Raw genomic sequence first — 113658 nt, 5'->3', positions numbered from 1 at the left:
GTGCCGAGGATCATCGCGCCCGTCGCGCCGAGCGGATGGCCCAGCGCGATGGCGCCGCCGTTCACGTTCACCGCGTTGGGGTCGAGGTCGAACGCTTGGCAGAAGCGCAGCACCACGGCGGCGAAGGCCTCGTTCACCTCGATCAGGTCGATGTCGTCCAGCGTCATGCCGGCGCGGTCGAGCACCTTGCGGGTGACGTCGACCGGGCCGGTGAGCATGAGCGCGGGATCGGAGCCAATATTGGCGAAGGCGCGGATCCGCGCGCGCGGCTTGAGGCCCGCCGCCTCGCCGGCCTCCTGCGAGCCGATCAGCACGGCCGCCGCCCCGTCGACGATGCCCGACGAGTTGCCGGCGTGGTGGACGTGGTTCACGAACTCGACATCGGGGTGGGCGTCGGTGGCCACCGCGTCGAAGCCGCCCATCTGCCCCATCTGGACGAAGGACGGCTTGAGCGCCCCGAGCGACTGCATGTCGGTGCCGGGCCGCATGTGCTCGTCCCGGTCGAGGAGGGTGATGCCGTTCACGTCGCGCACCGGCACGACGGAGTGGTCGAACAGGCCGTGTTCCCAGGATTGCGCAGCCAGCGCCTGCGAACGCACGGCGTAGGCATCGCACTCCTCGCGGCTGAAGCCGTACTTGGTGGCGATGAGATCGGCCGAGATGCCCTGCGGCATGAAGTAGGATTTCAAGGCGATGGCGGGGTCCACCGGCCAGGCCCCGCCCGAGGCGCCGATGCCGATGCGGCTCATGGACTCGACGCCGCCGCCGACCGTCATGACGTGCTGCCCCGACATGACCTGCGCGGCGGCGAAGTTCACCGCGTCGAGGCCGGAGGCGCAGAAGCGGTTGATCTGCACGCCGGGGACATGGATCCCGTAATCGGCCACTAGGGCGGCGGCGCGGGCGATGTCGCCCCCCGCCTCGCCGACCGGATCGACGCAGCCGAGGATCACGTCGTCCACCAGCCGCGTGTCGAGCCCGTTGCGGTCCTTGAGGGCGCGCAAAGCCGTCTCCGCCAGGCGCAGGGCCGTCACCTCGTGGAGCGCGCCATCCGCCTTGCCGCGTCCACGGGGCGTGCGGACGTGATCGTAGATGAAAGCTGTCGGCATCGGCGTACCCTCGCGCTCTCTCCGCCTCTCGGCGATGCGGACTTACAGGTCCGTTCTCGTTTGTTCCAGCCCGGCCGCCAATGCGGTCACTCTCGCGAGGACGGTGGGATGTGGGCTTCGTCAGCCGCGCGCCTCGGCGATCGCCTTCGTGAAGGCCTCCGCCACGAGGAGGCCGTCATAGCCGATGGAGGCCAGCTTGAAGCCCATCGCCAGCATCTCGCCGGCACGGGCCGGGCCTGCTGCGAAGGCGCAGGGAATCTTGCCCGCCGCGAGGGTGACGCGGACGATCTGGTGCAGGGCCTCCGTCACTGCGGTGCCGTTGGGGTCGAAGGCGGCGCCGTTCGACAGGGCGATGGACAGGTCGCCGGGGCCGACGAGAATGCCGTCGATGCCCGGCACGCGGAGGATCTCGGGAAGGTTGGCGATGGCCTCGCGGGTCTCGCACATGGCGATGGTCATGGTGCGGGCGTTGGCCTCAGTCAGATAATCCTGCGGGTCCGCGAGGCCGGTGAACCACATGGACCGGTCCGGCCCCCAGCTGCGCTGGCCCATGGGCGGGAACTTCGTCGCGGCGGCGAGGGCGCGGGCATCCTCCACCGTGTTGATCATCGGCGCGACGATGCCCGCCGCGCCTACGTCGAGCATCTTCGACGCCATGGCGAAATCGCCGACCGCGATGCGCACGAGGCCGGGCTTGCCCCACAGCGCCAGCTCCGTGAGCCCGGCGGTGCAGGTGGCAACGTCGTAGGTGCCGTGTTGCTGATCGAGGAGCACCACGTCGAAGCCCGCCCGCGCCATCAGCCCCGCCAGGGCGACATCCGCGAGGCAGGACCACCCGAGGAGAAGGCCTCCCTTGACGCGCAGCATGTCGGGCAGGCTCGGCACGGGTGCGGTCACGGCGGGTTCCTGGATTGTCGGTCGTTGCGGAGAGGATAGGCAGGCGAGGCCCTGCCGGTCCAGCGCCCGCGAGAGTTGAAACGCCTCAAGTTCGCCGGGTTCTCAACCGATCCTTAACCTTGCTCAAGCCTTAAAATCCGGCGGACCGACGAACGACGCGGCAAGCGCCCGGCCCTTACTTTCGACAGATTCACGGGCGATAGCATTGATATCGCTCGCACTTCCGGCGCCCGTGGCACTTCTGCCGGGCGCGCCGGCTCGGAGCAGGAGACTTCGACGGATGAACCCAGCCGATGCGATGCAGGCCGCCGCGCCCGTGGCCGACATGAGCCTGCTCGGCTTGTTCCTCCAAGCCCATATCGTCGTGAAGATCGTGATGATCGGTCTGCTCAGCGCCTCGGTGTGGTGCTGGTCGATCATCGTCGACAAGACGCTCCTGTTCCGCCGCATCCGCAGCGAGATGGACGCCTTCGAGGACGCGTTCTGGTCCGGCCGCTCCCTGGAGGAGCTGTTCCGCTCCTTCAACGACCGTCCGGCCACCGGCCTCGCCGCCGTCTTCGTCGCCGCGATGCGCGAGTGGAAGCGCTCCTTCGAGGGATCGGGGCGTCAGGTCCAGTCGCTTTCCCAGCGCATCGAGAAGCAGCTCGACGTCACCATCCACCGCGAGGTCGAGCGGCTCGAATCGCGCCTGCTGTTCCTCGCCTCCATCGGTTCGGCCGGCCCGTATATCGGCCTGTTCGGCACGGTGTGGGGCATCATGACCGCCTTCACCTCGATCGCGGCGTCCAAGAACACCTCGCTGGCCGTGGTGGCGCCGGGCATCGCGGAGGCGCTGTTCGCCACCGCCATCGGCCTGTTCGCCGCCATCCCCGCGGTGCTCGCCTACAACAAGCTCCAGGCCGAGGTCGCCAAGGCGCAGTCGCGCCTGGAAGGCTTCGCCGACGAGTTCTCCGCGATCCTGTCGCGGCAGATCGACGAACGCCTGTCGCTGGCCGCCTGAGGAGACCGACCGATGGCCATGGCGGCAGGGGCTGGACAAGGCGGGGCGAAGCGGCGGCGCAGGCGCGGCCGTCGCGGCGGCCCGATCAACGAGATCAACATGACGCCGTTCATCGACGTCGTGCTGGTGCTGCTCATCATCTTCATGGTCGCCGCGCCGATGATGACGGTGGGCGTGCCCCTCGACCTGCCGCAATCCTCGGCCTCGCCCCTCAATTCCGACGTGAAGCCGATCACCCTCTCGATCCGGCAGACCGGCCAGATCTTCCTCGGCGAGGACGAACTGACCGACGACAGCATCATCGCCAAGCTCACCGCCGCCGCCAAGAATGGCACCGAGGATCGGGTCTTCGTGCGCGGCGACAAGCGGGTCGATTACGGCCGCGTCGCCCAAGTCATGGCCATCGTGACGGGCGGGGGCTTCCGGCACGTCGCCCTCGTCACCGAGCCAGAACACTAAGGGGACGCGCTGCCTTGGCGATCTCCTTGCCCACGTTCGACCGCCGGGAACCCGGCGTGTGGATCTCGGCCGGCACCCACGTGGCGCTGCTCGGCTTCGTCCTGCTCGGCATCGCCGCGCCCGCCCTGCCCGAGGCGCAGGAAGGCGTGCCCGTCGAGGTCATCACCGAGAACCAGTTCTCCGAACTCACCAAGGGCGAGCGTCAGGCCGAGAAGCCGATGCCGAACGCGCAGACCCGCGCGGACAAGCAGGCCGAGAAAATCGAGGATCGCGAGCCCGAGAATTCCAAGACCGACGCCCCCACGGCGCCGAAGCGCACCGCCGAGATGAAGCTCGCCAACGCGGACGAGATGCCGCTGCGCGCCGATCCGGAGGCGAGCGAGGCCGAAACCGCCAAGGCGGCCAAGGCGGCCGAGGAGAAGCGCGAGGCCGAGAAGGCGAAGGCGGCCGAGGCCAAGGCTGCCGAGGCCAAGGCTGCCGAGGCTAAGGCGGCCGCCGCTGCGAAGGCTGCGGCCGAGAGCAAGGCGAAGGCCGAAGCCGCCAAGGCCGCCGAGGCGAAGGCCGAGGCCGAGAAGCGCGAGCAACTCGACAAGCTGATCGAGCGGCAGGAGGCGGAAGCCGCCGCGCAGGCCAAGGCCGAAGCCGCCAAGAAGGCTGCCGACGCCAAGTCGAAGGCCGAGGCCGCCAAGGAAGCGGCCAAGAAGGCCGCCGACGCGAAAGCTAAGGCCGAAGCCGAGGCCGAGCGCCAGAAGGAGATTGCCGAGGCCAAGGCCGAGGCGGAGCGCGAGAAGGCCGAAGCGGCCGCCGAGGCGAAGGCCAAGGCGGAAGCCGCCGCCAAGGCCGAGGCCGCCGCCAAGGCGAAGGCCAAGGCCATGGCGGATGCGAAGGGCAAGGCCGACGCGGAGGCGAAGGCGCGCAAGCAGGCCGAACTCGCCGACAAGTTCAACGCGGGCGACATCCGCTCGGCGCTGAACTCCAAGGCTGCCTCGCAATCGACCGGCGCCACCGGCCACGCCGTGCAGAAGGTCGCCGCCCTCGGCGCCGCGACGGGCAACGCCCAGCGCCTGTCGCCGTCGCTGCGCGACGCGCTGGTCGGAATGCTGCAACAGCAGATCGAACGGTGCTACTCGGCGCCCCCCGGCGCGGCCCAGGGCGTGGTGCTGCCGGTGCTCGATATCCGCCTGAATCCCGATGGGTCGCTCAGCACCGAGCCGCGCATCATGCGTGGCGGCGCCAGCTCCGTCGATCAATCCATCGCCCAGGCTGCGCTCAGGGCGGTGAGGCGGTGTGCGCCCTACCGCATACCGGCGACCTACGCGCCGTATTACAACGACTGGAAAGCGATCAACGCGGAGTTCGAGTTCACGGCGACTTGACCGCCGAGGCCCGCGCCGTCGCCGCCCCTCCCCCGTCTGACCACGACCGAGACGATGATCGACAGCCCGACCTGCCGGCACAGCACCTCGCTGCGAGCCTCCTTCCTGGCGCTCCTCGCCTTTCTCGCCTTGGCCCTCGGCTTCGCGGGGCCGGCGCAGGCGCAGCTTCAGCTGCGGATCGGCGGTGGCAACTTCCAGCCGCTGCCCATCGCCATCGCCGATTTCGGCGGCGATCCGAGCCTCGGCGGGCTGCTCAGCGGCGTGGTGACGAACAACCTGCGCCGCTCGGGTTACTTCGCCCCCCTCGACAAGGCGCGCTTCCCCGAGAACCCGCCCTTCGATGCCGCCCCCAACTTCGAGAAGTGGCGGTCGACCGGCGTGCAGGGCCTCGTGACCGGCCGCGTGGTGCGCGACGGCGGCGGACGCCTGAAGGTCGAGTTCCGCCTGTGGGACGTGACCTCCGGCCAGCAGATGATCGGCCAGCAATACGCCACCGATCCGGCCAATGCCCGCCGTGCCGGGCACCTGATCTCGGATCAGGTCTACACCAAGATCACCGGCCTCGGGCCGTGGTTCGACAGTCGCATCGCCTTCGTGGACGAGACCGGCCCGAAGGAGAACCGCCGCAAGCGCCTGATGGTGATGGACCAGGACGGCGCCAATGTCCGCGCCATCACCACGGGTGAGATGTCGATCGTCGCGCCGCGCTACTCGCCGAGCACGCAGGAGATCGCCTTCATGGCGCAGGCCGCCGGCCACCAGCCCCGCGTGCAGGTGATCAACCTCGAGACCGGCTCCCGGCAGGCCTTCGGCTCGGTCGATTCCATGAGCGCCAGCCCGCGCTTCTCCCCCGATGGCCGCCGCCTCGTGATGAGCGTGCAGCAGGGCGGCAACGCCGACATCGTGACGATGGATCTCGCCTCGAAGGCGCAGAAGCCCATCACCAGCGGGCTCGCCATCGACACCTCGCCGACCTACTCGCCGGACGGCAGCCAGATTGCGTTCGAATCGGATCGCGGCGGCTCGCAACAGGTCTACGTGATGGGCGCGGACGGCTCGAACCCGCACCGCATCACCTTCGGCGCCGGCTCGGCCTCGCAGCCGGCGTGGTCGCCGCGCGGCGACCTCATCGCCTATACCCGCCAGCGCAACGGCGGCTTCGCGATCTGCGTCGCCAAGACGGACGGGACCGGCGAGCGCGTGCTCACCGAGGGCTTCCACAACGAGAGCCCGTCCTTCTCGCCCAACGGCCAGTACGTGGTGTTCTTCCGCGATCCCGGCGGCCAGGGCGGCGGCAAGCTGTTCATGGTCGACATCACCGGCCACGTGGAGCAGCCGGTGCCGACGCCGGCCTATGCCTCGGACCCGACGTGGTCGCCGCTCCTGGCGGGACGCTGAGCGCCGCCCGCCCTTAGGTCTGTGTGAGCAGCCTGTCCCGGGCCCGCAAGGCCGGGAACAGGCGGCCCCAGAGCACTGCGATCCCGACCGTCGCGATGCCGCCGAGGACCACCGCCGGCACGGCGCCCACGGCCGCGGCCAGCACCCCGGATTCGAACTCGCCGAGTTCGTTCGAGGCGCCGATGAAGACGGTATTCACCGCCGCCACCCGGCCGCGCATGGCATCGGGCGTCTCCCCCTGCACGAAGCTCTGCCGGACATAGACCGAGATCATGTCGGCCGCGCCCGTGACGAACAGGCAGGCCATCGAGAGGGGCAGCGAGGTCGAAACACCGAAGGCGATGGTGGCGAGGCCGAACACCATCACCGCGCGCAGCATCCGGATCCCGGCATGGCGGCGCAGGGGGTGGGACGCGAGGACGAGCGCCATCGTCACCGCCCCCGCCGCCGGCATGCTGCGCAGGAGGCCGAGGCCCAGCGGGCCGACGTGCAGCACGGACGCCGCATAGATCGGCAGCAGAGCCGTCGCCCCGCCGAACAGCACCGCGAACAGGTCGAGACTGATCGCCCCCAGCACGACGGGTTGGGACCGGATGTAGCCGATGCCCGCGAGCAGGGTCTGCCACGTCACCTTCGGCCGCTCCGTCACCGTTGCCGGCCGGTGCCGGATGAGGGCGACGGCGAGGCTCGCCAGGGCGAAGCTCGTCCCCGCCGCCGCGAAGACGACCTTCGGTCCGAACGCGTAGAGCAATCCGCCGAGCGCCGGCCCCATCACCGAGGCGGTCTGCCAGAGTGAGGCGTTCCAGGCGATGGCCGAGCCGAAGAGCGGCCCCGGCACGAGCGTCGGCAGCAGTGCCTGTAGCGCGGGGTTAGCGAAGGCGCGTGCCGTGCCGACGATCACCACGAGGGCATAGACCGGCCAGATCATGGTCGCCCCGCTCAGGGCGTAGGCGAGGAGGCCGAAGCTCGCGACGGCCTGCAATGCGAAGGCGGCCGAGCCGACGATGCGCCGTTCATAGACATCGGCCACATGGCCGCTCACCAGAGCGCTCAGCATGGCGGGCAGAAAGCCGGCGAGCCCGACGAGGCCCAGCGCCAGGGCGGAGCGGGTCAGGTCGTAGACGAACCAGCCGATCGCCACCGCCTGCATCTGATAGGCGAGGCCGGTGAGGAACCGGGCCGTGCCGAAGAGCCGGAAATCGCCGTTGGCGAAGACGGCGTAGCCGGATTTCGTGGTGTCGGACATCCGCCTTCCGTGGAAACGGGCCGGGCATGTCGGGCGCGGCCACAGGGGCCGAGTGCGCCGACATTGTTTCGGCATCACATCAATCGCGCGCTCAGGCGATCGAGATCCGCGAAAACTCGCGGCGCGGCTCGGGCCGGGGTTCGTCCGGCACGTGGAGGGGGAAGATGCATGTCACGCAGGTGCCGACACCCTGCTCGGTCTCGAGTTCGATGCGGCCGCCATGCAGTTCGACGAAGGAGCGGACGATGGAGAGGCCGAGGCCGACCCCCCGGTGGCGGGTGCCGCGCGTATGGCTCTCGAACCTGTTGAAGACGAGTTCCTTGACCTCCGGCGACATGCCGACCCCGTGGTCGCGCACGCTGAGGACGAGGTCGCGGGCGGAGCGCCGGGCGGTGATCTCGACCCGCTGTCCGGGATCGGAGAAGCCCACGGCGTTGGAGAGCAGGTTGAACAGGATCTGGCGAATGCGTTTCCCGTCCGCCCGGACGGTGCCGATATCCTCCGGCACATCGACGGCGAGGCCGATCCGCGCTTCGGCCAGCCGGTCCTCCAGCCCGCGCACGGCGGCCTCGACCGTGGCGTGGACGTCCACATCTTCGCGCTGCAACTCCAGCGATCCCGCGTCGATGGAGGCGAGGTCCAGGATGTCGTTGATCATCACCAGCAGCGAGCCGGATGAGCGCATGATGTGATCGGCATATTCGCGCTGGCGGGTGTTGAGCGCGCCCACCGTCTCGTCGCCGAGCAATTGGGTGAAGCCGATGATGTTGGTGAGGGGCGAGCGCAGCTCGTAGGACACGTGATGGACGAAGGTGTCGCGCAGTTCGGCGGCCTTCTCCAGCGCCTCGTTCTTTTCGGTGAGCATCCGCTCGACATTCACGCTGGCCGTGACGTCGATGAGGGTCAGCAGGGTCGCACCCTCGGGCAGGGGCTGGGTCGCGCAATCGAGGACCGTGCCGTCGACCATCTCGATGCGCCGGGCCAGCGCCGCGCGGGCTTCGAGCCCGACGACCGCATCGCGGATATCGAGCCACATGGTCTCGGCCGGGGCAAAGGCCTTGCAGCGCAGGATGACGGAATCGACGTGCGGCTTCGCGTCGATCATCTCAGGATCGAGGCGCCAGATCGTCGTGAAGGCGCGGTTGGCGAGTTGCAGGCGCCCATCCGCTCCGAACACCGCCACCGGCTCGGCCAGGGTATCGAGGGTCTCGGCCTGAAGCCGGCGCAGGGCGTTGTAGCGCGACTCGGCGTTCAGCCGGTCGGACACGTCCTCGAACAGGTAGGTCAGCCCGCCCTGCGGGTTCGGATCGGCCACCACGCGGAGCGTCCGGCCATCGGGCAGATACCACCACGCCTGATGCGCCTCGGCGGCGCGATAGGCGGCGAGGACGCCGTGTTTCCACGTGCGGAAATCGGCATGTTCCTCCAGCTTCCGCTGCGAGCGCAGCAGGTCGAGGATCTCGCCGTCCGAGGGGCGGCTGTCGAGGAAGGCCGGATCGAGATCCCAGAGGGCGCGGTAGGCCGAGTTGTGGAAGATCAGCCGCTGGCCCACGTCGAACATCGCCACAGCGGTGGGCAATTGGTCGAGGGTGCGGGCGTTGGCGTTCATCTGCTGCTGCAGGTCGGCGCGAACGCTCTCCAACTCGGAGACGTCCACCGCCATGCCGACGCGACCGCCCTCAACGACGGTCTCGTACACGTCGAGGACGCGGCGGTGGCCGGACATCACCGCCGAGACGCGCGGCGCCCGGCGCGGGCCTCCGGCGGCGAGCACCGCCTCCTCGCGGGCGATGGTCTCCCGCGCCGGCCGGTCGAGAAGTTCGATCCCGGCATCGATCACGGCTTCCCGGCTCGCGGCTTCCACGGCGGTGACATAGGCGGCGTTCACCCAGGCGAGCCCGCCATCGCGGTTCCGCCGCCAGACCGGCTGCGGGATCGCATCGAGCAGGTTCGCAAGCGCCGAGAGGCCGCGCCGCGTCTCATCGAGGGTGATCCGCAGGTCCGAAATCTCGCGCCGCTCGGAGGTGGTTTCGCGCAGGCGCAGCAACGCGCGGCCCGCCACCGTCCGCCCCTGGGCGTCGATGTTGCGACCGCTCTGGGTGCGCAGGTCGAGGGTGAAGCCGGTGCCGCGGGAGAGCAGCGTGTCGAGGGCGGCTTCGACCGCCTGGGCGTCGGCGGGCATGAGCCACGCGCCGAAGGCGAGCACCCGGCGGGCGGAATCCGCGACCACCCGGTCGCCGTTGAGGGCGATGCCGACATCGCCCTCGATCATCGGTTCGCTGTTCTCGTCCCAGGTGATGACGACCTGCCGGTCGGCATGCAGCAGCATTTCGGCGCGGTCATGCGCGCCGCGCAGCAGGTTGAGGGCGGCGACGAGGTCCTGCTCGCGCCGGGTCCAGCGGGCGCGCTCGTAGAGATAGAGAAGGGCGACGATCACCGCGAAGGCGACGAGACCACCGAAAACCGCAAGACCTGCGACGCCGTGCATCTCCCGGGGCGCGTGGACCGCCGGGACGTCCTGCATTTCCGCCAAGGCCGCGCCCGCCGCGAACAGCGCGAGAATCCCCACGCCGACCCGCAGCCGCGCCGCACGTCCGACCTGCATTCGCCCTGCCCCCATGCTCTCGTCACCGCCGGCGTGCGCCCGGGCGGTGCGAAACGCACCCTGCCGCGGAAGCCCTCTGGCGGGGCCGCCGCGGTACGCTCCGTCACTGAGTCGCGAGCACCTTACCGTGGGGGGGATTCCCGCCGGAAGGAGAACGAAGCGTGGCTTTGGCCGTGGCGGGTAAATCCGCCGTTAACGACACTCAGAAGACACACTTCGCGGCACCGAATTGGGCTTGACAAACGAAGGGCCCGGCGCAGCGCGCCGGGCCCCAATAGTGTGATGCGCGCGAGGCTTCTAGTAGCGGTAGTGCTCGGGCTTGAACGGCCCGGTTTCCTTCACGCCGATATAGGCAGCCTGATCCGGCCGAAGCTTCGACAACGTCGCGCCGACCTTCGCGAGATGCAGGGCGGCGACCTTCTCGTCGAGGGCCTTCGGCAGGGTGTAGACCTGCTTCTCGTACTTGCCCGGGTTGGTCCAAAGCTCGATCTGGGCCAGCGTCTGGTTGGTGAACGAGGCCGACATCACGAAGGACGGGTGGCCCGTCGCGTTGCCGAGGTTCACGAGGCGGCCCTCCGACAGGAGGATGATGCGGTGGCCGTCGGCGAACTCGATCTCGTCGACCTGCGGCTTGATGTTGTTCCACTTCAGGTTCTTCAGGCCGGCGACCTGAATCTCGTTGTCGAAGTGGCCGATGTTGCAGACGATCGCCCGATCCTTCATCGCCCGCATGTGGTCGAGGGTGATGATGTCCTTGTTGCCTGTGGCGGTGACGAAGATGTCGGCGCGCGGGGCAGCGTCTTCCATCGTCACGACCTCGTAGCCCTCCATCGCGGCCTGGAGCGCGCAGATCGGGTCGATCTCCGAGACCATGACGCGGCAGCCGGCGTTGCGGAGCGACGCGGCCGAGCCCTTGCCCACGTCACCGAAGCCCGCGACCATGGCGACCTTGCCGGCCATCATCACGTCGGTGCCGCGACGGATGCCGTCGACCAGCGATTCCTTGCAGCCGTAGAGGTTGTCGAACTTCGACTTCGTGACCGAGTCGTTCACGTTGATCGCCGGGAAGAGCAGCTTGCCCTCCTTGGCCAGCACGTAGAGGCGGTGAACGCCCGTGGTCGTCTCCTCGGAGACGCCCTTGATCGAGTCGGCGAGGCCGGCGAACCAGCCCTTCGGCTTCTCGGCGAGCTTCTTCTTCAGCAGGGCGAAGAAGATCTCCTCCTCCTCGGATTCCGGCTTGTCGAGGAAGGCGGTGTCGCCGTTCTCGGCGCGCAGGCCGAGGTGGACGAACATCGTGGCATCGCCGCCGTCGTCGAGGATCATGTTCGGCATCCCGCCGTCATGCCAGTCGAACAGGCGGGAGGTGTAGTCCCAGTACTCTTCCAGGGTTTCGCCCTTCACGGCGAAGACCGGGATGCCGGCGGCGGCGATGGCGGCGGCGGCGTGGTCCTGGGTCGAGTAGATGTTGCAGGAGACCCAGCGGATGTCGGCGCCGAGCGACTTCAGCGTCTCGATCAGCACCGCCGTCTGGATGGTCATGTGCAGCGAGCCGGCGATCTTGGCGCCCTTCAGCGGCTGCTTCGCGCCGTATTCCTCGCGGACCGACATCAGGCCCGGCATCTCGGTCTCCGCGATCGAGATTTCCTTCCGGCCGTAATCGGCCAGCCCGATATCCTTGACGACGTAATCCTTGGCCATGCGGCTCTCCTCGTTCGCGTTGCGATCCGGCCGGTGGCCTACCACTTCGCGAACGAGGAAGCAATCAAGACATAAAGATGTCTTTATGCGTTTGGGCGGCTACCCTTCGCTCAACGGCTCGGGCGGGCGAGCCAGCCGATGCCGAAGGCCACGGCCGCCACCAGGGCGAGGGTCGTACCGCGGTTGTCGTCGGCCCGGCGGGCGAGGCTGCGCCCGTGATGCACGGCGCGCGAGCGGACCTGGCGTCCGCGCTCGTAGGCCTCGTCGGCCAGGGCCTCGCCACGGGAGCGGGCCTCCTCATACAGGTGCTCGCCGTCGCGGCGCAGATCGTGCGCGGTCTCGCGGGCGCGGCCATAGGCGTACTGGGCGGCGCCGGCCGCCTGATCCAACGCGCCTTCGACCTGCCGGCCGGGGGCGCCGCGCAGCGCACCGGTCGCGGTCTTCACACGGCCGCGCAGGTGGCGGATCCCGCCTTCCAAGCGATCACTGTTCATTCGAAATCCCTCCGTTCGGCGGCCCCGCCACCTCCCCTGACGGGAAGGCGGAACGGGCCGCAGGCTCTTCAGGCGACTCGAACGACGGGGGACGGCCTAGGTTCCGTTGCGGCGCAACGCTTCAGATCTCTATTTCGGTGCCGACTTCCACCACCTGACGGGTCGGTACGCCGAAGAAAGCGCCTGTACGCTCGGCATTTCGCTGCATGAAGGCGAAAAGATTCTCGCGCCAGATAGCCATGCCGCGCCGGTCGTTCTTCGGAATCACGGTCTCGTGACCGATGAACACCGTAACGTCTTCGACGCATTGCGGCGGAAGCAGCCCGTCCCGCACCGCGCAAGCGATGCCCTCGGGAATCGACGCCTCCTCCATGAAGCCGTAGCGGAGCACCACCCGGAAGAAATCCGGCGCCAGCACACTGACATGGGCGCGCTCCTCAAGGGGCACGGTCGGCGTTTCCTCGTAGAGGGCGGTCACGATGAGCACGCGCTCGTGCAAGGCATGGCTGCGGTCCACGAAGCGGGAGAGATGCAGCGGGATGCCGTGAACGGCCGATGAGAGGAAGGCGGCGGTCCCCGGCAGGCGGGTGAGCCGCTGGTGGCCGAGCCCCTCAAGGAAGGTATCCTCCGGCTGGCGCAATCCGGTGCGTGCTTCCTCCACCAGCATGTTGCCCTTGCGCCAGGTGAGCATCATCAGCGCGACGATCCCTGCGAGAACCAGGGGAAACCAGCCGCCCTCCATGATCTTCACGCTGTTGGCGCCGAAGAAGACGAGGTCGATGGCGAGGAAGAAGCCGTTCACCGCCACCACGGCGATGGGGTTGTAGCCCCACTTGAGCGCGATGAGCGCGGCGAGCAGCGTGGTGATCGCCATGAGCATCGACACGGCGATGCCGTAGGCCCCGGCCAGGGCGTCGGACGAGCCGAAGACCACGACGGCGACCAGGGTCGCGATGGCCAGCAGCCAGTTCACGGCCGGCACGTAGATCTGGCCGCGCTCGTCATGGGCGGTCTGGACGATCCGCATGGTCGGCAGGAAGCCGAGCTGGATCGCCTGCTGCGTCAAGGAGAACACGCCGGAGATGATCGCCTGGGATGCGATGATCGTCGCGAGGGTGGCGAGCCCCACCAGGGGGATGTGCGCCCAATCCGGCGCGAGGCGGAAGAACGGGTTCTCGATTGCATCCGGTTCGGCGAGCAGCAGGGCGCCCTGCCCGAAATAGTTGAGCACCAGGGCGGGCAGAACCAGGGCGAACCACGCCGCGCGGATCGGCTTGGCACCGAAATGGCCGAGATCGGCATACATCGCCTCGCCGCCCGTCACCGCCAGGAACGCCGCCCCGAGCATCGCGAAGCTGACGCCCCAGCCGGCATGGAACAGGAAGTCGACCGCCCTCAACGGGTTGAGGCCCTGGAGGATCCGGGGCTCGTGCAGGATCGAGCCGATGCCCAACAGTGCAAGGGCACCGAACCACAGCAGCATGACCGGGCCGAAGATCCGCCCGATGCGCGCGACGCCCTGGAACTGGACCGCGAACAGCCCGACGAGGATCACCAGGGTGATCGGCACAACGTAATGGCCGAGGCTCGGCGCATCGACCTTCAGCCCCTCCACCGCCGAGAGCACAGAGATCGCCGGGGTGATGGCCCCGTCGCCGTAGAGAAGCGCGGCGCCGACCAGCCCGACGACGAGAAGCAGCGCCTGCGGTGTGCCGGGCCTCGCCTGACGCGCGCCGAGCAAGGCCAGCATCGCGACGATGCCCCCCTCCCCCCGGTTGTCCGCCCTGAGAATCAGGATCGCGTATTTCAGCGAGACGATGAGGATCAGCGACCAGAAGATCAGCGAGACCGCACCGGTCACCGCCAGCGGCGTGGCCGTGCCCCCGCCGGCCGCCTTCACCGCTTCCTTGTAGGCATAGAGCGGGCTGGTTCCGATATCGCCGTAGACGACACCCAGCGCTCCCATCAGGAGCGCCGGGCTCATGCGCCCGCCCATGGGGGATGTCGGCTTTGCGGAGGCGGCGTCGCTGGCCGTGGCGAGGGAAGAGCTCAACGGACCTCCGGGAGTATGCACGGAGGCCGCGTGCCTCAGCGCACATCAGCTAAGCGATGGAATGTCACCGTCCAGCGACGCCAGGGCGCCATACCGATATTAATTGGGGAATTGTCGCGCCTGCCGATTTTTCGTCGGCGCGCTGCCGAGGACGATGGCGCTTAGAACAGACCCGTCAGCATCTCGGGCGCAGGCGCTCCGCGTCCCATGCAGACGACCGGGCAGGCGATGCGGCGGCGGATCGCCTCCGCCACCGTGTCCGGTGGAGTGGGTGCGCCTTCGCTTTCACTGACGACGACGGCCCGCAACGCGACCCCGCGCAGCCGCAGGACTTCGGCCGCCGTGAGGGCATGGCTGATGGCGCCGAGATAGCTGCCGGACACCAACACGACGGGGAGTTTCAGGGCCTCGATCCAGTCGAGCCCGGTCGCCTCGTCCGTGATCGGGCTCATCAGCCCGCCGACCCCTTCGATGACCACCGGACAATCCGAGGCCGCGATCCGGTCGCGGCACCAGCCCGCGATCTCATCGAGCGAGACCTGGCGCCCTTCGAGGGCGGCGGCCTGATCGGGGGCCAGCGGCGCGGTGAACCGCCAGGGAGAGCAGGCGGTGACGGTCTCTTCCGTGACGGGCAGGCCCTGCGCCGCCAGCAGCCGCGCCGTGTCGCTCTCCGCGAAGGCGGGATCGTCCCAGGCCGCGACGCCGCTCGCCAGCGGCTTGAGGGCGAGAACCGGCCCGTTCGCGCGAAGGCGACGCGTCAGCGCCGCCGTCACGTAGGTTTTGCCGATCTCGGTCCCCGATCCGGCGACGAAGATCGCCTTGTGGCTCACGCCTGGTAGCTGCCGTGGCAGTGCTTGTACTTCTTGCCCGAACCGCAGGGGCACGGCTCATTGCGGCCGACGCGACCCCAGGTCGATTCGTCGGTCGGGTCACGCTCCAGCACGGCGGTGTCTGCGGACAGCGCCTGCGCGGCGTAGCCGTAGGCCGGGCCGCCTCCCCCATCGCTGCCGCTGCCGCCGGCATAGGCCATCTCGTTCTCGCCGGTGACGGGATCGAGGTGCTGGGCGAACATCGGCGGAAGGGCGGGGCTCTCCATCGGAGGGGCGTCGTCCTGCTGGAACATCACCTCGATGCGCGAGAGCTGGCTCGTCACCTGCCCGCGGAGGTCCACGACGAGGCTGTTGAACAGCTCGAACGCCTCGGACTTGTACTCGTTCAGCGGATCGCGCTGGGCGATGCCGCGCCAGCCCACCACCTGCCGCAGGTGATCGAGCGTGACCAGATGCTCGCGCCACAGGTGGTCGAGTGTCTGGAGCAGGACCTGCTTCTCGATATAGGCCGAGACCTCCGCGCCGTTCTTCTCGACGCGCTCCTGATAGGACTCGTTGGCGAGCTTGGTCAGGCGCTCGCGGATCTCCTCATCCGCGATGCCTTCCTCCTTCACCCACTCCTCGGCGGGGATATCGAGGTTGAGGCTCTGCTTGGCGGCTTCGCGAAGGCCCTCGGCATCCCATTGCTCGGCATAGGTATCCGGCGGGATGTGGCGGGTGACGAGATCCTCCACCACGCCCTCGCGCATGTCGTCCACGGTCTCGCGGACGCTGTCCTGGCCCATGAAGTCGCGACGCTGTTCGAACACGACCTTGCGCTGGTCGTTCATCACGTTGTCGTACTTGAGCACGTTCTTGCGCATGTCGAAGTTGCGCGCCTCGACCTTCTGCTGCGCCTTCTCGATCGCCCGGTTGATCCAGGGGTGGATGATCGCCTCGCCCTGCTCCAGGCCGAGCTTCTGCAGCATCCCGTCCATGCGGTCGGACCCGAAGATCCGCATCAGGTCGTCCTTTAGGGACAGGTAGAATTTCGAGCGGCCGGGATCGCCCTGGCGGCCGGAGCGACCGCGCAGCTGGTTGTCGATGCGCCGCGATTCGTGGCGCTCGGTGCCGATGATGTAGAGGCCGCCGGGCAGGTCCTTCTTGCGGCCCGCCGCCGGGTCGGCCGGCTCGCCGGAGGCCAGCACCTTGGCGCGGTTCTCCGCGATCTCGGCCTTGATCGCCTCGATGGCGGCGTCGCGCTCCGGCCCCTCCGGCACCCCGGCGAGTTCCTTCTCGACCCGCATATCGACGTTGCCGCCGAGTTTGATGTCGGTGCCGCGACCGGCCATGTTGGTGGCGATGGTGATGGCGCCCGGCACGCCGGCCTCGGCGACGATATACGCTTCCTGCTCGTGGAAGCGGGCGTTCAGCACGGCGAAGCGCTTGGTGATGCGGCCCTCGCGGGCGGCGGCGTAGACGTCGGTGAGGGCGTTCGGATCGGAATAGTCGAGCGGCTTGTAGCCGGCGTTCACCAGCATCTCGGCGAGGTATTCGGACTTCTCGATCGAGCCGGTGCCGACCAGGATCGGCTGGTGGCGTTCATGCGCCTTGCCGATTTCCTTGATGATCGCCTGATACTTCTCCTCGACGCTCCGATAGACCTCGTCGTCCTCGTCGACGCGCTCGATCTCCTTGTTGGTCGGGATGTCGACGACTTCGAGCTTGTAGATCTCGGCGAACTCGTCGGCCTCGGTGGAGGCCGTGCCGGTCATGCCGGCGAGCTTCTTGTAGAGGCGGAAGTAGTTCTGGAAGGTGATCGAGGCGAGCGTCTGGTTCTCGGGCTGGATCGTCACCCGCTCCTTGGCTTCGAGCGCCTGGTGGAGACCTTCCGAGTAGCGCCGGCCCTGCATCATGCGGCCGGTGAACTCGTCGATGATCACCACCTCGTCGTTCTTGACGATGTAGTCCTTGTCCTTCGTGAACAGGGTGTGGGCACGAAGCGCCTGGGTCACGTGGTGGACCAGGGTGACGTTGTGCGCGTCGTAGAGGTCGCCCTCGCTGAGGATGCCGGCCGCGCGCAGGGCATCCTCCACGAACTCGTTGCCCTCTTCGGTCAGCGAGACGGTGCGCTGCTTCTCATCGAGATCGTAGTGCGAGGGGTCCAGCAGCGGCATCACGCCGTCGACGGCCACGTAGAGTTCCGAGCGGTCGTCCACCGGGCCGGAGATGATGAGCGGCGTGCGCGCCTCGTCGATGAGGATCGAGTCGACCTCGTCCACGATCGCGTAATTGTGCCCGCGCTGCGACAGCTGGGCCATCTCGTATTTCATGTTGTCGCGCAGGTAGTCGAAGCCGAACTCGTTGTTCGTGCCGTAGGTGATGTCGCAGGCGTAGGATTGTTTCCGCTGCTCGTCGTCGAGGCCGTGGACGATGGTGCCGACGGACAGGCCGAGGAAGCGGTAGACGCGGCCCATCCACTCGGCGTCGCGGCTGGCGAGATAGTCGTTCACGGTGACGACGTGGACGCCCTTGCCCTCCAGGGCGTTCAGGTAGACCGGCGCCGTGGCGACGAGGGTCTTGCCCTCACCGGTCTTCATTTCCGAGATGCCGCCCTCGTGCAGCACCATGCCGCCGATGAGCTGCACGTCGAAATGGCGCTGGCCGAGGACGCGCTTGGCCGCCTCGCGAACGGTGGCGAAGGCGGGGACGAGGATGTCGTCGAGGCTCTTGCCGGCGGCCAGCTCGGCCTTGAGCATGTCGGTGCGGGCGCGCAGCTGCTCGTCGCTCAGCGCCGCGATCTCGGGCTCCAGGGCGTTGATTTGCACGACACGCGGGCGGTAGCCCTTCACGCGGCGGTCGTTGGAGGAGCCGAAAATCTTCTTGGCGAGCGAGCCGAGCATCGTAAACCTGCGGACGGGCGTGCCCGCCGACGGACGTGACGTCGCGGGCCGGCCTGGGCGGAATGGGGCGGCTTATAGAGGTAAACATCGCCCGGTGCACCTGAAAGAGGCGGGGCCCGGATTGGTTGCCGATTATGGCTCCGCTTGCCTTCTGCGTGCCGCCGGGCCACCTCTCCCGCCGCCGGACGGGCGGCCGAGCGGGGCGACAGCGCCTCCGCCGCCGAACCGGTTGAACGACACGCCGACCGAGGTATTCCCATGCCGACCCATGCCCTGCTCCGGCGCGCCAGCGCGCTCGCGCTGACGCTCGCCCTCTCCGGCGCGGCGGCGGCCCAGACGCCCCCGGCCGACAAGACGCCGACGAGTGCGCCCGCCGTCCCCGCCGATCCGAACGCGGTCGTCGCGACAGTGAACGGCCAGCCGATCACGCAGGCCGATATCGCCATCGCCTCCGACGATCCGGCGCTCTCCCTGCCGGGGGTGGACGAGGCGCAGAAGAAGAACCTGCTCGTGGATTACATGGTCGACCTGAAGGTCGGCGCGCAGGCCGCCGAGGCGGCCAAGATCGGCGACAGCGCCGAGTTCAAGCGCAAGCTCGCCTACTTCCGCGACAAACTGCTCCTCGACGACTACCTGGAGCAGGAGGCCAAGAAGGCGGTGACGCCGGAGGCCGAGCACGCGGTCTACGACACGTCCGTCAAGCTGATGAAGCCGGAGGAGGAAGTCCACGCCCGCCACATCCTCGTGGAGAGCGAGGGCGAGGCGAAGAAGATCGCCGAGCGGATCAAGGGTGGCGAGGATTTCGCCAAGGTTGCCGCCGAGACGTCGAAGGATCCGGGCTCCAAGACCGAGGGCGGTGATCTCGGCTGGTTCACCAAGGAGCGGATGGTGCCGGATTTCGCCGCCGCCGCCTTCGCGATGAAGCCGGGTCAGGTTTCCGATCCGGTGAAGACGCAGTTCGGCTGGCACGTCATCAAGGTCGAGGAAAAGAGGACCAAGCCGCAGCCGACCTTCGATGAGCTGAAGGAGCAGATCGACCAGCACCTCATCCGCAAGTCGCAGCAGGACCTGATCCTGAAGCTGCGCGCCGAGGCGAAGATTGACCGCAAGGACGCCCCCGCCGCGACACCGGCGGATCCGATGACCCCGGCCGCGCCGCCCCCGCCTGCGGTGAAGTGAGGCTGATCGGTCGTTCGTCCTGCGCGCCTACCTCATCCTGAGGTGCTGCGAAGCAGCCTCGAAGGAGAACTCCAGGGATCGTGGAGCCAACTGGAGCCCTCCTTCGAGGCCCGCCACGGCGGGCACCTCAGGATGAGGTCGAGGGAAGGGCCGTCCGACTAGTACGGCCGGTCGGGCTTGGTGATGTAGGCGGAGTGGCCGGCGGGCCGTGGCGTGACGCCGAGCGATTCGAGCTCGGACATGCGCCGAGCCTCCGAGAGCCGGTCGAGCACGATGACCAGGATCCACGGACAGGCGATACCGATAAAGAACGCCACGTGACGACCCTCCCATTTCGACCGGACTCACGTCCGTTGAGAGGATGATAGGCCGCGCCGGCTGCGCAGCAAGCGCAACCGGCCCGATGAGCGTCGATTAAGTGGTCGTCACACCCAGCCCTGAAGCTCCCGCCGCACCACGTTCTCGATCACGCGCATGCCGAGGTCGCTGTCGTTCAAGCAGGGGATGTAGGCGAATTGCTCGCCGCCATTGCCCTCGAAATAGTGGCGGTTCTCGCCGTCGAGCTCTTCCAGGGTCTCCAGGCAATCGGCGGTGAAGCCAGGGGCGACGATGGCCATGCGCTTCACGCCGGATTTGGCCAAGTCCATCACCGTCTCGTCGGTATACGGCTTCAGCCATTCCTCGTTGCCGAAGCGGGACTGGAACGTCACCCGCATCTTGTCCGGCGAGAGGCCCAGCGCCTCGCGGATGAGACGGCCGGTCTTGTGGCACTGGCAATGGTAGGGGTCGCCCTTCAGCAGGTAGCTGCGCGGCACGCCGTGGAACGAGGTGAGGATCACCTCCGGCTCGAAATCGAGCTTGGCGAGACCCTCGCGGATCGATTGCGCCATGGCGTCGATATAGACCGGATCGTCGTGATAGGGCGGCGAAACCCGCACCGTCGGCTGCCAGCGCATGTCCATCAGGGCGCGGAAGGCCTGATCGCAGGCTGTGGCCGAGGTCGCCGCCGCGTATTGCGGGTAGAGCGGCACCAGCAGGATGCGGTCGCAGCCCTGGTCCAGCAGCGCCTGGATGCGGCCCGCCACCTCCGGCTTGCCGTAGCGCATCGCCCAATCGACCACGACGCTGTCGCCCATCGCCGCCTGGAGCTTGTCGCTCTGGCCACGCGTGATGGTCTTGAGCGGCCCCTCGTTCAATTCGTTGTTCCAGACGCTGGCGTAATCCTTCCCCTTCGGACCCGGCCGCTTCGACAGGATGATGAGGTTGAGCAGCGGCCACCAGATCAGGCGCGGCACCTCGATCACCCGGCGGTCGGACAGGAACTCCTTCAGGTACCGGCGCATCGGCCAATAGGACGTGCCCTCGGGCGTGCCGAGATTCATCAGCAGCACGCCGACGCGGCCCCAGCGGACCTGCGGATGGTCACCCGGCAGGCCGAGCATCCCGGTGTCGCGCGAGGCGACGGGCCGGGGGTTGGCGAGCGCGGCAGGTTCGATGCGTTCGTTCATCAAAGCGTCCGGCGCCCTGGCGCCGATTCCCTTTCCAAGCTGAGACGAGACCCGCCGGAGCGGGAGGCCGCCCCTATGTAGGTCGCCGGACCGCCCCGGCGAAGGCACCCTTGCTGCGGTGCCACGCAGGTACCGGTATAGAGATGCGGCACGCGGCGGCAAATGCCGCTTCGGCTCAGGATCTCCACAGCCCGATGACCGACCGGCCCGTCGCCGCCGCCCTTGCTGCCTTCCGCGAGAGCAATTCCCCCTGGCTCGCCCTCCCCTTCTTCGGCGACGGCGCTGCGGATCGCGTGGCGGACACGATCGACGGACGCATCGCCGCAGGGGCGACGGTGCTGCCCGCGCCGGGCGACATCTTCCGGGCGCTGCGCGAGACGCCGCTGCCGGCCGTGAAGGCGGTGATCCTGGGGCAAGACCCCTACCCGACGCCGGGCGACGCCAACGGGCTCGCCTTCTCCTATGTCGGCAAGGGCCGCCTTCCGGCCTCGCTGAAGGTCATCCTGGCCGAGGCGGCCTCACCCCGCGAGGCGGGCGGCGACCTCACGCCCTGGGCCCGGCAGGGGGTCCTGCTCCTCAACAGCGCCCTCACCGTCGAGGCGGGAAAGGCCGGGGCGCACCTGCGCGCGGGCTGGTCCGCCCTCACCGACGAGGCGGTGGCGGCGGTCGCCGGGCGCGATGAGCCGGCCGTGTTTCTCCTCTGGGGGGCGCAGGCGCGGGCGCGGGCCGGGCTGATCGACCCGTCCCGGCACGCCGTCATCGAGAGCGGCCATCCCTCGCCCCTCAACCGGGCGCGGGATTTTCCCGGCTCGGACCCGTTCGGCCGCGCCAATGCGTGGCTCGCCGAACGGGGCCTCGCGCCGATCGAGTGGCGGCTCGGCTGAGCCTATCGCGCCGGCTTGGCGGGCTCCGGTGCCTGCGGCACCTCGGCGGAGGGCTGGAGCACGTTCTTGGCGATGTTGCCGTCCGGCCCGTATTCCCCGGCGACAGCGATGCAGGCGCCATCGCGGTTCAACTGCATCTGATTCGACATCAGCGTGAACATCGACTGGACGCGGTTGCCGAACGGGCCGGAGGGCTGGACATCGCTGACGCGGGCGTTCTGCTTGGCGAGCAATGCCTCGAATTCGGGGCCGCCGATCCGGTAGCCGCAAACATTGGAGGCCGCGAAGATATAGGCGGCGAGTTCGAGGGCGTGCGGCGAGGGCGCGTTGCGAATCTCGGCCTGCGCCGGGCCGCAGAGCAGGATGGCCGCAGCGAGCGGGGCGAGGTGGCGGTTCAAGGATGTCCTCCGGTGTGTCGCGGCCTTGTCGTTCGGGCCGGTTCCGGGAGCATCAGATAGACACTTCGTCCGAGCCCGCCAGGGCGAACTTTCTGCGTAATCTTCATCTCGCGTTGGCCATAGGCGGCCTTCCGCCGACGAAGCGCCCGGTTTCGGCCGGATTTGCTGCCCTTGTCGGAGGTGGAATCAGAAAGTCTTAACCGGGACGCGCGAACCCGGAATGGTTCAGCTTATGAACAGGCTGGTTTTCACCGCATGCTCGGCGCCAGATACAGCGTGACCCACCCCGCCTCCCTGGAGAAGCCGGTGCTCCTGCGCCCGGCTCCCGTGGAGGAGAATGCCTCGCCGTTCGTTCCCGGCACCTGCGCCCGGTGGGCTCGCGCCGAGGGGATCGGCTTCGGCGACCTCGCCGTCCTGATGGTGGCCGACCCCCTCGAAGCGACGGCCCTTCGGCAGGGTTTCGCCTGGGTCGGCGCGCGTACGAAGGATCTCGATCCGGGAATCGGCGAGCACGAACTCGCCCTCGTCCTGTCGGGCGCGAGCCTCGCCATCGTGGATAGCGCCCTCGCCTCGAACTATGCGCGGGCGCTCGGCCGGCTCGACCGGCTGCCGCCCCTCTGGTGGACCGGCCCCGGCGCCGACTTCGCCCGGCTGGACCTCGCCCTCGCGGAGCATGCCGCGCCCGCCCAGGTGTGCTAAATCGTTCTCCCGAGGGCCGAAGAGCCTGAAGGGAGACGCCTTTGTCCGCAGCCCAGCCCCTGGCCGCCGCCGAGCCTGTCCTTCTCCGGCAGGATGCGGACGGCATCGCCACCCTCACCCTGAACCGTCCGGGCGCGCGCAACGCCCTGTCGCTGGCGCTGATGAACGCCCTTCAGGACGCCCTCGACGCGATCCGCGACGACGATTCGGTGCGGGTCGTGGTGCTGAGGGCCGCCGGCCCGGCCTTCTGCGCCGGCCACGATCTGCGCGAGATGCGCGCGGATTCCTCTCCGGAGGCGACGGACCTCGTGTTCCGCACCTGCGCCCGGCTGATGACGAGCCTTGTGCGCCTGCCCAAGCCGGTGATCGCGCAGGTCCATGGCATCGCCACGGCGGCGGGATGCCAGCTCGTGGCCTCCTGCGATCTCGCGATCTGCACCGAGGAGGCGCGCTTCGCCACGCCGGGCGTGCAGATCGGCCTGTTCTGCTCGACGCCGATGGTCGCCCTGTCGCGGGCGGTGCCGCGCAAGGCGGCGATGGAGATGCTGCTGCTCGGCGAAGCCATCGACGCGGCCGAGGCCCTGCGCATCGGCCTCGTGAACCGCGTGGTTCCCGTCGACCGGCTCGACTCTGCCGTGGCCGACATGGCCGGGCGCATCGCCGCCAAGGCCCGCCGGGTGCTCGCCATCGGCAAGGAGGCCTTTGCCCGGCAGGGCGAGATGACCCTCGACGAAGCCTACGCCTACACGGCCCAGGTGATGACCCGGAACATGGCGATGGCCGACGCGCAGGAGGGCATCGATGCCTTCCTGCAGAAGCGCAAGCCCGTTTGGGAGGGGTGATCCGCCGCGCCTCCGGCGCGTAGGCGGCGCGGGCGTCCTGCCCTAATCTTCGGGCTGTCCCGCAATGGCGGGCCTGCCGGTGCGGGATGGGCGATGACAGCCACCACCGACTTGATCGGCCTGACCCTGGCATTCTACGGGGCGATGCCGCCGCCACGTCCGCCTCGGCCCGAGCGTGATGGGCCGACCTGGGCGGCGGCCCTTCTCATTGGCGGCGTCTGCCTCGCCACCGTGATGCCGATGATCACCATCTGGACCTTCCACAGGCCCCAGGAGGCGGTGAAGGCGCGCTGCCTGCAATCGGGCGGACACATCGTCTACGGCGCCCTCGACGGCAGCGGCTTGCGCTGCGATCCGATGTCGAAGGATTAGAGCCGCATTGGGACGAGTTGGTTCAGCCGTCTCCCTTCATTCTCGCTCATCCTGAGGTGCGGCGAAGCCACCTCGAAGGCCTCATCCTGAGAGTCTGGCCGGAAAGGTCGCGTCCGCCTCCGTCATTGCGAGGAACGAAGCAATCCAGGGACGCGCCACGGTCGTAAGCGGCCCGCCCGCCCCTGGATTGCTTCGCTGACGCTCGCAAAGACGGTGAGGTGTGAGGCGCCGTCGCGACTTTCTCGGTTGGGCTCTGAGCGGCGGCGAAGCCGCCTCGAAGGCGGGATCCAGCCTGCCGCGCGATGTCTGAAGCCCTCCTTCGAGGCCCGCAGAAGCGGGCACCTCATCCTGAGGTAAGAGGGTGAGGGGCCGGAACGTGATCGGTCGCTGCCCCAGGCTCCCGTGACAATTCGGGCGGACTTGCGCCGTGGCTGGGCTATATCGCCGGAAGTCTTCAGCCTTACGGGATGCAAGTGGACCAAATCGTCTTCCGCTGGATCAACTCGACCGCGCTGCTGCGGGCGGATGTGCAGGCGCTCGTCGGCATCGGCCTCGCCCTCGCGGTGACGATCCATGCCCTGCTGCGCAAGCGGCGGGTGAGCGTGGCCGTGGGATGGATCGGGCTGGCTTGGCTCTCGCCGATCTTCGGCTCGGCGCTCTACTTGCTGCTCGGCATCAACCGCGTCTACCGGCGGGCGCGGAAGATGCGCGCGCGGCCCTCCGAGGCGGTGCCGCCGCCGGATGCGGACGATGCCGTCGTGCCGGAAACCCTGTGGCCGCTTGACCGGGCGATCCGGCGCATCACCGGCGCGCCCGCGCTCACCGGGAACCGGGTGCGGATGTTCCGCAACGGCGACGAGGCCTACCCGGAGATGCTGGCGGCGATCCGCGGGGCGCGGGCCAGCGTCGCCATGACGAGCTACATCTTCCGCGACGACGCGACCGGCCGCGAGTTCTGCGAGGCCCTGGCAGAGGCCAAGGGACGAGGCGTCGCGGTGCGGGTGATCATCGACGGGATCGGCGGCGGCTATTTCCGGACGCCGGCCTATAAGCGCCTGCACGCGGCCGGCGTGCCTGCCGCCCTATTCATGCATTCCGCCCTGCCCTGGCGGATGCCCTTCCTGAACCTGCGCAACCACAAGAAGCTGCTGATCCTCGACGGAAGGGTCGCCTTCACGGGCGGGCTCAACATCGCCGCCGCCAACCGTGTGCGCACCAAGCCCGCGCACCCGATCCGCGACATCCATTTCCGGTTCGAGGGTCCGGTCGTCGATCAGCTCGCCACCGCCTTCACGGCGGATTGGGCCTTCGCCGATGGCGAGAGCCTCGACGGGCCGCCGTGGTTCGTGGATGCTCCGGCGGTCGGCGGCTGCGTCGCCCGCGCGGTGACGTCGGGGCCGGATGCGGACGTGCAGAAGATCGAGCAGGTGGTGATCCAGGCGCTGAACTGCGCCCGCCGCCGGGTGCGGATCGCCACGCCGTACTTCCTGCCGGACGAACTCGTGACCGGCGCCCTGATCCAGGCCGCGACGCGGGGGATCTCCGTCGAGGTGGTGATCCCGGCGGTCAGCGATCACCGCTTCATCGATTGGGCGATGCGCGCCCATCTCGACGTGCTGATCCGGGCGGGCGTGCGGGTCTATCTCGACCGCGATCCGTTCGACCACGCCAAGGCGATGGTGGTCGACGACGTGTGGTGCTTCGTCGGCAGCGCCAACTGGGACATGCGCAGCTTCCGCCTGAACTTCGAGCTGAACGTCGAGGTGATCGACGCCGATCTCGCCGGGCAGATCGACGCGCTGATCGAGGCTAAGAAGGATCTGCCCCTTACCGAGAAGGATCTCGCAGACCGATCCTTGCCCGTGCGCTTGCGCGACGCAGGCGTTCGGCTGCTGCTGCCATACCTCTGAGCGGCGCGGGTGAATCCGGCTCCGGGCAGAGATGCACGACGATGGGCCGGTGGTCCGAGGGGCCGCGCGGCAGCACCGCGCTTTCCCGGCAGACGAGCCCCCTGGCGATGCAGCGGTCGAGGCGCAGGGGCAGCACCTCGATCATCGAATGGGTCGGCCGCCGGGGGCCGATGTCGCGGAATCCCGGCACCATGGCCGGGCCGACGATATTGTAATCGCCCAGCACCGCCGCGCGGGGCGGAAGGCCCGTCACGATCCGCCGCAACTGCCGCCGGTTCAGCATCTGCCCGTGGGAGAGGTGGACGTTGGCGACGCCGAACGTGCCGAGATCGACCACTTGGCACACCCGGTGGACCACCGCGCCGGAGGGCAGCGTGACCGTGCGCGGCGGGCTCGGGAACGGGGTCGGGCTCCACATGGCGAGCCCGTGGATCCGCCCCGGCAGCGGCGACCACGCGTAATGGCCGCCGACGCGCTCCTTCAGGAAGCCGATGGCCCGCGTCGCCTCCTGCATCAGCAGCAGATCGGGCGATTCCTGCTCGATCAGGGCGATGACGTCCTCGATGGCCGCCCCCACCCGCCGCAGGAGATTCCAGCTGACGATCTTGAAGGCCGGCGCCGGGGCCGCGATGCTGTCCGGCATGACGAGTTGGGCGCCGGCCAGTTCCGGAGCATCCGCAAGGGTGGGTTTCGTCATCGTCCCCGACCGTTCCGCATCCGCCGACCTCCCCGCCGCCTGCCTCAAACGCTTCGCGTTTCCGCAGGTTCGATGGCCGCGCGAGCGCCTTGGTCTGAAATCCTGGCCCCCGTGAGGCCGGAAGCGTCCCGGAAACCACGCTGCGATCACTTTCGCCGCAGACGGGATGAATCCGCACGCCGCGCGCACCTCGCGGCGTGCGCCAACCTTCGCGATATGCTTTAGACCGCAACGATATTGCCGGGCGGGCCGTCCCGACCGGCCGGAATTCCAGGAGTTACACGTGGCTGCACGCAAGCGTCACTTCAGCCTCGCCGTCGCGGCACTCGGCCTGCTCGGCGGTGCCCTCACCGAGGCGCAGGCCGCCCAGTGCGGCAACACCTCTGCCGGCTTCGAGACGTGGAAGCGCGAATTCATCGCCGAGAACCGGGGCCGCGCCAGCGCCGAAAGCCTCGATGCCCTGGCCGGCACCAGCTATTCCACCGCGACCATCTCGGCCGACCGGGGGCAGCACAGCTTCAAGCTCTCCCTCGACCAGTTCATGGCCAAGCGCGGCGCCGCGACCATCGTGAAGCGCGGCCGTGCCTTGAAGCGCACCAACGCCGCCCTGTTCGACTCCATCGAGCAGCGTTACGGCGTGCCGCCGGGTCCGCTCCTGGCGATCTGGGGCATGGAAACCGGCTTCGGCGCCGTGAAGGGCAACGTGAACACCCTCTCGGCCGTCGCGACCCTCGCCTACGATTGCCGCCGTTCGGAATACTTCACCGACCAGCTCCGCGCCGCCCTCACCCTGATCGACCGGGGCATCATCTCGGCGGGGACCCGCGGCGCCGCGCATGGCGAGATCGGCCACACGCAGTTCCTGCCGAAGAACGTGCTGAATTACGGCACCGGCGGCGACCTCAACAATGTCGGCGCGGCCCTGTCCTCGACGGCGAACTTCCTGAAGGCCCATGGCTGGCAGCGCGGCGCGGGCTATCAGCCCGGCGAGCCGAACTTCGCCGCCCTTCAGGGCTGGAACGCCGCCCAGGTCTACGAGCGGGCCATCGCCATCATCGGAAAGCAGATCGATCAGGACTGAGACCGGTCTTCGTCGAAAAGAAAGGGGGCGGCCCGCGAGGCACGCCCCCTATTTTCGTTCAGGCGGTCGCGAGCCCCGCCTTCTTCTTCTTGCCGAGTGCCTCTTCCACCGTGCCATCGCCGTCGAGATAGCCGTGAACCTTCGGGTTCGGCATGATCAGCGAGGCCACGAAGGCGATGGCGAGCATGATCGTCACGTACCAGAAGAAGGTCGTCTCGATTCCGGCATCCTTGAACCACAGCGCCACGTATTCGGCGGTGCCGCCGAACAGCGCGTTGGCGAGGGCATAGGACAGGCCGACGCCCAGCGCCCGGACGTTCGTGGGGAACAGCTCCGCTTTCACGATGCCGCTGATGCCCGTGTAGAACGAGATCACCGCCAGCCCGAGGGTGATCATCGCGAAGGCGAGGTAGGGGTCCTTGTTGGTGTGCAGGAACGACATGATCGGCACCACCATCAGCATGCCGAGCCCGCTGTAGAGGATCATGTTGGCCTTGCGGCCGATCTTGTCGGACAGCGCGCCGAAGATCGGCTGGATCAGCATGTAGACCAGCAGCACCCAGGTCATGACCTGTGACGCCGACGTCTTCGGCATGCCGGCGGTGTTGACGAGATACTTCTGCATGTAGGTCGTGAAGGTGTAGAAGCTCAAGCTGCCGCCCGCCGTATAGGCGAGGACGACGCAGAACGCGCGCCAGTGCTTGAACAGCTCGCTGAAGGTGCCGGCGTTCTCCTTGTCGCCGGCTTCCTTGGTCTCGGCCAGGGAGCGCCGCAGGTAGAGCGCCACGACCGCAAGGCCCGCGCCGATGAAGAACGGGATGCGCCAGCCATAGGCCGTCAGTTCCGCGCTCGTCATCACGGCCTGGAGGCCGACCAGCACCAGGGAGGCGAGCAACTGGCCGCCGATCAGCGTGACGTACTGGAACGAGGCGAAGAACCCGCGCCGCCCCTTGATGGCGACCTCGCTCATGTAGGTGGCCGAGGTGCCGTACTCGCCGCCGACCGACAGGCCCTGAAGCATCCGCGCCAGCAGCAGCAGGACCGGCGCCAGGGTGCCGACGGTGTCGTAGGTCGGCAGAATGCCGATCAGCAGCGAGCCGAAGCACATCATCAGCACGGAGATGACCATGGAGGTCCGCCGCCCGACCCGGTCGCCGATGCGCCCGAACAGCCAGCCGCCCACCGGGCGCATGAAGAAGCCCACCGCGAAGATGCCGGCTGTCTGCAAGAGCTGGCTGGTCGAATCGCCCTTCGGGAAGAAGGCCGGGGCGAAGTAGAGGGCGAAGAAGGCGTAGCAGTAAAAGTCGTACCACTCGACGAGGTTGCCGGACGAAGAGCCGACGATCGCGAAGATGCGGCGGCGCCGGTCGGCGGCATCGTGGGGCTCCGACGAAATGGTGATACGGCCGGCGGGAGGTGCGGACATGGCGTCTCCGGGACTCGCTGGGCCGACACTGTGCCGGCTTCTCGGGTTTGAGCGGACGTTACAGCCCCAGACCCCGCCTGCAAGCGATCCTCACGTTCGCGTGCGCGAGACGTGGCGCCTTGTCACCAACCAGCGGTCGAGAAACCTCGGAACGGTTTCGATTCCGTCCCCGTTCCGGCCCGGGTCGAGCGTCCGGAGGGCGCGCCCTCTGGGACGGTGGGACGGCACATGAACAGAATTCTTCGCAGTACGGTGGCCGCAGCGGTCATCATGGCGGGCGCGACGACGGCCTTCGCGCAGGGCGGTCCCGGAGGGGGCGGCGGCGCGGGCGGTGGCGGCGGCGGCGCGGCGGCCGGGCCGGGCGGCGGCGGTGGACCGGGCGGCGGCGCGAGCGGCGGCCCCGGCGCGGGCGGGCCGGGTGCGGCGGGTCCGGGTGGCGCGGGCGGCGGCGGCATGCGCGGCGGTGAAGGCGGCGGGCGCGGCCCTGGGGCCGGTGGCGGCGCGGAGCGCGGCGGTCCGGCCGAACGTGGCGGCGCGGCCGAACAGGGTGGCCCGGGCGGGCGCGGCGGCGCGGCCGAGCGGGGCGGCGCTGAGCGCGGCGGCCCCGGAGAGCGCGGCGGCCCCGGAGAGCGCGGCGGCCCCGGAGAGCGTGGCGAGCGTGGCGGCCCCGGTGAGCGCGGTGAGCGTGGCGGCCCCGGCGAGCGCAACGGTGCGGCCGAGCGCGGCGGTCCCGATGGCCGGAACGGGCCGGGCGCGGCCGGCGAGCGTCGCGGCGCCGAGCGTGGCGGGCCGGGCGCCCGTGGCGGTCGCGATGCGGGTGCGGTGCGGGGCGGCTATTCCCGCCTCGATACCGGGCGGCGCACGGAGTTCCGCCAGTCGATCCTGCGGGGCGGTGTCTCGCGGCTCGACAGCGTGGACTTCGCGCTGAGCGTCGGCACGGCGATCCCGCGTTCGGTGCGGCTCCACCGCCTGCCGCCGGCCATTGTCGAGCTGGTGCCGGATTACGAGGGCTACGACTTCATCCTCGTCCGCGACGACATCGTGATCATCGATCCCGACACCTACGAGATCGTGGACGTGATCCCCGCCTGAGCGGGCGAACGATCACCGCCCGCCGTCGAGAAGCTTCGAGACGACGCGGGCGGTGTAATCGACCATCGGCACGATGCGGGCGTAGTTCAGACGCGTCGGGCCGATGACGCCGACGACGCCGACGATCTTCTGCGACCCGTCGCGGAACGGCGCCGCGATGAGCGACGAGCCCGAGAGCGAGAACAGCTTGTTCTCGGAGCCGATGAAGATGCGCACCCCCTCCCCCTGCTCGGCGCGGGCGAGGAGGTCGATCACGTCCTTCTGCGTCTCCAGGTCGTTGAACAGCAGCCGGATGCGCTCGAGGTCTTCCGCCGCGCGCAGGTCGTCCAGCAGGTTGGCCTGTCCGCGCACGATGAGTTGCCGCGCCTCCGAAGGCCCGACCGGCGTGGCGAGGCCGGCATCGACCAGCCGCTCCGTCAGTTCGTCCAGCTCGCGCTTCTTGGCGAGGCGCCCCGCCTCGATCTCCGCGCGCAGCACGCCGAGGGTGCGCCCCGCGAGCCGGGCGTTGAGGTAGTTCGTCGCCTCCTGCAGCGCCCCCGCCGGCAGGCCGGGGGGTAGGTCGAGCAGGCGATTCTCGACGCTGCCGTCATCCGAGACCAGCACCACCAGGGCGCGGGCGGGGTCGAGCCGCACGAACTCGATATGCTTCAGGCTGGCATTGGCCTTCGTGGTGAGCACCACGCCGGCCCCGCGCGAGACGCCCGAGAGCAGGCTCGACGCCTCGGTCAACGCGGATTCGAAGGTGTGGCGCGAGGCGACCGCGCGCATCTGGCCCTCGATCCGGTCCTTCTCGTCCTGCCCGACATCGCCGAGTTCGAGCATCGCATCCACGAAGAAACGCAGGCCCTGCTCGGTGGGCAGGCGGCCCGCCGAGGTGTGGGGCGCGAAGATCAGGCCGGAATGCTCCAGATCCGCCATCACGTTGCGGATGGAGGCCGGGGACAGGGCCATGGGCAGGATGCGCGCGAGGTTGCGCGAGCCCACCGGCTCTCCCGTCGTCAGGTAGCTCTCCACGATCTGCCGGAAGATCTCCCTGGCACGCTCGTTGAGCGCCGAGAGGGCCTGCATCGATTGATTCTGCGAAATGTCCACGCTCTGGTGTGTCACGGTGGGCGGGTCCTGTCTCCCGATCATGTCTTTGCCGAGGCTTCGGATCAATCCGCTGCTTGCCCGCCGGGGCGGTGCGGCCTATGAGCCCCGCCCGCACTCCTCATCTGGAAAGGGTCTCGCATGCGGCCATCCAACCGTGCCGCCGACGCGATGCGGCCCGTGACCCTCGAACGCGCCGTGGCGCGCTACGCCGAGGGATCCTGCCTCGTCAGCTTCGGCAACACCAAGGTGCTGTGCACGGCCTCGCTGGAAGAGCGCGGGCCGCCGTGGCTGCGCGGCTCCGGCAAGGGCTGGGTGACGGCCGAATACGCGATGCTGCCGCGGGCGACCCATGAGCGCACCCGCCGCGAGGTGAATTCCGGCAAGCCATCCGGCCGCACGCAGGAGATCCAGCGCCTGATCGGCCGCTCGCTCCGGGCCGTCACGAATCTCTCGGCCATCGGCGAGAAGCAGGTGACGGTGGATTGCGACGTGATCCAGGCCGATGGCGGCACCCGCACCGCCGCCATCACCGGCGCCTGGGTGGCGCTGCACGATTGCTTCGCCTGGATGCGCACCCGCTCGATCATCTCCGTCGATCCGCTGCGGGACCACGTGGCTGCCGTCTCCTGCGGCATCTACAAGGGCATGCCCGTCCTCGACCTCGAATATGAGGAGGATTCAGCCGCCGATACGGACGCGAACTTCGTGCTGACCGGCAAGGGCGGCATCGTGGAGGTGCAGGGCACCGCCGAGGCCGAGCCCTTCACGGAAGCGCAGCTCCTCGAATTGCTCCGCCTCGCCCGCGCCGGCACCGAGCGGCTCGTCGCCTTGCAGAAGGAAGCCATCGCGTGAGGCGCCGCCTGACCGGCAAGGTGGTGATCGCCACCCACAACGCGGGCAAGCTCGCGGAGATGCGGGAGCTTCTAGCGCCTTTCGGCATCGAGGCCGTCTCGGCGGGCGAACTCGGGCTGCCCGAACCCGACGAGACCGGGACGATGTTCGCCGAGAACGCGGCGTTCAAGGCTCATGCGGCGGCCAAGGCCACCGGCCTGCCGGCCTTCGCCGACGATTCCGGCCTCTGCGTCGATGCCCTCGATGGCGCGCCGGGCATCTTCTCGGCCCGCTGGGCCGGGCCGGACAAGGATTTTTCGGGCGCCATGGCTCGGATCTTCTCCGAACTCGACGCGCGCGGCGCCACGAATCGCAAGGCGCATTTCGTGTCGGCCCTCGTCCTGGCCTGGCCCGATGGCCATACCGAGCTGTTCGAAGGCCGGGTGTTCGGCGACCTCGTGGCGCCGCGCGGCACGGCCGGCTTCGGCTACGACCCGCTGTTCCGCCCCGAGGGCTTTGAGCGCACCTTCGGCGAGATGAGCGCCGAGGAGAAGCACGGCGTCGATTGGCAGGCGGGCAAGGGGCTGTCCCACCGGGCGCGGGCCTTCGTGGATCTGGCGCGGGAATGCCTCGCCCCGATGGGGCGGACTTGACCGCGCAGGCCCCAGACCACCCGACTCGCGATGCGGGCTTCGGGGTTTACCTGCACTGGCCGTTCTGCGCCGCGAAGTGCCCGTATTGCGACTTCAACTCCCATGTCCGCCATGCCGGCGTGGACGAGGCGCGCTTCCTCGCGGCCTTCCGCGCGGAGATGGCCCATGTCGCCGCCCTCGTGCCGGGCCGGGACGTGACGAGCATCTTCCTCGGCGGCGGCACGCCCTCGCTGATGAAGCCGGAAACCGTGGCGGGGCTGCTCGACGCCATTGCCGGCCATTGGCGCATCGCGCCGGGGGCCGAGGTGACGCTGGAAGCCAACCCGTCGAGCGTCGAGGCCGGGCGCTTCCTGGGCTACCGGACGGCGGGGGTGAACCGGGTCTCCCTCGGCGTGCAGGCCCTGGACGATGCCTCGCTGAAGACCCTCGGGCGCCTGCACAACGCGCAGGAAGCCTTCGCCGCGATCAAGGTGGCGCAGGGCACCTTCGCGCGGACCTCCTTCGACCTGATCTACGCGCGGCCGAACCAGAGCCCAGCGGCATGGCGCGCCGAACTCACCGAGGCCATCGCGCGGGCGGCCGAGCACCTGTCGCTCTACCAACTCACCATCGAGCCCGGCACGCCGTTCTACGGCCTCGCCGCCGCCGGCAAGCTCGTGACGCCCGACGAGGACGTCTCCCGCGCGCTCTACGACGTGACGCAGGAGGTCTGCGAGGCTGCCGGACTGCCGGCCTACGAGATCTCGAACCACGCGCACCCCGGCGCCGAGGCACGGCACAACCTGCTGTACTGGCGCTACGGCGAATATGCCGGCATCGGCCCCGGCGCCCATGGACGCCTCGTGACGCCGGAGGGCCGCATCGGCACCGTCACCGAGCGTGGCCCCGAAGCGTGGCTCGCCCGCGTCGAGGCGGACGGCCACGGAATCGCGGAGACCGAGCACCTCGCAGCCCCGGCCCAGGCCGACGAATACCTCGTGATGGGTCTGCGCCTTTCGGAGGGGATCGACCCCGCCCGCTACGCCGCCCTCGGCGGCCGGGCCATCGACCCGGCACGGATCGACGCCCTGGTGGGGGATGGGCTCCTGTCGCGGAAGCCCGATGGCCGCATAGCCGCGACCGCCGCCGGGGCTCCGGTGCTCAACGCGCTGGTGGCTGAACTGGCGAAGTCACCGCCATCGTCATTGCGAACGCAGTGAAGCAATCCAGGGAACCGTGACGTCCTGAAACGTCCCGCTGCCCCGGATTGCTTTGCTCGCGATGACGGCCGAGGATCAGTTCAGCACCACCACCTTCGAGCCGACGTTCACGCGGCTGAACAGGTCGATGGCGTCCTGGTTGATCATGCGGATGCAGCCGGAAGACACGCTCTTGCCGATGGAGAAGGGCTCGAGCGTGCCGTGAATGCGGAACAGCGTGTCCTTGTTGCCCTGCCAGAGATACATGGCGCGGGCGCCGAGCGGGTTGCGCAGGCCGCCGGAGACGCCCAAGCCGCTCTGAAGCTTGTCGACCTCGCTCGCGAGCTTCGAGCTGCGGGCGATCATCTCCTTCGGCGGATACCAATCCGGCCACGCCTGCTTCGAGTTCACCGTAGCCGTGCCCGACCACGAGAAGCCCTGCTTGCCCACGCCGACGCCGTAGCGGCGGGCCCGGCCACCCTCCTGCACCAGCGTCAGCTGGTGGGCGCGCGGGTCCACGATGATCGTGCCCGGCTCGTAGGGGCCGTTATAAGCGATCTCCTGGCGCAGGTAGGCCGGGCTCATCTTCTTGTAGTCGAAGGCGCGGACGGGGAACACGTCGTCCTCGATGGGGCCATAGGCCTTCGCGTAATCGATCGGGCCGTTGTCGGGCGCACGCAGCACGGCCTTGGCCTTCGCAGCCTCGATCGGCGAGAGGGCCGGATCACCCGATGCCTCGGGCTGGACCAGAGCGGCCTGCCTCGTCGGCGGCGCCTGCACCGCCGGGGCCTGGATCGGCGCGGGAACCGGCGCGGGCGCGGCGGTCTGCCGGTCGAGCACGGCGCGGCCGAACTCGACGCGGCCGGAATACGGCACGTAGCGGTCGCCGCGCTTCAGGTAGTAGGCGCCGGTCTGGTCCTGGAAGAGCCGGTCGGAATCGGGCTCGACCAGCGCGGTTCGGGTCTGCGCCAGGGCAGGCGCGGCTGCCGCGCAGACGGCGAGGCCGGCGAGAAGCAGGAGTCGGATCGGGGCGGACATCGTTGGTCTTCCTGAAAGACGAATTCGGATCGCGGGCGGCCTCGGCCGCTCGATATCCGGTCAAGCTTATTCGAGACCTACTAAAGCCGCCGGGCATCGCCAAGCGCAGTCATGCCATACCGGACCCGCGTATGACTTGGCTCTGGGCTTTCCGCGCATCTGTTGCACCGGTGCAGCAAGTTAATCCCGGCAAATGCGACTGAGTTTGCGACTGCGCCCGCTTTCGCGCCAAGCCTGCCTCAACGCGCGGCACCGCTCCCCGCGACCCCGGACCAGACCCTGCGACGCGGCTGGCACGCCTTCTGCATTGTCGGGTGGGCCGACATTAGCGCGGCACGCGGAGCAACGGCGCTCCGCAGAGCGGACGGTGTGAGTCCGGATCCCCGGCCTGTGCGGCCGCGTCGCGGCACGCAAACTCTGACGAGCACCTCACCCATGGCGAGCTTCAAGACCGTGATGAAGTCGGGCCACCCCCCGACATTGTTTGCCGCATTCCTCTACTTCGATTTCTGCTTCGCGATCTGGGTCCTGAACGGCGCGATGGGCCCGTTCATCACCGAGACCTACAAGCTCACCCCGGCCCAGACCGGCTTCATGATCTCCCTGCCGATCCTTGCCGGCGCCATCATGCGCTTTCCGCTCGGCGTGCTGGCCCAGTATATCGGCCGCAAGAACGCGGCGATCACCGAGATGGGCATCATCGTCGTGGCGATGGCCTACGGCTTCTTCGTCGTCTCCTCCTACAACGACGTGCTCGCCATGGGCGTGCTCCTCGGCATCGCGGGCGCTTCCTTCGGCGTGGCGTTGTCGCTCGGCTCGGGCTGGTTCCCGCCGGAGCACAAGGGCCTCGCCATGGGCATCGCGGGCGCCGGTAATTCCGGCACCGTCCTGGCCGTTCTGTTCGCGCCGCCGCTGGCGCAGATGTATGGCTGGCAGGCCGTCTACGGCTTCGCGGGTGTCGTGATGCTGATCCCGCTCGTCGTGATGATCGCCCTCGCCAAGGAGCCGCCGGACCTGCACGGCCAGTCCTTCAAGGAGCACATCGCCTGCCTGTTCACGAAGGACGGATGGGCTTTCTCGCTGATCTACGTCATCACCTTCGGCGGCTTCATCGGCCTTTCGAACTTCCTGCCGACCTTCTTCTACGAGCAGTTCGCGGTCACGAAGGTCGAGGCCGGCCGCCTGACGATGCTTGCGGCGCTGATGGGCTCCGGCATCCGCATCGTGGGTGGGTATTTCGCCGACAAGCTCGGCGGCGTCGCGGTGCTGTCGGTGGTGCTGCTGGCGGCGGTGGCGGCCTTCCTGGCCCTCACGGCGAACCCCTCCCTCGCCCTGACGACCATGCTGTTCATGTTCTGCTTCGCGGCTCTGGGCGCGGGCAACGGCGCGCTGTTCCAGCTCGTGCCGCTGCGCTGGCCGAACAACACGGCGGTCGCGGGCTCGATGATCGGCGAGATCGGTGCGCTCGGCGGCGCGATCCTTCCGAACGTGATGGGGATGTCGAAGCAGTATACCGGCCATTTCGCGACCGGCTTCGTCATCTACGCCGTCTTCGCGGCGCTGGTGCTCGGCTGCCTCGCCCTCTGGCAGAGGAACTGGGTCGGCTCCTGGGTCGGCCCGCGCGGCAAGGCCCTCAGCGCCCCGGTGGAGGAGAACACGAAGCTCCGGCCCGCCACTGCCTGATCCGAACGCTATTGAGAATAGGGACGGGGGCCGCATGGCCCCCGTTCGCTTTTGAGCGGGATGCGCGCATTATGATCATAGGCTGTTGCCATCGGCGGCAAGACCGGATTGAATAACGTATTAGACAAGATGCCGGATCGGGGCGGTCCAGGCATCGTGCGGGCATGAGGGGCAACAAGCTCCCGGCGCCGCGAGGGAGGGTTGGGCGATGATGAAGCGCGTGAGCGCCACCAATGGCGTGCTCGGCCTGCTCTGTCTGATGTATTTCATCACCTACCTCGACAGGGTGAACCTGGCGACGGCCGGCACGGTGATGATGCACGACCTCGGCATGTCGAAGACCGAGTTCGGGCTGATGCTCTCGGCCTTCGCCTACCCCTACGCCATCTTCCAGGTCATCGGCGGTTCAGTGGGCGACAAGTTCGGCGCCCGGCGCACCCTGATGGTCTGCGGCATCATCTGGGCGGCCGCGACGGTGCTGACCGGCATGGTCGGCGGGCTCGTGAGCCTCTTCCTCGCCCGCGTGCTCCTCGGCTTCGGCGAGGGCGCGACCTTCCCCACCGCCACCCGTGCCATGCAGAACTGGACGGCGCCGGGCAAGCGCGGCTTCGCGCAGGGCATCACCCACGCCTTCGCGCGGTTCGGCAACGCCGTGGCCCCGCCCATCGTCGCCTTCCTGATCTACCATTTCGGCTGGCGCGTGAGCTTCTACGCGCTGGGCGTCGCCAGCTTCATCTGGGTCTTGATCTGGTACTTCTACTTCCGCGACGATCCGTCGGACCATCCGGCCATCACCCCCGCCGAACTCGAGACCCTGCCCGCGCCGCGCAAGGTGGGCGTCCGTCAGAGCGTGCCGTGGGGCGCCCTCACCCGCCGGATGCTCCCGGTGACGATCACCTATTTCTGCTACGGCTGGACCCTGTGGCTGTTCCTCGGCTGGCTGCCGACCTTCTTCAAGGAAAGCTACGGGCTCGATCTGAAGAACTCGGCGCTGTTCGCCTCCGGCGTGTTCTTCGCGGGCGTGGTGGGCGACACGGTTGGCGGCATCGCGAGCGACAAGATCGGCCACATGACCGGCAACGTGAAGCTCGCGCGCCTGTCGGTGATCGTGACCGGCTTCCTCGGCGCGGCGGCGAGCCTCACCGGCGTGTTCTTCACCCGCGATCTCACCTTCGTCGCGCTGCTCCTCTCCTCCGGCTTCTTCTTCGCCGAACTGGTGATCGGCCCGATCTGGTCCGTGCCGATGGATATCGCGCCGAAATACGCCGGCACGGCGAGCGGCCTGATGAACACCGGCTCGGCGGTGGCGGCCATCGTCTCCCCGATCATGTTCGGGTTCATCGTCGACCGCACGGGAAGCTGGACGCTGCCGTTCATCGGCTCCATCGGCCTCTGCCTGCTCGGGGCCGCCCTCGCCTTCACCATGCATCCCGAGCGCGAGTTCGTGGATCCGCCGGTCGAGCCGACCGGGCGCGTCGCCGGTGTCCCGGCCGGAGAGTAGCCCCATGGTCAGCGCGCGCACCGAGCGGCATGGGCCGCTGGCCGGGATGCGGGTGATCGAGCTCGCACACATCATGGCCGGGCCGGTTTGCGGGCTGATGCTCGCGGACATGGGCGCCGAGGTCATCAAGGTCGAGAAGCTCGACGGAGACGACACCCGCCGTACCGTGCCTCCGACCCTCGACGGCGAGAGCGCCGCCTACATGATGATGAATCGGGGGAAGCGCGGCCTCAGCCTCGATCTCAAGGCGCCGGAGGGCGTCGCGGTGCTGCGGCGGCTCCTCGGCGACGCCGACGCGCTGATCGAGAATTATCGCGCGGGCACGATGGAGCGGCTCGGCCTCGGCTACGAGAGCCTGCGCCAGGACTTTCCCGGCCTCGTCTATTGCTCGCTCTCCGGTTTCGGTCGCAGCGGCCCCTATGCCGACCGCGCGGGGTTCGACCTCGTGGCCCAGGGCATGAGCGGCCTCATGTCCGTGACCGGCGAGGGACCGGGCCGTCCGCCGATGAAGTGCGGTCCGCCCGTCACCGACATCACCGCCGGTATCCTCGCCGCGATGGGCGTGCTGGCCGCCTATACGCGCCGGCTCAAGACCGGCCAGGGGCAGGTGGTGGATACCTCGCTGTTCGAGGCCGGCATCACCCACACCTACTGGCAATCGGCCATCGCCATGGCGACCGGGATCGCGCCCGGTCCGATGGGCTCGGCGCATCCGCTGAACGCGCCCTACGAGGCGTTCGAGACGGCGGATGGCTGGATCACCATCGGAGCGGCCAACCAGACCAACTGGCTGCGGATGCTCAAGGCCATCGGCATGGAGCATCTCGCGGAGGACCCGCGCTTCGCCCTCAACCGCGACCGCATGGCGAATCGCGAAGCCCTGGCTGCCACCCTGGCACCCGCGTTCCGCGAGCGCCGTTCCGGCGATTGGCTCTCACGCCTCGAAGCCGAGGGCGTGCCCGCCGGGCCGGTGCTCGACGTGAACGCCATGCACAGCGACCCGCAGACGCTGGCGCGCGAGATGGTGGTCGAGGTGGAGCATTCCCGCGTCGGGCGGATGAAGACCCTCGGCCTGCCGGTGAAGTTCTCGGAGACGCCCGGTCGCGTCCACGGGGCGGCGCCGCTGCTGGGCGAGCATTCCCGTGCCATCCTGACGGAAGCGGGCTACGATGATGCGGCGATCGACGACCTGATCGCCCGTGGCATCGTGCGCGAAACCCGCGCCTGATCCCGACCGCGCGGAGGCCCCGATGAACGCACACGCCCCGACCGACGAATTGCTGTTCACGAAGGACGAGGCCGGGATCGCCCGGATCGTCCTGAACCGGCCGCAGGCGCGCAACGCCCTGACCTTCGCGATGTATCGGGGGCTGATTGCCTGCTGCGAGGACATCGCCGCCGATCCTGCGGTGAAGGCGCTCATCATCACCGGCGCGGGCGAGAAGGCTTTCGCCGCCGGGACCGACATCGCGCAGTTCCGCAGCTTCGAGACGGCCGAGGATGCGCTGGGCTACGAGCGCTTCATGGACGAGGTGCTGGGCGGCCTCGAACGCTTGCGCGTGCCGACCATCGCGGCCATCGCGGGCGCTTGTACGGGCGGCGGCGCGGCCATCGCGGCGGCCTGCGACCTGCGCATCGCCACCCGCGATGCGCGGTTCGGCTTCCCGATCGCCCGCACGCTGGGCAACTGCCTCAGCCAGGGGAATCTCAAGCGGCTCTCGAACCTCATCGGTCCGGCACGGGTGAAGGACATCATCTTCACCGCGCGATTGATGGGGGCGGAGGAAGCCTTGGCGATTGGCCTCGTCGGCGAGGTCGTGGACGACATCCATGCCTTGGCCGAGCGGGTGGACGCGCTCGCCGCCCTGCTCGCCGGGCATGCGCCGCTCACGATGCAGGCCACGAAGGAAGGCTTGCGTCGCCTCGCCGAGGAAGACGCCCCGGCCGAAGGCGAACCTCGTCCCGGCGATGACCTGATCCTCATGTGCTACATGAGCCAGGATTTCCGCGAGGGAATGGAAGCGTTCCTGGGCAAGCGCGCGCCGGACTGGAAGGGGCGGTAACGCCCCCTCCCCTCTGCGGGCCGGAAGCGAGCTTACCGCTCGCCGGGTTCCGCCAGTTTATTCTCGTCCTGATCGAGAAGCGGCACGTCGTACTCGCGCAGCACCTTGTCGATATCGGCGCTGCGCTTGCGGAGGATGGTGTTCAGGCTGCGCTTCCAGTCGTTCTCACCGAGCCGCACGCCCATCGCGATCCGGTAGGCCATCGGCGGGCGCTCCGGCTCCTTGAGCAGGGGCGTGACGACCAGATCGGCGCCGCTCTGCTTGGCGAGCCAACCGGCGGCCGGACCCCAGAGCACGGCGGCGTCGATGTCCTTCGCCGCGAGATCCGCGATCACCTGGGCCGAGACGGTCTGGAACTTCCGCTGCGGATCGAGGGCGTAGGGCGGGTAAGCCTTCATCGCGGAGACGAGGCCGAGATCGCCCATGCGGTTGACCGGGGGCGTGCCGGCGATGACACCGATCTTCTTGCCCTTCAAGCGCGGGTCGTCGAGGGCGACGACACCGTCGAACTCGCCCTTGCGCGTCACGAGGGTATAGGTCGAGCGATAATAGGGGTTCGTCGTCTGGAGGAGGTCGCTGCCGAAGGCTTGGCCGATCACCAGATCGCACAGGCCGGTCCCGAGCGTGTTCCGGACGAAGCCCGGCCCCTGCGTCAGCCAGTAATAACGGACCTTCACCTTCAATTCGTCCGCGATGATCGCGGCGATCTTGTTCTCGAAGCCGTCTTCCTTGCGTTCGGAGAACGGCATGTTGCCGGGATCGCCGCAGACACGCAGGACGTCGGTCGTCACTGTATCCGGCAGGTGCTGTGCGACAGCCCCCTGCGCCACCGTCATCGACAGGGCGCAGAGGATCGCAAGCCGAGGGGCCTGGGCCATCAGAAGCCCATGCACTCCTTCTCGGTCTTCTTGGCGGCGTCGGGCTTTTCCTCGTGGTCGCTCGGCCGGATACGGCCGATGGCACCTGCGGCGCGGGCCTTCAGGTAGACGTAGAGGTCGTCCGAGTAGCACATGACGTTCTTGTTGTCGCCGAAGGCCGGCATGACCTTCTGCTCGGCGGCGTTCACGTCCTGCTTGCCGCCGACCAGGATGCCGATGAACTCTTCGTAGGAGAGATGCTTCAGCGAATCCTTGAGCGCCGGCGCGTAGGTCGAACCCATGCCGTCCGGGCCGTGGCAGACGTGGCACTCGGCGTGATAGCGGCGGTAGCCGGAGTAGCTGTACCAGTCGAGCTTCTTGCCGTCGTCGGTGACGTGGAAGGTCGGATGACCGTCGGCGTCGATATACTTTCCGTCCTCGATCTTCACCGCCGCGTCCTTCTTGAGAAGGTCCGGGTCCTGTTCGGCGGTCTTGTCGTTCGCGTTCAGCGAGTTGGCGAGGGCGGGATCGGGCTTGGCATCCTCAGCATGTACGGCGACCGCGGAAACGGTCGCTAGGGCGAGGGCGGCCAGAACGGGCCGCGTGATGATGGTGCTGAGGTGGAGCAACGTGGGCTTCTCCCTGGAATGAGGTCTTTCCGTCTCCCTTCGAGCAGAGACCTCTTGCGTGCAGTTCTAATCAAAAGGATGCCGGCGCGGAAGCCCGCGCCGGCACCGATTTTAGCAGATCACTGCGGCCGATTAGTTCGGCAGAGCGAAGACGGTCAACTGGCCGCCGAGGTTGGTGTACTGCGACAGAGCCGCGTAGCCACCCACCGCGCCGAGGCCGGCGTTCGGGTCGGTCAGGCCGGCCGCGAGGCCGATGCCGGCCCAGCCGCCGACGCCCGACAGGACGCCCACGTACTGCTTGCCCTTGTGCTGGTAGGTCATCACGTTGCCGATGATGCCCGACGGAGTCTTGAACTTCCAGAGCTCCTTACCGGACTTGTCGTCGACAGCCTTGATGTAACCCTCGAGGGTTCCGTAGAACACCACGTCACCGGCGGTGGCGAGAGCACCCGACCACACCGAGAACTGCTCGGGGTTCGACCACTTGATCTTACCGTTCACGCCGTCCCAAGCGATGAAGTTACCCATGCCGCCGTGGGAGTTCGGAGCCGGGTACATCGAGAGGGTCGCACCGACGTAGGGCTGGCCCGGGGTGTAGGTCACCCGGAACGGCTCGTAGTCCATGCAGACGTGGTTGGTGGGCACGTAGAACAGGTTGGTCTTCGGCGAGAACGCAGCAGGCTGCTGATCCTTGGAGCCGAGGGCCGCCGGGCAGATGCCCTTCGAGTTCACGTCCTCACCGTTCTGCTCGGTCGAGTACTTCGACACGACCAGCGGACGGCCGTAGGTCTTCGAACCCTTGTCCATGTCGACCTTGGTCGCCCAGTTGACGGCCGGATCGTACTTCTCGGCGACCAGGAGGGCGCCGGTGTCACGGTTCAGGGTGTAGCCGAAGCCGTTACGGTCGAAGTGGGTCAGGAGCGGCTGATCCTTGCCGTCAACCTTCTGATCCGTGAGGATCATCTCGTTGATGCCGTCGTAATCCCACTCGTCGTGGGGGGTCATCTGGTAGACCCACTTGGCGACGCCCGTCTCGGGATTACGCGCCCAAATGGTCATGGACCACTTGTTGTCGCCCGGACGCTGCTTCGGGTTCCAGGTGGAGGGGTTGCCCGAGCCGTAGTACATCAGGTTCAGCTTGGGGTCGTAGGAGAACCAGCCCCAGGTGCAGCCGCCGCCGGTCTTCCACTGATCGCCTTCCCAGGTCTTGATCGAGGAATCCTTGCCGACCGGCTTGCCGAGCTCGGTGGTCTTCTCCGGGTCGACCATGATCTGGTCGTCCGGACCTTCCGAGAAGGCGCGCCAGGCGAGCTTGCCGGTCTTCAGGTCGTAGGCGGTGACGTGGCACTGCACGCCGAACTCGCCGCCGGAGATGCCGACGATGACCTTGTCCTTCACGGGAAGGACGGTGGCGGTGTTGGTCGCGCCCTTGGACGGGTCGCCGTTCTTCACCGACCAGTTGACCTTGCCGGACTTCGCATCGAGCGAAACCACGGTCGTGTCGGCCTGGTGGAGGAGGATGGCGCCGTCGGCATAGGCCAGACCACGGTTCACCGTGTCACAGCACATGACCGGGATCACGGACGGATCCTGCTTGGGCTCGTACTTCCACACGATCTTGGCGTCGTGATCGAGGTCGAGCGCGTACACGATGTTCGGGAACGGCGTGTGCACGTACATCATGTTGCCGACGACGAGCGGAGAGCCCTCGTGGCCACGCAGGACGCCGGTCGAGAACGTCCAGGCGACCTGGAGGTTCTTCACGTTGTCCTTGTTGATCTGGTCGAGCTTCGAAAAGCGCGTGTTGGCGTAGTCGACCGTCTGAAGCACCTGCTCTGCAGGGTTGGCGATGCCCTTCAGGACGCTCTCGTTGGCGAGCGCCGGCGCGGCGACGGCCGCAACGCCTGCCCCGAGGGCAAGGAGATGTACCGCTCTCATGGATTCCTCCGACAAGTCATTAGTAAGCCTTCAGAACATGCCTCGAGAGCAATGCCAGAAAGACTTCGACTGACTCTTTCGCGACAGGGATAGAGCCTCGATAGCGGGCGTAAGGGTGACGGAGATCTTCTTCAGACCTCCGGCCAGAGGCCGCCCATCCCCTTAGGCAGCCCCCTCGAAACCGAAGCTGCGACGGACCTTAAGAGATTTTTGAGCGCCGTCAACACGCAGTTTTAGGCGGGTTCCCGCCTCAGGGCCACGGATGGTTTCCCATAGGTGAAAACGGCTTAGTTGCTGCCACGCACAAAATCATATTGCGCTGCGAACATCCGGCGTTCAGGTTCCGCATCGATAGAGCGTAGCGCGCGCCGATGGCCGACGCAAAAGTCGAAAAGTCTGTTGTTTTGGCGCGGCATAGAGGAATGTCAGTAGAAAATGATGCTGAAAGAAGTATGTCAGCTACGACTATCGCGCTGCGGCATCACCGAAGCGTGAGGACGCGTTGAGCAGCGGGAAGGCCCGTGTGGGCCGGCTGGGGATTGCGCCGTCTCGCCGCATGATCCGCCCGTTTTTGGCGGGAGAATTCGGCAAAGGAATGGGTTCCGCGACGGGCTGCCGCAACAGGAACCCTAAGAAACCGGGGAATCGTCGGACGGGCTGAGTCTATTCAGAATGTCGGGACGGGTCCGGTCGATTCGAACTCGGCGATGTCGCCCACGAGGTCGGTCACGGAAACGGCGAAGCTGCGGCCGTTCTTGAGACGCAACAGCGCGTCCGGTTCGAGCCAGATCGGCCAGAGACCCGCGTGGCGGCCGGTGAGGGTGCCGTGAGCGAAGGCGCCGTCCGGGCGGTGCTCGATGACGACCCTGTAGCGGACCCGCACGGGTTCGCATCCTTCCGCGAGCACGACGCCGCGGCCGGTATGGATGTTCGGACCGTCGTCGGGTTCGGACATACGCAGAAACGCGCCAGGATAAAGCGGCAAACTGATTGCCACTTAATCCCGGTCGTTCGGTCTGTCACCGGTTCCGAGTGAGGATCCGCAGATCTGTCAGGGAGAGGGCGCGTCCAGCTCGTGGACGACGATGCGGTTGCCGCGCGCCGACAACGCGAGCCGGCCATGCTTCAGCGCCAGCGCCTTCTCGCCGAAGAGCGACCGTCGCCAGCCCTGCAGCACCGGCACCTCCGCCTCGTCGTCGTCGGCCAGGGCTTCGAGATCGTCGACGGTGGCGATGATCTTGGGCGCGACCCCTTCCGCTTCGCACACCGCCTTCAGGAGCACCTTCAGCAATTCCACCAGCGCACCGTTGCCGCCGGAGCGACGGATGCGTTCCGGCATGGCGATGGCGGTCGGATCGTTCGCGAGGCCGCGTTCGACGGCGGCGAGGATGTCGGCGCCGGTCCGCGAGCGCTCGAAGCCCGCCGGAATGGTTCGCAGGCGTCCGAGGGCCTCGACGCTGCGCGGCGCGGCCGAGGCCACGTCGATCACCGCTTCATCCTTGAGCACGCGCCCGCGCGGGACGTTGCGCGACTGTGCCTCCCGCTCGCGCCACGCGGCGACCTCCATCAGCACCGCGATCTCGCGGGGCTTGCGCATCCGCCCGGCGAGCCGCCGCCAGGCCTGCTGCGGATCGGCCTGATAGGTCTCCGGCGACGTGAGGACCGCCATCTCCTCGTCGAGCCAGGCGCCCCGGTCGGTGCGCAGCAACTCCGCGACCAGCGCCTCGTAGATCTTCACGAGATGCGTCACGTCCGAGAGGGCGTAGGCCAGCTGCGCGTCTGACAGCGGCCGGCGTGACCAGTCGGTGAAGCGCGACGACTTGTCGATCTTCGCCTTCGCCACGTCGTTGACGAGTTGCTCGTACGACACCGAATCGCCGTAGCCGCAGACCATCGCCGCGACCTGGGTGTCGAAGAACGGATGCGGCAGGGTGCGCCCCAGCATCCAGACGATCTCCAGATCCTGCCGCGCCGAATGGAACACCTTCACCACCCCTTCGTCCGACATCAAGTCCACGAAGGGTTGCAGATCGAGACCGGGCGCGAGGGGGTCCACGAGGACGGCGCTGCCATCCGGTGCGGCCATCTGGATGAGACACAACTTAGGATAGTAAGTCGTCTCGCGCATGAATTCGGTATCGACGGTCACGAAGGGCTGCGCAGAGAGCCGCGTGCAGACGTCGCGCAATTCGGCGGTGTCGGTGATCAGATCCATGTTCCGGCTATACGCAAGCCCCGGCGGGTTGGGGAAGCGGCTTGAGGCCCCCGTGCCGGTTTTGCCGGGACTTGTAGCATTTTCCGCGCGTTATCCCGTCGCGTCGGTATACCGAGCCGGCGCATCCCGCACGGGGCGGCGGGGGCGGCCGCGGAGCCGGCCATTCGACGCCGCGCTTGACTTGGATGGCCTCGCGTGAATGGTGCCGGCCTCCCCTGAGAAGAAGCCGTCATGCACCGTTACCGTACCCACACCTGCGGGGCATTGCGCCCGTCCGAAGTCGGGCAGACCGTTCGCCTCTCCGGCTGGTGCCACCGCGTCCGCGACCATGGCGGCGTGCTGTTCGTGGACCTGCGCGACCATTACGGCGTCACGCAGTGCGTGGTGGATTCGGATTCGAAGGCCTTCGCCGCCGCCGAGGCCGTGCGCTCCGAATGGGTGATCCGCATCGACGGCCGGGTGCGCACCCGCCCCGCCGGCACCGAGAATGCCGAGCTGCCGACCGGTGCGGTCGAGGTCTATATCGATGACCTCGAAGTGCTGGGCCCGGCGGGCGAGCTGCCGCTGCCGGTCTTCGGCGACCTCGAATATCCGGAAGAGACGCGCCTCAAGTACCGCTTCCTCGACCTGCGCCGGGAGAAGCTGCACGCCAACATCATGAAGCGCGGCGCGATCATCGACTCGCTGCGCCGCCGGATGCGCGACGGCGGGTTCTTCGAATTCCAGACGCCGATCCTGACCGCCTCGTCGCCGGAGGGCGCCCGCGACTACCTCGTTCCGTCGCGCGTCCATCCCGGCAAGTTCTACGCGCTCCCGCAGGCGCCGCAGCAGTTCAAGCAGCTGACGATGATCGCGGGCTTCGACCGCTACTTCCAGATCGCCCCCTGCTTCCGCGACGAGGATGCCCGCGCCGACCGCTCGCCGGGCGAGTTCTACCAGCTCGACATCGAGATGAGCTTCGTCACACAGGAGGACGTGTTCCAGGCCGTGGAGCCTGTCCTGCGCGGCGTGTTCGAGGAGTTCGCCGAGGGCAAGCGCGTCACCAAGGAATTCCCGCGCATCACCTACGCGGACGCGATGCTGAAATACGGTGTCGACAAGCCGGATCTGCGCAACCCGCTCCTGATCGCTGACGTGACCGACGAGTTCGCCCGCGACGACGTGGAGTTCAAGGCGTTCAAGGGCGCGATCAAGGCGGGCGGCGTGGTCCGCGCGATCCCCGCGCCGGGGGCAGGCGGCCAGCCCCGCTCGTTCTTCGACAAGCTCAACGAGTGGGCGCGCTCGGAAGGCGCGCCGGGCCTCGGCTATGTCGTGTTCGAGGACGAGGGCGGGACGCTCGTCGGCAAGGGGCCGATCGCCAAGTTCATCCCGGCGCCGGTCCAGGCGATCATGGCCGAGAAGGCCAAGGTGAAGGCGGGCGACGCGGTGTTCTTCTCGGCCGGGGTCGAGGCCAAGGCCGCCGGGCTCGCCGGCAAGGCGCGCATCCGCATCGGCGACGAACTGAACCTCTCCGACAAGGATCAGTACGCGTTCTGCTGGATCACCGATTTCCCGATGTACGAGTGGAACGAGGAAGACAAGAAGGTCGACTTCTCCCACAACCCGTTCTCGATGCCCAACATCGATCGCGAGGACTTCCTCAAATTCGACGTCGAGAAGCTGGCGACCGATGGCGAGACCGGTGAGCTCACCAAGACGATCCTCGATATCAAGGCGTTCCAGTACGACATCGTCTGCAACGGCGTGGAACTGTCCTCGGGCGCCATCAGGAACCACCGTCCCGACGTGATGGAGAAGGCCTTCGCCATCGCCGGCTACGGCAAGGACGTGCTGGAGGCGAAGTTCGGCGGCATGTTGAATGCGCTCCGCCTCGGCGCCCCGCCGCACGGTGGCATCGCGCCGGGTGTGGACCGCATCGTCATGCTCCTCTGCAACGAGCCGAACATCCGCGAGGTCGTGCTGTTCCCGATGAACCAGCGGGCCGAGGATCTGATGATGGGCGCCCCCTCCGAGGCGACGGCGAAGCAGCTCCGCGAGCTGCACATCCGCCTGAACCTGCCGGAGAAGAAGGCCTGACGACGCTCCTCGATGAGTAGCCCAGGCCGAGGCTTGCTCCGTCATTGCGAGGCGGAGCCGAAGCAATCCAGAGCGCGACCTCTCCGGGGGCAGCAGTGCCGGCTGGATTGCTTCGCTCTGCTCGCAATGACGATGGAGAGTTGCGAGGCCAAGGGCTCCACTCGTAGTCGATGGAGGGTATGAGCGACCTCACGGCGATCGTCGTCGCCCATGACAGCGCCGATGCCCTCCCCGCCTGCCTCGCGGCGTTGGCGCGGGAGGGGGTTCCGGCCATCGTGGTCGACAATGCCAGCCGCGACGCCTCCGTGGCGGTGGCCGAGGCCGCCGGCGCCCGCGTGGTGCGCAATGCCCGCAACGAGGGCTACGGCCGAGCCAACAATATCGGCGTCAGGGCGGCCGAGGGCGCTGCTCACGTCCTGATCATCAACCCCGACGTGGTATTGAAGCCGGGGGCGGCTTCGGCGTTGCTCGCCGCCGCGCGGGACTGGCCCGATGCCGGGCTCCTCGCCCCGCGTATCGTGGAGCCGGACGGGCGGTTCTTCTACCAGCCGCGCTCGCTGCTCGCGCCCTACCTCACCAATCCGCAGGGCCGGCGCGACCTGCCCGACGGCGATGCCTGTGCGCCGTTCCTCTCGGGCGCCTGCTTCCTGGTGAGGCGCGACCTATACCTGGCGCTCGGCGGCTTCGACGAGGCCATCTTCCTCTTCTACGAGGACGATGATTTCTGCCGCCGGATGGCCGATTCCGGCCGGGCGCTCGTCCATGTTCACGCAGCGGTGGCGATTCACGGGCGGGGGCGCTCGTCCGCGCCGGAGCCCGGCCGCGTGTTCCGGTCGCGCTGGCATCAGGCGTGGTCGCGGGCCTATGTGAGCCGTAAATACGGCCTGCCGGATCCGAGCCTGTCCACGATGATCGTCAATCTGCCCAAGGCCGTCCTGTCGGCTCTAGTGTTCCGGCGGGCCGGACTCGAGCGCTACGGCGGCTCGGTCGCCGGCGCCTATGCCGCGTGGCGCGGGCGCGGGGCTCTGGCACACGAGGGCCTTTCGTGAGGGGCGCACCGACCATCGCCGAGGCGCTGGCCCGCAAGCCCAACGGTTTCACAGGCCTGCGCCTGATCCTGGCGCTCGCCGTCGTCGTGTCGCACGCCTTCAGCGTCGCCACGGGGATCGCCGCCGACGAGCCCCTGGCCAAGGCCACGGGCTACACACTGGGCGAGCACGCGGTGAACGGCTTCTTCGCCGTCTCGGGCTTCCTCGTGACCATGAGTTGCGACCGGCGCGGCCTGCGCGACTATGCCCTGGCGCGGACCCTGCGTATCCTGCCGGGGCTCGTGGCCGCGACGCTGGTCGTGTCCCTCATCCTCGGGGCGGCGATGACGCGCCTGCCGCTCGGCGAGTACTGGCGCGATCCGGGCCTCTGGGCCTTCGTGCGCAACACGCTCACCACCTTCAAGAGCAACGCCGCCCTGCCCGGCGTGTTCGAAGGCAATCCCTACCGCTCGCCACTCGGCACGGTGTGGACGCTGAAATACGAGGTGCTCTGCTACCTCGGCGTCTTCGTCGCCGGCTTGTGCGGCCTGCTGCGGCGGCGCTGGGCGGCGACGCTGCTCTGCTTCGGCCTCGCCCTCGGCCTTTCCGTGGGAGTTGCCCTGCACGGCGACGCGCTGGCGAAGGGGGTCGAGACGGCCCTCCGCTTGCCGATGATCTTCGCCGCCGGGGCGTGCCTCTATCTCTGGCGCGACACGCTGCGCATCGCCGCCCCGGCGATGCTGTGCCTCGGGCTCGCGCTCTTCGTCCTGGCCCGGACGCCCGCCTATCCCGCGCTGCTGTTCCTCGGCACCGCCTATGCCGCGATCTGGCTGGCCTTGGGGCCGCTCGCCTTTCGGCCCTTCGACCCGCCTTCAGACTTCTCCTATGGGATCTATCTCTACGGCTGGCCGGTGCAGCAGACCCTGCATGCCCTCTGGCCGGCGCCGACCGGCCTCGCGCTGTTGGTGCCGGCGCTCCTCATCACCGTGCCGGTGGCGGGGCTGTCGTGGTACGCCGTCGAGCGCCCTGCCCTCGCGTTGAAGGCCCGTGCGCTGGGGCGCCGCAGCCTCGGCACCATCGAACCGGCAGGGCCTTGAGCGCGACCTTGCCGCCGCTCGCCGCCCTCGGCCTGGCCGCGCGCCTGCTCGAATCCGAAGGCTTCGTCGTCGCCGCGCGGAACGAGCGCGGCGACAGCTTTTATCTTCAGCGGCCGGGATGCCCCTGGTTCCTGCGCCTGTCCAACCATTCGCGCACGGCCAAGCAGCGCCAGCGGCGCGGCGACATCCTCACGAGCCTCGTCATCGACGGGCCACGTTCGGCCGATCAGGTCGCCGCCCTGGTGCGGGGGGCGCAGCGCGACTTCGAGGCCGCGCTGGCCCGCCGCTGATCACTCGGACGTCATTCCCGCGCCGGCCTCGCCGCCCTCGACCGGGACCTCACTGACGGCCTGCGCCTCCACCACCGCCGCGGCCGTGACGTTCACGATGCCGCGCGCCGTCACGGACGGCGTGAGGATGTGGGCGGGCTTGGCCGGGCCGATGAGCAGCGGCCCCACGGGCAGCGCGTCGGCGAGGACCTTGGCGAACTGGAACGCAATGTTGGCCGCGTCGAGGTTCGGGAACACCAGGACGTTGGCCGCGCCCTTCAACCGCGAGCCCGGCAGGACGCGATCACGGACCGTCTCCGACAGCGCCGAATCCGCCTGCATCTCGCCGTCGACCTGAAGGCTGGGATCGCGCTCCTCGATCAGCGCCAGAGCCTCCCGCATCTTCACCGCCGAGGCCGAATCGGACTGGCCGAAATCGGAATGGCTGAGAAGCGCGATCTTGGGCGTGATGCCGAAGCGCGCCACGTGGCCGGCGCTCGCCAGGGCGATCTCGGCGATCTCCTCCGCGTTCGGATTTTGGCGGACATGCGTGTCCGTCAGGAAGTACGGACCCTCGTTGGTGATGATCAGGCTCATCGCCGCGAGCTGGTTGATGCCCGGCTGCAGGCCGATCACATCGCGGATGATCCGCAGGCGCGTCTCGAATCGGCCTTCGAGGCCGCAGATCAGCGCGTCGGCCTCGCCCCGGCGCACGGCGATGGCGCCGATGATCGTGCTGTTGGTGCGCACGAGGGTGCGCGCGGCGTCGGGCGTGATGCCCCGGCGGCCGGCGACGTCCAGATAGGTCTGGACGAAGGAGCGGTAGCGGGGATCGTCCTCGGGATCGATCAGCTCGAAGTCGCGACCGAGCTTGATCGACAGGCCGAAGCGCTTCAGCCGCGTCTCGACCACGCGCGGGCGGCCGACGAGGATCGGCAGGGCGACCCTGTCCTCCACGATGGCCTGCACGGCGCGCAGCACGCGCTCGTCCTCGCCCTCGGCGTAGATCACCCGCTTCGGGTTCTCTTTCGCCTTGGAGAAGAGCGGCTTCATGATGAGGCCGGAGCGGTGGACGAACCGGTCCAGGCTGTCGGTATAGGCCTGGATATCCTCCAGCGGCCGGCCGGCGACGCCCGAATCCATCGCCGCCTGGGCGACGGCGGGGGCGATGCGCAGGATCAGGCGCGGATCGAACGGGCTCGGGATCAGCGATTTCGGTCCGAAGGGCCGCACCTCGCCGCCATAGGCACGGGCCACCACGTCGGAGGTCGTCTCGTGGGCGAGGCCCGCGATGGCCTTCACGGCCGCCTTCTTCATCTCCTCGTTGATCTTGTGGGCGCCGACATCGAGGGCGCCCCGGAAGATGTAGGGGAAGCAGAGGACGTTGTTGACCTGGTTCGGGAAGTCCGACCGGCCGGTGCAGATCATCGCGTCCGGCCGCTCCTTCTCGGCGAGGTCGGGCATGATCTCCGGGTAGGGGTTGGCGAGCGCCATGATGAGCGGCTTCTCGGCCATCTCGCGCAGGTATTCCGGCTTCAGCACGCCGCCCGCTGAGAGGCCGATGAACACGTCGGCCCCGGGAATCACCTCCGCGAGGGTCCGCTTGTCGGTCTCCTGCGCGTAGACGTCCTTCCAGCGGTCCATCAGCTCGGGGCGGCCCTTGTAGACCACGCCCTTGATGTCCGTGACCGTGATGTTCTCGACGCGGGCGCCCAGCGACACGAGGAGGTTGAGGCAAGCGAGCGCCGCCGCGCCCGCCCCCGAGGTGACGATGCGGACGTTCTCGAGGCTCTTGCCGGCGAGTTCGAGCCCGTTCAGGACGGCCGCCGCGACGATGATCGCCGTGCCGTGCTGATCGTCGTGGAAGACCGGGATGTTCATCCGCGCCCGGCACTGCTCCTCGACCTCGAAGCATTCCGGCGCCTTGATGTCCTCGAGGTTGATGCCGCCGAAGGTCGGCTCCAGGGCGCAGACGACGTCCACGAGCTTGGAGACGTCCTTCTGGTTCACCTCGATGTCGAACACGTCGATGCCGGCGAACTTCTTGAACAGGACGGCCTTGCCCTCCATCACCGGCTTCGAGGCCAGCGGGCCGATATCGCCGAGGCCCAGCACGGCCGTGCCGTTCGAGAGCACCGCGACGAGGTTCTGGCGGATGGTGAGGGTCGCGGCCTCCTGCGGATCGTCGTGGATCGCCATGCAGGCGGCGGCGACGCCGGGGGAATAGGCCAGTGCGAGATCCCGCTGGTTGCCCAACGGCTTCGTCGCCTGGATCTCGAGCTTTCCGGGCTGCGGCAGCCGATGGTAGACGAGCGCCCCGGTCTTGAGGTCCTCGGACATGTTGTCGGCCATCAATAGCCCTCCTGCTCGCCCTGCGTCGTGCCCGCCCCGCCGGCCGGGCGGGATCGTGCGCTGATGGGTCTGTTGCAACGCCTGCGCAGGGGGCGCAACCCGCTCAACGAAACCCGGCTGCACCTCGCCCGAGTGGCGCGGCGCTACGGATTCTCCATCGGTGCCTATTCCTACGGCAAGCCCAAGGTCCGCTTCCCTGAAAGCGGCCGGAAGCTGACGATTGGCCGCTATTGTTCCATCGCGGACCGTGTTGAGATCCTTCTGGGGGGCGGCCACCGCCTCGACTGGGCCTCGACCTACCCGTTCGCGGCGATGCGGGGACATTTCCCGGACGCCGATGCGCCGGGCGATTACCACGTCTCGCGCGGCGACGTGGTGATCGGCCACGATGTCTGGCTCGGCTCCGGGTGCATGATCCTGTCGGGCGTCACGATCGGGCACGGCGCCGTGGTGGCCGCCCGCGCGGTGGTGACGCGTGACGTGCCTCCCTACGCGGTGGTGGCCGGCAACCCGGCGCGCGTCGTCCGCCACCGCTTTCCGCCGGAGGTGGCGCAGGCGCTCGTCGCCGCCGCATGGTGGGACCGGCCGAAGGACGAGGTGAGCCGCCTCGTACCGCTGCTGCAGGGCACCGACATCGCCGCCCTGCTCGCCGCGTTGCGTGGGCCGGCGGAATCCCGTAACGGCGGGGCCGCGCCCGCACGTCGCGCCGCGCATGAGATGGAAGCCGGACCGAGGCGATGAGCGAGACGCCCCCCGACCGCCTGGCGGCGAACCCGAACAGCCCCTTCTACGACGAGGCGCTTCTGGAGCGCGGCATCGGCGTGCGCTTCAACGGTGCCGAGAAGACGAACGTGGAAGAGTATTGCGTCAGCGAGGGCTGGGTGCGTCTGTCGGCCGGGAAGGCCCTGGACCGCGCCGGCAACCCGATGACCGTGAAGTTGAAGGGCAAGGTCGAGCCCTATTTCCGCGAGCCTGCGGAGGGCTGAGCCGCGCTCAGCCCACCACGATCCGCGCTTCGAGGCCGATGAGGCGGGAGAGGCCGCGGACGCGGTTGAGCAGGCGCTCGCCGCCGAGATTTCTCCACTCCGCCGGAAGCCGCAGGGTCACGCGGTTGTCCTCGACGGAGAGCGGCGCGCGAGGCAGGGCGCCGTCCATGCCGGCCGAGACCGGGAAGGCGACCCGCAGCAGCGCACCGAGCAGGCGCGCCCGCTCGAACAGGCGCGGACCGGCCAGTGCCCGCAGCACCTGATTGGCCTTTTCCGGCGCAACGCCGTTGTGGCGCAGCGATACCGCCAAGCTGAGATACGCCCGGCCGGGATGATCGACGCCGACGAAGGCCGCGTTCTGGATCACCGCGATGGATTGCTCGCCCCGGTAATCCGGGTGCGCCCGCCAACCGACATCGGCCAGGAGGCAGGCGGCATGGCGAAGCCGGCGCTCGTCGGCCGTCTCGGGCCCGTCGAGATCGGCCACGAACTTGTCGGTCCAGGCGATCAACTCCTCGCCATGGCCGGGCGCCCGCGCCCGGATGGCGTTGAACTCGGCCGCCGAGGCGAGAAGAGGATCGACCATCCGCGAGTCGCGGTCCAGTTGCTCGAACAGCAAACCCTCGCGCACGCCGGAGGCCGAGATCGCCACCGCGCGGGGCCGCCCGACGCGGATGATCTCTTCCAGCACCACGGCACCGTAGGCCAGGAGCGGCCGCCGCGCTTCCGAGACCGCCTCGACATCCTGCAATTGCGAGGCTTCGGTCTGCTCCACGATCTGCAGGAAGCTCAACTCGTCGGTCGGGTCGACGGTGTACCCGTGCATCACGTGAACGGGATAGCCGCGCGAGGCCTGATGCAGGCGGGCGATGGCCCGCCACGTGCCCCCGACCGCGTAGAAGGTGCGGCCCTTCAGGGTTTCCAGTTGCGGTGCCGCCTTGCGCATGTGCTCGCGCACGAGCTTGCCGGCCTTCTTGATCGAGCCGCCGGAGAGATCCTGAAGGGTGAGGCCGCCGAGCGGCATCGTCACGCCCTGGCCGACCACCGTGCCGCGCACATCCACCAATTCGAGGGAGCCGCCGCCCATGTCGCCGACGACCCCATCGGGCGCATGGAAGCCGGACACGACGCCGAGCGCCGAAAGCTCCGCTTCCCGCCGGCCCGAGAGAAGCTGGATCTGCTGCCCGCACGCCTCCTCGGCGGCGCGCAGGAAATCCGGGCCGTTCTGCGCATCGCGGGCGGCGGCGGTGGCCAGCACGAAGACCTGCGACACCCGCATGGTCCGGCACAGGATTCGGAAGCGACTGAGCGCGGCAAGCGCCCGCGTCACGGCCTCGTTGTTGAGCCGGCCCGTGGTGAACACGTTCCGCCCGAGGCCACACAGCACCTTCTCGTTGTACATCGGGGTCGGCGCGCGGCTGAGCCCGTCATAGGCGACGAGCCGCACCGAATTGGAGCCGATATCGATGATCGCGACCGGACGGTTCCGGTCGGTGACGACCCCCTGCGCGAACTCGGCGGGGGCGAGGATGGCGCTGGGGCTTGCCAAGCGGTGTGTCCTAGTCGTTCTGCGTGGCGCGGGCGCGGCGGCTGAGGGCCCGCGGGCTCGACTTCTTCGAGGACTTGCCGCGCCCCGACAGACTCGGGTTCGTCATGAAGTATTTGTGCGCGTTGAACGGCTCCTCACCATCGGAGGGTTGGATCCGCTCGCAGCCGCCCGAGGCCAGTACACGCCAGCTTTGCCGGTTGTCGAGGAGGTTGGCCAGCATGATCTGGTCCAGCACCTGCTGGTGCACAGTCGGATTCGTAATCGGCAGCAGGGCCTCCACGCGCCGGTCGAGGTTGCGGCTCATCAGGTCCGCCGAGGAAATGTAGACGATGGCCTTCGGGTGCGGCAGCCCCACGCCGTTGCCGAAGGCGTAGATGCGCCCGTGCTCCAGGAAGCGCCCGACGATGGACTTCACCCGGATCGTCTCCGACAGGCCGGGGATGCCCGGCCGCAGGCAGCAGATGCCGCGCACCACGCAATCGATCTGCACCCCCGCCGACGAGGCGTCGTAGAGCGCGTCGATGATCTGCTGGTCCACCAGCGAGTTGCACTTGATCCAGATCGCCGCTGGGCGCCCGGCCTTGGCATGCGCAACCTCGGCCTCGATGTGCTCCAGGAGCTTGTTCTTCAGGGTAAGCGGGGACACCCCCATCCGCTCCAGCTCGGCCGGCTCGGCGTATCCGGTGATGAAGTTGAAGATCCGGCTCACGTCCCGCGCGATGGCCGGGTCCGCCGTGAAGAACGACAGGTCCGTGTAGATGCGCGCCGTGATCGGGTGATAATTGCCCGTGCCGACGTGGCAGTAGGTGACGAGCCGATCACCCTCGCGGCGGACCACCATCGACAGCTTGGCGTGCGTCTTCAACTCGACGAAGCCGAACACCACTTGCGCGCCCGCCTTCTCGAGGTTGCGCGCCCAGCGGATGTTCGCCTCCTCATCGAAGCGGGCCTTCAACTCCACGAGGGCCGTCACCGACTTGCCGAGTTCGGCCGCCTCGGCCAGCGCCGCGACGATGGGGGAGTTCGAGGAGGTGCGGTAGAGCGTCTGCTTGATCGCGACGACGTTCGGATCCCGCGCCGCCTGGGCCAGGAACTGCACCACCGAATCGAACGACTCGTAGGGGTGGTGGACGATGAAGTCCTTCTGCCGGATCGCGGCGAAGACATCGCCGCCGCTCTCGCGGATGCGCTCCGGGAAGCGCGGCGTGTAGGGCTTGAACTTCAGGTCCGGCCGGTCGATCCCGACGATCTGCGAGAGTTCGTTGAGCGCGAGCATCCCGTCCACGAGGAACACGGCGTCCGACGAGATTTCCAACTCGTCCACGACGAAGTTGCGGAGCTCTTCCGACATCCCCGCCTCGACCTCGATGCGGATCACCACACCGCGACGGCGCTGCTTCAGCGCCGATTCGAAGTGCAGGACGAGGTCCTCCGCCTCCTCCTCGATTTCGAGGTCGGAATCGCGCACCACCCGGAACGCCCCCTGCCCCTTCACGAGATAGCCGGGGAAGAGCCGCGCCGTGAACATCACGATCACCTGCTCGATGGCGATGAAGCGCGCTTGGCTATCGCCCTCCGATGCGGGCAGGCGCACGAACCGGTCGAGCAGGCCCGGCATGCGGATTAGGGCCCGCAGCACCCGCCCGTCGCGGGGGCGGACCAGCATCAGCGCGACCGTCGTGCCGAGGTTCGGGATGAACGGGAACGGGTGGGCCGGATCGATGGCGAGCGGCGTCAGCACCGGGAAGACGTAGGTGAGGAAGTAATCCTCCAGCCATGCTGCCTGATCGCCCGTCAGGTCGGCGGGCTCCACGAGGTCGATCTCGGCTTCATGCAACTCCGCGCGCAACTCGCGCCAGCGCGTCTGCTGGTCGGCGGCGAGGCTCGAAACCTCGGCGCCGATCCGCGCCAATTGCTCGGACGGGCTCAACCCGTCCTGCGACGGCATGGTGATGCCCGCCCGAACCTGATCGTGCAGGCCCGCGACGCGCACCATGAAGAACTCGTCCAGATTGTTGGCCGAGATCGACAGGAAGCGGAGCTGCTCCAGCAGCGGATGATTGGTGTTCGACGCCTCTTCCAGCACCCGCCGGTTGAATTGCAGCCAGGACAGCTCGCGGTTGACGAACCGCTCCGGCGCATGGCGCAGGCTGCGCCCGGCCTCGACCACGGGATCGCGCGCGGGGCCGGTGACAGGGGCGGGTGTCTCCGGCTTCGCCGGCGATGTCGGCCATTCCTCGTTGGCATCCGTCTCCGGCGCCGGGCTCTTCGCCGTCGGGGTGCTATTGGTCACGGTGCGGCGGGGCGCAGCCGGGCGCCGGGTGGCCGGAGGCCTGGCCGCCGGAGCGGCCGATCCTTCCGCCTGATCCCCTTTGTCCTTGCGGTCGAGGGACTTGGGCGTCGATTCCATCGGCTGGTTCCGCTTTCCCGCGTCGTCGTCGTTCTGCGCCCCTTACCACCCGAGCATCGCCGCCGTCACGACAGTTCGATGACAGTCCCGATTCAGGGCTCGGCGTCTCCGGCCGTCTCGTCGAGACCCATGCGCCGCAGCACCGCGACCGCAAGCGGCCTGCTGATCCGCCGCCCGCGCCCGAGGGCGTCGCGGTCGAGTTCGGCCACCACGTCCCGCGCCCGGCCGAGGGAGCGGTCGATGCGGAGGGCCACCGCCTCGATCACCCCGAGATCCACGATCAACTGGCGATCCACGAACAGCTTCACCAAAACGGCGCGCAACAAGGCGTCGTCCGGCGCGTCGATGGCCGCGCCGGGGGCGAGGCGCAGCCGCGAGCGCAGGTCGGGCGTGGCGAGGCCGAGCGCGTCGATCGGCTTCGCGCTGGTGAGCAAGACGGGGCTCCCCCGCTCGCGGGCGAGGTTGAGCAGGTGGAACAGGGCGGCTTCGTCGCGGCCCTCCGGCCGGTCGATGTCCTCGACCACGAGGGCGCCGTTCGAGGCGAGGTGCTGGACACGGTCATGCGTCACCGCCGCGGCCGTGACTGTCCAGGCATGGGCACGCTCGGCCCAGATCGCCGCGAGGTGGCTCTTGCCGCTGCCCGCCGGGCCGGTGAGCACCAGCACGCGGTCGGGCCAGTTGGGCCATGCCTCGATCAGCCCGTAGGCGGCTTCGTTGGCATCGCCCACCAGGAAATCCTCGCGGCCGTAGCGGGGATCGAAGGGCAGGTCGAAGGTGAGTTGCCGGGGCGGCGTATCGTTTGGCATGTGCCCCAAGGGTCGGCAGTCGGCCCACAAGGTCAAGACCGACTCGCGCGATGGCGCATTACCCGTTAGAGCGGTGCCGAAATCAGATCGGGATGGCGCTGGCATGACGGCGGACGGGAAAGGCCTCACCTACGCGCAGGCGGGCGTCGACATCGACGCCGGCAATGCGATGGTGGAGACGATCAAGCCTCTGGTGCGCTCGACCCGGCGGCCGGGCGCGGATGCGGAGATCGGCGGCTTCGGCGGCCTGTTCGACCTGAAGGCGGCGGGTTTTCGCGATCCGATCCTCGTCGCGGCCAATGACGGCGTCGGCACCAAGGTGAAGATCGCCATCGAAACGGGCAAGCACGACACGATCGGCATCGACCTCGCGGCGATGTGCGTGAACGACCTGATCGTGCAGGGCGCCGAGCCGCTGTTCTTCCTCGACTATTACGCCACCGGAAAGCTCGTGCCGGGCGTGGGCGCCGACATCGTGCGCGGCATCGCCGAGGGGTGCCGGCAGGCGGGCTGCGCGCTGATCGGCGGCGAGACCGCCGAGATGCCCGGCCTCTACGACGGCTCCGATTACGACCTTGCCGGCTTCTCGGTGGGCGCTGCCGAGCGCGGCACGCTGCTGCCGAAGCCCGGCATCGCCCCCGGCGACGTCGTGCTTGGCCTGCCCTCCTCGGGCGTGCATTCGAACGGCTATTCGCTCGTCCGCCGGATCGTGGCCCGCACCGGCCTCGGCTGGGACGCGCCCGCGCCGTTCGATCCCGCCCGCAGCCTCGGGGAGGCGCTGCTGGAGCCGACGAAGATCTACGTCAAGCCCCTGCTCGCGGCACTTCGCGCGACGGACGGCATCAAGGCGCTCGCGCACATCACGGGCGGCGGCTTCCCCGACAATCTGCCCCGCGTGCTGCCCGACGCCATCGGCATCGAGGTCGATCTCGATGCGCTCACCCCGCCTCCGGTCTTCGGCTGGCTCGCCCGCGAGGGCGGCGTCGCGCAGGCCGAGATGCTGCGCACCTTCAATTGCGGGATCGGCATGGTGGTGGTCGCCGCTGCCGGCTCGGAGGACGCGGTGACGAGGACCCTGACCGACGCCGGCGAGGCGCCCGTCCGTCTTGGGCGGATCACCGCGCGCGGCGCCGAGCCCGTCACCTTCACCGGCTCCCTGCACCTGTGACGGCAGCGGTGAAGAAGGTCCGCGTCGCGGTTCTCATCTCCGGGCGCGGCTCGAACATGGTCGCGCTCGCCGAGGCGGCGCGCGATCCCGCCTTCCCGGCCGAGATCGTCCTTGTCCTGTCGAACGATCCGCAAGCCGAGGGCTTGGCCCGGGCCGCTGGCCTCGGCATCCCGACGCGGGCGATCGATCACCGGGCCTACTCCGACCGGGCAAGCTTCGACGCGGCCATCGACGCGGCTTTGCGTGAAGCGGGCACCGAATTGGTGTGCCTCGCCGGCTTCATGCGGATCCTGACGGACGGGTTCGTGGAGGGCTGGGCGGGCCGGATGATCAACATCCACCCGTCCCTGCTGCCGCTGTTCAAGGGCACGCACACCCATGCGCAGGCGCTGGCGGCCGGGGTGCGGCTGCACGGCTGCACGGTGCATTTCGTGGTGCCGGAACTCGATGCCGGCCCCATCGTCGCGCAGGCGGCCGTGCCGGTACGCCAGGGTGACGACCCGGACAGCCTCGCCGCGCGGATCATCGTGCAGGAGCGCCGGCTCTACCCGGCGGCGCTGGCGCTCGTCGCGGGCGGACGAGCGCGCCTCGACGGCGGGCGCGTCGTGATCGACGACGCGCCGCCGGATGGCGTGCTGTTCAGCCTCTAAAGCCATGATCGCGTGGGGGGCGGTTCAACCTACCTCCCGTCTCCTGACCTCATCCTGAGGTGCCGTCGCAAAGCGGCGGCCTCGAAGGAGGGTTCCAGAGGGCTCCGCGATCCCTGGAGCCCTCCTTCGAGGCCCGCTGACGCGGGCACCTCAGGATGAGGTGGAGAATTGAAGCCGCCTCAACATCAAAGGCAGCCTCTAGTGTGAATCAGACCGGGCGCTGCAGCTTGCAGGAATCGAGGGCCGAGAGGGCCTTGGCGCGGGCGCTGTCGTTGAAATAGCCCGTGACGCGGTAAGCTTCGAGCTCGGATTCATCGAGGCTGCGCAGGGTCTGCTTGGCGTAGCAGCCGCAAGGCCGATCCAGGGACGCCTCGGGGGCGCTGGTCATGCGGGCCTGCACGACGGCGCAGGCATGGCGCACGCGGCCTTCGAGGTTGGCCTTGGTCGCGGTCTTGAGCGCCGGGTCGGGCTGGTACTGCTCGAAGGGCGCCGAGGAACCGCTCGCGAGGGCGGCGGTGGCGCCGAGGGCGAGGAGGCCGGTCGCGGCCAGCAGGCGAAGGCGGGTCGTCATCGTTCGTGGTCCCAGGGCTCGGGGTGTACTACCGAGTTCTCTGGTCGCCCCCGGACTCCGCGTCGTCAATGACGGGGCGGACACACCCTCCGGTCATCATGCCGGAGAGGCGTTCCCGGAAGTAGCCGGCCGGGCTGTGTGCCCCGCCGGCCACCGTCATCTCACTTGGTGAGGTCCGAATCCTGGAAGAACTGCGCGATCTCGATCTTCGCGTTCTCGGCGCTGTCCGAACCGTGGACGGTGTTCTCACCGACCGACTCGGCGAACTGCTTGCGGATGGTGCCCTCGGCGGCCTGGGCCGGGTTCGTGGCACCCATCACCTCACGGTACTTGGCGACGGCGTTCTCGCCCTCGAGCACCTGCACGACGACCGGGCCGGAGGTCATGAATTCCACGAGCTCGCCGTAGAACGGGCGCTCCTTGTGGACCTCGTAGAACTTCTCGGCCTGGGCCTTGGTCATCTGGATGCGGCGCTGGCCGACGATGCGGAGGCCCGCGCCTTCGATCACGGCATTCACGGCGCCGGTGATGTTGCGGCGGGTCGCATCGGGCTTGAGGATCGAGAAGGTGCGCTCGGTGGCCATGGTCCGTGGTCTTTCTGTCGGGAATTCGGGCGGGAGATCGGGCGCACGAACCGGGTCCGCATCGCACCGCGGCCAAGGGCGCCTTCCGCGAGATCCCCTCTCGCGCGAAATCCCTTGGGCGGCGGGCTTATAGCCCCGCGCAACCCCTGCCTCAACCCGCCGGAGGGGATTGGGAAAGCCGGGGAAACGTGGCCTTGCCGCAACACGGCCAGAAAATCGCCCGATTGCGAGGGCTCCATTGCCGCATCGGGTCCCGGCGCCATGTCGGGCCTTTCCAGAATTCGGAGCTGCTCATGAAGCCGATCCTGCGCGTCGCCCTCAGCCCCGCTTTTCTCCTGGCGGGCCTGTCCGCCGTCCAGGCCGAGACCCCCCGCGACCCCTCGGGGACGTGGCTGACGGGTGACGGCCGCGCCAAGATCCAGATCGATCGCTGCGGCGCGAATGCGTCCCATGTCTGCGGCAAGGTCGTTTGGCTGAAGGTGCCGACCACGGAAACCGGCGCCCCGCGCACCGACATCAAGAACCCGGATCCGAAGAAGCGCGCCCGCCCGGTGATCGGCCTGCAGCTCATCGAGGGCCTGCGGCCGGAGGACGGCAAGTTCTCGGGCCAGATCTACAACGTCGAGGAGGGCAAGACCTACGACGTGAGCATGGAGCGCGAGAGCGAATCCGAACTCAGCGTCTCGGGCTGCTTGCTCAAGGTGCTCTGCGGCTCGCAGACCTGGACGCGCGTGCCGGGCGTGAACCAGCAGGCGTCGAACAAGAACTGATCGCCTAGATCGCGGCGAGGCCCCGCTGCACGGCGGGCCTCGCCAGCACGCGCTCCAGCCAGCGGGCGATGTTCGGGAGGGCGGAAATCTCGACGCCCTGCTTGAAGTTGAGCTTGGCCCAGGTCACCGTTGCGATGTCGGCGATGGAATACTCGTCGGCGATATACTCGCGCCCTTCGAGGCGCCGTTCCAATACGCCGTAGAGCCGCTTGGCCTCGGCGGTGAAGCGCTCGATGGCGTAGGGCACCTTCTCGGGCGCGTAGATCTTGAAATGGTGGGTCTGGCCGAGCATCGGCCCGAAACCCGCCACCTGCCAGAACAGCCACTCGTCCACCGCCACCCGGGCCCGCTCGTCGGTGGGGTAGAGCTTCCCGGTCTTGCGGCCGAGGTATTGAAGGATCGCGCCCGATTCGAAGACGGTGATCGGCTGGCCGCCGGGGCCGTCGGGATCGACGATGGCCGGGATCTTGTTGTTGGGTGAGATCGCCAGGAAATCGGGCGCGAATTGCTCGTTCTTCGCGATGTTCACGGGCACGACACGGTAGGGGAGCTCGCACTCCTCCAGCATGATCGGAACCTTCCAACCGTTCGGCGTGCTCCACGTGTGCACGTCGATCGGCCGGGCGTTGACCGCTGCCATCAATCGTTTCCCTTCAGGCGATCCGAGACGGACCCTGTGCGGCTGCGAATGAAGACGATTTTGCCTTCCTTCTCAAGACACACGCTCTGATTGTCTCGCGCGTTCGTGAGCGGATCGGCCTGTGCGCAACGCGTCTTCGGGCTCGACCGGCGGCCCGGCGCTGTGCCCCGTTCCGGTCGCCGCCCGTGTCGGCGGCGTGAGAGACGCTACGATGAACGTTCGTTTGTTCAGGGCGACATGCCTCGCCCTGTCCCTCGCGGCCACTCCGGCAGCGTTCGCCAAGGATGCCGCCCCCACGGAAACCGCCCCTGCGGCCAAGGCACCAAGCGCCGGCCAAAGCGCGGCCCGCGAGCGGCAGAAGACCTGCGGCGCCGAGTGGCGCGCCCTCACCGATGCGCAGAAGACCGCCCAGGGGCCGAAGTGGCCGCAGTTCTGGAGCAAGTGCAACAAGCGCCTGAAGGGCAACGACAAGGCCTGAGAGCGGCCGCCCAGCCTGTCCCGCCGGCGCGGCGTTGAACTGGCACGCCGCGTGCGCGTTGATGCCCGCCCAATGGCTCAGCCTGGAGGACGGGACGATGAACGCGCGGCTCGACAGCGCCGCGCCGGCGGGCGGCTCCCGCCTCGACCGGTTGATCGACTTCGCCGATGCCTGGGTGCCCAAGCCCGCCGCCTGGGCCTTCGCCACGCGCATCTGGATCGCGATGATGCTCGCCCTCGGGGTGGCGTTCTGGCTCCAGCTGGAAAGCGCCTCCTCGGCCGCGACCTGCGTGGCGATCCTCGCCCAGCCGAAGCGCGGACAGGCCATCTCGAAGGCGGTCTACCGTTTCGTCGGGACGCTGATCGGCGCCGCCGTGTCGATCGTCTTCATCGCCCTGTTCGGACAGGACCGCGTGCTGCTGCTCGTGGCGGTCGCGGTCTGGCTCGGCCTCTGCGTGTTCGTGGCGCAGTACCTTCAGGATACGCGCGCCTATGGGGCGATGCTCTCCGGCTACACGGTCGGCATCGTCGCGCTGGCGCAGATCGATACGCCGCAGGACACGTTCGACGCCGCGACCGCCCGCGTCGCGGCCATAGTCCTCGGCATCGTCGCGATCACCTTCATCAACGATGCCCTCGCCTCGCCTAGTACGTGGCGTTCCCTGTTGCCGACCCTGGCGGATGCCTGGGACGCGACCCGCGCCTACGCGCGGGAGTCCCTCGAGAAGGGCGATCTCGGCGTCGCCCGCACGGCGGCGCTGATCCGGCAGATCGCGCCCATGCGATCCGATGCGAGCGCCATCGCCGGGGAACTCGATGACGGCCCGTTCCGCGCAGCCGGCGCGCGAAGCTGCATCGCTGCGCTCTATGCCATGGCGGCCTCGATCCGCATCGTGGCCGCCGCGACGGCTGCCCTGCGTGCCCCGTCGCCGGCCGTGAAGGAGGCGCTCGCCATCTGCGACCGTATCGCCGCCGGGACGGATGCCGATCGCCTCGCTGCGGATGATCGACGGTTGCGCGATCTCGTCGATGCGGCAATCCGCGATCCTCATCGCCCCATCGACGAGATCGTGGCTCTGCAACGCGCCCTCGATTTCGCCTGCGCGGCGACGTTCGCCCAGGACGGGGTGAAAGCGCTCGCCGATGGCCACGAGCCCCTGCGCGATTCGCAGCTGCCGACCCATCGCGACTTTCCCGTCGCGGCGCGCGGTGCGATGCGGGTCGTGATCGGCTTCGCAGTGACGGCGGCGAGCTTCGTGGCGCTCGGACTGCCGCAGGCTTCCTTCGCCCTGGTGCAGGTGGCGGCCACCGCCGCGCTGTCTTCGGTGACACCGGACCCGAAGAAATTCGCCAACGGCGTGCTCATCGGCATGACGCTGGCGGCGACCTTCGCGGGCATTGCCCGCTTCGCCCTGCTGAACGGCGTCCAGGGCTTCCCGATGCTCGCCCTGGTGATGGCGCCGGTCATCTATCTCGGCTGCTTCCTCTCCCTGAATCAGAAGACCTTCGGCATCGGCTTCATCCTGATCGTGTTCTTCCCCGTCCTGCTCGGCCCGTCGAACCCGCAGGATTACGACGCGCAGACATTCCTCCTGAACGGCTTCCTCGTTCTCGTGGCGGCCGTCGTCCTGAGTGTGGTGGTCCGCCTCGTCCTGCCGGTGAGCAATGCCCAGAAGCGCGTGTTCGCCCTCGATTCCGCGAAGCGGTCGCTGGCCGATGCCATGCTCGGCGAGGGCGGCGATGCGACGACCCGCACCAGCCTGAACGCCGACCGCCTGTTCCAATTCGCCGGCTATAGTTCCGGCAACAGTGCGGTGCGCAAGGCGAACCTTACGCACGCCTTCGCGCTGGCGCGGCTCGAAGCTGCGGCGGCGAGGGCCCATGCGGAGCTGCGCGCCCTGTGGCGAATCGAGGCTCTGCGACCGCTGATCGCCCCTACCCGTAACGCCCTCGCACGGGGGGACGACCGCGCCCTCGAGAATGCCGCGCGTGCGCTCCTTCAGGCGGCACGGGATCACGACAGGAGCGTGCGGCTCCTGACCGCGCGCGTCGTGAGCGATCTCGTCGGCGCGGCGCGAACCATTGCGCGCCACCGACGCTTTCTACAGCGGCTCGATATAGCTCCGTTCTGAGGTAGAGGCGGCTAGACTGATCATGCATGAGGATATCCACTTCGGCGGGGTCCTGATCTCGTCCTTCGTGGGTTACGCCCTCGTCGCGTTCGCTATTCTGCTCGCGCTGCGTTTCGTCTTCGCCCGCATCCGGCTCAGCCGTTACGTCGCGAACGCCCCCCTCGCCGAGGCCGGCATCTATGTCTGCGTCCTCGCCCTGCTGATTGCGCTGACCTGATGCCGCAGACCACCGCCGACGAGGACGATCCCAGGAAGGTCGCGCCGACCGCATCGGACGACGGCACATCCGCGCCGCCGCCCGTGGAGCCGCCGGCCACCCATGCGGGATTCACGAAGGCCACCGGGCGCGGCCGGACCGCAAAGGTGTTCCGCCTCGCCGCGACCGGGCTGATCCTGATCGCGGCTTTCGTCGCGGCGGCGTTCGTCTGGCAATTCTACGTGGAGGCGCCCTGGACCCGCGACGGACGGGTGCGCGTGCAGGTCGCCAACATCGCCCCGGAGGTCTCCGGGCGGATCGTCGACGTGCGCGTCGCCGACAACCAGAACGTCAAGCGGGGCGACATTCTCTATGTCATCGACCCGGTCGATTTCGAGGTCGCGGTCTCATCCGCCGATGCCGAGGTGAAGAATCGGGAGGCCGATCTGTCGGTGAAGAGCGCCCAGGCGGCGCGGCGCGAGGCACTTTCCACCGTGTCGACCTCGGTCGAGGAGAAGCAGATCTATGCGGGCAACGCCAAGATCGCCTCGGCGGCTCTGGAGGCGGCGCAGGCGCAGCTGCGGCAGGCCAAGATCAATCTGGACCGCACGCAGGTCCGCTCCACCGTGAATGGCCGCGTGACCAACCTGCTCATGCGCGTAGGCGACTACGCCCGCAGCGGCACGTCGAACATCAACGTCCTCGACACCGATTCCTACTGGATCGACGGATATTTCGAGGAGACCAAGATGCGCAACATTCAGGTTGGCGCCTCGGCCGATGTCGCGCTGATGGGCTACCCGCAGCACCTGCGCGGGACGGTGGCGAGCATCACGCTCGGCATCTCCACCGCCAACGCCACCGCGAGCACGCAGGGCCTGCCGGACGTCAACCCGGTCTACACCTGGGTTCGCCTCGCCCAGCGCGTGCCGGTGCGGATCAGGATCGACCACGTGCCGCCCGAGGTCCCGCTGGTGGCGGGCATGACCGCCACCGTGGTGGTCGGCGATGGGCGCGCGACCCCGCCGGCCTGGTTCATGGATCTGCGCGACCGTATCGCCGGCCGCCCGGCGGCGACGGTCGAAGCCCAGCGCCAATAGCGGATTGGCCCGTTCAATTGCGGCCTAGTCAATTGGCGGCGCGGAAGTGTTTGTTAAGCTTGTGATGCAAAGGCCGTGCTTCCCGCGTTGGCGAGAAAGCGAAGACGGCTTCATTTTTCGTGTTGACGAGGCGGAAGGACGGGAGCAGTCTCCTCCTGTGCTTCGCAGATGCGGGGCACGGGTCATCCAGCACCCTGCGGATAGTGCGGACGACTGATGAATACATCGCAGCAAGCTGAAGGAGACAGGCATGACTCCACCTCAGCAGGATGCCGCCATGATGGGAGCGGGACCGTTCGGCCCGTAACCTAGCGGCTTCTCGACGGATAACCGGACGGGAGCGGCCCCAGGGGCATGGAAGCGGCCTTTCAGGCACGACTTCGAACACGCGAGACGCCCCATCTCAGCCCTCCCGCCACGGCTTCGCTTGTTCTTACCCAGGCTCGACTTGCCCGCGCGGCCTCGCCGCAGCGGGGTTTTTGTGCGGGCGCCGTCAGGCCGCCGGACCCAGCCAGTCCGTGACGATGCGGATCTGCTCCGGGTCGAGCAGCGCCGGTGCGTGGCCGCAATGGGGGATCTCGACGCGGTAGGTGCGCGGGCCGCGCCGCATCATCTCGTCGGCCGTGTCCCGTAGGAGCAGGTCCGACTCGACGCCGCGCAGGAGCAGGACCGGACAGGTGATGGCGTCCCAATCGCGCCACATGCTCACGCTGTAGACCCGGCCCGGCCGGAAGGCCTGCCCGATGGCGGGGTCGTAATGCGGGCGCCACCCGCCCGAGGGTTCGGGGAAGAAGCTGTGAATGGCGATGTGGCGCCATTGCTCGTCGGTGAGCGGCCCGAACGCGCCGAGCACGATCCGCAGGCGCGATTCACCGGAGGCGAGGTTGTGGTGCAGGCGCGGCGCGTCCCGCAGGCGATCGCCGATATGGCGGATGGGCGCCCAGGGCAGGAACGGCCCGATATCGTTGATGACGAGCCGGCGGATCGGCGTGTCCTGTGCCGAGGCCAGCACCATGCCGGTGAGGCCCCCGAGGGAGGTGCCGATCCAATCGATCTCGCCCTTCAGATTGAGGTGAGCGATGAGCGCCGCCATGTCGGCGGCGTATTGCGGCAGGGCGTAGAGTTCGGGATCGCGCAGCCAGCCGGAAAGGCCCCGCCCCGGCAGGTCCGGGCAGATCACCCGGTAGCCCATCTTGGCGAGCGCGTAGGCGAGCGGGTCGAAGTCCCGCCCCTGCCGGCTCAGGCCGTGGACGCAGATGATGACACGGCGGCTCTCAGGATCGCCCCAATCGACATAGGCGATGCGGTGGAAGTCCTTGGGCGCGTAGGCGAGGAAATGCCCCGTGCGGAACGGGACATCGGCCTCGCTCAGCTCGTCGAGCCGCAGGGGACGGGCGTCGAGCAGGGTCGTCACCGCGTTTCGGCGCGGATCGCGGCCTCACGCGCGAGGCGCGACGTGGTCTGGTGCAGGTCGACCACCTGATCGGTGATCCGGCGCGACTGGTCCTGCATGAAGCCCACCTGCAACTGCAGCATCTCGCGCGGGTCCGAGGTCGCAGCGAGGCGCTCCGCGAAGTCGAGGGAGGCGCGCACGTTCGTGTCCGAGGCGACGAGCATCCGATGGCCGATCTCGCGCATGGCGAAGAACATCTGGCTCGCGTTGTCCTCGAAGGCGTTGTAGAGGCGCGCGCCGGCCGATTCCCACTGCTCCCGCGCCTTACGGGCGCCCGCGACATTGCTGTCGGTGAGCTGCGTCGCCGCCTCGCGGGTCGAGCCCGCCACCTGCTTCCAGCCCTCGAAGGCCTGGGCCATGGAGGCCTCGAAGGCGTTCAGCGCCTGCTCGCCGGCATGGGCGTAGCGCTCATAGGCCTCGCGGGCCTTGGCGACCGCGCTTTCGGCCATCTCGCGGCGCATCGCGTCCGGTGGGGCCGGCAGGTTGTCGTTGTTCACGTTCGGCTCCCGCTCGCGACGAAGCCGGCTCACCCCGGCAGCGTGGCATTTGACATGACGGCGTGTCCCGTCAACCGCATCGCGGTAACGGCAGCCCGCGACTCGTTACGGAGGACGCAGCCTATTCGATCCCGCCGCCCCGCGCGATTGACAGCGCAGCCGCCCTCGAAATCATGGCGCCAAGGGGCGAACGCCACGCCCGCCGCCTGACCGAGAGGGCCGTCATGACGGACACCCCGATGCCGCCAGCCGGCGGGGCCGCGCACCGCTTCGAAGTGGGGCTGGAACGCAGGGCGGCGAATTACGTGTCCCTGACGCCGGTGAGCCTGCTCGCCCGCGCGGCGGCGGCCTTCGGCGCCCGCGTCGCGGTGATCGACGGTGAGCGCCGCCTCACCTACGCCGCCCTCTACGAGCGCTGCCGCCGCCTCGCCTCCTCACTCGCCGCGCGGGGGATCGGGCGGCTCGATACGGTGGCGATCCTGGCTTCCAACATCCCCGAGATGGTCGAGGCGCATTTCGCCGTGCCGATGCTCGGCGCGGTGCTGAACCCGCTCAACACCCGCCTCGACCCGGCGACCATCGCCTTCTCCCTCCGGCATGGCGGCGCGCGGGTGCTGATCGTCGAGGACGCCCATGCGCCGCTGGCCGCGAAGGCGCTGGCCACGATGGACTCGGCGCCCCTCGTCGTCGCCATCGGCGAGACGGGGATCGCGGACGCCCTCCCCTACGAGGCGCTGATCGAGGCGGGCGACCCCGCCCATGCCTGGGCTCCGCCTGAGGACGAGTGGCAATCCCTCTGCCTGCTCTACACCTCCGGCACGACGGGCGATCCGAAGGGCGCGGTCTACAGCCATCGCGGCGCCTATCTCCAGGCGCTCGGCAATGCCGTGACCTTCGGGCTGTCGGGCGAGAGCGTGTATCTCTGGACCCTGCCGATGTTCCATTGCAGCGGCTGGTCCTACCCCTGGGCCTGCGTGGCGGCGGGCGCGACGCAGGTCTGCCTGCGGAAGGTCGAACCGGCGGATATCTTTCGGCTGATCGCCGAGCACGGGGTGACGCATCTGTGTGGCGCCCCCATCGTCCTGTCGATGATCGCCCATGCCCCCGCGCACGAGCGGCGGGACTTCCCCCAGACGGTGCGCTGCGCGGTCGGCGGCGCGGCGCCCTCCTCCACCATCATCCGCACGATGGAGGAGATGGGCTTCCGCATCACGCACCTGTACGGGGCGACGGAGAGCTACGGCCCGGCCACCGCCTGTCTCGCCCAGCCCGATTGGGCCGACCTATCGGACGAGGAGCGCTACCAGCGCATGGCCCGGCAGGGCGTGGCACTGGCGACCCTCGATGCCGTGACCGTCACCGATCCCGAGATGGGTGAGCCCGTGCCGCAGGACGGCAGCCGGATCGGCGAGATCCGCCTGCGCGGCAACACGATCATGAAGGGCTATCTCGGCAACCCCTCCGCTACGGAGAAGGCGCTGGCCGGCGGCTGGTACGCCACGGGCGACCTCGCCGTCTGGCACGCGGACGGCGCCGTTGAGATCAAGGACCGCTCGAAGGACATCATCATCTCGGGCGGCGAGAACATCTCCAGCCTGGAGGTGGAGGAGGTGCTGATGCGCCATCCCGCGGTGATGCTTGCCGCCGTGGTCGCCCGGCCCGATCCGACCTGGGGCGAGACGCCCTGCGCCTTCCTCGAAGCCAAGCCCGGCAGCGAGGTGCCGAGCCAGGAGACGATCATCGCCTTCTGTCGCGAGCGGATGGCCCGCTACAAGGTGCCGAAGACGGTGGTGTTCGGCCCCTTGCCGAAGACCTCAACGGGCAAGATCCAGAAGTTCGTTCTCCGGGACCGGGCGCGGGAGATCGGCTGAACTCCCGCGTCCACTTCCCTTTCCGTCTTTGCGAGCGGAGCGAAGCAATCCAGAATTAGCGGGCTGCTTCAGAACTCGGCGCCGCCCTGGATTGCTTCGCTGCGCTCGCAATGACGACAGTGCGGTTAGTTCTCCTTCACCCGCCGGCATTCGGTCTTGAGGTAGGCGGTCTTGCCGATATCCTCGCGCAGGTCGGTGCGGGCGATGATCTCCTGCCAGCCGGTGGCGCAGCCGAGTTCATTCGCGACCCGCACCTTGCGGACTTCGAGCGCCTGCGCGTCGGTGCAGGCCTCTTGAGCGATCCCGTTGGCGCAGACCAGCACGACTGCGATGAAGGCGTTCATGGCGTTTCGTCCCCTTGTTGCTCCGGGTGTACATGCTCCCGCAGGGGCCGGTTTCCATCTTTACCGGCACGCCGGGTCCGCCTAGCGTCGTCGCGATGCCCCTGGTCCCCCCTCCCCGCCCCAAGGCCCCGCCGTCGTCCGCGGACGTGCCGCCCTCGTCGGTGCTGGCCGGCAACCAGCCGGAATGGTCGGTGGGCGACCTCGCCGCCGCCCTCAAGCAGACCCTGGAAGAACGCTTCGGCCATGTCCGGCTGCGCGGTGAGATCTCCGGTTTCCGGGGCGTCCATGGCTCCGGCCACGCCTACTTCTCATTGAAGGACGGGCAGGCACGCATCGATGCCGTGGTGTGGAAGGGCGTCTACGGCCGCCTGCGGCAGAAGCCCCAGGAGGGGCTGGAGGTCATCGCCACCGGGCGCATCACGACCTTCGCGGGCAAGTCCTCCTACCAGATCGTCATCGACAGCCTGGAACCCGCCGGGCTCGGTGCGTGGATGGCGTTGCTGGAAGAGCGGCGGAAGATGCTCGCCGCCGAGGGCCTGTTCCTCCCCGAGCACCGCAAGCCTATCCCGTTCCTGCCGAACGTCGTCGGCGTCGTCACCTCGCCGACCGGGGCAGTGATCCGCGACATCCTCCACCGGCTGCAGGACCGCTTCCCTCGCCCCGTCCTCGTCTGGCCGGTGCGCGTGCAGGGCGACGGCGCCGCCGAGGAGGTCGCCGCCGCGATCAGGGGCTTCAACGCCCTGTCGCCCGGTGGCCCCATCCCCCGGCCCGATCTGCTGATCGTCGCCCGCGGCGGCGGCTCGATCGAGGACCTGTGGGCTTTCAACGAGGAATGCGTCGTCCGCGCCGCCTTCGAAAGCGACATCCCGCTGATCTCGGCGGTGGGCCACGAGACCGACACGACGCTGATCGACCACGTGGCCGACCGCCGCGCGCCGACGCCGACCGGCGCGGCCGAGATGGCGGTGCCGGTGCGGGCCGACCTCATCGCCACGGTGGCGGATCTGGCGGCGCGTGGCGGCGGCGCCGTCCGCCGCCGGATCGAGCGCGACCGGGCGGACCTGCGCGGCCTCGCCCGCGCCATGCCCGGCCCCGACATGCTGCTCGCGGCAAAGCGCCAGCGGCTCGACCTCGCGGAGGCGCGCCTCGCTCCGGCGCTGGCGGCCGGCGCCGCCCGCCACCGGGTGAAGCTTCAGGCGCTCCTCGACCGGCTCGCCCGCCGCTCGCCGGAACTCGCCCTCGCCCATGCCCGCGCCCGCCTGGAACGGATCGACGACCGCGCCCACCGCGCGCTCATCGTCGAGGTGAGGCGGAAAGAGGAGCAGGTCGCGCAATTCGGCCGCCGCCTCGTCCTGGCCAAGGAATCCGGGCTGGAGCGCGCCCGCGCCCTCGAAGCACGCCGCCGCGACCGCCTCGCGGGGCTGACGGCGCGGCTCGTCCAGGCCGGGCGACGCGACATCGAGCGCCGCCACAGCCGCCTGCAATCGCTGGCCGATCTGCTCGGGACTCTCAGCTATCGCTCCGTCCTCGACCGGGGCTTCGCCCTGGTCCGCGACGGCGACGGCCGCCCCCTGAAGCAGGCCGAGGAAGCCGAGGCGGCGACGCGCCTGACCCTGCAATTCGCGGACGGGACCGTCGAGGCCGTGCCGGCCAAGGGCAAGCGCCCGGCGCCGCGCGCGAAGAGCCCGAAGGCGAAGCAGGGAACGCTGTTCGACGCCTAACATAGCGCTGAAAAAGTCTCGCGGAGGAGAACAACCATCTCCGTCATTGCGAGCGTAGCGAAGCAATCCAGTGTCAGCGGGCCGTTTCCGAACGTGGCGCGTCCCTGGATTGCTTCGCTACGCTCGCAATGACGTGGTCACGGCATGAGCGGAGTTCCCCTAATGCGCTAATCCCGGACCCGGTAATGGTAGCGGTACAACTCTCTAGTGAAGCCGAGGCTCTGGTAGAGGGTGATTGCCGCCGTGTTGCTGTCCTCGACCTGAAGGCAGACGGCGCTGGCACCCGTCTCCGCGCCCCAGCGCATCAAGCCGGCCACCGCCCTCCGCGCGAAGCCATGCCGACGCAGGGCCTCCGGCACGGCCACCGACTCGATCACCAGCAGCGCCCCGGCCCGGACGCCGAAGCAGATGGCGCCGATCCCGTCCGGCCCCTCCACCGACACGAAGGCGCGCGGCAGCAGGATCGCCTCCGTCACCATGCGGAACGTCCGCGCCGTCTCGGCATGATGGCCGCTCACGGCATCGCGGATGGCGAGCCATTCCAGTGAGGGGGCCGGCGCGACAGTGACCTCGGCCTCAGCGCAGTCGCCGAGATCGCGGTACAGGGTTCGGGTTTCGCCGATGGCGCGGTAGCCCCTCCGTTCGAGAGCGGGGAGCATCTGCGCGGCGATGTCGGGCACGCGGAAGATCGGCCGCTGTCCGAGCCCGGCATAGATCGCCTCGCTGGCGTCTATCGCCGCGTCCGGGTCGCCCGCCCCGCGCAGGGGATTGCACGAGTTGATGCGCTTCGAGGATCCGCCCGCCGCGCGGAGGAGATAGCCATGGACGAGGGCGTGACGCGGGCTTGGCCACGCGTTCAGGCACGCCTCTTCCACCTGCCAGCACAGATCATCCGTGACTGATCCCGCCATCATCCATCCTGCGATGTCGCACCGACTTGAACTCGGTTAAGCTCGCGCGATGTCCGGCTCATGACCGGACGCCCCCCAGACACCCTGTTCTGCCTCCACTTTCTAGGCGGAAGCACCCGAAGCTGGGAGGCCCTCGCGCGAGCCCTCGACGGCACCGCACGCCTCGTCCCCGTCGACCTGCCGGGCTTCGGCGCGGCGAGCGGCCAATCGGGATACGGCATCGACGCCATGGCCGACGCCGTGACGGAGGCCATCGTCGCCGCCGCGCCGGGGCCGTTCCGCCTCGCCGGCCACAGCATGGGCGCCAAGGTCGCCCTCGCCCTCGCCCGGCGTGCCGAGGATGGTGACGACCGGCTGGAGGGGCTTTCGGGCCTCGTGCTGATCTCCGGCTCGCCGCCGAGCCCGGAGCCGATCCCCGAGGATCGCCGCGCGAAGATGCTCGCCTGGATCGACGCCGACGACGAGACCCGCGCCAGGGAGGCGCGGGCGTTCGTGCGGGCGAACGTCGCCGCGAAGCTTGCGCCGGAGGCCGAGGACCGGGCCGTCGAGGATGTGCTTCGTGCCGCCCCCGAAGCCTGGAAGGCGTGGTTGAACTCCGGGTCGAATGAGGATCATTGCCGCCGCATCGGCACGCTGCGGATGCCCGCCCTCGTCCTCGCCGGATCCGAGGACGCCGATCTTGGCGCCGACGCCCAGGCGGCGCTGATGATGCCGCATCTTCCGAACGGACGCCTCGTGACGGTGGAGGGCGTCGCGCATCTGCTGCCGATGGAGAAGCCGGAGGAGCTGGCCCGCCTGCTCCGCGAGCCGATATCCGCCGCCGCTGCGCCGAACACTTTCCCCGTTCCCGCCGATTACGATGCGCTGATCGCGTCCGACCGGGTCAATTCCCGCCTGCGCGAGACCCTTCGCCAGCGCGCCGAGCCCGACGATCCGGCCTACACGCCGAAGGCGGTCGATGCGGTGGAATTCGCGATCCTGCGGGCGGTCTTCGCGCGGGTGCTGCCCGTGCCGGGCCTCGACGTCGCGGCGCGGCTCGATGCGCGGCTGGCCTCCGGCGGCGGGGACGGCTGGCGCTTCGTCGCCCTGCCGCCCGATGCGGAGGCCTATCGCGCCGCGCTCCGCACGCTCGATGCGGCGTCGCGGGCCGCCCACGAACGCCCCTTCGTCGCGCTGGACGAGGCGGGGCAGGACGCTCTCCTGACGCTGGCGCAGAAGGGCGAACTGTCCGTACCGGACTCGCTCGGCGGCCGGCTCGATGCCGACCGGATGCGCTTCTGGTTCGAGGATGTGCGGGCGGATGCCGTGCGCCTGTACCTCGCCCATCCGGCAGCGCTTGCCAGCATCGGCTTCTCCGGGATCGGCGCGGGCGGTGACAGCCCCGAACCCCTGGCCGCCGGCCTGCCGGGCTTCCACAGCACCGGCCTCGATTCCCCTGAAAGCTGGGAGCCCCGCTCCACGGAGTCCGCACGATGAACCTCGATTCCATGCGGACTTATGCCGAGGGCGATACGGTCGATGTCGTCGTGGTCGGCACCGGGGCCGGCGGCGCCCCCGTCATCGCCAAGCTGGCGGCCTCGGGCCTGTCGGTCGTCGCCCTGGAAGCCGGGCCGAACTTCCGGCCGGAAAAGTTCGCCTTCGATGAAACGCTGGCCGACGAAATCTACTGGACCGACGAACGCCTGAGCGGCGGCTCGACGCCGGAGGCCTTCGGCGCCAACAACAGCGGCACGGGTGTCGGCGGCTCGACGCTGCACTGGGGCGCCTTCGTGCCCCGCGCCGATGCCCGCGACCTGCGCCTGTTTACGGAGAGCGGCGAAGGTGTCGACTGGCCCCTCGAGCACGCGGAGCTTGTGCCCTACTACGAGCGCGTCGAAGGCTTTCTCGGCGTATCAGGCCCGCCGACCTATCCGTGGGATGCGTCGCGCCGCTATCCGTTGCCGCCGGTCAAGCGGAACGGCCCGGCCGAGATCATGGCCGGCGCCTGCGACAGCCGGGGCATCCGCTGGGCCGACGCGCCCGCCGCCTTGGTCTCGCGCGAGTTCCAGTCCGAGGACGGGCCTCTCCGCCATGGCTGCATCAATTGCGGCTTCTGCCACCAGGGCTGCCGCAACGGCGCCAAGGCGAGCATGGACGTGACCTACCTGCCGCTCGCGGTCGCGCATGGTGCGGAGATCCGGCCGGAAAGCTTCGTCACCGGCTTCGAGCGTGGGGCCGACGGGCGGATCTCGGCGGTGATCTACAGCCACGGGGGCCGCGAAACGCGCCAGCGCTGCCGGGCGGTGTTTCTCAGCGCGGGCGCCGTCGAGACGCCGCGTCTGCTGCTGCACAACGACCTCGCCAACGGCAGCGGGCAGGTCGGGCGCAACTACATGGGCCATGTGGCGACGCAGGTCTGGGGCACCTTCGACCACGAGGTGCGGATGAACCGGGGCTATCCCTCCTCGCTCATCACCGAGGATTTCATCCGCGCCGAGGGGGCCGACTTCGCGGGCGGCTACCTGATCCAGAGCCTCGGCGTGGTGCCGCTCACCTTCGGCAACGCGGTGGCACGCGGGCGCGGCCTGTGGGGCAAGGCGCTCACCGACTATCTCGGCCGCTACAATCACCTCGCAGGAATCGGCATCAACGGCGAGACGCTGCCCTGCGATGCCAACGTGCTGACGCTCTCGGATGAGGTCGATGCACGGGGGATGCGCAAGGCGCAGATCGACTTCGGCTACTCCACCAACGAGGAGCGGCTGAACGCCCATGCCACCAAGGTGATGCGCGAACTGTGGGAGGCGGCGGGCGCCATGGACATCTGGGTGCTGGAGCGTGTGGCCCACACGATCGGCACCTGCCGGATGGGCCACGACGGCGATACGGCGGTGGTCGATCCGTTCGGCCGCAGTTTCGAGATCGACAACCTTTGGATCAGCGACGGCTCGACCTTCCCGAGTTCGCTGGCGGCCAACCCGGCGCTGACGATCATGGCGCTGGCGTTGCGCAGCGCGGATCGCTTCTTGGCCAGCCGATCCTGACAGCTCCAACGTCATTGCGAACGCAGTGAAGCAATGACGACGGTGAACGGCAGTCAGCCGCGAATCTCCGCGAGGCTTCGACGCTGACGCCCCTCGGCGTCGAAGTTCTCCGGGGCAAGCCAGGTCTGGAAGGCGTCCCGCAGGCGCGGCCAGTCCGCGTCGGTGACGGCGTACCACGCCGTATCCCGCGAGCGGCCCTTCACCACTACCGCCTTGCGGAAGATGCCCTCGAACGCGAAGCCGTAGCGCAGGGCCGCCGCGCGCGAGGGCGCGTTGAGGCTGTCGCATTTCCACTCGTAGCGGCGGTAGCCGAGTTCATCAAAGGCGCGGGCCATCATTAGGGCCATGGCCTCCGTGGCCGCCGGCTTGCGCTGCAAAGTCGGGCCGAAATGCAGATGGCCGACCTCGATCACCCCATTGGCCGGGTCGATGCGGAGATACGAGGCGATGCCGAGCGGTTCGCTCGTCTGCGCGTCGAGGATCGTGTGGAACAGCGGGTCGTCTCCCGCCGCCTGCCGGTCCAGGCGCTCGCGGAACGCGGCCTCCGTCTCCGGCAATTCGTCCATCAGGTAGGTCCAGCTGCGCCGGTCAAGCGCGCCCTGGAAGAGCGCGTAGAGCTTCGCCGCATGGGCCGCCGGATCGAGGGGCACCACGTGGCAGAACCGGCCACGCATCGGCGTGCGCGGCGGACGCGGACGTGGCGTCCACTCCGGCAGCGCCGGCCCGATGGGCTGGCCGTACTCGTTCAAGCGCTCGGACGAATCGGTGTGGCTCATCCGAGCATCTTATTCCATCAGGCCATTTCCACCGCCACCGGCTGCGGCCCGGAGCGATAGGCGGACGAGGCTTCGTCGGTGAACCAGCAGGCCGCCCGGTGACCGGGGGAGAGTTCCACCTCCGGCGGCATCTCCTTCCGGCACCGGTCTTCGGCGAGGAAGCAGCGCGGCGCGAAGGGGCAGCCCGGCGGGCGGTTGGCGAGATCGGGCGGGCTTCCGGGGATGGTCTGGAGGCGGCTGCCCTTGTCCATCGCGCCCTCGGCGCGGCTGCGCAGGAGGCCGATCGTGTAGGGATGGTGCGGATCGCGCACGATCTCCTTGGCGGTGCCGACCTCCACGATCTTGCCCGCGTACATCACCGCGATCCGGTCCGCGACCTCCACCGCCGCGCCGAGATCATGCGTGACGATGACGATGGACAGGCCGAGATCCCGCTGCAACTCGCGCAGCAGGAGCAGCACCTGGATCTGCACCGTGGCGTCGAGCGCCGTGGTCGGCTCGTCGGCGAGCAGCACCTGCGGTCGGCAGGCGAGCGCCAGGGCGATCATCGCCCGCTGCCGCATCCCGCCCGACATCTCGTGCGGGTAATTGTCGAGGCGCCGCTCCGGGCTCGGGATGCGGACCCGCTCGAACAGGGCGAGCGCCCGCGCCCGGGCATCCTTGGACGAGATCTTTTCGTGGCGCTGGATCGATTCGGTGATCTGCCGGCCCACCGAGTAGACCGGATCGAAGGCGAGCAGCGGCTCCTGGAAGATCATAGAGACGTCGCCGCCCCGGAAATGCGACAGCGCCTTGGTGTCGAGGGCGAGCACGTCCTTGCCCGCCGCCAGGATCTTGCCCTCGATCCGGCTGCGCCCTGCCGGGAACAGCCGCAGGATCGACCGGAGCGTCACGCTCTTGCCGGAGCCGGATTCGCCGATCAGCGCCAGGGCCTGCCCGCGTTCGACCTTGAGGTCGACGCCATCGACCACCTGCGTCTTGCCGAAGGCGACCCGCAGGCCGGACAGTTCGACGGCCGCGCCGTTCCGTGCCTGTGCCGTGCTCATGCCGCGATGGCCTCCGAGGGGGCGGCCGAATGGCCCGAACCCGGCTGGCGGGCGAGGCAGGCGACGCGATGCAGGGGCATGACCGGGGAAAGCGAGGGCTCGACCGCCGAGCAGACCCCTTCCGCCAGGGTGCAACGGGGGTGGAAGCGACAGCCGGAGGGCGGGTCGATGGGGTTCGGCGGATCGCCCGCGAGCAGGGCTTCCTGCGTCCGGTTGTCGGGATCCAGCGAGGGCATCGAGGCCAGCAACGCCTGCGTATAGGGGTGCGAGGGCGCGGCGAGCACCTGATCCGACGGGCCGATCTCGGCGACGCGGCCGAGATACATCACCATCACCCGGTCGGAGATGAAGCGCACGACGTTCAGGTCGTGGCTGATGAAGATGTAGGTGAGGCCGAACTCGGCCTTGAGGTCGAGGAGCAGGTTGAGCACCTGCGCCTCCACCGACTTGTCGAGGGCTGAGACGGCCTCGTCCAAGAGCACGAGGCGCGGTTCGAGCGCCAGCGCGCGGGCGATGTTCACCCGCTGCCGCTGGCCGCCGGAGATCTCGTGCGGGTAGCGGCCGGCGAAGCGCTTCGGCTCCAGGCCGACGCGGGCGAGCAGAGCGCGGGCGCGCTCCACCGCCTGCCGGCCCGGCACGCCGTTCACCTTCGGCCCGAAAGCGATGGATTGCTCCACCGTCATGCGCGGGTTCAGCGAAGCGTAGCTGTCCTGGAAGACCATCTGCGCCTGCCGCCGGTAATTGCGCCAGGGCATGGCCCGCTCGCCGATGGGCTGTCCGTCGTAGAGCATATCGCCGGAATCACGCTCGATCAGGCCCATGATGAGCTTGGCCGTCGTTGACTTGCCGCAGCCGGATTCGCCGACGATGCCCAGCGTCTCACCCTTCAGCACGTCGAAATCGACGCCATCGACGGCGCGCACCACCTTCCTCGGGCCGGTGCCCTTGCGGACGGGGAAGTGCTTGATGAGGCCGGAGACTGAGAGAAGCGGCTGGGCGGGGCCGCCGCGGTCGGTGGCGAAAGGATCGGGGCCGTTCGGGATGACGCTCACTGGCGGATCTCCATGGCGCTGCGCAGCCCGTCCGAGAACAGGTTGAAGGAGATCGACACGATGAAGATCGCGAGGCCCGGCAGGGCCGCCACGACGGGGTTCACGTAGATCGCCGTGCGCAGGGTGTTGAGCATGAGGCCCCATTCCGGCTCCGGCGGGCGCACGCCCAGACCGAGGAAGGACAGGCCCGAGGCGAGGATCATCGACACGGAGATGAGGCTGGTCGAGTAGACGAAGATCGGCCCGACCACGTTGCCGAGCACCTGCACCCGCATGATGGTGAAGGCCGAGGCGCCGGAGAGCTTGGCGGCGTCGATGTAGTCCCGCCGCCGGATGCCGGTGGTGACGCTCTCGGCCACGCGGGCGATCTGCGGAACGAACACGCAGGTGAGCGAGACGATCGAGTTGAAGATGCCGGCGCCCAGCGCTCCCGAAAGGGCGATGGCGAGCAGCACCGAGGGGAAGGCGAAGAATACGTCGATGGTGCGCATCAGGATCGTGTTCGTCCAGCCGCCGACATAGCCGGCGAGGATGCCGATGCCGGAGCCGATGACGAAGGCGATCAGCACGGGCGTGACACCCATGAACAGCGACAGCCGCGAGCCGAGCATCAGCCGGCTGATCATGTCGCGGCCGAGCTCGTCCGAGCCGAGCCAGTAGGTCGCGTCGCCCACCGGCTTCAGCCGGCGCAGCATCGAGCCCTTGTACGGGTCCATGGGCGTGATCCACGGCGACAGGATCGCGATGGCGATGACGATCAGGATGAGGATCCCGGCCGCCATCGCGACGGGATCGCGCACCAGCCGGTGGCCGACATGGCCCCAGAAGCCCCGCGAGGCGATGAAGGCCTCCGGGGCGTCGGGGGCGGCGGTGATATTGCCGTCGAGGGCGACGGAGCCGGCAGTGAGGGGGGCAGTCATGGCCGTTCCTCCTGTCTCAGGCGCGCTCGATGCGCGGATCGAGGGCGGTCTGCATCACGTCCACGATGAGGTTGAGGGCGACGAAGAACATCGCCAGCACGAGGATCGAGCCCTGAAGCAGGGGCAGGTCGCGCTGGAAGATCGCCGCGTTCAAGAGGAACCCGGTGCCCGGCCATGCGAACACGGTCTCGATCAGGATCGAGCCGCCGAGCAGGTAGCCGAGCTGAAGCCCCATGATGGCGAGCGCGGTCGGCGCGGCGTTGCGCACCACGTGCTTGAACACGCCAAACTCGCTGAGGCCCTTCGCGCGCAGCGCCTCCACGAAATCCTGGGAGAGGATGTCGGCGACGAGCGCCCGCACCGTGCGGGCGATGATGCCCATCGGGATCACCGCCATCGTGACGGCGGGGAGGATGATGTAGCGCAGGTGATCGAAATCCGGCCGCCAGTTGCCGGAGCCGTCCGGCCCCGCCCCCGTTGGCGGCAGCCAGCCGAGGGTGGCCGAGAACACGATCACCAGCACCATGCCGAGCCAGTAATGCGGCACGCTCACGCCGAAGACCGAGAGGGCCGAGGCCACGCGGTCGAGGATGGAGTTGCGGCGATAGCCGGCCACGAAGCCGAAGAACACGCCGAAGGTGAACCCGATCAACGTCGCGACGCTGGCGAGGATCAGCGAATTGACGACCGCGCGGCCGACCTCCTGCGCGACCGGGCGCCCGGTGGCGATGGACACGCCGAGATCGCCATGGAGCACGTGCCACAGCCAGATCGCGTACTGGATCGGCAGCGGCTTATCGAACCCGTAGGCCGCCCGCATGTCATCGATGGTCTGCTGCGTGGCATCGGCCGGGAGGACCGCGCTGAGGGGATCGCCGGGGGCGAGGTGGACGAGGAGAAAGCACACCACGCTGACGCCGAAGGCGACCGGGGTGACGGTGACGAGGCGTTTCAGGATGTAGAGGAGCATAGGCCTCACATTCACTTATCGATTATTTCAATCTCTCTTCGTCATTGCGAGCGCCAGCGAAGCAATCCAGGGCAGCGGGACGTCCGAAACCATGGCGGATCCCTGGATTGCTTCGCGTTGCTCGCAATGACGGTGGCGGAGGCGTGCCGCTAGCGGCCAGCCGTCGCCATGGTGATGTTCGAGAAGTCCTGGAACCAGTTCTGCGCCTGGACGAAGCCCTTCACCTTCGAGCTCATGGCGCGGGGATTCACGTCGTGGGTGATCATCACGAACACCGCGTCATCGACGTATTTCTCATGGACCTTTTGTAGCACCTTGACCTGCTCGTCCTTGTCGAAGGTGTTGCGGACCTGATCGAACAGCTTGTCCATCTCAGGGTCGCAGTAATACCCCCAGTTGGTGCCGTTCGGCGGCGCCAGATTGCATTGTAGGTGGCGGATGAACCCGGTGAAGGGGTCCTGAATGAAGTACGAGTAGTTGATCGCGCTGACCCCGCGCGAGATGTCGGCCTTGGCGCCGGCCCGCCAGATGTTGATGAGCGTGTTCCACTCCACGACCTGATATTCGACCTGCACCCCGACATCGGCGAGGTTCTGCTGGACGAACTCGTTCATCGGCAGCGGCTGCATCTGGCCGGAGCCGGAGGCCGAGATCGCCACCTTGAGCTCGAGGGGCTTGGCCGTGCTGTAGCCGGCCTCCGCGAGAAGCTTCTTCGCGGCGTCCGGATCGTACTTCACATCGAAAGTCGGCTTGCCGAACCATTGGTGGCCGGGGGGCATGAAGCCCTTGGCCGGAATGGCGAGTCCGCCGAGCAGTTCCTTCATCCCCTCGCGGTCGATGGCGAGGTTCACCGCCTTGCGCACGCGGATGTCGTTCCAGGGCGAGCCCTCGACGCGGGAGAGATGCCACGTCCAGTTATGCGGATAGGCGTTGGTGACGATGCTGAAGCCGGCGCTCTTCAGCGAGGCGACGGCATCGGGTGCGGGCGCCTCGATCCAGTCAACCTGGCCGGAGCGGAGCGCCGCGACGCGGGCATTGGCCTCCGGCAACGGCACCAGAACGAGCTTGTCGAGCTTCGGAACACGCGCCTTGTCCCAATAGGCCGTATTCGGCGCCATCTCGGCCCGCTCACGCGGGGCGAACAGGGTGAGCTTCCACGGGCCGGTGCCAGAGGGATGCTTGGCGAACTCGTCCCAGGACTTGCCGAGCTTCTCCCACTGCGCCGGAGACGACATCATGATCCAGGCGACCTGATAGGGAAACGTCGCGTCCGGGGCCTTCGTGACCAGTTCGACGGTCAGCGGATCGACCGCGCGGTAGCTCGCGATCGACGGGATGCGGGTCTTGCCCTGGGCCGATTGGCGCGGATCGTATTGCGGGGAATCGGCCTTCAGGAGCTTGTCGAGGTTCCAGACCACCGCGTCGGCGGTGAAGTCGGAACCGTCGTGGAATTTCACGCCGGGGCGGAGCTTGAAGACCCATTTGGTCTTGTCGTTGGGATCGACCGTCCAGCTCTCCGCGAGGCCGGGGACGAGGTCGGAGGCCTTGGTGGCGCTGGACAGGTCCCAATTGATGAGCCCGTCATAGACTGTGTAGCCCATGAAGCGCATGCCCTCGCCGCCATTGTCGGCCTGGCCGGTGGTGAGGGGGATGTCGGAGGCGGTCATGCCGATGCGCAGCACGCCCTGCGCGAGGCTCGCGGAGGTGGCGGCGAGCAGCAGGGCACCGGCGAGCGCCGCACGGGCGCCTGACTTGGGAAGAACGACGGTCATGAGAAAGGGGTCTGCTCCTGGCCCCGGGCCTGTCATGCCCGGTCTGGCCAGCCTTCATGCAAACCCTCGGCCAACCGGCCGAATGCAAAATGCGGCGGCTCCGTTGGGGAGCCGCCGCATCGTTGCGGTTTAGGGGGATGGACGAACGTCAGAAGGCGTGGCGCAGGATGAAGAACAGCCCCGCCGCCAGCGTGATGGCGGCCGGCAGGGTGAGAACCCAGGCGAGCGCCATGTTGCGCACGGTTGCGACCTGCAGGCCCGATCCGTTGGCGGCCATCGTGCCAGCAACGCCCGACGACAGGATATGCGTCGTGGAGACCGGCAGGCCGTAGAGCTCGGCGAGGCCGATCGTGCCGGCCGCGACGATCTCGGCCGAGGCGCCCTGGGCGTAGGTCAGGTGCGTCTTGCCGATGCGCTCGCCGACGGTGACGACGATGCGCTTCCAGCCGACCATGGTGCCGAGGCCGAGCGCCAGGGCGACGCAGACCTTCACCCAGGTCGGGATGTAGCGGGTGCCCTCGTTGAGCAGGCCGGTATAGCCCTTCAGGGTCGCCGTCTCGGAATCGTTCAGCGCGGCGCCCGATTTCGGCAGGAGGCGCACCGCGTCCGAAGTGAGGTACATGTCGCTGCGCAGGTTCGGGGTCTGCGCCGCCGGGATCGCGCGCACTGCGCCGTAGTTCTTCACCTTCTCGGCGATGTCGTTCGACAGCGCCTGGAGGGAGGCGAACACCTCCGGCTTGTTCAGGCCGTTGGTCTTCAGCGCGTCGGCCACGACGCCCCGCGCCTTGGCGGCATCCGGAACGGTCGCGCCGCCGGCATGGGCGGCGAACACGGTGCCGGCCAGCTGCGATTGCTGCACGAAGCCCGGCGTCGCCGTCTCGGACATGGTGCGGTTCAACGCGTAGGCCGTGGGCGCCGCGCCGATCAGGATGAGCATGATTAGGCCCATGCCCTTCTGCCCATCATTGCCGCCGTGGAAGAACGACACGAGGGTGCAGGTGAGGATCAGAAGACCGCGGATCCACAGCGGGGGCGGCGACTCGCCCTTCGGAGCCTCGTAGAGATCCTTGCGGCGCACGGCGAACTTGAGGACCAGCAGGAGCAGCGCGGCGAGGACGAAGCCGCAGACCGGCGAGAACAGCAGCGCCTTGAACACGTTCAGCGCTTGGCCCCAGTCGACGCCGGCGCTCCCGTCGCCGCCGCGCATCAGCTGATTGGCGAGGCCGACGCCGAGCACCGAGCCGATAAGGGCGTGCGAGGACGAGTTCGGCAGGCCGAGCGCCCAGGTGCCGAGGTTCCACAGGATCGCGGCGATGAGCAGCGAGAAGATCATCGCGTAGCCCGCGCTCGAGCCGACATCGAGGATCAGGTCCACCGGCAGCAGGGTCACGATGGCGTAGGCCACCGCGCCAGAGGAGAGCATCACGCCGAGGAAGTTGAAGAAGCCGGACCAGATCACCGCGACCAGGGGCGGCAGGGAGTGGGTATAGATCACCGTGGCGACGGCGTTCGCCGTGTCGTGGAAGCCGTTCACGAACTCGAAGCCGAGCGCGATCAGCAGGGCGAGACCGAGCAGCGCGAAGGCGCCGTAGGCGAGAGGGGCTTCGCCCACCGAGTTCATATCGGCGATGAGATTGATGACGCCGTAGGACAATCCGGCGATGAGCACGAGCAGGAAGACGACGATTCCCGCGCGGTGCGTGCCGCCATCGAGCCTTGGGCCGGTACGGCCGATCGGAGGGGAACCGGATAAGACGGATGAGTCGGACATGGTGGTCTCGCGACGGCGCTTGGACACCTTAGCGCTAGTCCCGCCACCCGACAGGTGTGTGACACTTCGTTAACTCATCACAGCCAGCATCCGCTCATGCCCAGAATTTAGGCAAAGGCCGTCGTGGGAAGCCGCCACGATGTATCCGTTGCCGGGTTTGAAGCCGGGCAGGCGTAACTTTTCGCACGAGGCAGCAAGCGCGGGGCAGACACTCTGGTTTCGCTGGGCGAGTGCAGTGCTCGTCGCCTTGTCGGAGCCAGCCGGCCGCCCCATTTCAGGTCTCTACTTGAGGATGCCGGGCGACGCGGAGGCGGGCAGGTCGTGTACCGCCCCGTATAGGTCTCTGAGGCATTTCGGCATCTGATCCTGAAACTTTCAAAGGATTCACGGCATTTGTCGCGGCGGTGCGAGCTATCGCACCTGTAGCTGGTTGCAAGACCGGACGTGCGCGTGCGATGGGCACGCGTCTCCCAACCTTGGTTCGACCCGAACGCTCGTCTCGGCGCGAGCGTTCGGGTCGAACCATCGGCTCCGTTCGATGGTTCGAGAGGATCCCGTGCCTCGGGGACGGCATGAGGATCAGTCACCAGCTTCGCTGACCGGCCGTTTCGAGCCGGCCGTCCCCGCGAGACGCGTGACGCACCAAGAGAAAGGCCAGATGAGCGCATTCGACTACAGGAACTTCAACGACCGTCGCGAGAACTCTGCCTCCGCCAAGGCGGCACTGTTGGCCAAGTTCAAGTCTCGTCCTCCGGCGGATGACCCCGAGGTCAAGGCTCGGTCCCAGGCCCGCGCCGAAGTCGCCCGCGCCCGCGAAGAGCGTGCTCGCGAACGCGAGGCCGCCCGGATCGAGGCAGAGCGCAAGGCCGCCGAGGACAAGCGTCAGCGCGAGGAAGCCGAGCTTGCCGCTCTGCTTGCCCGCGAGGCTGCGGAACTCGCCGCCGCGCAGGAGCGGAAATCCGCCGAGCTCGAAGCCAAGAAGGCCCTGCGCGATGCGCGCTATGCGGCCCGTAAGGCGAAGGCCAAGACCAAGCGCTAATCGCGTGCCGGCCCGGTTGATCCGGGCCAGGTCCGGCACAATACGGCTCTATCGAGCACCAGATCGCCGCCCGCTTTGCGGGCGGTTTTCTTTTGCGCGCGACCTCGTGACGATTTTGTTCGGGCGCGCGAACTTTTTTCGCTGTCGAAAGCTTCACCGTTGCGGCGACTGAACTATCTATCGCCTCAGAGGGAGCGGCCAGACAACGACATGACGCGATTCAAACAGCGCCTCAGCCTTCTGGTTGCTGTCGCGGCAATGGCCGTGTGCGGCAGCGCCGCCTGGGCGGAACCGCCGATCCGAAGCCCGGAAGACGCAGCCTGTCGCGGCGAAGCGAGGGCGCGTGTGTTCTCGGCGCCCAATCCCCGAAATCTGCCGATCGAGGAACTTGGCAAGGGGATCTATTACGCGTGCATGGCCCGCATCGACAACAACGGGAAAGCGACCCGCAAGCGGACGCGGCGCCACGTGCGCTGAAGGGGATCAGGCGTCCAGCGGAGCGCCGATTCGGTTACGCAGCAGCTGCTTCAAGCGCGCGTCACCGCCTTGCTCATCGACGGCCGACATCAGCCGCAGCAAGTGGCTGAGCGGGGTCGTCCGGTTGCGGACGGCCTCGGCGATCTGGTCCGCCAAGCCGCGGCTCCGGGGACTGAAGCATGGCTCGTTCACGCGTTCGCGGATCTGAAGCATGCGAGGCGGTCCTTCGAAGGATTCCAGGGGCGGGCGGGTCGCTAAACCTTTCATCCGCCCCGCGCTACCCCATCCGGTCATTATCCATAGCCGGCGTCGCAAAGAGTCGCCGAGAAGCCACAGCCGCTCTCGTGGCCGGCGGGATCACCGGCGTCGTGAAAAAACACAACACCGGGAGAGGCCTAGATGATCTTGACGCAAATGGAGGCGATGTAACGGTTCCCGTTAAGCCTGCATCCGACGCGGGACTCACGCGCGGAAATCGCACTACTTGTCCGTCAGAATGTCTTCGTCGAACGCATCGAGCAAGTGTTGCGGGTCCCGGTAGATCGCGACGCAGCCTGCCTTCTTGAGATCGGCTTCGGGGAATCCACCGCAGAGAACACCGATGGTCCGCAGACCCGCCTTTTGCGCGGCCTCGGCGTCGTAGGGCGTATCACCGACCACGATCATGTCCTGGGGTGCAATGCCCTGAAGCTTGCCGATGGCCGCCTCGAAGATGTCGGGATGGGGCTTCGAACGGTCGGCGTCATCCGAACTCGTGGCGACATCGACCAGATCGGAGATGCCGAGCAGCTTCTGATAATGCTCTACCTCGTCCTTCTTGCCGGAGGAGGCGAGCGCGACGGTCAGACCGTCCTGGCGAAGCCGCTCGAACAGGGGGCGCACACCGGGGAAGGGCTTCACCTTGTCGAGGTAGTCGCGCTTGAACAGATCGGAGCGGAAGCTCTCGATCTCCTTGCCTTCCTTCTCGATCCTGTCCTCCGGCAGGAAGACCGGCATGAGCTGGTCGCCACCCTTGCCGATCTGGCTGCGGACGTCCGCTTCCTTCGTCTCGACCCCGAAATGCCGGAACGCCTCGACCCAGGCCTTGGCGTGGAGATCGACGCTGTCGAGAAGCGTCCCGTCGATATCGAAGATCACCGCCCGCATCGCACACCCGGCCGCCTTACCCTGAGCGCGGACAACCCCGGTCGGCGGGCGGCGTTCCGACCCCGAAACGACGGAGGCCCACCCCTCGCGGGGCGGGCCTCTCGAAACCAACGCGGATGCGTCGGTCTCAGTGCATCGCGGCGCGGCTGCGGGCGGGCTTCGCCTTGACCGCAGCGGCAGCGACGGCCGCGCCGGCGGTGGCCTTCGGCTTGGCGAGCTTGCGGGCGGGGGTCACGGCCTCGTCGGCCTTCTTCGCGGCGACCGGCTTTGCCGCGACCGACTTGGCGACGACCGGCTTGGCGACGGCACTCGTCTCGGCGGCGGGCTTCGCGGCGGCCTTGCGGGCGGGCTTCTTCGCGGGTTCGACGGCGGCCAGCTCGGCCTCCGCGCGCATCCAATGGTAATCGGCGCGGCCATGGACGCGGCCTTCGCCTTCCCAGATGTAATAGGCGCGCTCGCGAACGGCCTGCTCGGTAATCTGCATATCGGGTCTCCAGAGGGGCCCGATGCCGCCGCGACCGCTCGGGTCGTGACACGGCGGGGCCGTGATCCTGCACTCTCTCCCGGCGGGCCGGTGCCGGCCGCGCCGGAGAGCGCCATGGGTCGGACGATCCCGCTGGCTGGTTAAGAGGCGGTTAAACCTGCGCGGCCGGCGCGGTTGTGAAAATCCGGCGCGCGGTCCACATGAAGGTGGCGCCGATGACGGCGCCCGAGACCCTTCCCCCGCCGGCCTTGAACCGGCGCAGCGGAGCCTTCCATGTTCATCCAGACCGAAGCGACCCCGAATCCCGCCACCCTGAAGTTCCTGCCCGGCCGGGTGGTCCTGTCCGACTCGACGTTCGAGGCGCGCGACGCCGAGGCGGCGACCCGCTCGCCGCTCGCGTCCGCGCTGTTCGCGGTGCCGGGCGTGTCCGGCGTGTATTTCGGGCACGATTTCATCTCGGTGACGAAGGCCGAGGATGGTTCCGAGTGGCCGCAGGTGAAGCCTGCCGTGCTCGGCGCGATCATGGAGCATTTCCAGTCGGGCGCCCCGGTCCTCAGCGAAGGCGCGGCCGGCGCACAGGACGAGGCCGGCGAGGAGTTCTACGACGAGGCCGACCACGACACCGTGGTGACCATCAAGGATCTCCTCGAAACCCGTGTCCGCCCGGCGGTGGCCGGCGACGGCGGCGACATCACCTTCCGCGGCTACAAGGACGGTGTCGTCTACCTGGAGATGAAGGGCGCCTGCTCGGGCTGTCCGTCCTCCACCGCCACCCTGCGCCACGGGGTGCAGAACCTGTTCCGCCACTTCCTGCCGGACGTGCGCGAGGTTCAGGCGGTCTAACGGCGCAAGCCGGCAACACTTGTCATCCGACAGGGGATGAAGCCGCCGGACGGCGCTGACGGTGCGGCGGTTTCGTTTTATGCCATACCGTTCGCGTCGAGGGCGCGACGGGAGTGGGCGTGCGAGTACTGGCCATCGATACGGCGCTGGATGTATGCGCCGCCTGCGTGATGAAGGGCAGCGAGCCCGAGCCCCTGGCCTCGGAATCGCTGCCGATGGCACGCGGCCACGCCGAGGCGTTGCTGCCGTTGATCGAGCGGGTTCTCGCCCGCACGGACGGCGGCTTCGACGCCCTCGACAGGATCGCCGTGACCGTCGGCCCCGGCAGCTATACCGGGCTGCGGGTCGGCCTCTCGGCGGCGCGGGCCATCGGGCTCGCCACCGACAGGCCGGTGGTCGGCGTCGGCACGCTGTCTGCGCTTCTGGCGCCGTTGTTGGCGGATCCCGGCGAGGGCACCCTGGTCGCCGCCATCGATGCCAAGCACGGGGCGGTCTACGTCCAGGCGCTGACGACCTCCACCGGGGAGACCCTGGCGCCGGTCTACCTCCCGGTGGACGAGGCGGCGGTGCGGCTCGGGCACGGCCCCGTGATCCTCACCGGCTCCGGGGCGCCGCTCCTGGCGCAGGCCCTGGCCGCGCGGGGCATCGCCGCCACGGTCGCCGGGACCGGCGCGCCCGAGATCGCCGCCGTCGCTCAACTCGGCATGGTGGCCGATCCCGGCCACGCCCTGCCGCGCCCCCTCTATCTCCGTGGGCCGGATGCGCGCCCGCAGGATCACACCCGGATCGCCCGACAATGAACCGCCCCGCTTTCCCGTTCTGGCCGATGGAATGGTGGATGGCGTGGTGGGACGCCCTGACGCCCCCGCCGAGCGTCGCTCCGCTGATCGACGCCTCGCAATCGTCCGCCCTGGCGCGGATCCACGCCACAGCCTTCGCCCGCCCGTGGGAGAGCCACGAGTTCGAGCGCATCCTGTGCGAGCGGTCGAGCTACGCCCACGGGCTCTGGCGCTCGGGCACGCTGCAAGGCTTCGTCCTGTCCCGGCGCGCCGCCGACGAGGCCGAGATCCTGACCGTCGTCGTGGCCCCTCCCCTGCGCGGCGGCGGCCATGCGCGCGGCTTGTTGCGGGAGCATCTGAACGGCCTCGCGATGACCGGCACGTCGCGGGTGCATCTCGAGGTCGATGAGGGCAACGTCCCCGCCCTCAAGCTCTACCGGCGGCTGGGCTTCGAGCAGGTCGGTGCCCGCACCGGCTACTACGCCAAGGCCGACGGGAGCCGCGCCACGGCCCTCACCATGTCGGTTGAGCTGTGAACGCGTGAGCCGCGTCGGCCTCGCCCTCCGGCTCGCGTGTCTGGCGCTGGCCTTCGCATGGATCTGGCTGCCGCACCTCTTCGCCCTCAAGGTGCTGAAGCGCTCGACCGGCCTCGCGCCGGTCCTGTTTCACCGCGTCTTCCTGTGGCTGTTCTCGGTGCGGGTGACGCAGACCGGCACGCCGCCGGCGGCGGGTGAGCCCGCTCTGGTGCTCGCGAACCACGTCTCCTGGCTCGACATCATCGCCATCGGCTCGCTGCGGCCGCTCTCGTTCGTGGCGAAATCCGAGATCGCTGGCTGGCCGGTGATCGGCCATCTCGCCGTGTTGCAGCGGACCCTGTTCATCGACCGCGCCCGCCGGGGAGCCACCGCCACCGTCAGCGCGGCCATGGGACACCGGCTGGCCGAAGGCGAACTTGTCGTGCTGTTCGCGGAGGGCACGACCGGGGACGGCACGCGGCTCCTGCCGTTCCGCTCGTCGCTGGTCGGTGCCGCAAGGGCCGCCCTGCAGGCCGAGAGCGAGCGCGGCCGGATCCGGTTGCAGCCGCTGGCGATCACCTATCCCCGGCGCAACGGTCTGCCGGTCGTCCGCTCGGAGCGGGCCGAGATCGCGTGGTACGGCGACATGGAACTGGCGCCCCACCTCGCCGCCTTCGTGCGGGGTGGCCCGATCGACGTGCATGTCGTTTGGGGCGCGCCGATCCTGTTCGAGGCCGATAGCGACCGCAAGGTCGCCACGGCCGCCGCAGAGGCCGAGGTGCGCCGCGCGATCCAGGGTATCGTTACCGGACGGGCCGGGCGGGAGCCCGCCGCGAGCCCTGCGCCGGCCTCCGATCTCGGCTCGCTCGGCGGCCTGTCGGCCGCCTGACCGGCGGCGAATTCTGTGCTAGAGCCCGCCGGGACTAACCCGCCCCGCACCGGAACCCGGCCCGTTGAAGAAAGCCTACGTCAAGTCCTACGGCTGCCAGATGAACGCCTACGACGCGGCCCGCATGGCCGACGTGCTGGGCGCCGAGGGCTACACCGCCACGGATAGCGTCGAGGACGCGGATGTGGTGGTGCTGAACACCTGCCACATCCGCGAGAAGGCGGCGGAGAAGGTCTATTCCGAGCTTGGCCGCCTGCGCGTCTTGAAGCAGGAGCGCCGCTCGCAGGGGCTCGATACACGGATCGTGGTGGCCGGCTGCGTCGCCCAGGCCGAGGGCGCCGAGATCCAGGCCCGCCAGCCCGCCGTGGACGTGGTGGTCGGCCCGCAGAGCTACCACCGCCTGCCGGAGCTTCTGGCGCGCGGCGGCCGGGTGGTCGACACCGAATTCCCCATCGAGGACAAGTTCGATCACCTGCCCGCGCGGCGGAACCTCGGCTCGTCGGCCTTCCTCACGGTGCAGGAAGGCTGCGACAAGTTCTGCGCCTTTTGCGTCGTGCCCTACACGCGCGGCGCGGAGGTTTCCCGCCCGGTCGCCGCCGTGCTCGCCGAGGCGCAGCGCCTCGCTGCGGGCGGGGTGCGCGAGATCACGCTGATCGGCCAGAACGTCAACGCCTACCATGGGGAAGGTGCGGAGGGTGGCCCGGTGGGGCTCGCCGCTCTGGTGCGGGACGTGGCGCGCATCCCCGGCATCGCGCGCATCCGCTACACGACGAGCCATCCTAACGACTTCCAGGACGACCTCGTGCGCGCCCATGCCGAGATCCCGGCGCTGATGCCCTACCTGCACCTTCCGGTGCAATCGGGCTCCGACCGGATCCTTGCCGCGATGAATCGGAAGCACACGGCGGATCAGTATCGCCGGCTGGTGGACCGGGTGCGCGCTTCGCGGCCGGACATCGCCCTGTCGTCGGACTTCATCGTCGGCTTCCCTGGCGAGACCGATGCCGACTTCGCCGACACCCTCGCGCTGGTGCGCGACATCGGCTTCGAGAGCGCCTTCTCCTTCAAGTACAGCCCGCGCCCCGGCACCCCGGCGGCGGACCGCACCGACCACGTGCCCGAAGCGGTGATGTCCGAGCGGCTGACCGAGTTGCAGCGCGTCCTGGATGCCCGCCGCCACGCCTACCAGAGGGCGGCGGTGGGACAGGTCTTCGACGTGCTGGTCGAGAAGGCCGGGCGCTACCCTGGGCAGGTGGCCGGCAAGACGCCGCACCTGCTGGCAGTGCAGTTCGACGCCCCGCAGGACCATATCGGACGGATCGTACCGGTTCGGATCACCGAGGCCGGGGCCAACAGCCTGTTCGGCGAGCGCCTGCCCGAGGCCGCCGCCGCGTGAGGATGCCTGACGTGAGAGACAACGCTTGAGTGCGGCTGACGGTGGACGCGGGGGAGCCCCCCTGCGCGGTCGGCCCCCCGGTTTCGGAAGGCCCGGCGTGGACGAGGCGGTCGAAGTCCCGCTGACCTTCGACGACAATCGGCTCGCGAGCCTCGTCTTCGGCCAGTACGACCAGAATGTCGCTCATATCGAGCGGCGGCTCGGCATCACGGCGACGGCGCTCGGCAACCACCTCGTCATCAAGGGTCCGCCGGACGCCGCCGAGAAGGCCCGGCGGGTGTTCCAAAAGCTCTATGCCCGCGTGCGGGCCGGCGGCAGCACGCTCAGCCTCGGCGATGTCGATGGCGCGATCCGCGAATCGACGGCTCAGGCGAACCTGTTTCCGGCGGCCGAACTCGCCGCCGAAGCCGACAAGCCGCATTTCGACCAGATCGCCACCCGCCGCCGGGGCGCCGTGCGGGCGCGCAACCCGGCCCAGGACGCCTACATCAAGGCCCTGCGCAGCAACGAGCTCGTCTTCGCCGAGGGGCCGGCGGGCACGGGCAAGACGTGGCTCGCCGTGGGCCATGCGGTGTCGCTCCTCGAACAGGGCCATGCCGAGCGGCTGATCCTGTCGCGTCCGGCCGTCGAGGCGGGCGAGCGCCTGGGCTTCCTGCCCGGCGACATGCGCGAGAAGGTCGATCCGTATCTGCGCCCGATCTACGATGCGCTCTACGATTTCATGGAGGCGCGCCACGTCGATCGTGGCTTGCAGACCGGCCAGATCGAGATCGCGCCGCTCGCCTTCATGCGTGGGCGCACGCTCACCAACGCGGTGGTGCTCCTCGATGAGGCGCAGAATACCACCTCCATGCAGATGAAGATGTTCCTCACCCGCCTGGGCGAGAACTCGCGGATGATCGTGACCGGCGATCCGAGCCAGATCGACCTCCCGCCCGGCCAGAAATCCGGGCTGGTCGAGGCCGTGAACGTGCTGGGCGGGGTCGAAGGGATCGGCCGCGTGGTCTTCAAGGACGTGGACGTGGTGCGCCACGACCTCGTCCGCCGCATCGTCACCGCCTACGAGCGCGCCTCCCACGGCGAGGGCGAGGCCGACCGCAACCCGAATCCCCGCCGCCGGCCCCTCGCCTGATGAACGACCACGAGATCGACCTCGCGGTCGAGGACGAGCGCTGGGAAGAAGCAATCGCCGACCTCGAATCGCTGGTGATTCGGGCGGTGGAGGCAGGGCTCGCCATCGCCCCCGAGAAGCCTTCGGGCAACCTTGAGGTGAGCGTGCTGCTCGCGGATGACACGACGGTTCAGGATCTCAACAGGACGTGGCGCGACAAGGATAAGCCCACGAACGTGCTGTCTTTTCCGGCCGCGCCGCAGCCCCTGCCGCCGGGCGCGCCCACGCCGCTCGGCGATGTGGTCCTTGCCTACGAGACGATGGTGCGCGAAAGTGCGGAGCAGGGAAAGCCCATCCAGAATCACCTCGCCCACCTCCTCGTCCATGGGACCTTGCACCTTGTCGGACAGGACCATGAACTCGGGCAAGCCGAGGCCGAGGCGATGGAAGCCCTCGAAATCGCGGCCCTCGCGACCCTGGGCATCCCGGACCCCTATGCCGACTGAGCGGGCAACCACCATCCCTTCCTTGATCCGAGAGACATGAGCAACGATCGAAGTCGCGGCGCGGCCCTGGCCGCGCCGAATGCCCCCGAGGCTGACGCCCCCCAGCGTGAGCCCTGGTACGACCGCCTGCTGCAGGCCCTTCACCTGAAGCCGCGGGAGACCCTCCGCGAGGGTCTGGAAGAGGCCTTGTCCGAGCCGGACGAGAGCGAAACGGGCCTCTCGCCCCTCGAACGGGCGATGCTCAAGAACGTCCTCGGGCTGCACAAGGTGCGGGTCGACGACGTGATGATCCCACGGGCCGACATCGTGGCCGTCTCGAACGAGACCAGCCTCGGCGAATTGCTCAAGCTGTTCCGCACGGCCGGCCATTCGCGCCTGCCGGTCTACGGCGAGACCTTGGACGACCCGCGCGGCATGGTGCACATCCGCGACCTCGTGGATTTCATCGCCGCCAAGGCCGAGCCGTCGTCCCGTCGCCCGGCAGCCGCCCGCGTGGCCCCGACGACCGCCGAGCAGACCGGCGACGACGTTGCGCCGACCCCGCGCGTCCGCCGTCCGGCCCCGCGCCTGCCGCGCTCCCTCGACCTCGGCAAGGTCGAACTCGGCACGACGCTCGCCGCCGCGCGCATCCAGCGTCCGGTGCTGTTCGTTCCGCCCTCCATGCCGGCCATCGACCTGCTGGTGCGGATGCAGGCGACGCGCACCCACATGGCGCTCGTCATCGACGAGTACGGCGGCACGGACGGCCTGATCTCTATCGAGGACCTGATCGAGGTCGTCGTCGGCGACATTGAGGACGAGCACGACGTGGCCGAGGCCAAGCAGGTCCAGCGCGTCGAGGGCGAGGGTGACGTGTTCGTCGCCGACGCCCGCACGCCGCTCGCCGAGGTGTCCGAGGCGACGGGCATCGACCTTGCCGCCGCCGTGGGCGACATGGCCGAGGAGATCGACACGATCGGCGGCATGATCGTCACCCTCGCCGGCCGCGTCCCCTCGCGCGGCGAGCTGATCACAGGCCCCGGCGACCTCGAATTCGAAGTGCTCGACGCCGATCCGCGCCGTCTGAAGCGGCTGCGCTTCCAAAAGGGGCCTGCCCGCATCGCGGCGGTCGTGCCCCTGGCCCTGCCCCCGCCCTCCCCTCCGCCGGCCGCCGAGACGCCGCGCCCGTGATGGAACGGACAGGGGGGCTGGCCGCCCTGCGCGGGTGGCGGCGGCTGGCCTGTGCCTTCGTCGCGGGGGCGTTCGGCGCCCTGGCGATGCCGCCCTACGGATTCCTGCCGGCGCTCGCCGTCTCTCTGTGCGTCGCCGTCTGGCTGATGGACGGGGCCATGGGCGGGCGCCGCAGGCCCGGCCCGGCTTTCCTGATCGGCTGGGCCTGGGGCTTCGGCTTCCTCACGGCGGGCCTGTGGTGGCTCGGAAAGGCCTTCCTCGTGGAGGCCGATGAGTTCCTGTGGGCGCTGCCGCTGGGCGTGATCGGCCTGCCGTTCGGGCTCGGGTTGTTCTACGGCGCCGGTTTCGCCGTCGCGGGGCTCGCGTGGTCGCGCGGCCCGGCGCGGATCGCAGCCCTAGCCTTCGGCCTCGGCGGCGCCGAATGGCTGCGCGGGCACGTCCTCACGGGCTTTCCCTGGAACGTGCTCGGCATGGCGCTCGGCCAGAACATCTGGCTGATGCAGGCTGCGGCCTTTGTCGGCCTCTACGGGCTGACGGTGTTGGCGGTGCTGATCTGCGCCGCGCCCGCGACGCTGCTGGACCGCACCTCCCCGCGAGGGCGCTTCGGGCCATCGGCGGCGGCGGCGATCCTGCTCGTCGCCCTAGCGCTCGCGGGGGCCGACCGGCTCGGCCCGGCCGATCCGGTGGTGACGGGCGTACGCCTGCGGCTCGTTCAGCCGAACCTGCAGCAGGATGCCAAATTCCGCCCCGAGAACCGCGACGACATCGTCGACCGCTACATCGAGTTGAGCGACCGCCCGCCGGAGGCCGGCGAGCCGGTGCCGACGCATATCGTCTGGCCGGAATCGGCCTTCCCGTTCCTCATCCAGCGTGACGCGGATGCGCGGGGGAAGATCGCGGCCGGGCTGAAACCGGGGCGCGTGCTGATGACGGGGGCGGCCCGCGCCGACGAGCCGCTGCCGGGCGAGCGCCCGCGCATCTACAACGCGATCATGGTGATCGAGCCGGACGGCACCATCACCGATACCTACGACAAGGTGCACCTCGTGCCCTTCGGCGAGTACCTGCCCGGCTTCCTCGACGGCGCGCTACGGGCCATCGGCCTGCGCCAATTCGTGGCGATTCCCGGCGGATTCACCGCCGGCGACGCGGCGAGCCAGCGCATCCTCACCGTGCCGAGCCTGCCGCCCGTGGTGGGGACGATCTGCTACGAAGCGATCTTCCCGGCCGCGATCCGCCCCGTGGGCCAGCCGATCGACAGCGCGAGGCCGCCGGGCCTCATCCTGAACGTCACGAACGATGGCTGGTTCGGCGATACGCCGGGGCCGCGCCAGCACCTCGCGCAGGCCCGGCTACGGGCGGTGGAGGAGGGTCTGCCCCTCGTCCGCGACGCCAATACCGGCATCTCGGCTGTGATCGATCCGCATGGCCGTGTCACCGCGCAGACGCCCATCGACGTCGAGACATATCTCGATGCCGACCTGCCGGCGCGGATCCTGGGCGGGACGCCCTATGCCCGGTTCGGCGACATGCTGTTCGCCGGGATGCTGGTGGTCTGCGCCGGGCTCGCCCTGGCGGGAAGGGAGAGGGCGTGACGGGTCGTCAGGTGAACGCGGGCGGGTGGATCCTCGGCTTCGCGATGATGCTGGTCGCGTTCAATCTGCGTCCGGCCCTCAGCACGGTCGGCCCGCTGCTCGGGCTGATCCGCGAGACGACCGGCCTCAGCGCCGCCGGGGCCGCCACGCTCACGACCCTGCCGGTGCTGTGCCTCGGCCTCGCCTGCGCACTCGCCGCACCGGTCATCCGGACGATGGGGCCGGATCGCGGGGTGATGGCGGGTATGGCGCTCATCGCCACCGGCCTGGGCCTGCGCGGCTTCGGCACGCCGCCGACCCTGTTTCTCGGCACGGCGGTGGCCGCCACCGGAATCGGATTCGCCAACGTGCTGCTTCCGGCTCTCGTGAAGCGCGATTTCGCCGCCAGCGGCGGCCCGATGACAGGTCTCTACACCATGACGCTCTGCCTCGGGGCAGCCGCCGGCGCGGGCGCCGCCGTGCCGGTGGAGCAGGCCCTCGACGGCTGGCCCGTCGCGCTGGCCGTCTGGGCCTTGCCGGCGGTGGCGGCGGCGCTGGCGTGGTTTCCCTTCGCCCGGCGCGGCGGCCCGGCCCGTCCGCCCCAGCCAGGAAAGCTCCTGCGCAGCGTCCTCGCGTGGCGGGTGACGGCCTTCATGGGCCTGCAATCGTCGCTCGCCTACATCCTGTTCGGCTGGCTGCCGCTGCTGCTCCAGGGGCGCGGGCTCGATCCGTTCCATGCCGGCCTCTACGCCTCGCTGGTCACCCTGTGCCAAGCGCCGGGCGCCCTCATCACCGCGACGCTCGCCGCGCGCGCCCGCAGCCAGCGCGGATGGATCGTCGGCATTCCTGGCGTGACCGGCCTCGCCTTCCTGGTCCTCGCCTTCGGCGCGGATGGCCTGCGTATCCCGGCGGCCTGCATCCTCGGCTTCGGGGTCGGCGGCTGCTTCGGGCTTGCCCTGACCCTCATCGTGTTGCGGGCGGCCGATGCCGGCACGGCGGCCGGCCTCTCCGCCATGGCGCAGGGCATCGGCTATGTGTTCGCGGCGCTCGGCCCTCTCGCCTTCGGGCTGGCTCACGAGGCGACCGGAGGATGGGGCCTCGCCGGAATCCTGTTCGCCGGAATCTGCGCGGTCGCGATCCTCGCAGGGCTGCCCGCCGGCGCCGCGCGGACGGTTTCAGCGACCGATTGATCCAAGCTGAGCTATATCGATCTGTGTGTTTTGACGCATTGGTCTCTCAAGGCTTGATCGAAAACCGATGTGGCGCGTTCACCACCCATGACAGACAAGTTTTTGGGGACTGGAATGACGCGCAGCACTTATGGACTAGCGGTCGCTTCGGCGATGGTTGTCGGCCTCGCGATGATGCCGGCCGGCGCGCAGGCGCAGGGTCGCGGTAACGCCCTGTCGGGCGGCGGCATCTCGGGCGCCACAGCCGGCGGCTTCGGCCATGGCGGCTTCGGCCGTGGGGCCGGGATCGGTGGCGGCGGCTTCGGTCGCGGCGGTGCGATCGGCGGCGGCGGGTTCAATCGCGGAGGCGGTCTGGCCGGTGCGGGATTCAACCGGGGTGGATTCGCTGGCGCGGGCTACGGGCGCGGCAACGCGCTGGCGGGCGGCGGTGTCGGCATCAACCGCGGCGCCTACGGCTATAATCGTGGCGGCTTCAATCGCGGCCATTACGGACGTGGCTACGGCCGGGGCGGGTACGGCGGCTACGGCCTCGCCGCAGGCCTCGGTGGGTTCGGCCTTGGGTTGGCGGCGGGCGGCCTCTACGGCGGCGGTTACGGCTACGGCTACCCGGCCACCTACGGTGCCGGCTATGGCTACGACGACGGCTATTACGGCAGCGAGTACGGCCCGGCCGGCGGCTATGCCAACGTGGGCTACGCGCCCGTGGAAACCGTAACCGGCGGTGAAGACGACGCCATCGCGGCCTGCGCCCAGCGCTTCAAAACCTACGATCCGCGGTCGCAGACCTACATCGTTCGGCCGGGCGTTCGTCGCTCCTGCCCGTAAGCGATCCAACCTGACCGACTAAAAAAGCCCCGCGCGCTTCACACCGCGCGGGGCTTTCTCATGGTTGGTTGAACGGCACCCCCGCCACCGTCGCGAGGCAAACCCGAAGCGATCCAGGGCGCGACCTTTCCAAGAAAGGCCGCGCTACCGGATCGCGTCGTTAACGCCTGCACAGACGGTGCAGGCACCGGGGTGACGAGGCGGACGCGGCCTTACTCGGCCGCGACGCGCGGCGCGTTCTCGGTGTAGGTCTCGGCCTGGAGACGCTTGCCCGGTGCCGCGCGGCCCGGCAGCGGCGGCAGGGCCTTCGCCTTCTCCAGATCAATCCCAGCGCCCTCGGCGACGCGACGACCATAATCCTCGTCGGCGTGCCAGAAGTGCCAGACCATCCGCAGCTGGATCGGCTCCGGGCACTGCTTCATGTCGTTGACGAGGTTGGCGATCAGGTCGTCACGCTCCCAATCCTCGAAGGAGCGGTAGCGGACGCCCGCCTGGGTGTAATCGTCCTCGGTCCGCGAGGTCTGGTAGCGGCCGAGCCGGCCCTCGACGGGCTGGTGGTACTCGGTCGTCTTCGGCGCCTCGCGGAGACCTTCGGCGAGGGTCGAGGGCTCGTAGTTGATGTGCCGGTTCGGACCCGTGCCATCGACCCCGTAGGTCATCTGACCGTCCCGCTGGTTCGAGTAGACCTTCACGCCGGGCTGCGGCGCGTTGATCGGCAGCTGGAGGTAGTTGGCGCCCACGCGGTAGCGCTGCGTATCCGAGTACGACAGGGTCCGGCCCTGGAGCATCTTGTCGTCCGAGAAATCGATGCCGTCCACCAGCACGCCCGTGCCGAAGGCCGACTGCTCGACTTCCGCGAAGAAGTTGTCCGGCACCCGGTCGAGGACCATGCGGCCGACGGGCAGAAGCGGGAAGTCCTCGACGGGCCACAGCTTGGTGTCATCGAGCGGATCGAACGACAGGTGATCGTTCGGGCCGTCCGGCATGATCTGCACGCAGAATTCCCACTCGGGGAAGTTGCCGGCCTTGATGTTGTCGTACAGGTCGCGGGTCGCGTGGCCGACGTCCTTGGCCTGGATCTCCGAGGCCTGCTGCGAGGTCAGGTTGCGGACGCCCTGCTTCGGCTGCCAGTGGAACTTGCACAGGACGGCCTCGCCCTTGTCGTTCACCAGCTTGTAGGTGTTCACGCCGGAGCCTTCCATCTCGCGATAGTTGGCCGGGATGCCCCATGGCGACTTCAGGTGCGTCACCATGTGGATCGACTCGGGGTGCTGCGCCACGAAGTCGAAGAAGCGCCACGCCTCCTGCCGGTTCGTGACCGGATCGGGCTTGAACGCGTGGATCATGTCGGGGAACTTGATCGCGTCGCGGATGAAGAAGACCTTGAGGTTGTTGCCCACGAGGTCCCAGTTACCGTCGACGGTCTTGAACTTCACCGCGAAGCCGCGCGGATCACGCTCGGTCTCCGGGGATTCCTTGGCGCCGGCCACGGTGGAGAAGCGCACGAACATCGGCGTCTTCACGCCGGTCTCGTTCAGCACGCGGGCGCGGGTGTACTTCGAGGCCGGCTCGTTGCCGATCTTGCCGTAGGCCTCGAAGTAGCCATGGGCGCCGGCACCGCGCGCGTGGACGACGCGCTCCGGGATCCGCTCGCGGTCGAAATGGGTGATCTTCTCGATGAACTGGTAGTTCTCGAGGGTGGCCGGGCCACGCTCGCCGACGGTGCGGGTGCTCTGGTTGTCGCGGACCGGATGGCCCTGGCGGGTGGTCAGGATCGGGCGTTGATCGCTCATGCGTCTCGTCTTTCCTCGGGCCGAACAGGGCCGCCGTTGGGGGACGGCACCTCAGACTGGAACCGTTCTGGCGAGGTTTATGGACCTGCCCCGGCAATCTGACAAATGCATCGTCACAAAGGTTGTGATAGACGCTGTCTATGAACCTTTCAGGACTGTCCCTGCGCGATCTGGAATATGTGGTCGCCGTCGCGGACGAGGGGCATTTCGGCCGCGCCGCCGACCGGTGCAATGTCAGCCAGCCGACCTTGAGCGTTCAGGTGCGCAAGCTCGAAGGGGCGCTCGGCCTCGCCCTGTTCGAACGCTCGAACCGGCGGGTGCTCCTGACGGAGGCGGGACAGGCCATCGTGCGGCAGGCGCGCACCGTGCTCGCCGAGGCGCAGCGGCTTCTGGCGATGGCCTCCGAGGGGCGGGGCGCGCCGCTCACCGGCCGGTTGTCGCTGGCGGCGATCCAGACGCTCGGCCCCTACTTCTTCCCCCTGGTGCTGAGGCCCCTGCGCGAGGCCTTTCCGCTGCTGAGCCTGTCGCTCTCCGAATCGCGCACCGCCGACATCCTCGAAGGATTGCGGGAGGGGCGGATCGACGCCGCGCTGGTGTCCCTGCCCCTCAACCAGAGGCGTCTCGCGCTGTCACCGCTGTTCATCGAGCCGTTCCACCTCGTCTGCCCCGCCGAGCATTCCCTGGCGCAGGGCGGTGCCCTGTCGGCCGGCGCCATCGCCGGGCCGGACCTCCTGCTCCTCGATGAGGGCAATTGCCTGCGCGACCAGACCATCGCCGCCTGCGGCGCGGGCTCTTCGGTCGGACGCCATGCCACCAGCCTGGAGACCCTGCGGTCCATGGTGGCGGCGGGCGCGGGATATACCCTCCTCCCCGCGCTCGCGGTACCGCCGGGGCCGGACCCGAGCGGCTTGACGGTGATCCGCAACTTCGACGTCGACGGTCCCGGCCGGACCATCGCCCTGGCGTGGCGGGCGAGCGATCCGCGCGCGCCGGGCCTCGCGCATCTCGCGGCCTTCTTCCGGGCGCATGCCCCGTCGGGAACTGCGGCCTGCCGCGACTCCGCCGCTTGAAGGCGGGGCCAACTCGGCCGTATCACGCGGCGCCCGGTTCGGGAGGAGTCTCGATGCGTCGTCTGATACTGTCCGTGGCCGTAACCCTTGCGCTGGGCGGGAGCGCCGGTGCCGCAGGGGATGACGCCTTCGGGCGGATCGGCGAGATCAACCGCGCCTCCCTGGTGATGGCGGTCGAGACCGGCATCGTGCCGCACGCCCTCGGCCGCACCATCGCGCAGGCGCTCGACCGGGTGGCGGCCGACGCGGCCAAGCCCGGCGCCTCGCGGCCTGACGACTACCTGCGCATCGAGCCGCTGATCACCGCCGTCGCCGGCCCGGACGCCACGCGGATGCATGCCGGCCGAAGCCGCCAGGACATCATCCCCACCGTCCTGAAGTTGGAACAGCGGGATCGGCTCCTCGACCTCGCAGCCGCTCTGGACAACGCCCGGTCGAGCCTGCTGGCGGTGGCCGAGCGCGAGGCCGCCACGGTGATCCCCGCCTACACGAACGGCGTCCAGGCGCAGCCCACGACGCTCGGCCACTTTCTCCTCGGCTATGCCGAAGCGATGGCCCGCGATTCAGACAGGCTGCACGAGGCCTGGGCGCGCACGAACCTCTCGCCCCTCGGCGCGGCGGCGCTCGGCACATCGAGCTTCCCCGTGGATCGCGCCCGCCTCGCCGCGCTCCTCGGCTTCGATGCGCCCGTGGTGAACAGCTACGACGCGGGTCAGCTCGCGCCGATGGATCTCGGCCTGGAACTGACGGGCGTCGCCGCGAACCTCGCCACCACGGCGGGCAGTTTCGCGCAGGACCTCTACGCGCAGTACCACCAGACCCGGCCTTGGATGCTGCTGCGCGAGGGCGCGCTCACCGGGCCGAGCAGCATCATGCCGCAGAAGCGCAATCCGGTGGCGCTCTACAGCCTGCGCATGAAGGCGAGCGACGTGGTGGGCGGGGCCATGGCCTTCACCGTGATGGCGCACAACGTCGATTCCGGGATGCCGGACTACAAGCGCAACCAGATGGTGCCGCCCGCGCAGACGCTCTCCGTCGCCGCCGAGATGTGCCGCCGCTGGGGCGCGGTGCTCGATGGGCTCGTCGTGGATCGCGACCGCGCAGCCGACGAGGTCGCGGCCGATTACTCGACCACCACCGAGTTGGCGGACACGCTCCAGCGCGAGGCCGACGTGCCGTTCCGCCTCGGGCACCACTTCGCCTCGGAACTCGTCACCTACGGACGCAGCCACGACCTGCGCCCGGCCGACCTGCCCTTCGAGGAGGTGAAGCGGATCTACGCCGAAGCCGCCGCCGGGCCGGGCCTGCCGCAGGACATGCCGAAGTCCCTGCCGCTCACCGAGGCGCGCTTCCGCGAGGCCCTGTCGGCCACGGGCATGATCGCGGCGGCCAAGGGCCTCGGCGGGCCGCAGGCAGCGGAGGTCGCGCGGATGCTCGCGACCGCGCGGGACAAGCTCGCCGCCGACCGGGCGTGGCTGGCGGCCAAGCGCGAAGGGCTCGCCAAGGCGCGAGCGGGCCTCGATGCAGCCTTTGCAAGCCTGAGCACCGCACCCTGAGCGCGATTCCGCGGTGACAGCGCGGTTCGGTGGGTGTAGCCGGCGAGGCGCCCGTCATCTCCGGCGGGAATGCATCCCCCGATCGCCGTGCCTCCCCTCCGCACCATCGGCCTCTGGCTCGCGCTCGTCGCCGTCTCGGCCGCAACCGCCTACGGTCTCACCGCCGCGCAATTCCCCGCCGCCCTGCTGCTCGGGCCGATGATCGCGGCCATCGCGTTCGGCGTCGGCGGCTCGCACCTCACCGTGCCGCGACCGGCCTTCCTGGCGGCGCAGGCGATGATCGGCTGCCTCGTGGCCCACGCCGTGACGGGGCAGATCGCGCAGACGCTGTTCGAGGACGGCTTCCTGATCGTCGCCGTGGTGCTGGTGACGGTCGCCGCCTCGGCCTTCGTCGGCTGGATGCTCACGCGCCTGCGCATCCTGCCCGGCACGACGGCGGCCTGGGGTTCCTCGCCCGGCGGCGCCTCCGCGATGGTCGCCATGGCCGAGGATTTCGGGGCCGATCCGCGCCTCGTCGCCTTCATGCAATACGTCCGCGTCGCCGCCGTGGTGTTCTCGGCCTCGGTCGCCGCGCGGTTCCTGATGAACGCGGCGCCCGCCGGTGCGGCGGCCGGAGCGGGCGACGCGACGGCGGCGAGTTCGGTGGCCGCCACCCTCCTCGTGGCGGCCATCGGCGCGTTCGTGGCGATCAAGCTGAAAGTGCCGGCCGGGGCGCAGATCGGGCCGATGGTGCTGGGCTCGGTGCTCCATGCCACCGGCCTCGTGCGCATGGCGCTGCCGGTGCCGATCCTCGAACTCGCCTATGCCTGCATCGGCTGGTACGTCGGCCTGCGCTTCACCCGCGAGACCCTGCGGCTCACGGTGAACGCCCTGCCCGGCATCCTCGTGGCGACCTTCTCGGTCATCCTGCTCTGCGCCGGCTGGGGCTATCTGCTGACCCTGCTCCTGCCCATCGATCTCCTCACCGCGATCCTGGCGACGAGTCCGGGCGGCCTCGATTCGGTGGCGATCATCGCCGTGGGGTCGCAGGCGGACGTCTCGTTCGTGCTGGCGGTGCAGACGTTGCGGCTCTTCGTGGTGTTGCTGACCGGGCCGCTTCTGGCCAAGTGGATCAGCCGGATGGTGCCCGAACCCGTCACCCGTTAGCGGAGCAGCCCTGCCGGGGCCGCCCTCGCCTCGCACCGCGCGAAGGGCTATGCCGCGTGGCTCACGAGCCAGTTCGCAGCCGATGACCGACTACATCAAGAAGATCCTGACCGCCCGCGTCTACGACGTGGCGATCGAGAGCCCGCTCGATCCGATGCCGCGCCTGACGCGCCGGCTCGAACGCCCCGTGCTGCTGAAGCGCGAGGATCTGCAACCGGTCTTCTCGTTCAAGCTGCGTGGCGCCTACAACAAGCTGTCCGGCCTCGCGCCGGAGCAGGTGGCGCGCGGGGTGGTCTGCGCCTCGGCCGGCAATCATGCGCAGGGCGTGGCCCTGGCGGCGGCCAAGCTCGGCGCCCGCGCGGTGATCGTGATGCCGCGCACCACGCCCTCGATCAAGGTCGATGCCTGCCGGGCGCGCGGCGCCGAGGTGGTCCTGCACGGCGACGCCTTTGACGAAGCGCTCGCCGAGGCTCGCCGCCGCGAGCACGAGGACGGGCTGACCTTCCTGCACCCGTTCGACGACGAGGATGTCATCGCCGGCCAGGGTACGATCGGCAAGGAGATCCTGCAGCAGCATACCGGACCCATCGAGGCGATCTTCGTACCCGTGGGCGGCGGCGGGCTCGCGGCCGGCATCTCGACCTTCGTGAAGTACCTCCGGCCCGAAACGAAGGTGATCGGCGTCGAGCCCGACGATGCGGCCTGCATGAAGGCCGCGCTCGATGCCGGCTGCCTCGTGGATCTGCCCTCCGTCGGACTGTTCGCGGACGGCGTGGCGGTGAAGCGGGCGGGCGAGGAGACCTTCCGCCTGTGCCGTGAGAATCTCGACGGGATCATCACCGTCGACACCGATGCCATGTGCGCGGCGGTGAAGGACATCTTCGACGACACCCGCGCCGTCTCCGAGCCCTCCGGGGCGCTGAGCCTCGCGGGCGCCAAGCTCTATGCCGAGCAGAACGGCGGCTCGGGGACGCTTATCGCCATCTCGTCGGGCGCGAACCTGAACTTCGACCGCCTGCGCCATATCGCCGAGCGCGCCGAAATCGGCGAGCAGCGGGAAGTGCTGCTCGGCGTCACGATCCCCGAGAAGCCCGGCGCCTACCGCGCGTTCATCAACGCGCTGGGGCCGCGCGCCATCACCGAGTTCAACTATCGGCAGGCGCCGGCCTCGGAGGCGCAGATTTTCGTCGGCATCAACCTCGCTGGCGGCAAGCGCGAGAAGCAGGAGCTGATGGTCTCGCTCCGCGAGGCCGGATACCGCGTGCTCGACATGAGCGACAACGAGATGGCCAAGGTCCATGTGCGCTACATGGTCGGCGGCCGCAGCCCCGGCCTCCTGCACGAGCGGCTGTTCCGCTTCCAATTCCCGGAGCGTCCGGGGGCGCTGATGCGGTTCCTCGACGCGCTGGCGCCGAACTTCGACATCACCCTGTTCCACTACCGCAACCACGGCGCCGATTACGGCCGCGTGCTCGCCGGCATCGATGTGCCGCCGGAGGACCACGCGCGGTTCGCGGCGGCGATCGAGGATCTCGGCTACCCGGCCACGGAAGAGACCGAGAACCCGGCCTACCGCCTGTTCCTCGACGGCGGGATCTGAGCCGCCCTCAGCCGGACTTGCTCTCGACCGACACCACGTCGCCCGACTCGCGCAATTTCTGCTCGATGAGCGAGAGGGCGGCCGGGGGCAGCGCCGAGAATTGGACCGTCACCACCTCATGGTTGGCGTCCTCGGCCGGAGACACGACGAACTGGCGGATGCGGGAGGCGTAATCCCCGGTGATCGCGTGGAGGGTGTCCACCGACATGGTGCCGCGCTTCACCGTCAACCGCAGGCCATGGCCGCGCATCCGGTCACGCCAGCGCTCCTCGAACGGCTTCACTCCGGCCAGGATGCCCACCACGATGGCCGTCGCCGCCAGGGCCGGCACGTAGAGCCCCGCGCCGACCGCGAGGCCGATCGCCGCCACCGCCCAGAGGCTCGCGGCCGTGGTGAGGCCCTTTACGACTTCGCCCTTCAGCAGGATCGTCCCCGCACCGAGGAAGCCGATGCCGGAGACGACCTGCGCCGCGATACGGGATGGGTCGAGCACCACATTGTGCGCGCCGAGCACGTCCGCGAAGCCATAGGCCGAGACGAGCATGATCAGGCACGAGCCGGTGCAGACCAGCATGTGCGTGCGCAGGCCCGCCGCCCAGAGCAGACGTTCGCGCTCCAGCCCGACGACGCTGCCGAAGAGCGCGGCCGCCGCGAGCCGCGCGATCATCTCTGCGTTGCCGATCAGAATGCTGCTCCCGTGAGTGTCAGGCTGGGACGAGGGCGGCCTTCTCGATCTCGTAGGCGGCCCTGACGGCCGGGACGCCGTAGCGCCGTTCCAGCCGGCGGATGGTGAAATGCGCCCGCGCCATCGACTGGAAGTGGTTCATGAAGACGGTGTTGACCGCCGCTCCACCCACCGCGCCGAGGATCGGCACCGTTTGAGCGGCTACCTTCTCCGACACGACGATGCCGAACCGCGCGGCGATCTGTGCGGCGAAGCGCATCAGCGCCGGGCCGGATTGGTCCACCAGAGCGACGGTGCCTGCATATTTAGCGGCCTCGGCCATGGTCTTGGCGAGCGCCGCGCGCACGGCGAAATAGCCGCTCTCGGTCAGCGTCGAACCGACCTCCGCGCTGGCGAGCTTGCCGCCTCCCAGCGCGAAGACCTGGATGCAGGCGAGCGCACCCTCCGGCGTCTCGATGTCCTCGCCTTCCTCCCGCGCGATCTCCGCGATGGAGCGGAGCATCAGCGTCGTGGAGATGGGCAGTTCCACGGCGATGGTGGCGAGGCCGAAGGCGCCGCCGAGTGCGCCGGACATTGCGGCCAGTGCCCTGTGCTTGCCTTCGCCCGAGCCCAACAGCCGCTTCAGCCGGCCTTCCGGCTCGGTCTGCGGGACGGGCAGGTCCGACGCCGTGGCGGGGGCGCCGGATTTCGGCAGCGTCGCCAGGGCGACGCGGATCGCCGTGCGCAGGGCGGCTTCCGTGCCCTTGGCCACCGCCTCCATCACCGGGGCGGGGAGCGAGCGGCCGATGATTTCGATGGGCGTGCCCGCCGCCGCCGAAAGCCGCGCCGCAAGGCCCGGCCGCTCCAGCGCCTGGACGGCCCGCCGCAGGGCGGCGAGATCGTCCTCGCGCAGCGCCGGGGCTTCCGCCTCGGCGGGCGGTAGGATCTCACCGGAGAGGATCACATCGCCGCTCGTCATGGCACCACCGCTCAAGACTGTGTCCCTCGCACTCACGCCGTTTTAGGCGTCCTCGCGGGTGAAGGAAGCGGGGAGACGCTTTCGGAGTTCCCATCCTCGCCCGGCTCTTTCGCACCCGTGCGCCGCCCGACCGCCACGCACAGGGCCAGGACCGGGAGCCCGATCAACGACGTAAAGGCGAAGAAGGCCGGATAGCCGATGGCCGAGACGATGAAGCCCGCCGAACCGGCGATGAGCTTTCCCGGCAGGGCATAGAGCGAGGAGAGCAGGGCGTATTGGGTGGCCGCGTAGGCCGGACTCGTGAGGCTCGACATGTAGGCGATGAGCACGATGCCCGCGAAGGAGCCGCAGAAGTTCTCGACGGAGATCGCCACGATCAGCCGCCAGAGTTCCGGTGCGCCCGCCGAAAGCCACGCGAAGGCGAGGTGCGAGGCCGCCGCGAGGAAGCCGCCGAGGAGCAGCGTCGGGAACATGCCGAGGCGGGCCAGCGCCCAGCCGCCGACGAAGCCGCCCGCGATGCCGACCCACACGCCGTAGAGCTTCGTGACGGTGGCGATCTCCTTCAGGTCGAAGCCGAGCGTCCGGTAGAGGGGGCTCGCCATGACGCCGGAGAGGAAGTCCGGCAGGCGGAACAGGGCGACGAGCAGCAGGATCCCGTAGAGCGCCGGGCCGAAGCGGCCGTGCAGCTCGGTCAGCGGCTCGATGAGGGCGCGGCGGGCCGACCAGAGGCGGGAGGCCGGTCGAGCCTGTTCGGCGGCTTCCACCCGGCGGTCGTAGGGCGGCGCCAGCAGCGCGGCGATGAAGCCGACGAGCATGAGCGCGGCCATGCTGAGATACGCGATCTTCCAGCCGCCGGAGGCCGCGATGAACAGGGCACCCGCGCCAGCGGTGATGAGTCCGAGCCGGTAGCCGAGGTTCGAGGTGGCGGCGAGGATGCCTTGCATGTCGTTGCCGGCGGCGTCGATGCGCCAGCCGTCCACCACCACGTCCTGGCTCGCCGCGCAGAAGGACACCAGGAAGGCGCCAAGGCCCAGCAGGGCCAGGTCGGTCTTCGGATCGGCGAAGGCCATAAGCAGCAGGGCGGCGGCGGTGGCGAGTTGCGTCGCCACCATCCAGGCCCTTCGGCGGCCGAGCGCCCGCGCCAGGACAGGAACGTCCAGACGGTCGATCATCGGCGCCCAGAGGAACTTCAGCGAATAGGGCAGCGCGACGTAGCTGAATAGACCAATGGTCCGCACGTCGATGTCCGAGAAGGCAAGGCGCAGGGTGAAAGTCCCGAGCACCAGCAGAAGTGGCAGCCCTGACGAGAAGCCGAGGGCCAGCATCAGCAGGATGCGCTTGTCTTCGATGATGTCGCGCAGCCGAAACCGGCGTGTTTGCTTCTGAGCGGCGACGGGCATTCGCTGGAACTCCTCGGCCTGCTCGCTCTTGTCAGGCAGAAACATGGCGACCTTGCGCCGGCCGTGTTCTGCTGCGTTGGCCAACGTCGCCATGATGGTCAACGCCTGCTTAACGGGCCTTTTACTTCGGGGCGACATGACCGAGTGAAGGGGCGGAGTGGATGAGGCCTTGAGTACCGGGTCCGAAGGCGGTCCTTCCGCCGCAACCCTCGCTACCGCATTCGCGACGTCGCCCTCGCCGATGCTGGTCGCCGACGCGCGCGCGCCCGACACGCCCATCGTGTGGGCGAACGACGCGTTCCTCAAGCATACGGGCTACGCCCTCGATGAGGTCCGGGGACGCAACTGCCGCTTGCTGCAAGGCCCGGCGACGGATGCCGCGGAGGTGGCCCGGATCCGCGAGGCGGTGAAGGCGGGCGAAGCCGTGTCCGCCCGGATCCTGAACTATCGGAAGGACGGCACGGCCTTCTGGAATGCCCTGACCATCGCGCCCATCCACGACGATCAGGGCCTCGCCTACTTCTTCGCCGCGCAGGTCGACACGACCGAGGCCCACGGGGATGCGGAGAAGCTGTCCGAGTTGACCGCAGCGCTCGCCCGCAAGACGGCCCTGATCCGGGAAATCGACCACCGGGCGAAGAACAATCTCCAGGTGATCTCGTCGCTGATGCTGCTGAAGGCCCGGCGCATGCCCGATGGCGAAACGCGCGGGGCCCTGGAAGGCATGGCCGAGCGCATCGGCGCGCTCTCCATCGCCCACCGGATGCTCTACACCGAGGAAGACGGCAGCCATTTCGCGCTCACCGAATTCGTCGGCGAATTGCTCTCGGACCTCGACGCCGGCATGGCCGACGACCGGATCCGCATCGATACGGAAGTCGCGACGATCAGGCTCCCGGCTGCCATGGCCGCGCCGCTCGCCCTGATGATTCACGAACTCGTCGCCAACGCCCTGCGCCACGCCTTCCCCGGCGGGCGCCGGGGCCGCATCTCGATTACCGCCCGGCGGACGGAGACCGGCATGGGCTTCGAGATCTGCGACGATGGGATCGGCTTCGACGCCAGCCTCCCGGACGAATCGGGCTTCGGCCGCAGCCTCGTGGAGATGGTCGCCAAGCAGCTACGCGGAACCGTCCGCTGGCTGCCGCAAGCCGGCGGAACGCGGGTCGATATCGCGATTCCCTTGCGCGCCGAGTGACGGCGCACACCGCTTCCGGTCCATCGCGCCGGTGTCCGGCGCCTTTGCGAAGCGGAGGAGACCGGAAAAGCCCGAATGCAATCAGCCTGGAACGCGCGCCTCCTCCCGCTCGCGCTTCAGCCGGTAGAGGGCGTCCAGCGCCTCGCGCGGGGTCAGCGCATCGGGGTCGATGGAATCGAGCAGGAGGGCGAGCTTGTCCTCCGGCGGTTCGCTCGGCGGTTCCGGCGGCGGCGGGGGGTTGATCGCCGCGAAAAGGGGCAGATCGTCGATCCGCGCCCTGGCCGAGCGCCCACCCTGCGACTTTTCCAGACTCTTGAGGATCGCCCCGGCCCGCGTGACCACGCTCGACGGAAGGCCGGCGAGGCGGGCCACCTGAAGCCCGTAGCTGCGCTCGGCGATGCCGGGCACAACCTCGTGCAGGAAGACGACGCCGCCCCGGTGTTCCGCGACCTTCAACGTCGCGTTATCGATCCGGGGAAGCCGGTCGCCGAGCGCCGTCAGTTCGTGGAAATGCGTGGCGAACAGGGCCCGGCAGGCATTGGCCTCGTGCAGGTGTTCGAGGCACGCCCAGGCGATGGAGAGGCCGTCGAAGGTGGCGGTGCCGCGCCCGATCTCGTCCAGGATCACCAGGGAGCGGCGGGTCGCCTGATTGAGGATCGCGGCGGTTTCGACCATCTCGACCATAAAGGTCGATTGCCCGCGCGCGAGGTCGTCGGCGGCGCCGACGCGGGAGAACAGGCGGTCCACCCGCCCGATCCGCGCCGAGGCGGCGGGCACGAAGGCGCCCATCTGCGCCAGCACGACGATCAGCGCGTTCTGGCGCAGGAAGGTCGACTTGCCGCCCATGTTCGGGCCGGTGATCAGCCGGATGCGGCCCCGCCCCTCGCCCGAGAGGTCGCAATCGTTGGCGATGAACGGTTCGCCCGTTCGCCGCAGGGCCGCCTCCACCACGGGATGGCGCCCGCCCGCGATGTCGAACGACAGCGAATCGTCCACCACCGGCCGGCGCCAATCGCCCTCCACCGCCAGGGCCGCATGGCTCCCCGCTACGTCGAGGGAGGCCAGCGCATCCGCCACCGCGTTGAGGCTCGCCGACGCCGCCACGACGGCGGAAGCCAGATCGTCGAACACCTCGCCTTCCAGGGCGAGCGCCCGGTCGGCGGCGCCGGAGATCTTGCGCTCCAACTCGCCGAGTTCGACGCTGGTGAAGCGCATCGCATCCACCATCGTCTGGCGGTGCACGAACTCCTTCTGCAACCCCTTGAGGCAGGCTTCGCCGACCGATTGCGGCACTTCGATATAATAGCCGAGCAGATTGTTGTGCTTGATCCGCAGGGTCCGGCAGCCGGTCTCCTCGGCGTAGCGCGCCTGAAGCGCCGCCACGACCTTTCGCGAATCCTGCCCGAGCAGCCGCGCCTCATCGATCTCGGCCAGGAAGCCCGGCCGCACGAAGCCGCCATCCCGCCGGGACAGCGGCAACTCGTCCGCCAATGCGGCGCCGAGCGTCGCGCCAAGGTTGGGATCGACGCCGGACAGGGCGCGGCCGATTTCCGTCAACGCCGAGGGAAGGTCGGAGGCCGCGCGGAGCGTGTCCGCGATCCGCAGGGCCGCGGCGAGGCTGTCGCGCACCGCCGCGAGATCACGGGGGCCTGAACGGCCGAGGCCGATCCGCGAGAGGGCGCGCGGCAGGTCCGGCGCGGCGGCCAGGGCCTCGCGGCAGGCATGGCGAAGCGAGGCATCCTCCACGAGCCGCGCAACGGCATCCTGCCGCCGGGCGATGCGATCGAGGTCGGTGAGCGGCCCCGCGAGGTGTTCCGCCAGGAGGCGCGCGCCGTTCGCCGTGACCGTACGGTCGATGGTGGCGAGGAGGCTGCCGGTGCGCTCGCCAGAGAGGGTGCGGGTGAGTTCGAGGTTGGCCCGCGTCGCCGCGTCGATGGCGAGCGTGGCGCCGGTCTCCTCGCGGCTCGGCACGGCGAGCGGTGCGCGGGCGGCGAGCTGCGTGCGGGCGATGTAGAGAAGGCCCGTCCCCGCCGCCGCGATCTCCGCCCGGCTGAATCGGCCGAACCCGTCGAGAGTCGAGACGCCGTATTGCTCGCGGATGCGCCGCTCGGCCGCCGCCGGTTCCAGTTCGGCCTGGGCCAGCGGCACCACGGCGGCCTTCGTGTCCTGCCACAGGCGCGCGAGGGCCGGATCGGCGTGGATCGCCTCGGACAGCACGATCTCGCGGGGATCGTGCCGGGCGACGGCGCCCGCCAATTCGCCCGCCGGCACCTCGCTCAAGGAAAACCGGCCGGTGGAAATGTCGATGGCGGCGAGCCCGTACACGTACCCGCTCTCGGACGCCTTCTGCCGGCCGATGGCGAGCAGCAGGTTGGCGCTCGCGGGATCGAGGAGACGGTCCTCGGTGATGGTGCCGGGGGTGACGAGGCGCACCACCTCCCGCCGCACCACGGATTTCGGGCCGCGCTTCTTGGCCTCGGCCGGATCCTCGGTCTGCTCGCAGACGGCGACCCGGTGCCCGAGGCCGATCAGGCGGTTGAGGTAATCGTCAGAGTGCTCCACCGGCACGCCGCACATCGGGATTTCGGCGCCCGCGTGCCTGCCGCGCTTGGTCAGCACGATGCCGAGGGCCCGGGACGCGATCTCTGCATCCGCGAAGAACAGCTCGTAGAAATCGCCCATCCTGTAGAACAGGAGGCAATCCGGGTTGGCCGCCTTGATCTCGATGTACTGCGCCATCATCGGCGTGGCGCCGGCCGGGTCGAGGCTGCCCGTTTCCGGCGGCGGCTGGGGGATACGAGGTGTGCGGCCCATGCCGCCTTCCTACCAGAGCCCCGGCTCCGAATCAGTCCCGCCGCCGCGCTTGCCTGGGGACGTCGTGGCCCGGCACGCAAGGCGCCGGGCCATTCCTTATCGGATAATCAGTAGCGCGGGCCGCCCGTGGTGTTGCCGAGCTGCTGCGCCCGGCCCGGCATCGCCGGGTTGCGGGCGTTCGGATTGCCATGGCGCATGGTGTTCATACGGCGCATCCGGCGCTCGTGCCGGGTCGAGTGGTGACGGTGCATCCGGTGATGGTGGTGGCGGTGCATCACCACGGTTTCCAGGAGGCTGTCCTGCGCGAGGCCCGGCTGGACCGGAGCGGGAGCGGCCTGGGCCGAACCGGTGAACAGCGCGCCGAGCACGAGGCCAGCAGCGAGAGAGGTACGAAAAGAGATCACGACGGTCCTCCGGACGAAAATGTCTGGCGGCGGCGTAAGGATATGGAGCAGCGAGAAGTTCCGCTTAAAGATGCAAAAAGAAATTGGTGTTCGAATGCGTATGTCCGGGATTAAATCCCGGCACCGAAGTCGAGACCGCTATTCAGGCCCTATCCGCAGCCTCGAAGAAGCTTCCGAGCGCCGACGATACGGCGTCCGGCTCCTCGTGCTGGATCCAATGGGTCGCGTCGGGAAACCAGCGGATACGCCCGTCGTCGCACAGGCGCAGGCTCGCTTCGGCGAGACCGGG

103 protein-coding genes (2 of these 103 only partly in view) are annotated in these 113658 nt (G+C 68.9%); 54 read left to right on the top strand and 49 right to left on the bottom strand.

Going from position 1 to position 113658, the window contains the following annotated elements; translation table 11 throughout:
- A protein-coding gene (locus ACS5Q7_RS18245; RefSeq protein ID WP_478340682.1) for an acetyl-CoA C-acetyltransferase crosses the window boundary here: on the bottom strand, positions 1–1109 show its 5' portion. 100 nt of this gene lie to the left of the window's left edge; only the first 1109 of its 1209 coding nucleotides appear in the window; its start codon is at positions 1107–1109; its stop codon lies off the left edge, out of view.
- Positions 1110–1229: 120 nt separating this feature from the next.
- Entirely contained in the window at positions 1230–2006 is a 777-nt protein-coding gene (locus ACS5Q7_RS18240) for an HpcH/HpaI aldolase family protein (protein ID WP_478340681.1), read from the bottom strand.
- A 280-nt stretch (positions 2007–2286) separates the two neighbouring features.
- Here ACS5Q7_RS18240 and tolQ point away from each other — a divergent pair, with 280 nt between their 5' ends.
- Genes tolQ through tolB form a run of 4 tightly spaced genes read left to right on the top strand, consistent with a single transcriptional unit; the run spans position 2287 to position 6239 of the window.
- Positions 2287–3006: a protein TolQ gene (gene tolQ, locus ACS5Q7_RS18235; protein ID WP_243957291.1), complete on the top strand. Its 720-nt coding sequence runs from the start codon at positions 2287–2289 to the stop codon at positions 3004–3006.
- Between the two features lie 12 nt (positions 3007–3018).
- Positions 3019–3465, top strand: coding sequence for an ExbD/TolR family protein (locus ACS5Q7_RS18230; RefSeq protein ID WP_478340680.1), 447 nt, complete (start codon positions 3019–3021; stop codon positions 3463–3465).
- A gap of 14 nt (positions 3466–3479) precedes the next feature.
- Positions 3480–4841 carry a cell envelope integrity protein TolA gene (gene tolA / locus ACS5Q7_RS18225; RefSeq protein WP_478340679.1) on the top strand — a complete coding sequence of 454 codons (1362 nt, stop codon included), beginning with the start codon at positions 3480–3482 and terminating at the stop codon, positions 4839–4841.
- Positions 4842–4895: 54 nt separating this feature from the next.
- A complete protein-coding gene (gene tolB / locus ACS5Q7_RS18220; protein WP_478340678.1) occupies positions 4896–6239 on the top strand; it encodes a Tol-Pal system beta propeller repeat protein TolB in 1344 nt (447 codons plus the stop codon).
- Between the two features lie 13 nt (positions 6240–6252).
- Here the strand turns inward: tolB and ACS5Q7_RS18215 are convergent, their stop codons facing one another.
- From ACS5Q7_RS18215 to secA, 7 genes are all read right to left on the bottom strand, one after another.
- On the bottom strand, positions 6253–7485 hold the full coding sequence (locus ACS5Q7_RS18215; protein ID WP_478340677.1) for an MFS transporter: 1233 nt from the start codon (positions 7483–7485) through the stop codon (positions 6253–6255).
- 91 nt (positions 7486–7576) lie between these two features.
- Positions 7577–10090 (bottom strand): sensor histidine kinase, encoded by a 2514-nt coding sequence (locus ACS5Q7_RS18210; RefSeq protein WP_478340676.1) that lies wholly within the window; start codon positions 10088–10090, stop codon positions 7577–7579.
- Positions 10091–10387: 297 nt separating this feature from the next.
- Positions 10388–11788, bottom strand: a complete 1401-nt coding sequence (gene ahcY / locus ACS5Q7_RS18205; RefSeq protein WP_478340675.1) for an adenosylhomocysteinase — start codon at positions 11786–11788, stop codon at positions 10388–10390.
- Between the two features lie 110 nt (positions 11789–11898).
- Positions 11899–12282 carry a CsbD family protein gene (locus ACS5Q7_RS18200; protein WP_478340674.1) on the bottom strand — a complete coding sequence of 128 codons (384 nt, stop codon included), beginning with the start codon at positions 12280–12282 and terminating at the stop codon, positions 11899–11901.
- A gap of 121 nt (positions 12283–12403) precedes the next feature.
- Positions 12404–14335 carry a potassium transporter Kup gene (locus ACS5Q7_RS18195; RefSeq protein ID WP_478340673.1) on the bottom strand — a complete coding sequence of 644 codons (1932 nt, stop codon included), beginning with the start codon at positions 14333–14335 and terminating at the stop codon, positions 12404–12406.
- 161 nt (positions 14336–14496) lie between these two features.
- Positions 14497–15165 (bottom strand): dethiobiotin synthase, encoded by a 669-nt coding sequence (gene bioD / locus ACS5Q7_RS18190; RefSeq protein WP_478340672.1) that lies wholly within the window; start codon positions 15163–15165, stop codon positions 14497–14499.
- Positions 15162–18047: a preprotein translocase subunit SecA gene (secA, locus tag ACS5Q7_RS18185; protein WP_478340671.1), complete on the bottom strand. Its 2886-nt coding sequence runs from the start codon at positions 18045–18047 to the stop codon at positions 15162–15164. The genes bioD and secA overlap by 4 nt, the downstream gene beginning before the upstream one ends.
- Positions 18048–18305: 258 nt before the next feature.
- Between secA and ACS5Q7_RS18180 the strand changes: the two genes are divergently transcribed.
- Positions 18306–19226: a peptidylprolyl isomerase gene (locus ACS5Q7_RS18180; RefSeq protein ID WP_478340670.1), complete on the top strand. Its 921-nt coding sequence runs from the start codon at positions 18306–18308 to the stop codon at positions 19224–19226.
- A 158-nt stretch (positions 19227–19384) separates the two neighbouring features.
- Here the strand turns inward: ACS5Q7_RS18180 and ACS5Q7_RS18175 are convergent, their stop codons facing one another.
- Positions 19385–19543 carry a hypothetical protein gene (locus tag ACS5Q7_RS18175; RefSeq protein WP_478340669.1) on the bottom strand — a complete coding sequence of 53 codons (159 nt, stop codon included), beginning with the start codon at positions 19541–19543 and terminating at the stop codon, positions 19385–19387.
- A 108-nt stretch (positions 19544–19651) separates the two neighbouring features.
- Positions 19652–20734, bottom strand: coding sequence for a ferrochelatase (hemH, locus tag ACS5Q7_RS18170; RefSeq protein ID WP_478340668.1), 1083 nt, complete (start codon positions 20732–20734; stop codon positions 19652–19654).
- Between the two features lie 194 nt (positions 20735–20928).
- On the opposite strand from hemH, the gene ACS5Q7_RS18165 reads away from it, so the two are divergent.
- Complete coding sequence (locus ACS5Q7_RS18165; RefSeq protein ID WP_478340667.1) at positions 20929–21618, top strand: uracil-DNA glycosylase; 690 nt, start codon at positions 20929–20931, stop codon at positions 21616–21618.
- A 2-nt stretch (positions 21619–21620) separates the two neighbouring features.
- On the opposite strand, the gene ACS5Q7_RS18160 is transcribed toward ACS5Q7_RS18165, so the two are convergent.
- Entirely contained in the window at positions 21621–22016 is a 396-nt protein-coding gene (locus ACS5Q7_RS18160) for a hypothetical protein (protein WP_478340666.1), read from the bottom strand.
- Positions 22017–22271: 255 nt separating this feature from the next.
- Between ACS5Q7_RS18160 and ACS5Q7_RS18155 the strand changes: the two genes are divergently transcribed.
- The 4 genes from ACS5Q7_RS18155 to ACS5Q7_RS18140 all read left to right on the top strand — a co-directional run bounded on the left by ACS5Q7_RS18155 (position 22272) and on the right by ACS5Q7_RS18140 (position 25839).
- On the top strand, positions 22272–22715 hold the full coding sequence (locus tag ACS5Q7_RS18155) for an AMP-dependent synthetase (RefSeq protein ID WP_478340665.1): 444 nt from the start codon (positions 22272–22274) through the stop codon (positions 22713–22715).
- A 41-nt stretch (positions 22716–22756) separates the two neighbouring features.
- Complete coding sequence (locus ACS5Q7_RS18150; protein WP_478340664.1) at positions 22757–23557, top strand: enoyl-CoA hydratase; 801 nt, start codon at positions 22757–22759, stop codon at positions 23555–23557.
- 93 nt (positions 23558–23650) lie between these two features.
- A complete protein-coding gene (locus ACS5Q7_RS18145; protein ID WP_478340663.1) occupies positions 23651–23929 on the top strand; it encodes a hypothetical protein in 279 nt (92 codons plus the stop codon).
- 473 nt (positions 23930–24402) lie between these two features.
- Positions 24403–25839 (top strand): phospholipase D-like domain-containing protein, encoded by a 1437-nt coding sequence (locus ACS5Q7_RS18140; protein ID WP_478340662.1) that lies wholly within the window; start codon positions 24403–24405, stop codon positions 25837–25839.
- Here the strand turns inward: ACS5Q7_RS18140 and ACS5Q7_RS18135 are convergent.
- Positions 25757–26482, bottom strand: a complete 726-nt coding sequence (locus tag ACS5Q7_RS18135) for an endonuclease/exonuclease/phosphatase family protein (RefSeq protein WP_478340831.1) — start codon at positions 26480–26482, stop codon at positions 25757–25759. The two genes, ACS5Q7_RS18140 and ACS5Q7_RS18135, sit on opposite strands and share 83 nt — an antisense overlap.
- 337 nt (positions 26483–26819) lie before the next feature.
- Between ACS5Q7_RS18135 and ACS5Q7_RS18130 the strand changes: the two genes are divergently transcribed.
- Positions 26820–27617 (top strand): lytic murein transglycosylase, encoded by a 798-nt coding sequence (locus ACS5Q7_RS18130; protein ID WP_478340661.1) that lies wholly within the window; start codon positions 26820–26822, stop codon positions 27615–27617.
- A gap of 58 nt (positions 27618–27675) precedes the next feature.
- Here ACS5Q7_RS18130 and ACS5Q7_RS18125 read toward each other — a convergent pair whose 3' ends face one another.
- Positions 27676–29043 (bottom strand): MFS family transporter, encoded by a 1368-nt coding sequence (locus ACS5Q7_RS18125; RefSeq protein ID WP_478340660.1) that lies wholly within the window; start codon positions 29041–29043, stop codon positions 27676–27678.
- 228 nt (positions 29044–29271) lie between these two features.
- On the opposite strand from ACS5Q7_RS18125, the gene ACS5Q7_RS18120 reads away from it, so the two are divergent.
- Positions 29272–30135, top strand: a complete 864-nt coding sequence (locus ACS5Q7_RS18120; RefSeq protein ID WP_478340659.1) for a DUF1236 domain-containing protein — start codon at positions 29272–29274, stop codon at positions 30133–30135.
- Positions 30136–30147: 12 nt separating this feature from the next.
- Here ACS5Q7_RS18120 and hrcA read toward each other — a convergent pair whose 3' ends face one another.
- Positions 30148–31203, bottom strand: a complete 1056-nt coding sequence (gene hrcA / locus ACS5Q7_RS18115; RefSeq protein ID WP_478340830.1) for a heat-inducible transcriptional repressor HrcA — start codon at positions 31201–31203, stop codon at positions 30148–30150.
- 162 nt (positions 31204–31365) lie between these two features.
- Here hrcA and rph point away from each other — a divergent pair, with 162 nt between their 5' ends.
- Genes rph through hemW form a run of 3 tightly spaced genes read left to right on the top strand, consistent with a single transcriptional unit; the run spans position 31366 to position 33910 of the window.
- Positions 31366–32079, top strand: a complete 714-nt coding sequence (rph, locus tag ACS5Q7_RS18110) for a ribonuclease PH (protein WP_478340658.1) — start codon at positions 31366–31368, stop codon at positions 32077–32079.
- Positions 32076–32711: an RdgB/HAM1 family non-canonical purine NTP pyrophosphatase gene (gene rdgB / locus ACS5Q7_RS18105; protein WP_478340657.1), complete on the top strand. Its 636-nt coding sequence runs from the start codon at positions 32076–32078 to the stop codon at positions 32709–32711. Before rph ends, rdgB begins: the two co-directional genes overlap by 4 nt.
- Positions 32708–33910 carry a radical SAM family heme chaperone HemW gene (gene hemW / locus ACS5Q7_RS18100; RefSeq protein WP_478340656.1) on the top strand — a complete coding sequence of 401 codons (1203 nt, stop codon included), beginning with the start codon at positions 32708–32710 and terminating at the stop codon, positions 33908–33910. Before rdgB ends, hemW begins: the two co-directional genes overlap by 4 nt.
- Positions 33911–33985: 75 nt before the next feature.
- Here the strand turns inward: hemW and ACS5Q7_RS18095 are convergent, their stop codons facing one another.
- The gene (locus tag ACS5Q7_RS18095) at positions 33986–34927 is read right to left on the bottom strand and encodes a L,D-transpeptidase (protein ID WP_478340655.1); all 942 of its coding nucleotides are present in this window, start codon (positions 34925–34927) and stop codon (positions 33986–33988) included.
- Positions 34928–35362: 435 nt separating this feature from the next.
- On the opposite strand from ACS5Q7_RS18095, the gene ACS5Q7_RS18090 reads away from it, so the two are divergent.
- The 4 genes from ACS5Q7_RS18090 to ACS5Q7_RS18075 all read left to right on the top strand — a co-directional run bounded on the left by ACS5Q7_RS18090 (position 35363) and on the right by ACS5Q7_RS18075 (position 40174).
- Positions 35363–36610, top strand: a complete 1248-nt coding sequence (locus tag ACS5Q7_RS18090; protein WP_478340654.1) for an MFS transporter — start codon at positions 35363–35365, stop codon at positions 36608–36610.
- 208 nt (positions 36611–36818) lie between these two features.
- On the top strand, positions 36819–38111 hold the full coding sequence (locus tag ACS5Q7_RS18085) for an MFS transporter (RefSeq protein ID WP_478340653.1): 1293 nt from the start codon (positions 36819–36821) through the stop codon (positions 38109–38111).
- A gap of 4 nt (positions 38112–38115) precedes the next feature.
- Positions 38116–39339, top strand: a complete 1224-nt coding sequence (locus tag ACS5Q7_RS18080) for a CaiB/BaiF CoA transferase family protein (protein WP_478340652.1) — start codon at positions 38116–38118, stop codon at positions 39337–39339.
- A 22-nt stretch (positions 39340–39361) separates the two neighbouring features.
- On the top strand, positions 39362–40174 hold the full coding sequence (locus ACS5Q7_RS18075; protein WP_478340651.1) for an enoyl-CoA hydratase/isomerase family protein: 813 nt from the start codon (positions 39362–39364) through the stop codon (positions 40172–40174).
- Positions 40175–40206: 32 nt separating this feature from the next.
- On the opposite strand, the gene xoxJ is transcribed toward ACS5Q7_RS18075, so the two are convergent.
- The 5 genes from xoxJ to rnd form a co-directional block, all read right to left on the bottom strand.
- Positions 40207–41052 carry a rare earth element methanol dehydrogenase accessory protein XoxJ gene (gene xoxJ, locus ACS5Q7_RS18070; RefSeq protein WP_478340650.1) on the bottom strand — a complete coding sequence of 282 codons (846 nt, stop codon included), beginning with the start codon at positions 41050–41052 and terminating at the stop codon, positions 40207–40209.
- On the bottom strand, positions 41052–41660 hold the full coding sequence (locus tag ACS5Q7_RS18065) for a c-type cytochrome, methanol metabolism-related (RefSeq protein WP_478340649.1): 609 nt from the start codon (positions 41658–41660) through the stop codon (positions 41052–41054). The genes xoxJ and ACS5Q7_RS18065 overlap by 1 nt, the downstream gene beginning before the upstream one ends.
- A gap of 132 nt (positions 41661–41792) precedes the next feature.
- Positions 41793–43598: a lanthanide-dependent methanol dehydrogenase XoxF1 gene (gene xoxF1, locus ACS5Q7_RS18060; RefSeq protein WP_478340648.1), complete on the bottom strand. Its 1806-nt coding sequence runs from the start codon at positions 43596–43598 to the stop codon at positions 41793–41795.
- Positions 43599–44265: 667 nt separating this feature from the next.
- Entirely contained in the window at positions 44266–44553 is a 288-nt protein-coding gene (locus tag ACS5Q7_RS18055; RefSeq protein WP_478340647.1) for a hypothetical protein, read from the bottom strand.
- A 96-nt stretch (positions 44554–44649) separates the two neighbouring features.
- Positions 44650–45813, bottom strand: coding sequence for a ribonuclease D (rnd, locus tag ACS5Q7_RS18050; protein ID WP_478340646.1), 1164 nt, complete (start codon positions 45811–45813; stop codon positions 44650–44652).
- A 231-nt stretch (positions 45814–46044) separates the two neighbouring features.
- Between rnd and aspS the strand changes: the two genes are divergently transcribed.
- From aspS to ACS5Q7_RS18030, 4 genes are all read left to right on the top strand, one after another.
- Entirely contained in the window at positions 46045–47889 is a 1845-nt protein-coding gene (gene aspS / locus ACS5Q7_RS18045; RefSeq protein ID WP_478340645.1) for an aspartate--tRNA ligase, read from the top strand.
- 179 nt (positions 47890–48068) lie between these two features.
- The gene (locus tag ACS5Q7_RS18040) at positions 48069–48938 is read left to right on the top strand and encodes a glycosyltransferase family 2 protein (protein ID WP_478340644.1); all 870 of its coding nucleotides are present in this window, start codon (positions 48069–48071) and stop codon (positions 48936–48938) included.
- A complete protein-coding gene (locus tag ACS5Q7_RS18035; RefSeq protein ID WP_478340643.1) occupies positions 48935–50014 on the top strand; it encodes an acyltransferase family protein in 1080 nt (359 codons plus the stop codon). The genes ACS5Q7_RS18040 and ACS5Q7_RS18035 overlap by 4 nt, the downstream gene beginning before the upstream one ends.
- Positions 50011–50304: a hypothetical protein gene (locus ACS5Q7_RS18030; RefSeq protein ID WP_478340642.1), complete on the top strand. Its 294-nt coding sequence runs from the start codon at positions 50011–50013 to the stop codon at positions 50302–50304. The genes ACS5Q7_RS18035 and ACS5Q7_RS18030 overlap by 4 nt, the downstream gene beginning before the upstream one ends.
- On the opposite strand, the gene ACS5Q7_RS18025 is transcribed toward ACS5Q7_RS18030, so the two are convergent.
- Positions 50305–52635 (bottom strand): NADP-dependent malic enzyme, encoded by a 2331-nt coding sequence (locus tag ACS5Q7_RS18025; protein ID WP_478340641.1) that lies wholly within the window; start codon positions 52633–52635, stop codon positions 50305–50307.
- A gap of 72 nt (positions 52636–52707) precedes the next feature.
- On the opposite strand from ACS5Q7_RS18025, the gene ACS5Q7_RS18020 reads away from it, so the two are divergent.
- Both ACS5Q7_RS18020 and ACS5Q7_RS18015 read left to right on the top strand, forming a co-directional pair.
- Positions 52708–53376, top strand: coding sequence for a CatB-related O-acetyltransferase (locus ACS5Q7_RS18020; protein WP_478340829.1), 669 nt, complete (start codon positions 52708–52710; stop codon positions 53374–53376).
- Positions 53373–53621 (top strand): DUF3297 family protein, encoded by a 249-nt coding sequence (locus ACS5Q7_RS18015; protein WP_378970337.1) that lies wholly within the window; start codon positions 53373–53375, stop codon positions 53619–53621. The genes ACS5Q7_RS18020 and ACS5Q7_RS18015 overlap by 4 nt, the downstream gene beginning before the upstream one ends.
- A 7-nt stretch (positions 53622–53628) precedes the next feature.
- Here the strand turns inward: ACS5Q7_RS18015 and ppx are convergent, their stop codons facing one another.
- The 3 genes from ppx to ACS5Q7_RS18000 form a co-directional block, all read right to left on the bottom strand.
- Positions 53629–55170, bottom strand: coding sequence for an exopolyphosphatase (gene ppx / locus ACS5Q7_RS18010; protein ID WP_478340640.1), 1542 nt, complete (start codon positions 55168–55170; stop codon positions 53629–53631).
- A gap of 10 nt (positions 55171–55180) precedes the next feature.
- Positions 55181–57580 carry an RNA degradosome polyphosphate kinase gene (locus ACS5Q7_RS18005; RefSeq protein ID WP_478340639.1) on the bottom strand — a complete coding sequence of 800 codons (2400 nt, stop codon included), beginning with the start codon at positions 57578–57580 and terminating at the stop codon, positions 55181–55183.
- A gap of 92 nt (positions 57581–57672) precedes the next feature.
- A complete protein-coding gene (locus ACS5Q7_RS18000; RefSeq protein WP_478340638.1) occupies positions 57673–58386 on the bottom strand; it encodes a P-loop NTPase family protein in 714 nt (237 codons plus the stop codon).
- A gap of 103 nt (positions 58387–58489) precedes the next feature.
- Between ACS5Q7_RS18000 and purM the strand changes: the two genes are divergently transcribed.
- Both purM and purN read left to right on the top strand, forming a co-directional pair.
- The gene (gene purM, locus ACS5Q7_RS17995; protein ID WP_478340637.1) at positions 58490–59554 is read left to right on the top strand and encodes a phosphoribosylformylglycinamidine cyclo-ligase; all 1065 of its coding nucleotides are present in this window, start codon (positions 58490–58492) and stop codon (positions 59552–59554) included.
- On the top strand, positions 59551–60204 hold the full coding sequence (gene purN / locus ACS5Q7_RS17990; protein ID WP_478340636.1) for a phosphoribosylglycinamide formyltransferase: 654 nt from the start codon (positions 59551–59553) through the stop codon (positions 60202–60204). Before purM ends, purN begins: the two co-directional genes overlap by 4 nt.
- A 208-nt stretch (positions 60205–60412) precedes the next feature.
- Here purN and ACS5Q7_RS17985 read toward each other — a convergent pair whose 3' ends face one another.
- Both ACS5Q7_RS17985 and ndk read right to left on the bottom strand, forming a co-directional pair.
- Entirely contained in the window at positions 60413–60775 is a 363-nt protein-coding gene (locus ACS5Q7_RS17985; RefSeq protein WP_478340635.1) for a hypothetical protein, read from the bottom strand.
- Positions 60776–60936: 161 nt separating this feature from the next.
- A complete protein-coding gene (ndk, locus tag ACS5Q7_RS17980) occupies positions 60937–61359 on the bottom strand; it encodes a nucleoside-diphosphate kinase (protein ID WP_478340634.1) in 423 nt (140 codons plus the stop codon).
- A gap of 305 nt (positions 61360–61664) precedes the next feature.
- Between ndk and ACS5Q7_RS17975 the strand changes: the two genes are divergently transcribed.
- A complete protein-coding gene (locus ACS5Q7_RS17975) occupies positions 61665–62129 on the top strand; it encodes a DUF2147 domain-containing protein (RefSeq protein WP_478340828.1) in 465 nt (154 codons plus the stop codon).
- A gap of 4 nt (positions 62130–62133) precedes the next feature.
- On the opposite strand, the gene ACS5Q7_RS17970 is transcribed toward ACS5Q7_RS17975, so the two are convergent.
- Positions 62134–62769, bottom strand: coding sequence for a glutathione S-transferase family protein (locus tag ACS5Q7_RS17970; protein WP_478340633.1), 636 nt, complete (start codon positions 62767–62769; stop codon positions 62134–62136).
- Between the two features lie 211 nt (positions 62770–62980).
- Here ACS5Q7_RS17970 and ACS5Q7_RS17965 point away from each other — a divergent pair, with 211 nt between their 5' ends.
- The 4 genes from ACS5Q7_RS17965 to ACS5Q7_RS17950 all read left to right on the top strand — a co-directional run bounded on the left by ACS5Q7_RS17965 (position 62981) and on the right by ACS5Q7_RS17950 (position 66674).
- Positions 62981–63247: a hypothetical protein gene (locus ACS5Q7_RS17965; protein ID WP_478340632.1), complete on the top strand. Its 267-nt coding sequence runs from the start codon at positions 62981–62983 to the stop codon at positions 63245–63247.
- Positions 63248–63344: 97 nt separating this feature from the next.
- Positions 63345–65378: an FUSC family protein gene (locus tag ACS5Q7_RS17960; protein ID WP_478340827.1), complete on the top strand. Its 2034-nt coding sequence runs from the start codon at positions 63345–63347 to the stop codon at positions 65376–65378.
- Between the two features lie 22 nt (positions 65379–65400).
- Positions 65401–65595: a DUF1656 domain-containing protein gene (locus ACS5Q7_RS17955; protein ID WP_342163253.1), complete on the top strand. Its 195-nt coding sequence runs from the start codon at positions 65401–65403 to the stop codon at positions 65593–65595.
- Positions 65595–66674, top strand: coding sequence for an HlyD family secretion protein (locus ACS5Q7_RS17950; protein ID WP_478340631.1), 1080 nt, complete (start codon positions 65595–65597; stop codon positions 66672–66674). Before ACS5Q7_RS17955 ends, ACS5Q7_RS17950 begins: the two co-directional genes overlap by 1 nt.
- A 493-nt stretch (positions 66675–67167) precedes the next feature.
- On the opposite strand, the gene ACS5Q7_RS17945 is transcribed toward ACS5Q7_RS17950, so the two are convergent.
- Positions 67168–68088, bottom strand: a complete 921-nt coding sequence (locus ACS5Q7_RS17945; protein WP_478340630.1) for an alpha/beta fold hydrolase — start codon at positions 68086–68088, stop codon at positions 67168–67170.
- On the bottom strand, positions 68085–68624 hold the full coding sequence (locus ACS5Q7_RS17940; RefSeq protein WP_478340629.1) for a phasin family protein: 540 nt from the start codon (positions 68622–68624) through the stop codon (positions 68085–68087). Before ACS5Q7_RS17940 ends, ACS5Q7_RS17945 begins: the two co-directional genes overlap by 4 nt.
- Positions 68625–68848: 224 nt before the next feature.
- Between ACS5Q7_RS17940 and ACS5Q7_RS17935 the strand changes: the two genes are divergently transcribed.
- A complete protein-coding gene (locus ACS5Q7_RS17935; protein ID WP_478340628.1) occupies positions 68849–70495 on the top strand; it encodes an AMP-binding protein in 1647 nt (548 codons plus the stop codon).
- A 125-nt stretch (positions 70496–70620) separates the two neighbouring features.
- On the opposite strand, the gene ACS5Q7_RS17930 is transcribed toward ACS5Q7_RS17935, so the two are convergent.
- The gene (locus ACS5Q7_RS17930) at positions 70621–70839 is read right to left on the bottom strand and encodes a hypothetical protein (RefSeq protein ID WP_478340627.1); all 219 of its coding nucleotides are present in this window, start codon (positions 70837–70839) and stop codon (positions 70621–70623) included.
- A gap of 95 nt (positions 70840–70934) precedes the next feature.
- Here ACS5Q7_RS17930 and xseA point away from each other — a divergent pair, with 95 nt between their 5' ends.
- On the top strand, positions 70935–72560 hold the full coding sequence (gene xseA, locus ACS5Q7_RS17925) for an exodeoxyribonuclease VII large subunit (RefSeq protein ID WP_478340626.1): 1626 nt from the start codon (positions 70935–70937) through the stop codon (positions 72558–72560).
- A gap of 167 nt (positions 72561–72727) precedes the next feature.
- Here xseA and ACS5Q7_RS17920 read toward each other — a convergent pair whose 3' ends face one another.
- Positions 72728–73471 carry a GNAT family N-acetyltransferase gene (locus tag ACS5Q7_RS17920; RefSeq protein ID WP_478340625.1) on the bottom strand — a complete coding sequence of 248 codons (744 nt, stop codon included), beginning with the start codon at positions 73469–73471 and terminating at the stop codon, positions 72728–72730.
- 60 nt (positions 73472–73531) lie between these two features.
- Between ACS5Q7_RS17920 and ACS5Q7_RS17915 the strand changes: the two genes are divergently transcribed.
- On the top strand, positions 73532–74947 hold the full coding sequence (locus ACS5Q7_RS17915) for an alpha/beta hydrolase (RefSeq protein ID WP_478340624.1): 1416 nt from the start codon (positions 73532–73534) through the stop codon (positions 74945–74947).
- Positions 74944–76494: a GMC family oxidoreductase gene (locus ACS5Q7_RS17910; RefSeq protein ID WP_478340623.1), complete on the top strand. Its 1551-nt coding sequence runs from the start codon at positions 74944–74946 to the stop codon at positions 76492–76494. The genes ACS5Q7_RS17915 and ACS5Q7_RS17910 overlap by 4 nt, the downstream gene beginning before the upstream one ends.
- Before the next feature lie 53 nt (positions 76495–76547).
- Here the strand turns inward: ACS5Q7_RS17910 and ACS5Q7_RS17905 are convergent, their stop codons facing one another.
- The 7 genes from ACS5Q7_RS17905 to ACS5Q7_RS17875 form a co-directional block, all read right to left on the bottom strand.
- Entirely contained in the window at positions 76548–77270 is a 723-nt protein-coding gene (locus ACS5Q7_RS17905; protein ID WP_478340622.1) for a GNAT family N-acetyltransferase, read from the bottom strand.
- Between the two features lie 17 nt (positions 77271–77287).
- A complete protein-coding gene (locus tag ACS5Q7_RS17900; protein WP_478340621.1) occupies positions 77288–78316 on the bottom strand; it encodes an ABC transporter ATP-binding protein in 1029 nt (342 codons plus the stop codon).
- A complete protein-coding gene (locus ACS5Q7_RS17895) occupies positions 78313–79368 on the bottom strand; it encodes an ABC transporter ATP-binding protein (protein ID WP_478340620.1) in 1056 nt (351 codons plus the stop codon). The genes ACS5Q7_RS17900 and ACS5Q7_RS17895 overlap by 4 nt, the downstream gene beginning before the upstream one ends.
- On the bottom strand, positions 79365–80288 hold the full coding sequence (locus ACS5Q7_RS17890) for an ABC transporter permease (protein WP_243957411.1): 924 nt from the start codon (positions 80286–80288) through the stop codon (positions 79365–79367). Before ACS5Q7_RS17890 ends, ACS5Q7_RS17895 begins: the two co-directional genes overlap by 4 nt.
- Positions 80289–80304: 16 nt before the next feature.
- On the bottom strand, positions 80305–81258 hold the full coding sequence (locus ACS5Q7_RS17885) for an ABC transporter permease (RefSeq protein ID WP_478340619.1): 954 nt from the start codon (positions 81256–81258) through the stop codon (positions 80305–80307).
- 149 nt (positions 81259–81407) lie between these two features.
- On the bottom strand, positions 81408–83030 hold the full coding sequence (locus ACS5Q7_RS17880; protein ID WP_478340618.1) for an ABC transporter substrate-binding protein: 1623 nt from the start codon (positions 83028–83030) through the stop codon (positions 81408–81410).
- 148 nt (positions 83031–83178) lie between these two features.
- Positions 83179–84801 carry an inorganic phosphate transporter gene (locus tag ACS5Q7_RS17875; protein ID WP_478340617.1) on the bottom strand — a complete coding sequence of 541 codons (1623 nt, stop codon included), beginning with the start codon at positions 84799–84801 and terminating at the stop codon, positions 83179–83181.
- Positions 84802–85459: 658 nt separating this feature from the next.
- Here ACS5Q7_RS17875 and ACS5Q7_RS17870 point away from each other — a divergent pair.
- Both ACS5Q7_RS17870 and ACS5Q7_RS17865 read left to right on the top strand, forming a co-directional pair.
- Positions 85460–85840 carry a DUF6481 family protein gene (locus tag ACS5Q7_RS17870; RefSeq protein WP_478340616.1) on the top strand — a complete coding sequence of 127 codons (381 nt, stop codon included), beginning with the start codon at positions 85460–85462 and terminating at the stop codon, positions 85838–85840.
- A 210-nt stretch (positions 85841–86050) separates the two neighbouring features.
- Entirely contained in the window at positions 86051–86317 is a 267-nt protein-coding gene (locus tag ACS5Q7_RS17865; RefSeq protein ID WP_478340615.1) for a hypothetical protein, read from the top strand.
- A 6-nt stretch (positions 86318–86323) separates the two neighbouring features.
- On the opposite strand, the gene ACS5Q7_RS17860 is transcribed toward ACS5Q7_RS17865, so the two are convergent.
- From ACS5Q7_RS17860 to ACS5Q7_RS17850, 3 genes are all read right to left on the bottom strand, one after another.
- Entirely contained in the window at positions 86324–86473 is a 150-nt protein-coding gene (locus ACS5Q7_RS17860) for a hypothetical protein (protein ID WP_478340614.1), read from the bottom strand.
- A 324-nt stretch (positions 86474–86797) separates the two neighbouring features.
- Entirely contained in the window at positions 86798–87463 is a 666-nt protein-coding gene (locus ACS5Q7_RS17855) for an HAD family hydrolase (protein ID WP_478340613.1), read from the bottom strand.
- Between the two features lie 127 nt (positions 87464–87590).
- Positions 87591–87947 (bottom strand): DUF2934 domain-containing protein, encoded by a 357-nt coding sequence (locus tag ACS5Q7_RS17850; protein ID WP_478340612.1) that lies wholly within the window; start codon positions 87945–87947, stop codon positions 87591–87593.
- A 273-nt stretch (positions 87948–88220) separates the two neighbouring features.
- Between ACS5Q7_RS17850 and ACS5Q7_RS17845 the strand changes: the two genes are divergently transcribed.
- From ACS5Q7_RS17845 to ACS5Q7_RS17795, 11 genes are all read left to right on the top strand, one after another.
- Positions 88221–88790 carry a NifU family protein gene (locus tag ACS5Q7_RS17845; protein WP_478340611.1) on the top strand — a complete coding sequence of 190 codons (570 nt, stop codon included), beginning with the start codon at positions 88221–88223 and terminating at the stop codon, positions 88788–88790.
- Positions 88791–88909: 119 nt separating this feature from the next.
- Positions 88910–89590, top strand: coding sequence for a tRNA (adenosine(37)-N6)-threonylcarbamoyltransferase complex dimerization subunit type 1 TsaB (tsaB, locus tag ACS5Q7_RS17840; protein ID WP_478340610.1), 681 nt, complete (start codon positions 88910–88912; stop codon positions 89588–89590).
- Positions 89587–90105 carry a GNAT family N-acetyltransferase gene (locus ACS5Q7_RS17835; protein WP_478340609.1) on the top strand — a complete coding sequence of 173 codons (519 nt, stop codon included), beginning with the start codon at positions 89587–89589 and terminating at the stop codon, positions 90103–90105. The genes tsaB and ACS5Q7_RS17835 overlap by 4 nt, the downstream gene beginning before the upstream one ends.
- 61 nt (positions 90106–90166) lie before the next feature.
- Positions 90167–90973 (top strand): lysophospholipid acyltransferase family protein, encoded by an 807-nt coding sequence (locus ACS5Q7_RS17830; RefSeq protein ID WP_478340826.1) that lies wholly within the window; start codon positions 90167–90169, stop codon positions 90971–90973.
- 64 nt (positions 90974–91037) lie between these two features.
- Positions 91038–92369, top strand: coding sequence for a tRNA (N6-isopentenyl adenosine(37)-C2)-methylthiotransferase MiaB (gene miaB / locus ACS5Q7_RS17825; protein WP_478340608.1), 1332 nt, complete (start codon positions 91038–91040; stop codon positions 92367–92369).
- A 61-nt stretch (positions 92370–92430) separates the two neighbouring features.
- On the top strand, positions 92431–93501 hold the full coding sequence (locus ACS5Q7_RS17820; RefSeq protein ID WP_478340825.1) for a PhoH family protein: 1071 nt from the start codon (positions 92431–92433) through the stop codon (positions 93499–93501).
- A complete protein-coding gene (ybeY, locus tag ACS5Q7_RS17815; protein WP_478340607.1) occupies positions 93501–93986 on the top strand; it encodes an rRNA maturation RNase YbeY in 486 nt (161 codons plus the stop codon). Before ACS5Q7_RS17820 ends, ybeY begins: the two co-directional genes overlap by 1 nt.
- Before the next feature lie 36 nt (positions 93987–94022).
- Entirely contained in the window at positions 94023–95156 is a 1134-nt protein-coding gene (locus ACS5Q7_RS17810; RefSeq protein WP_478340606.1) for a hemolysin family protein, read from the top strand.
- Positions 95156–96751 carry an apolipoprotein N-acyltransferase gene (gene lnt, locus ACS5Q7_RS17805; protein ID WP_478340605.1) on the top strand — a complete coding sequence of 532 codons (1596 nt, stop codon included), beginning with the start codon at positions 95156–95158 and terminating at the stop codon, positions 96749–96751. Before ACS5Q7_RS17810 ends, lnt begins: the two co-directional genes overlap by 1 nt.
- Positions 96748–97920 carry an MFS transporter gene (locus tag ACS5Q7_RS17800; RefSeq protein WP_478340604.1) on the top strand — a complete coding sequence of 391 codons (1173 nt, stop codon included), beginning with the start codon at positions 96748–96750 and terminating at the stop codon, positions 97918–97920. Before lnt ends, ACS5Q7_RS17800 begins: the two co-directional genes overlap by 4 nt.
- A gap of 153 nt (positions 97921–98073) precedes the next feature.
- Complete coding sequence (locus ACS5Q7_RS17795; RefSeq protein ID WP_478340603.1) at positions 98074–98745, top strand: BA14K family protein; 672 nt, start codon at positions 98074–98076, stop codon at positions 98743–98745.
- A gap of 212 nt (positions 98746–98957) precedes the next feature.
- Here ACS5Q7_RS17795 and ACS5Q7_RS17790 read toward each other — a convergent pair whose 3' ends face one another.
- Entirely contained in the window at positions 98958–100538 is a 1581-nt protein-coding gene (locus tag ACS5Q7_RS17790; protein WP_478340602.1) for a catalase, read from the bottom strand.
- Between the two features lie 140 nt (positions 100539–100678).
- Here ACS5Q7_RS17790 and ACS5Q7_RS17785 point away from each other — a divergent pair, with 140 nt between their 5' ends.
- From ACS5Q7_RS17785 to ilvA, 4 genes are all read left to right on the top strand, one after another.
- The gene (locus ACS5Q7_RS17785) at positions 100679–101608 is read left to right on the top strand and encodes a LysR substrate-binding domain-containing protein (protein ID WP_478340601.1); all 930 of its coding nucleotides are present in this window, start codon (positions 100679–100681) and stop codon (positions 101606–101608) included.
- A 53-nt stretch (positions 101609–101661) separates the two neighbouring features.
- Positions 101662–103164 carry an argininosuccinate lyase gene (locus ACS5Q7_RS17780; RefSeq protein ID WP_478340600.1) on the top strand — a complete coding sequence of 501 codons (1503 nt, stop codon included), beginning with the start codon at positions 101662–101664 and terminating at the stop codon, positions 103162–103164.
- Between the two features lie 87 nt (positions 103165–103251).
- Entirely contained in the window at positions 103252–104310 is a 1059-nt protein-coding gene (locus tag ACS5Q7_RS17775; protein WP_478340824.1) for an AbrB family transcriptional regulator, read from the top strand.
- 82 nt (positions 104311–104392) lie between these two features.
- Positions 104393–105910 carry a threonine ammonia-lyase, biosynthetic gene (gene ilvA, locus ACS5Q7_RS17770; RefSeq protein ID WP_478340599.1) on the top strand — a complete coding sequence of 506 codons (1518 nt, stop codon included), beginning with the start codon at positions 104393–104395 and terminating at the stop codon, positions 105908–105910.
- Positions 105911–105917: 7 nt separating this feature from the next.
- On the opposite strand, the gene ACS5Q7_RS17765 is transcribed toward ilvA, so the two are convergent.
- The 3 genes from ACS5Q7_RS17765 to ACS5Q7_RS17755 are packed head-to-tail and all read right to left on the bottom strand — an operon-like array spanning position 105918 to position 108953.
- Positions 105918–106577 (bottom strand): MgtC/SapB family protein, encoded by a 660-nt coding sequence (locus ACS5Q7_RS17765; protein ID WP_478340598.1) that lies wholly within the window; start codon positions 106575–106577, stop codon positions 105918–105920.
- A gap of 37 nt (positions 106578–106614) precedes the next feature.
- A complete protein-coding gene (locus ACS5Q7_RS17760; RefSeq protein ID WP_478340597.1) occupies positions 106615–107553 on the bottom strand; it encodes an EcsC family protein in 939 nt (312 codons plus the stop codon).
- Between the two features lie 32 nt (positions 107554–107585).
- On the bottom strand, positions 107586–108953 hold the full coding sequence (locus ACS5Q7_RS17755; RefSeq protein ID WP_478340823.1) for an AmpG family muropeptide MFS transporter: 1368 nt from the start codon (positions 108951–108953) through the stop codon (positions 107586–107588).
- Positions 108954–109122: 169 nt separating this feature from the next.
- Between ACS5Q7_RS17755 and ACS5Q7_RS17750 the strand changes: the two genes are divergently transcribed.
- The gene (locus tag ACS5Q7_RS17750; RefSeq protein WP_478340596.1) at positions 109123–110151 is read left to right on the top strand and encodes a histidine kinase dimerization/phosphoacceptor domain -containing protein; all 1029 of its coding nucleotides are present in this window, start codon (positions 109123–109125) and stop codon (positions 110149–110151) included.
- A gap of 81 nt (positions 110152–110232) precedes the next feature.
- On the opposite strand, the gene mutS is transcribed toward ACS5Q7_RS17750, so the two are convergent.
- The 3 genes from mutS to ACS5Q7_RS17735 all read right to left on the bottom strand — a co-directional run.
- Positions 110233–112965: a DNA mismatch repair protein MutS gene (gene mutS, locus ACS5Q7_RS17745; RefSeq protein WP_478340595.1), complete on the bottom strand. Its 2733-nt coding sequence runs from the start codon at positions 112963–112965 to the stop codon at positions 110233–110235.
- A gap of 107 nt (positions 112966–113072) precedes the next feature.
- Positions 113073–113366: a hypothetical protein gene (locus ACS5Q7_RS17740; RefSeq protein ID WP_478340822.1), complete on the bottom strand. Its 294-nt coding sequence runs from the start codon at positions 113364–113366 to the stop codon at positions 113073–113075.
- Positions 113367–113511: 145 nt separating this feature from the next.
- A protein-coding gene (locus ACS5Q7_RS17735) for an alpha/beta fold hydrolase (RefSeq protein ID WP_478340594.1) crosses the window boundary here: on the bottom strand, positions 113512–113658 show its 3' end. 741 nt of this gene lie beyond the right edge of the window; only the last 147 of its 888 coding nucleotides appear in the window; its start codon lies beyond the right edge, outside the window; the stop codon is at positions 113512–113514.

The organism is Methylobacterium sp. Gmos3 (genome assembly GCF_056430985.1).
Note: the sequence above shows the minus strand (reverse complement) of the source record. Positions and strands in the feature narration are given on the sequence as shown.

Coding starts and splice junctions, on each gene's coding strand:
- tolQ (WP_243957291.1), top strand. CDS start 2,287: ATGAACCCAGCCGATGCGATGCAGGCCGCCGCGCCCGTGGCCGACATG.
- ACS5Q7_RS18230 (WP_478340680.1), top strand. CDS start 3,019: ATGGCCATGGCGGCAGGGGCTGGACAAGGCGGGGCGAAGCGGCGGCGC.
- tolB (WP_478340678.1), top strand. CDS start 4,896: ATGATCGACAGCCCGACCTGCCGGCACAGCACCTCGCTGCGAGCCTCC.
- ACS5Q7_RS18215 (WP_478340677.1), bottom strand. CDS start 7,485: ATGTCCGACACCACGAAATCCGGCTACGCCGTCTTCGCCAACGGCGAT.
- ACS5Q7_RS18210 (WP_478340676.1), bottom strand. CDS start 10,090: ATGCAGGTCGGACGTGCGGCGCGGCTGCGGGTCGGCGTGGGGATTCTC.
- ahcY (WP_478340675.1), bottom strand. CDS start 11,788: ATGGCCAAGGATTACGTCGTCAAGGATATCGGGCTGGCCGATTACGGC.
- ACS5Q7_RS18200 (WP_478340674.1), bottom strand. CDS start 12,282: ATGAACAGTGATCGCTTGGAAGGCGGGATCCGCCACCTGCGCGGCCGT.
- secA (WP_478340671.1), bottom strand. CDS start 18,047: ATGCTCGGCTCGCTCGCCAAGAAGATTTTCGGCTCCTCCAACGACCGC.
- ACS5Q7_RS18180 (WP_478340670.1), top strand. CDS start 18,306: ATGCCGACCCATGCCCTGCTCCGGCGCGCCAGCGCGCTCGCGCTGACG.
- hemH (WP_478340668.1), bottom strand. CDS start 20,734: ATGAACGAACGCATCGAACCTGCCGCGCTCGCCAACCCCCGGCCCGTC.
- ACS5Q7_RS18165 (WP_478340667.1), top strand. CDS start 20,929: ATGACCGACCGGCCCGTCGCCGCCGCCCTTGCTGCCTTCCGCGAGAGC.
- ACS5Q7_RS18155 (WP_478340665.1), top strand. CDS start 22,272: ATGCTCGGCGCCAGATACAGCGTGACCCACCCCGCCTCCCTGGAGAAG.
- ACS5Q7_RS18145 (WP_478340663.1), top strand. CDS start 23,651: ATGACAGCCACCACCGACTTGATCGGCCTGACCCTGGCATTCTACGGG.
- ACS5Q7_RS18135 (WP_478340831.1), bottom strand. CDS start 26,482: ATGCCGGACAGCATCGCGGCCCCGGCGCCGGCCTTCAAGATCGTCAGC.
- ACS5Q7_RS18125 (WP_478340660.1), bottom strand. CDS start 29,043: ATGTCCGCACCTCCCGCCGGCCGTATCACCATTTCGTCGGAGCCCCAC.
- ACS5Q7_RS18120 (WP_478340659.1), top strand. CDS start 29,272: ATGAACAGAATTCTTCGCAGTACGGTGGCCGCAGCGGTCATCATGGCG.
- hrcA (WP_478340830.1), bottom strand. CDS start 31,203: ATGCAGGCCCTCTCGGCGCTCAACGAGCGTGCCAGGGAGATCTTCCGG.
- rph (WP_478340658.1), top strand. CDS start 31,366: ATGCGGCCATCCAACCGTGCCGCCGACGCGATGCGGCCCGTGACCCTC.
- ACS5Q7_RS18095 (WP_478340655.1), bottom strand. CDS start 34,927: ATGTCCGCCCCGATCCGACTCCTGCTTCTCGCCGGCCTCGCCGTCTGC.
- ACS5Q7_RS18090 (WP_478340654.1), top strand. CDS start 35,363: ATGGCGAGCTTCAAGACCGTGATGAAGTCGGGCCACCCCCCGACATTG.
- ACS5Q7_RS18085 (WP_478340653.1), top strand. CDS start 36,819: ATGATGAAGCGCGTGAGCGCCACCAATGGCGTGCTCGGCCTGCTCTGT.
- ACS5Q7_RS18080 (WP_478340652.1), top strand. CDS start 38,116: ATGGTCAGCGCGCGCACCGAGCGGCATGGGCCGCTGGCCGGGATGCGG.
- ACS5Q7_RS18075 (WP_478340651.1), top strand. CDS start 39,362: ATGAACGCACACGCCCCGACCGACGAATTGCTGTTCACGAAGGACGAG.
- xoxJ (WP_478340650.1), bottom strand. CDS start 41,052: ATGGCCCAGGCCCCTCGGCTTGCGATCCTCTGCGCCCTGTCGATGACG.
- xoxF1 (WP_478340648.1), bottom strand. CDS start 43,598: ATGAGAGCGGTACATCTCCTTGCCCTCGGGGCAGGCGTTGCGGCCGTC.
- ACS5Q7_RS18055 (WP_478340647.1), bottom strand. CDS start 44,553: ATGTCCGAACCCGACGACGGTCCGAACATCCATACCGGCCGCGGCGTC.
- rnd (WP_478340646.1), bottom strand. CDS start 45,813: ATGGATCTGATCACCGACACCGCCGAATTGCGCGACGTCTGCACGCGG.
- aspS (WP_478340645.1), top strand. CDS start 46,045: ATGCACCGTTACCGTACCCACACCTGCGGGGCATTGCGCCCGTCCGAA.
- ACS5Q7_RS18040 (WP_478340644.1), top strand. CDS start 48,069: ATGAGCGACCTCACGGCGATCGTCGTCGCCCATGACAGCGCCGATGCC.
- ACS5Q7_RS18025 (WP_478340641.1), bottom strand. CDS start 52,635: ATGGCCGACAACATGTCCGAGGACCTCAAGACCGGGGCGCTCGTCTAC.
- ACS5Q7_RS18015 (WP_378970337.1), top strand. CDS start 53,373: ATGAGCGAGACGCCCCCCGACCGCCTGGCGGCGAACCCGAACAGCCCC.
- ACS5Q7_RS18005 (WP_478340639.1), bottom strand. CDS start 57,580: ATGGAATCGACGCCCAAGTCCCTCGACCGCAAGGACAAAGGGGATCAG.
- ACS5Q7_RS18000 (WP_478340638.1), bottom strand. CDS start 58,386: ATGCCAAACGATACGCCGCCCCGGCAACTCACCTTCGACCTGCCCTTC.
- purM (WP_478340637.1), top strand. CDS start 58,490: ATGACGGCGGACGGGAAAGGCCTCACCTACGCGCAGGCGGGCGTCGAC.
- ACS5Q7_RS17985 (WP_478340635.1), bottom strand. CDS start 60,775: ATGACGACCCGCCTTCGCCTGCTGGCCGCGACCGGCCTCCTCGCCCTC.
- ndk (WP_478340634.1), bottom strand. CDS start 61,359: ATGGCCACCGAGCGCACCTTCTCGATCCTCAAGCCCGATGCGACCCGC.
- ACS5Q7_RS17970 (WP_478340633.1), bottom strand. CDS start 62,769: ATGGCAGCGGTCAACGCCCGGCCGATCGACGTGCACACGTGGAGCACG.
- ACS5Q7_RS17965 (WP_478340632.1), top strand. CDS start 62,981: ATGAACGTTCGTTTGTTCAGGGCGACATGCCTCGCCCTGTCCCTCGCG.
- ACS5Q7_RS17960 (WP_478340827.1), top strand. CDS start 63,345: ATGAACGCGCGGCTCGACAGCGCCGCGCCGGCGGGCGGCTCCCGCCTC.
- ACS5Q7_RS17955 (WP_342163253.1), top strand. CDS start 65,401: ATGCATGAGGATATCCACTTCGGCGGGGTCCTGATCTCGTCCTTCGTG.
- ACS5Q7_RS17950 (WP_478340631.1), top strand. CDS start 65,595: ATGCCGCAGACCACCGCCGACGAGGACGATCCCAGGAAGGTCGCGCCG.
- ACS5Q7_RS17935 (WP_478340628.1), top strand. CDS start 68,849: ATGACGGACACCCCGATGCCGCCAGCCGGCGGGGCCGCGCACCGCTTC.
- ACS5Q7_RS17930 (WP_478340627.1), bottom strand. CDS start 70,839: ATGAACGCCTTCATCGCAGTCGTGCTGGTCTGCGCCAACGGGATCGCT.
- xseA (WP_478340626.1), top strand. CDS start 70,935: ATGCCCCTGGTCCCCCCTCCCCGCCCCAAGGCCCCGCCGTCGTCCGCG.
- ACS5Q7_RS17920 (WP_478340625.1), bottom strand. CDS start 73,471: ATGGCGGGATCAGTCACGGATGATCTGTGCTGGCAGGTGGAAGAGGCG.
- ACS5Q7_RS17915 (WP_478340624.1), top strand. CDS start 73,532: ATGACCGGACGCCCCCCAGACACCCTGTTCTGCCTCCACTTTCTAGGC.
- ACS5Q7_RS17910 (WP_478340623.1), top strand. CDS start 74,944: ATGAACCTCGATTCCATGCGGACTTATGCCGAGGGCGATACGGTCGAT.
- ACS5Q7_RS17905 (WP_478340622.1), bottom strand. CDS start 77,270: ATGAGCCACACCGATTCGTCCGAGCGCTTGAACGAGTACGGCCAGCCC.
- ACS5Q7_RS17900 (WP_478340621.1), bottom strand. CDS start 78,316: ATGAGCACGGCACAGGCACGGAACGGCGCGGCCGTCGAACTGTCCGGC.
- ACS5Q7_RS17890 (WP_243957411.1), bottom strand. CDS start 80,288: ATGACTGCCCCCCTCACTGCCGGCTCCGTCGCCCTCGACGGCAATATC.
- ACS5Q7_RS17885 (WP_478340619.1), bottom strand. CDS start 81,258: ATGCTCCTCTACATCCTGAAACGCCTCGTCACCGTCACCCCGGTCGCC.
- ACS5Q7_RS17880 (WP_478340618.1), bottom strand. CDS start 83,030: ATGACCGTCGTTCTTCCCAAGTCAGGCGCCCGTGCGGCGCTCGCCGGT.
- ACS5Q7_RS17875 (WP_478340617.1), bottom strand. CDS start 84,801: ATGTCCGACTCATCCGTCTTATCCGGTTCCCCTCCGATCGGCCGTACC.
- ACS5Q7_RS17870 (WP_478340616.1), top strand. CDS start 85,460: ATGAGCGCATTCGACTACAGGAACTTCAACGACCGTCGCGAGAACTCT.
- ACS5Q7_RS17865 (WP_478340615.1), top strand. CDS start 86,051: ATGACGCGATTCAAACAGCGCCTCAGCCTTCTGGTTGCTGTCGCGGCA.
- ACS5Q7_RS17855 (WP_478340613.1), bottom strand. CDS start 87,463: ATGCGGGCGGTGATCTTCGATATCGACGGGACGCTTCTCGACAGCGTC.
- ACS5Q7_RS17850 (WP_478340612.1), bottom strand. CDS start 87,947: ATGCAGATTACCGAGCAGGCCGTTCGCGAGCGCGCCTATTACATCTGG.
- ACS5Q7_RS17845 (WP_478340611.1), top strand. CDS start 88,221: ATGTTCATCCAGACCGAAGCGACCCCGAATCCCGCCACCCTGAAGTTC.
- ACS5Q7_RS17835 (WP_478340609.1), top strand. CDS start 89,587: ATGAACCGCCCCGCTTTCCCGTTCTGGCCGATGGAATGGTGGATGGCG.
- ybeY (WP_478340607.1), top strand. CDS start 93,501: ATGAACGACCACGAGATCGACCTCGCGGTCGAGGACGAGCGCTGGGAA.
- ACS5Q7_RS17810 (WP_478340606.1), top strand. CDS start 94,023: ATGAGCAACGATCGAAGTCGCGGCGCGGCCCTGGCCGCGCCGAATGCC.
- lnt (WP_478340605.1), top strand. CDS start 95,156: ATGGAACGGACAGGGGGGCTGGCCGCCCTGCGCGGGTGGCGGCGGCTG.
- ACS5Q7_RS17795 (WP_478340603.1), top strand. CDS start 98,074: ATGGTTGTCGGCCTCGCGATGATGCCGGCCGGCGCGCAGGCGCAGGGT.
- ACS5Q7_RS17790 (WP_478340602.1), bottom strand. CDS start 100,538: ATGAGCGATCAACGCCCGATCCTGACCACCCGCCAGGGCCATCCGGTC.
- ACS5Q7_RS17785 (WP_478340601.1), top strand. CDS start 100,679: ATGAACCTTTCAGGACTGTCCCTGCGCGATCTGGAATATGTGGTCGCC.
- ACS5Q7_RS17780 (WP_478340600.1), top strand. CDS start 101,662: ATGCGTCGTCTGATACTGTCCGTGGCCGTAACCCTTGCGCTGGGCGGG.
- ilvA (WP_478340599.1), top strand. CDS start 104,393: ATGACCGACTACATCAAGAAGATCCTGACCGCCCGCGTCTACGACGTG.
- ACS5Q7_RS17765 (WP_478340598.1), bottom strand. CDS start 106,577: ATGATCGCGCGGCTCGCGGCGGCCGCGCTCTTCGGCAGCGTCGTCGGG.
- ACS5Q7_RS17760 (WP_478340597.1), bottom strand. CDS start 107,553: ATGACGAGCGGCGATGTGATCCTCTCCGGTGAGATCCTACCGCCCGCC.
- ACS5Q7_RS17755 (WP_478340823.1), bottom strand. CDS start 108,953: ATGCCCGTCGCCGCTCAGAAGCAAACACGCCGGTTTCGGCTGCGCGAC.
- mutS (WP_478340595.1), bottom strand. CDS start 112,965: ATGGGCCGCACACCTCGTATCCCCCAGCCGCCGCCGGAAACGGGCAGC.